Raw genomic sequence first — 99,167 nt, forward strand, 5'->3', positions numbered from 1 at the left:
ACCTTGACCTCGGGGCTGCGGTCCATGCCGATCGGGCAGACCACGACCGTGAACGGCGCCAGCGCGTCGGGCCAGATGATGCCGCGCTCGTCGTGGTTCTGTTCGATGGCGGCGGCCGGCAGGCGCGTGATGCCGATGCCGTAGCAACCCATCTCGAGGAACTGCGGCTTGCCGCCTTCGTCGAGGTAGGTGGCGTTCATGTCCTTGCTGTACTTGGTGCCCAGCACGAAGACGTGGCCCACCTCGATGCCGCGCTCGATGGCCAGCACGCCCTTGCCGTCGGGCGAGGCGTCGCCGGCGACCACGTTGCGCAGGTCGGCGACCAGGTCGGGCTCGGGCAGGTCGCGGCCCCAGTTGACGCCGGTCATGTGGAAGTCGATCTCGTTGGCGCCGGTGATCCAGTCGGCCAGCACGGCGGCCTCGCGGTCGGCCACGAGCTTGACGGGCTTCTTGAGGTTCAGCGGGCCGAGGTAGCCCGGCTTGCAGCCGAAGTGCTCGTCGATCTCGGCAGTGGTGGCAAAGCGGAAGCCCTTGTCCAGGCCAGGCAGCTTGCTGACCTTGATCTCGTTCATGTCGTGGTCGCCGCGCAGCAGCAGCAGCCAGATCTGCGCGCCCTTGATGTTGCCGGCGTCGTCGAGGATGTCGGTGGCCAGCACCAGCGACTTGACCGTGGTGGCCAGCGGTACGCCGAGCAGCTCGGCCACGTCGGCGCAGGTGCTCTTGCCGGGCGTGGGCGTCTTCTCGAGCGCGTTGGCGGCGGCAGGACGCGGACCGGCCGGAGCCAGCGCTTCGGCCTTTTCCATGTTGGCGGCGTAATTGCTGTCGGGGCAGTAGACGATGGCGTCTTCGCCGGTGGCGGCGATCACCTGGAACTCTTCGCTCAGGTCGCCGCCGATGGCGCCGCTGTCGGCCGCCACCGCGCGGTAGCGCAGGCCGAAGCGGTCGAAGATGTTGCGGTAGGCCTGGGCCATCACCTGGTAGCTGGCCTTGGCCGCGTCGAGGTCGCGGTCGAAGCTGTAGGCGTCCTTCATGATGAACTCGCGCCCGCGCATCAGGCCGAAGCGCGGACGGCGCTCGTCGCGGAACTTGGTCTGGATCTGGTAGAAATTCTTCGGCAGCTGCTTGTAGCTGCGGATTTCCTGGCGCGCGATGTCGGTCACCACCTCTTCGCTGGTCGGCTGGATCACAAAGTCGCGGTCGTGGCGGTCCTTGATGCGCAGCAGCTCGGGGCCCATCTTGTCGAAGCGACCGGTCTCCTGCCAGAACTCGGCCGGCTGCACCACGGGCATCGTGAGCTCGACGGCGCCGGCGCGGTTCATTTCCTCGCGCACGATCGCCTCGACCTTGCGGATCACGCGCAGGCCCATGGGCATGTACGTGTAGATGCCCGTGCCGAGCTTCTTGATCATGCCGGCACGCATCATGAGCCGATGGCTCGCGACCTCGGCGTCAGCGGGCGCTTCCTTCAGGGTGGAGACAAAAAATCGGGAAGCTTTCATCGGGATCGCGCAGGTGGGTTCGAAGTGAGGAGGGAGACAGGCACCCCGGAGAGACCCTGAGAGCCCGGAACCGGTCGCTTGCCGAGTGCAACCCGGCATGCATAATCGACTCAGTTCAAAAATTGGGGTTTGATTATGCTCGACCGGGACGGCTTCAGGCCCAACGTCGGCATCATCCTGCTCAACCAGAGAAACCAGGTTTTCTGGGGCAAGCGCATACGCACGCATTCCTGGCAGTTTCCGCAAGGCGGCATCGACCGTGGCGAAAGTCCCGAGCAAGCCATGTTCCGGGAACTGCACGAGGAAGTCGGGCTCCATCCGGAGCATGTGCGCATCGTGGCCCGTACCCGCGACTGGTTGCGCTACGAGGTGCCGGATCGGTTCATCCGCCGTGACGCACGGGGCCACTACAAAGGCCAGAAGCAGATCTGGTATCTGCTGCAACTTGTCGGCCACGACTGGGATCTCAACCTGCGTGCCACCGACCATCCCGAATTCGACGCCTGGCGCTGGCATGACTACTGGGTCCCGCTCGACGTGGTCGTCGAGTTCAAGCGCGGCGTCTACGAGATGGCGCTTACCGAGCTTGCTCGCTACCTGCCCCGGCAGGATTTCCGCAACCGCTTCCTGCGCAGCAACGTGCGCGCCCGAGAATTCGAGCGCCACACGCTGGACCATGGAGCGCCCGCGGGCCTGGATCTGCCGCCCGGCGGCAGCTTCGACCCGCATCCCGACATTCCTTCTGCGAGCGATGAACCTCATCCCAAGAACAGCGCGCCTTCTTCTTTCCCGACGCCACGCTGAGCGTGCGCTCGTCATCGCCTGCGTGGGCCTGCTGGCCGCCTGCGCCTCCCGCGGCTACGACACCGACAACCCCGACTGGGCCCAGGCCGGCATGCCACCCGCGCCCAAGAGCACGGAGCAGGACAAGGAGTGGGAAGAAACTGCGGTGCCGCCGCCGCCCGCCTTCAGCGAAAGCCGTCTGCTGCCGATCGCGATGCCGCCCTACATGACGCTGAAGTTCGGCGTCGACCCGAACACGATCGCCATCACGAAGGACGGCATCGTGCGCTACGTGGTGGTGGCACAGAACCGGGCCGGTGGCGCCGTCAATGCGTTCTACGAAGGCGTGCGCTGCTCGACGGCCGAGATGAAGAGCTATGCCCGCTACAACAACGGCGCCTGGCAGGAAACGAAGTCGCCCGAGTGGAAGCGCGTGAAGGACATGAACTCCAGCTACGTGCCGGCGCTGTCGTCGCAGGGCCTGTGCCGCGGCAACGCGCCGCGCAGCTCGGTCAACGAGATGGTGCAGAACATCCGAAATCCGCTGCGCGAACTGCCGTGAAGCGGCGGCGGGGCATGGCACCCCGCCTTGGCGATCAACCGGGCATCAGCACCATGTTGTCGCGGTGCACCATCTCCGGCTCGGCCGCGTAACCCAGCAGCCGCTCGAACTCGGCCGAAGGCTTGCGGCACAGCAGCCGAGCCTCCACGCTCGAATAGTTGGCCAGCCCGCGGGCCAGCTCGACGCCGTCGACGTCGCGCACCGCAATCACGTCGCCGCGCGAGAACTCGCCCGACACGCCCGTCATGCCGATCGGCAACAGGCTCTTGCCTTCACCACGCACCTTCGCAGCCGCACCGGCATCGACGATGACGGCGCCACGCAGTTGCAGGTGATCGGCCATCCAGCGCTTGCGTGCCTGGTGCTTGGCGGTCTGCGCCACCAGCAGCGTGCCGATGGATTCGCCACGCGTGAGCCGCAGCAGCGCGTCGGCTTCGCGGCCCCAGGCGATGACCGTGGAAGCACCGGAGCCCGCCGCGCGCTTGGCCGCGAGGATCTTGGTGATCATGCCGCCGCGCCCGATGCTCGAGCCGGCGCCGCCTGCCATGGCTTCGAGCGCCGGATCGCCTGCGGCAGCTTCGTGCACGAATTTCGCGTCGGGGTCCTTGCGCGGGTCGGCCGTGTACAGGCCCTTCTGGTCGGTCAGGATGATCAGCGCATCGGCCTCGACCAGGTTGGCGACCAGCGCGCCGAGCGTGTCGTTGTCGCCGAACTTGATTTCGTCGTTGACCACCGTGTCGTTCTCGTTGATCACCGGCACCACGCCCAGGCGCAGCAAAGTGACGAGGGTCGAACGTGCATTGAGGTAGCGCTCGCGGTCCGCAAGGTCGGCGTGCGTGAGCAGCACCTGCGCGCTGCCGATCTGGTTCTCGCGCAGCTTGGTCTCGTACATCTGGGCCAGGCCCATCTGCCCGACGGCCGCCGCCGCCTGAAGCTCGTGCACTTCGTGCGGACGGGTCTTCCAGCCCAGGCGCTTCATGCCCTCGGCGATCGCGCCACTCGACACCATGACCACTTCGCGCCCGTCGCGCACCAGCTCGGCCAGTTGCCGGCACCACTCGCCGATGGCACCTTCATCGAGGCCGCGCCCCTCGTTGGTCACGAGGCTGGAGCCCACCTTGACGACGATACGGCGGGCATCCCGCAAGGCAGTGGAACCGGAATTCGAGGTCATGAAGAAAGAAGGCGTGTTTCAGGAATGCAGCCTGCGCTGCTTGCTATCCATTTTGCAGCACCGAAGGTGCCGCGACGCCCTCAGTTTCCTTCGGGCGGCAGTGGGACGAAGCGCGGATCGACCACGACGGTTTCGTGCTCGGCCACCTGCTGCGCCTTGACCTGCTGGTACACGGCCTTGATCAGGTGCTCGCAGCCTTCGCGCGTGAGCGCCGAGATCTCGAAGACCGGGCCCTTGAAGCGCAGGCGCTTGACGAAGTCCTTGACCAGTGCCGCACGCTCGTCGCCGGGCACCATGTCGAGCTTGTTCAGCACCAGCCAGCGCGGCTTGTCGTAGAGCGCGGCATCGTACTTCTTCAGTTCGCCCACGATGGCTTTTGCCTGGGCGACCGGATCAACCGCATCGTCGAACGGTGCCATGTCGACCACGTGCAACAGCAGGCGCGTGCGCTGCAAGTGCCGCAGGAACAGGTGACCGAGGCCGGCGCCTTCGGACGCGCCTTCGATCAGGCCGGGCAGGTCGGCGACCACGAAGCTTTGCTCCGGACCGACGCGCACCACACCCAGATTGGGGTGCAGCGTGGTGAAGGGGTAGTCCGCGATACGGGGACGGGCATTCGAGATGGCGCTGATCAGGGTCGACTTGCCCGCGTTGGGCATGCCCAGCAGGCCCACGTCGGCCAGCACCTTGAGCTCGAGCTTGAGGCTCTTCTTCTCGCCGGGCCAGCCAGGCGTCTTCTGGCGCGGCGCACGGTTGATCGCGCTCTTGAAGCGCATGTTGCCGAAACCGCCATCACCGCCCTTGGCGATCGTGACGACCTCACCTTCCGTCAGCATCTCGTACAGAACCTCGCCGGTTTCGGCGTCGGTGATGATCGTGCCGACCGGCATCCGGAGCACGATGTCATCGCCCGCGGCGCCGAACATGTCGGAGCCCATGCCGTGCTCGCCGCGCTTGGCTTCGTGCCGGCGCGAGTAGCGGAAATCGACCAGGGTGTTGAGGTTCGAGTCGGCCACCGCGAACACGTGGCCGCCACGGCCGCCGTCGCCGCCGTTGGGGCCGCCGAACTCCTTGTACTTCTCATGACGGAACGACACGCAGCCGTTGCCGCCATCGCCCGCGGCGATGTCGATGAAGGCTTCGTCGACGAACTTCATGGGATGTCCAGTTTACAAATGAAGAAGCCCCGGCAATGCGGGGCCTCGGAAAGATCGAAGTGACTGCGGGGCTTAGGCCGCGGGCGTCACGTTGACCATGTGCTTGTTCAGCGCACCCTTGTGACCGAACGACACGTGGCCGTCGACCAGGGCGAAGAGCGTGTGGTCCTTGCCCACGCCGACGTTCACGCCGGGGTGGAACTGGGTGCCGCGCTGGCGCACGATGATCGAGCCTGCGCTGATCAGTTCGCCGCCGAAGGCCTTCACGCCGAGCATCTTGGGCTTGGAATCGCGCCCGTTTCGCGTGGAGCCGCCGCCTTTTTTCTGTGCCATGGAATGTGCTCCTTAGCCGGCGATCGCGCCGATTTGCAGTTCGGTGAACTGCTGGCGATGGCCTTGACGTTTTTGATAGTGCTTGCGACGGCGCATCTTGAAGATGCGAACCTTGTCGTGCAGGCCGTGCGACAGCACCGTGACTGTCACCGTTGCGCCGGACACCAGGGGCGTGCCAACCTTGATTTCAGCGCCGTTTCCGACAGCCAGAACCTGGTCGATCACGATTTCCTGGCCTACGTCCGCAGCAATCTGTTCTACTTTAATTTTCTCGCCGGAAGCAACGCGATACTGCTTGCCGCCGGTTTTTATGACCGCGTACATGTAAACCTCTTAGAAATGAGTCTCCGCAGCGAATTCCGCAGAGCCCAAGATTATAGCGCGGTTTGCGAACACTCACCACCCCGACGCTGAGACGCTCCAGGGAATCGTGCACGGCTCCCTATAATTCGCGCGTTCCGGCCTCCAGGGCCGCCCTCATCCTCGCAGCGCCCCGCGCCTTCGCTTTGCCAGTTCCCGCCGCCGACACCTCCCCCACCGCCACCGTGCTGGACCTGATTGCCGGCGACATGGTCGAAGTCGACCGTGTGATCGCCCAACGCCTCAATACTGGCGTTCCGCTGGTCAGCCAGGTTTCGCAATACATCATCTCGGCCGGTGGCAAGCGGCTGCGGCCGGCGCTGCTGCTGCTCATGGCAGGCGCGCTCGGCTACACGGGCGAACAGCGCTTCAACTTGGCGGCCGTGGTGGAGTTCATCCACACCGCGACCCTGCTGCACGACGACGTGGTCGACGAATCGACCCTGCGCCGCGGCCGTGCCACCGCCAACGAATCCTTCGGCAACCCAGCCAGCGTGCTGGTGGGCGACTTCCTGTACTCGCGCGCCTTCCAGATGATGTTGGATGCAAACAACATGCGCATCATGCAGATCCTGGCCGAAGCGACCAACGTGATCGCGGAAGGCGAAGTGCTGCAGCTGATGAACATGCACGACGCCTCGCTGGACGAAGCAGCGTACCTGCGCGTGATTCGCTCCAAGACCGCCAAGCTCTTCGAGGCAAGCACCCGGTTGGCGGCCGTGCTGGCCGGCAGCACATCCGAAGTCGAAGAGGCCTGCGCCACTTACGGGCAAGCACTGGGCACCGCCTTCCAGGTGATCGACGACGTACTCGACTACGCGGGCGACGCCCAGGAAACCGGAAAGAACGTCGGCGACGACCTGCGCGAAGGCAAGACCACTCTGCCGCTGATCTTCGCCATGCAGCGCGGCACACCCGAACAGAGCACGCTGGTGCGCGCCGCCATCGAGGCCGGAGATACCGCCCAGCTGGGGAAAATCGTCGAGATCGTTCGCGAAACCGGCGCGCTGGAAGCCTCACGCGCGGCTGCCGCGGCAGAGGCCGAACGCGCAATTCATGCATTGCGCGACCTTCCGTCGAATTTGCACGCTTCAGGTTTGCTACAATTAGCGGCTCAGTTGCTTGAGCGACGTGCCTGAAACACCTCCACAGAGTTGGCATCTAGGACGAGTTCTTTTTCTTGCAACCAATCGGGGTGTAGCTTAGCCTGGTAGAGCGCTACGTTCGGGACGTAGAGGCCGGAGGTTCGAATCCTCTCACCCCGACCAGTTTTTCTCGACTGGTCCAGTTAATGTCAGCCCCTGTTGCTGTGTAACGATTTACAGCACAGGCGTGTTCAGCGATGATCGTGAAGCACTTTTTCACATCTTTTGCATTCGCTGAATGGCCGCTGCCGAAATTCCCGTTAAAGAAACTACGCAGATCGCCCTTCCCGGCCTGGCGCGCGCCCTCGTGTCGGCCGGCAAGCTCGCGGCGAAGACAGCCGAAGACATCTATCAGAAGTCACTGAGCGGCCGCACCAGCTTCATCGCCGAACTGACCGGCACCGGCGCCGTCTCGGCCGCAGACCTCGCCCACACCCTGTCAAGCGCCTTCGGCGCCCCGCTGCTCGACCTCGATGCCATCGATCACCAGCGCCTGCCCAAGGACCTGCTCGATCCGAAGCTCTGCCATGCGTACCGCATCGTCGTTCTCAGCAAGCGCAACAACCGCCTGATCGTCGCGACGGCCGACCCGTCGGACCAGCAAGCCGCAGAAAAAATCAAGTTCGCGTCGCAGATGGGCGTGGACTGGGTCATCGCGGAGTACGACAAGCTCTCACGCATGATCGAAGCCGCCGCAGCCAGTGCTGCGGAAACGATCAACAGCATCGTCGGCACCGAGTTCGAGTTCGACGACGTCACGGCCGACACCTCGGGCGATGCCAACGAACAGGCCATCGCCGAGGTCGAAGACGCACCCGTGGTGCGCTTCCTGCACAAGATGCTGCTCGACGCCGTGAGCATGCGAGCCTCGGACATCCACTTCGAGCCCTACGAACACCACTACCGGGTGCGCTTTCGAGTCGACGGCGAGCTGCGAGAAATCGCCAGCCCACCCACGGTCATCAAGGACAAGCTGGCCTCGCGCATCAAGGTCATTTCGCGGCTCGACATCTCGGAGAAGCGCGTGCCGCAGGACGGCCGCATGAAGCTCAAGATCGGCCCCGATCGCGTGATCGACTTCCGCGTGAGCACGCTGCCCACGCTGTTCGGCGAGAAGATCGTCGTGCGTATCCTGGACCCGAGCAGCGCGCGCATGGGCATCGACGCCCTGGGCTACGACGCCGACGAAAAGGAACGGCTCCTCCACGCCATCGGCCGCCCCTATGGCATGGTGCTGGTGACCGGCCCCACGGGCTCGGGCAAGACCGTGTCGCTATACACCTGCCTGAACCTGCTCAACCAGCCGGGCGTCAACATCGCGACGGCAGAAGACCCGTCGGAAATCAACCTGCCCGGCGTCAACCAGGTCAACGTCAACGAGAAGGCCGGCCTCACCTTCGCGGCGGCGCTGCGCGCCTTCCTGCGACAGGATCCCGACATCATCATGGTCGGCGAAATCCGCGACCTCGAAACCGCCGACATCTCGATCAAGGCCGCGCAAACCGGTCACCTGGTGCTGTCGACGCTGCACACCAACGACGCCCCGACCACGCTCACGCGCATGCGCAACATGGGCATCGCACCGTTCAACATCGCGTCAAGCGTGATCCTGATCACCGCGCAACGCCTCGCGCGCCGGCTGTGCATGCTGTGCCGCGCGCCGATCGACATCCCGCGCGAAGCCCTGCTCGAGGCCGGCTTCAACGAGGAAGACATCAACGGCACCTGGAAGCCCTACCGCCCGGTCGGCTGCGCCGCCTGCAGTGGCGGCTACAAGGGCCGGGTCGGCATCTACCAGGTGATGCCGATTTCGGAAGCCATCCAGGAAATCATCCTGCGCGACGGCAGCGCGCTGGACATCGCGAACCAATCCGAAGCCGAAGGCGTGCGCTCGCTGCGCCAGTCCGGCCTTCGCAAAGTCATGCAGGGCCTCACTTCGCTCGAAGAAGTCGTCGCCTGCACCAACCTATAACGAACACACTGAACCGGAGATCGAATGGCAACAGTGGCATCCTCCCGCTCCCAGGTCACGCACAAGGAATTCGTCTTCGAATGGGAAGGCAAGGACCGCAACGGCAAGCTGGTGCGCGGCGAACTTCGCGCCGCCGGGGAGAACCAGGTGCAGGCGGCCTTGCGTCGCCAGGGCGTGCTGGCCTCCAAGATCAAGAAGCGCCGCATGCGCTCGGGCAAGGCGATCAAGCCCAAGGACATTGCGATCTTCACGCGACAGCTCGCGACCATGATGAAGGCGGGCGTACCGCTACTGCAGGCCTTCGACATCGTCGGGCGCGGCAACGCGAACCCGAGCGTCGCCAAGCTGCTGAACGACATCCGCAGCGACGTCGAGACCGGCACCTCGTTGTCGGCTGCTTTTCGCAAGTTCCCGAAGTACTTCGACAACCTGTATTGCAACCTGGTGGAGGCCGGTGAGGCGGCCGGTATCCTGGAAGAGTTGCTGGATCGTCTCGCGACCTACATGGAGAAGACCGAGGCGATCAAGTCGAAGATCAAGTCGGCATTGATGTACCCGACCTCGGTGGTCGTCGTGGCCTTCGTGGTGGTGGCGATCATCATGATCTTCGTGATCCCCGCGTTCAAGCAGGTGTTCTCCTCGTTCGGGGCCGACCTGCCCGCACCGACGCTGTTCGTGATGGCTATGAGCGAGTTTTTCGTTGCCTATTGGTGGCTGATCTTCGGCGTGCTCGGCGGTGGCATCTACTTCTTTCTGCAAGCGTGGAAACGCAATGAGCGCGTCCAGAAAGTCATGGACCGCCTGCTGCTGCGCATTCCCGTCTTCGGCACTCTGATCGAAAAATCCTGCATCGCCCGCTGGACCCGCACGCTCGCGACCATGTTCGCAGCCGGCGTACCGCTGGTGGAGGCGCTCGACTCCGTGGGCGGCGCGTCGGGCAACTCGGTCTACGGCGACGCCACCGCCAAGATCCAGCAGGAGGTCTCGACCGGTACCAGCCTCACGGCCGCCATGACCAACGTCAACCTGTTCCCTTCGATGGTGATCCAGATGACGGCCATCGGCGAGGAGTCGGGCTCGATCGATCACATGCTCAGCAAGGCCGCCGACTTCTACGAATCCGAAGTCGACGACATGGTCGCCGGCCTCTCCAGCCTGATGGAACCCATCATCATCGTGTTCCTGGGCGTCATCATCGGCGGCATCGTGGTGTCGATGTACCTGCCCATCTTCAAGCTCGGCCAGGTCGTCTGATGCTGGTGTCGCAAGGGTTCGACACCGCGCTGGCCGGTGTGCTGGGGCTATTGATCGGCAGTTTCCTCAACGTGGTGATCTACCGCACCCCGGTCATGATGTACCGGGGCTGGCTGAGCGATGCGGTCGCCAATCTCATGTCGTCGAAGGACACGCCTTCGCTCTGGTCGCTGGTCTTCGGCCCAAAGGCCGTGCCACCCGCAGGCCTCGAGGCGGCCGCCGACAAGGCCGCCGAAGCGCTCGAGAAGCTCCCGCCTTTCGATCTCACGCGCCCCGCCTCGCGCTGCGGCACGTGCGGCCACAAGATCCGCTGGTACCAGAACATCCCCGTGCTCAGCTACCTCGTGCTGCGTGGCCGGTGCGCCAGCTGCAAGACCTCGATCAGCCCCCGCTACCCGCTCGTCGAACTGATCACGGGCGCGCTGTTCGCCCTGTGCGCACACCGCTTCGGCATCACCCCCACGGGCGCGCTCTGGGCGGCCTTTGGCGCCGTGCTGATCTGCCAGTTCCTGATCGACTTCGACACCCAGTTCCTGCCCGACGCCCTGAACTACCCGCTGCTCTGGCTCGGCCTGGTCGGTGCCGCCATGGGCTGGACCGGCGTCAGCCTGAACACCGCGGTCTGGGGTGCCGTGTTCGGCTACCTGAGCCTGTGGCTTGTGTACCATGCCTACCGCCTGGCCACAGGCAAGGAAGGCATGGGACATGGGGACTTCAAACTGCTCGCCGCTCTGGGCGCCTGGCTCGGCGCCGACTACCTCATTGCGATCATCCTCGTCTCGTCGGTGGTGGGCGCCGTGATCGGCCTCACGCTGCGCTTCGCCGGCAAGCTGGCCCACAAGGACATTCCCATCGCCTTCGGCCCCTTCCTGGCCGGCGCCGGCCTGATCTGCCTCGTGGCCGGTCCCGCTGTCGTCAAGCAATGGATTCCCTTCGCCTTCCCTTTCGGGGCCCTGGCCCTTTGAGAACGACAGCGGCATGGCGGTGAAGCGCATCGGCCTGACCGGCGGCATCGGCAGCGGCAAGAGCACGGTCGCGTCGCTGCTGGTGGCCGAAGGGGCGGTGCTGGTCGACACCGACGCCATCGCGCGCCGCATCGCGCAGCCCGGCGGCATCGCGATGCCCGCCATCGAGGCCGCGTTCGGCGCCTCGGTCATCGCGCCCGACGGCGGCCTCGACCGGGCCGCCATGCGCCAGATCGTGTTCGCCGATGCGGGCGCCAAGGCCCGCCTCGAAGCGATCCTGCATCCGCTGATCGGCACCGAGACGCAACGCCAGGCCGCCGCCGCCGGCGATGCCATCGTCGTCTTCGATGTCCCGCTGCTGGTCGAATCCGGCCGCTGGCGCGCCCTCGTGGACCGCGTGCTGGTGGTCGATGCCCGCGAAGACACGCAGCTCCAGCGTGTGGTCGCACGCTCGGGATGGGAGCCCGAAGCCGTGCGCGCCGTGATCGCCCAGCAGGCGCCGCGCAAGGCACGCCGGGCCGCCGCCGACGCCGTGATTTACAACGAGTCACTGACGCTCGCGGAACTGGGCACCGAGGTGCGGGGTCTCTGGAAGCTGTGGGCTGCGGCCGCCACGCGATAATCCGAGACCAGCCGCCCCGGCGGCTCTATAACGATTACGACAAAAAGGCGCTCGCCCCTGCAGTGCCCTCCCCGAGATGCTTTTCAACTCGTATCCCTTCATTTTTGTCTATTTCCCGCTGGTCCTGATCGGGTTCTTCCTGATCGGCAAGCGCAACGCCCGCGCCGCCGCCGGCTTCCTCGGACTGGCCTCGCTGTTCTTCTACGGCTGGTGGAGCGTGCAGGCCCTGCCGCTGCTGCTGGGTTCCATCTGCGTGAACTACTGGTTCGGCCTGCAGCTGACGCCCGCGCCAGGACGCAACGACCGCAAGCGCAAGACGCTGCTGATCGCCTCGCTGGTGATCAACCTGGGCGTGCTGGCCGTCTTCAAGTACGCCAACTTCTTCCTGGAAAACGTCGACGCCGGACTGGTCGCGGCGGGCCTCACGCCGATCGAGCTGGTGCACATCGTGCTGCCGATCGGCATCTCGTTCTACACCTTCACGCAGATCGCCTTCCTGGTCGACTGCTGGCAGGGCAAGGTGCACGAGCGCAGCTTCATCCACTACGTGCTGTTCGTCACCTACTTCCCGCACCTGATCGCGGGCCCGGTGCTGCACCACGCGCAGATGATGCCGCAGTTCGCGAACCCCGCGACCTACCGGATGGACCCGAACAAGGTCGCCATCGGCCTCACGATCTTCGTCTTCGGCCTCGCCAAGAAACTGCTGATCGCCGACCCCATGGGGCAGTACGCCGACCTGATGTTCAACGGCGTTCACAAGGGCATCGAGCCCACGCTGTACACCGCATGGTTCGGCGCGCTGGCCTACACGCTGCAGATCTATTTCGACTTCTCGGGCTACTCGGACATGGCCGTGGGCCTCTCGATGTGCCTGGGCGTGCAGCTGCCGCTCAACTTCCGCTCGCCCTACAAGTCGACCAACATCATCGAGTTCTGGCGCCGCTGGCACATCTCGCTGTCGACCTTCCTGCGCGACTACCTCTACGTGCCGCTGGGCGGCAACCGCAAGGGCCCGGCGCGGCGCTACCTGAACCTGTTCCTCACGATGCTGCTGGGCGGCCTGTGGCATGGCGCGGCCTGGACCTTCGTGGTCTGGGGCGCAATGCACGGCGCGTTCCTGATGGTCAACCACCTCTGGAACGCCAAGGTCCGCCGCAACGCCACCCCGGGGCGCATCGCGCGCGTGCTGGGCTGGCTGCTGACCTTCCTGTGCGTGGTGGTGGCCTGGATCGTCTTCCGCGCCGACGGCATGAACACGGCCATGTCCATCTACAAGGGCATGCTGGGGATGCACGGCGCACCGGTCTCGGCGTTCAGCGAGTTCGGCAAGGTGCCATTCCGCAAGCCGGAGTTCTTCCAGCTCATGCTGGTGGCCATCGTCATCTGCCTGACGCTGCCGCCGACCATCACCCTGGAGCGCTGGATTCCCCATCCCAAGTCGATGGCCGGCCGTCCGGTGATGGCCCGCCTGTCGACCGTGGTGCTCGCCATCGGTACCTTCGCACTGTTCGCGTGGTGCGTTTCGAAGCTGGGCGGCTACAGCCCCTTCCTCTATTTCCAATTCTGATTCGACATGACGACGACCACGACGCCCGCGAAAGTCTGGCTGCGGTTCTTCCTCTTCGGCTACTTCGTCCTGATGGCCCTGTGGATCATTTCGCTCACCAGCCCGGTGCCCTACGGCGACCTCACGCGCATCGGACGCCTGTCCGAACGCGAGTTCGGCTGGCGCGACCCGCCGCCCAAGGTCGACCCGGTCTACCTCGCCAGTACACCCATCGAACAGGCGGACGTGATGGTCGTCGGCGACAGCTTCTCCATGACGCACCGCTGGCAGTCCGTGCTCGCCAAGGCCGGCTACCGGGTCTCGACCTCGTACTGGGGCCAGTACGGCGAATCGCTGTGCGGCGACTTCAGCCAATGGGTCCACGACTCCGGCTTCAAGGGCAAGCTGGTCATCATCGAAAGCGTGGAGCGCCTGCTGGACATGCGCATGCGCTACAGCGAGCGCTGCAAGGACGGCAAGACCATCTTCCCCTACAGCGCCAAGGCCGAGCCCCTCATCGAACCCGACGAGACCGTGCCGGCCTTCGCGCCCAACTGGGAAGTCCAGTACATGACCGGCGTCGTGACCTATTACCACACGTGGAAGGCCAAGAACTCGCCGGTAGACACCTATTTCGATCGTGACACCTGGGTAAGGAAAGTCCCCGACGGTTGCAAATTCTTCTCGCATCGCCAGTGCGACCGGATGCCCTTCTTCCAGGAAGACGAGGACAATGGCCCGTTGACCTCCGACACGCTGGCGCGAATGAAGACCTTCACCCAGGCGCACAGCACCCTCCCGATCCTGTGGATGGTGGTGCCCAACAAGACCACGGTCTACCTCAAGCCCGATTTCTCGAAGGACTTCGAAAGCGGCTTCCGCGACGCGAAGCTGGGCCCCGACCTGTACGCCTTCACCCGCGAAAAGCACACGCAGATCCGCGACTTCTACTTCTCGAACGACACGCACATGTCCATGCACGGACAGCTCGCACTCGGCGAGCGCATGCTGGCCGCGGTGCGTGAAGTGATGCCCACACCCCCTTCCAAATCGCCCTGAAGTTATGATTCCGCGACAGGAAACCGACAAATACGCGTGATCCTCTACGAGTACCCCTTCAACGAGCGCATCCGCACGTACCTGAGGCTGGAGCATCTGTTCCGTCGTCTCGGGGAACTGGTGCCCTCGGAATCGCCGCTTTCGCACCACTACGCCCTGGTCACGATCTTCGAGATCATGGACGTGGCGGCACGCGCCGACCTCAAGGCCGACGTGCTGCGCGACCTCGACAAGCACAAGAACGTCTTCAACAGCTACCGGGGCAATCCGGCCATCGCCGAGACGGTGCTGAACCAGGTCGTCGACCAGCTCGAACGCAACTTCAGCGCGCTCAACGGCGTGGCCGGCAAGGCGGGACAGGCACTCACCGAGAACGAGTGGCTCATGAGCATCCGCAGCCGCGCCGGCATTCCGGGCGGCACCTGCGAGTTCGACCTGCCCGCCTACTACGCCTGGCAGCACCGCACGCCGGCCAGCCGCCGCGCCGACCTGGAACGCTGGTCGAACACGCTGTCGCCATTGGCCTCGTCGATCTACCTGCTGCTCAAGCTGCTGCGCGACGCCGACGTGCCCTACAAGGTGATCGCCACCCACGGGCAGTTCCAGCAGAACCTGCCGCAGGGACGCAGCTTCCAGCTGCTGCGGCTGCGCATCGATCCCAAGCTGGGCCTGGTCCCGGAAATCAGCGGCAACCGCCTCATGGTCTCGGTGCGGCTCATGCGGCACGAGGCCGACGACCGCCTGCACCCGAGCACCGAAGACACCCCCTTCGAACTGACCCTCTGCGCGTGAGGTCCGGTGTGAGCAAGAAGAAAGAAGACGAACGCATCGTCCGCTGCCCGACCTGCGGCGGCGACAGCATTTATGCGGAGCGCAACCCGTTCCGGCCGTTCTGCAGCGCACGCTGCAAGGGCATCGACTTCGGCGCCTGGGCGACCGAGGAATTCAGGATGCCGGCGGAGACACCGCCCGACGAAGAGCCCTTCGGCGATCCCAAGCTGCAGCAATAGATTGCCTGCACGCCACCGCAGCCCAAGGCTGCGGGGTCGTCAATTGGCCGCCGCGGGCTGCACGCCCTCTTCCAGGAACACCTTGTCCAGGTAGGTCGCGAACTGCCGCGTGAACGCGGGCCGCAGGTGGCCGTGGTCCTTGTAGGCCGGCGCACCGTCAGGCATCGTCCGCGGGCACTGGCCGTCCTTGCACAGGGCGCCCAGCACGTCGATCGCCTCCGCGCCGCTGGCGGCCGCAATCTGCAGGAGCCGCTGGTTGAGCTTCACCTGGTCGGCGAGCACGGGCGCGGTCGGCGAATTGCCCACCACCGAGAGCGTGCGCAGCCGGCTGCCCTCGATCATGCGGCGGGGTTCGAAGTCGTCACCCAGCGCGTTGTCGAGCAGCAGATAGACCTTTTTCTTCTGCTTGACCAGCTCGGTCACCCACGCCTGCAGCGCCACCAGCGAGGGCTCGATGCCGGCGCGGTCGCCGCGGGTCAGGGAGAGCGACGCGCCGTTCGCGCGCAGCACGTAGTCCAGCGGGAAATCGCCCGTGAAGTAGCAGTTCCAGCAGCTGCCGATCAGCACGGTGTCGATCTGCGGGTCGCGTGCCATCGCCATCCACTGGTCGCGGGCCGGGCCGCAGCCCGGGTTCTGCTCGGCGAAGACGTTCGGAATGGCCGGGCATGCGCCGTAGGTGAAGAAGTACGTGGTCGCCATACGCTCGGGCGCGAGGCGTGCCAGCTCCGCGGCACGCGGGCCGTACTCGATGACGTGGCTGTCGCCGATCAACAGCACCTTGCGGGCGCCGTTGCCGATGCGATTCACCGCGTAGGGGCCGAAGTTCTCCGAGGAAAAGCCGGCGTAGTAGTCGCCGTCCACCGTCGCATCGGTCACCTTCTGCAGCAGCTCGCTGTTGTGGCGGGCGGGCAAACCGTTGAGCACCGCCACGCCGGCCACGGCCACGAACGCACCGGTGCCCACGAGCGTGCGCAGCATGCCCGCGCCCAGGCGGGCCCGCGTGAACCGCTCGATGAAGCGGTAGGTCAGCCAGGCCAGCAGCACGCTCGCGACCACCATCGTCACGCGCGTGCCCACCGACGGCTCCGCGCCCTTGACGATTCGCGCGTACACCAGCAGCGGCCAGTGCCACAGGTACAACGGATAGCTGATCAGGCCGATCCACACCATCGCGCGGTTCGACAGGAAGTACTTGTTCAGCACGCCCGTCGGGCCGGCCGCGATGCAACTCACCGCGCCCAGCGTCGGCAGCAGCGCCCACCAGCCGGGGAAGGCCTTGTCGCTGCGGATCATCACGAGGCCCAGCACGATCAGGCCCACGCCCAGCACCGACTGCACATGGCTGCGCCAGACGCTCAGCGCCGACGGCTTCATCCGCATGCAGGCCAGGATGCCGCCCACCATCAGTTCCCAGAAGCGCGAGGCCGGCGAATAGAAGGCCGCCGTGCGGAACGGGTGGATCGTCGTCACGTTGATGAGGAACGACACCACCGCCAGCACCCACAACACGCGCACGATCGGCCAACGCCTGCGCCAGGCCAGCCCGAGCAGCAGCGGCCAGAAAATGTAGAACTGTTCCTCGATGCCCAGCGACCACAGGTGCAGCAGCGGCTTGGTCTCGGCGGCCGTGTCGAAGTAGCCGGCCTCGCTCCAGAAGACGAAGTTGGCCACGAAGCCCACGCCGCCCAGCGCCTGTTTGCCCAGCTCGACGAATTCCTTGTTCAGCAGCACGTACCAGCCGAAGGCCAGCACGCCCGCCAGCACCAGCATCAGCGCCGGGAAGATCCGACGGATGCGCCGTGCATAGAAGTCGCGGTAGCTGAAATCGCCGGCCGCGTGGCTCTGCATGATGATCGTCGTGATCAGGAAGCCCGAGATCACGAAGAAGATGTCGACGCCGATGAAGCCGCCAGGCAGCAGCTTCGGAAACGCGTGAAAGATGACGACCGAGGCCACGGCCACGGCGCGCAGGCCGTCGATGTCGGCACGGTACTTGGGATGCATATCTCTTACTTCTGGACCACGGTCGTGCCGTGCGTCGTCAGGCGACGGTCGACACCGCCTCGGCGGCCGACGCGGGCAGGCCGCGTTCCTCGACCAGCCACGCCAGCACCGGCAGCGCGCCCGGCAGCACCGGCGCCACGTCGAGCGGCAATTGCTGCCAGGCCATGGCCTGGCTTTCGCGCATTTCGAACTCGCCGGTCCAGTCCGTCACCTTGCACCAGTGCAGGCGCACCAGCGCGTGCGGGTAGTCGTGCTCCGTGACCTTCCAGACCTCGGCGCCGCCGATGGTGATGCCCAGTTCTTCCTGCAGCTCGCGGCGCAAGGCTTCCTCGACCGTCTCGCCGGCTTCGATCTTGCCGCCCGGGAACTCCCAGTAGCCCGCATAGGCCTTGCCTTCGGGGCGCGTGGTGAGCAGCAGCGCCTCGTCGGCCAGCCGGATCAGCACGCCGACGGCCACTTCGGTGTGCTTGCGCGCCGATGTCACAGCCTCGCTCACGCGCCGGCCCGCCCTGCGTAGTCGCGCGCGAACTGGTAGGCCACGCGGCCGCTGCGCGAGCCGCGCTCCAGCGCCCACACGAGCGCCTCGGGCCGCGCTGCGGCGATGGCCGCGTCGTCGACGCCGAACGACGAGAGCCACTGGCCCACGATCGTCAGGTATTCGTTCTGGCTGAAGGGGTAGAAGCTCACCCAGAGGCCGAAGCGCTCAGACAGCGAGATCTTCTCTTCGATCACCTCGCCCGGATGCACTTCGCCATCGTCGGTGTGGGTGTACGTGAGGTTTTCCTTCATGTACTCGGGCAAGAGGTGGCGCCGGTTGCTGGTCGCGTAGATCAGCACGTTGGGCGTCGAGGCGGCAATCGATCCGTCGAGGATCGACTTGAGCGCCTTGTAGCCCGGCTCGCCCTCGTCGAAGCTCAGGTCGTCGCTGAAGACGATGAACTTCTCGGGACGCTGCGACACCACCTCGACGATGTCGGGCAGGTCGGTGAGCTCGGCCTTGTCGACCTCGATCAGGCGCAGGCCCTGCGGCGCATAGGCCTGCAGGCAGGCGCGGATCAGCGACGACTTGCCCGTCCCGCGCGCGCCGGTCAGCAGCACGTTGTTGGCCGGCTTTCCTTCGACGAACTGGCGCGTGTTGCGCTCGATCTTTTCCTTCTGGACGTCGATTTCCCTCAGCGAATCGAGCGCCATCGTGGCCACATGCTTCACGGGCTCCAGCACGCCATGGCCGGAACTGCGGCGGCGGTAGCGCCAGGCGATGGAGGCGCTCCAGTCGGTCGGCGCGGCCAGCGGCTGCGGCAGGATCGATTCGATGCGGCCGATGAGCTGCTCGGCGCGTTCGATGAGCTTCTGGAACTGCTCGTTCATGACCGGTAGTCGGCGTTGATGGTCACGTACTCGTGGCTGAAGTCGCAGGTCCACACGGTGTCGCTGGCGGTGCCGCGGCCCAGGCCGATGCGCACGGTGATTTCGCTCTGCTTCATCACGCGCTGGCCGTCTTCCTCACGGTACGACGGATTGCGTCCGCCCTTCACCGCCACGTGCACGTCATCGAGGAACAGGTCAATGCCGGTCTGGTCGAGGTCGGCAATGCCGGCATAGCCGACGGCCGCCAGGATGCGGCCCAGGTTCGGGTCGCTGGCGAAGAAGGCGGTCTTGACCAGCGGCGAATGCGCCACGGCATAAGCCACCTGGCGGCACTCGGCCCCGTCCTTGCCGCCATCGACCTGGATGGTGATGAACTTGGTGGCGCCTTCGCCGTCGCGCACGATGGCTTGCGCCAGCAGGCGGGCCACGTCGCGCATTGCGGCCACGAGCGCCTGGCCGTCGGCCGAGTCGAGCGAGGTGATGGTCGCGTGCGCAGCCTTCTGCGTGGCAATGACCACGAACGAGTCGTTGGTCGAGGTGTCGCCGTCGATGGTCACGCGGTTGAACGAGGCGTCGGCCAGCTGCGTGGCCAGCGGCTGGATCAGCGCCGGGTCGATCTTCGCGTCGGTCGCCATGAAGCCGAGCATGGTCGCCATGTTCGGGCGGATCATGCCGGCGCCCTTGCTGATGCCGGTGATCGTGACCGTGGCGCCGCCGATCTGCACCTGGCGGCTGAACGCCTTGGGGATCGTGTCGGTGGTCATGATGCCTTCGGCGGCACGGGCCCAGTTGTTTTCCGACGCGTCGGCCAGCGCGGCCGGCAGGCCGGCCTCGATGCGGTCCACGGGCAGTGGCTCCATGATCACGCCGGTCGAGAACGGCAGGATCTGCTCGGGCGCCAGCTCCAGGTGGCGCGCCAGCGCGATGCAGGTCGAGCGCGTGCGCATCAGGCCGTCTTCGCCGGTACCGGCGTTGGCGTTGCCGGTGTTGATCACCATCGCGCGGATGCCGTAGTTGGCCTTCAGGTGGTCACGGCAGACCTGCACCGGGGCGGCGCAGAAGCGGTTCTGCGTGAACACGCCGCCGACCGCCGAGCCTTCGTCGATCAGCACGACGGTCAGGTCCTTGCGGTTGGCCTTGCGCACGCCGGCTTCGGCCACGCCGATGCGGACGCCGGGCACCGCGAACAGCGCGGCGGGATCGGGGGCGGACAGGTTCACGGGCATGGGATTTCTCTCAATGAAAGGTGCGGGACTTCAGCTCAGTTCAGCTTGCCGTGGCACGCCTTGTACTTCTTGCCGCTGCCGCAGGGACAGGGGTCGTTGCGGCCGACGCGCGCAAACGCCGCGGCTTCGGCGCTCAGCGCGCCGGTGCCAACAGCCGCCAGGCGGCGCTGGTTCTCTTCGTCGACGCGCACCTCGACCTCGCCGGTCTCGGTGGGCGCGGTGTAGGTGATGTTCGAGACGTTTTCGCCGCGGCTTTCCATTTCCTCGGCCGCCTGCTCGAGCTGTTCGCCCGACTGCACGCGCACCGTCATGAGCTGGCGCGTGACCTCGTTCTTGACCGAGTCGAGCAGCTGGCCGAAGAGCTCGAAGGCTTCGCGCTTGTATTCCTGCTTGGGCTGCTTCTGTGCATAGCCGCGCAGGTGGATGCCCTGGCGCAGGTAGTCGAGCGAGGCCAGGTGTTCGCGCCAGTGGGTGTCGATGCTCTGCAGCAGCACCATGCGTTCGAACTGGGTGAAGTTCTCCTGGCCGATCAGCGTGACCTTGGCGTCGAAGCTCTCGTTGGCATAGGCCACGATCTTCTCGACCACTTCCTCGTCGGAGATGGCATCGGCGGCCTCGACCTGCTGCTTGAGCGGCATGTCGATGCCCCACTCGCTGAACAGGCTCTTCTCGAGGGCGTCGAGGTCCCATTGCTCTTCGACCGATTCGCGCGGCACGTACTGGCGCGCGAGGTCGGTGAAGCAGCCTTCGCGCAGCGCGGCGATCTGCGCCGTGAGGTCGGCCGCGTCGAGGATGTCGTTGCGCTGCTGGTAGATCACCTTGCGCTGGTCGTTCGACACGTCGTCGTATTCGAGCAGCTGCTTGCGGATGTCGAAGTTGCGCGCCTCGACCTTGCGCTGCGCGCTCTCGATGCTGCGCGTGACGATGCCGGCCTCGATGGCTTCGCCGTCGGGCATCTTCAGGCGGTCCATGATCGCCTTCACGCGGTCGCCCGCGAAGATGCGCATGAGCGGGTCGTCCAGGCTCAGGTAGAAGCGCGAGGAGCCCGGGTCGCCCTGGCGGCCCGAACGGCCGCGCAGCTGGTTGTCGATGCGGCGCGATTCGTGGCGTTCGGTGGCGATGATGCGCAGGCCGCCCAGCGACTTCACGAATTCGTGGTCCTTGGTCCACTCGGCGCGCACGTGGGCGATGTCGGCCTGCTTGGTGGCTTCGTCGCGGCCTTCGTCGGCCTCGATCGCCTCGATCATCTTCTCGATGTTGCCGCCCAGCACGATGTCGGTACCGCGGCCGGCCATGTTGGTCGCGATGGTGATCATCTTCGTGCGACCGGCCTGCGCGACGATGTCGGCTTCGCGGGCGTGCTGCTTGGCGTTGAGCACCTGGTGCGGCAGGCCTGCCTTCTCGAGCAGGGCATCGATGATTTCCGAGTTCTCGATGGACGAGGTGCCCACCAGCACCGGCTGGCCGCGCTCATAGCACTCGCGGATGTCCTGGATCGCCGCTTCGTATTTCTCGCGCGTGGTCTTGTAGACGCGGTCGAGCTGGTCGTCGCGCTTGCTGATGCGGTTCGGCGGAATGATCGTGGTCTCGAGACCGTAGATTTCCTGGAACTCGTAGGCCTCGGTGTCGGCCGTGCCGGTCATGCCGGCCAGCTTGCCGTACAGGCGGAAGTAGTTCTGGAAGGTGATCGAGGCCAGGGTCTGGTTCTCGGCCTGGATCTCGACGCCTTCCTTGGCTTCCACGGCCTGGTGCAGGCCGTCGCTCCAGCGGCGGCCGCTCATGAGGCGGCCGGTGAATTCGTCGACGATGACCACTTCGCCCTGCTGCACCACGTAGTGCTGGTCGCGGTGGTACAGGTGGCGGGCACGCAGCGCGGCATTCAGGTGATGCATCAGCGTGATGTTGGCCGGGTCGTACAGCGACGCGCCTTCGGGGATCAGCTTGAGCTCGCCCAGGATGCGCTCGGCGTTCTCGTGGCCGTCTTCGGTCAGGAACACCTGGTGGGTCTTCTCGTCGACCGTGAAGTCGCCGGGCACCGTGACGCCCTCGCCCGTGCGCGGATCGGCTTCGCCTTCCTGCTTCTTGAGCAGCGGCACCACCTTGTTGATCGCCAGGTACAGGTCGGTGTGGTCTTCGGCCTGGCCGCTGATGATCAGCGGCGTGCGGGCCTCGTCGATCAGGATGGAGTCCACCTCGTCGACGATCGCGAAGTTCAGGCCGCGCTGCACCCGGTCGCCAGGCTCGTAGACCATGTTGTCGCGCAGGTAGTCGAAGCCGTACTCGTTGTTCGTGCCGTACGTGATGTCGCTGCTGTAGGCGGCCTGCTTCTCTTCGCGTGGCATCTGCGGCAGGTTGATGCCGACCGACAGGCCCAGGAAGTTGTACAGGCGGCCCATCCAGGTCGCGTCGCGGTTGGCCAGGTAGTCGTTCACCGTGACCACGTGCACGCCCTTGCCGGACAGCGCGTTCAGGTACACGGGCAGCGTGGCGGTCAGCGTCTTGCCTTCGCCGGTGCGCATTTCGGAGATCTTGCCGTTGTGCAGTGCCATGCCGCCGAGCAGCTGGACGTCGAAGTGGCGCATCTTCATGACGCGCTTGGAGCCTTCGCGCACGGTGGCGAAGGCTTCGGGCAACAGGTCGTCGAGCGACTCGCCCTTGGCGATGCGGTCCTTGAATTCCTGCGTCTTGGCGCGCAGCGCGTCGTCGCTGAGCTTTTCGAATTCGGGTTCGAGCGCATTGATGCGCGTCACCGTCTTGCGATACTGCTTGAGGAGCCGGTCGTTGCGACTGCCGAAGATCTGGGTCAGGAAGTTGGTTGCCATGGGCGTGGAGAGGGGCGGGCACCTGACACGACAGGCACTGCGACCGGATTCCCTAAGATATGGTGAAAGCAGTTGGGCGCACCTTCTTCGAATGCAAGCTTCGCAAGTCTCGAAGTCGGATGGCCCCGTTCCGGAACAAACGCCGACGCACGCGTCGGCAAACCGGGCATTTTAGCTGTCTTGTTTCTAACCCCTGGATTACCCATGTATCGCCGACTGCCCCCCGCCATTTCACTGCACGATGCTGCGGCAGGCGCCCCCACCCTGGGGAGCCTGATGGCGCGCGCGCGGGACACGGCCGAGCGGCTGAAGGCCATCGAAGGGTTGATTCCACCGGCCATGCGCGCGGCCATCCAGCCGGGGCCGGCCGAGGGCGACGTGTGGTGCCTGCTGGTCAAGGGCAGCGCCGCGGCCGCCAAGCTGCGGCAGCTGTCGCCGATGCTGGTCACGCGGCTGAAGAACCGGGGCTGGGACGTCGCGACGATCCGCATCAAGGTGCACACGGGGCGCTGAGCCCCGGGGTCGCGCACCGCCTCAGGCGGCCACGGCGCGGTCGGGCCAGCTTGGGTCGCTCGATGCGTCGGAGGTCAGCACCATCACGACATGCGCATCGGCCGCGATGGTCTCGGCCTCGCGCAGTTGCCGCACGGCCCCCAGGCCCGCCGCTGCCGCGAGTTCGGCGCTCACGCCGGCCGCGGTGAGCAGCCGCCGCGCCGCGCGGGCTTCGTCGTCGCCCACCACCACGGCACCGCCGCCGCTGGCCGTGGCGGCCTGCCATTGCAGGTAAGTGACCGTCGCGCCCGCACTCGACAGCTGCGCCGTGCGACCGGGGTAGCTGCCGTTGAGCGCCCCGCCGCCGAGCACGCGCGACAGCCGCGGGAAGGGCTCGACCAGCCACATCCGCGGCAGGCGCGCGATGCGCCCCGCCGCCAGCAGCTCGCGAAAACCGGCGTAGATGCCCCACGCCATGTCGCCGCGGCCGGTCGGCACCACGACGTGGTCGGGCAGGCCGCCGTCCTTCAGGCACTCTTCGGCGATGGCCTTGTAGCCCTCCACGCCCAAGGGCGCGCTGCCCAGCGCGGGCAGGCGGTAGTTGGAGAGCGCGAAATACCCCGGGTACTGCGAGCGCTCGCGCACGAAGCCCCAGCGGCCGGTGTTGTCGGCGAACACATAGCGCCGCGCGCCCAGCGCGTCGAGCTGGCGGGCATAGGTGGCGGGCATCGCCTCGTAGGAGGCCACCTCGCAACCGAGCCCCGCGGCCCAGGCGTAGTGCGCCGCCGACACCGCCGTGTTGCCCGACGAGGCGAGCACCAGCGTGTGGGCCCCGGCGTCCAGCGCCTGCGCCACGCCCATCGCGGTCAGCCGGTCCTTGGGTGAGCCGGTGGGGTTGCGCGATTCGTCCTTGATGCTCAGGCGCGCGATGTCGAACTGCCGCGCGAGCTCGGGCATGTCGTGCAGCGGCGTGTTGCCCTCGCCGAGCGAAAAACCCTGCACGTACGGCATCGGCACCACGTCCGGGCCCCCGGGCCGGTAGCTCGCGCGCAGCCCGACGTGAAAGCCGGCCTGCCGGCAGGCCGGGCAGCCGTCGTTGGCGAGCGTGACCGGGTACAGCGCGTCGCAGCGCAGGCACTGCAGCCCCTGCAGGCGCGGATTGCGCTGCGGCGTGAACGAGCGGCCGAGCACCCCGGCCGGCCGGCCCGGCAGGAAGGTCTGCGCGGGGCTCTCCGGCGGCGCGGTGAACTTGAAGTCCAGAACGGGCGATGGGGTCACGGATCGTTGACTCGTTAATAAATGTGACGGAATCTTATTCAAAATCAACGAAATCCACGATACGGGAGTTCATCCCATTGCAGCGGATTTCAGTTTTCCTTCACTTATTTCCAGCTGAATTCGTGGTTCAGCCCGATCACCACGCCGCGCACGCCCTGCGGCCCGGTGCGCGAGGTGCTGATGTCGACGCTGATCAGCGGCGTCAGGCTGAAACGGCCGCCCACGCGCGAGGTCCACAGGCCCCCGGCCCGGTTGCGCTCGGCGATCAGCGACACGGCATCGTTCAGCGCCCACTCCACGGCCAGGCCGCCGCGCGGCGTGCGCACGCCGGTGCCCAGCGCCCAGTCGGCGCCCAGGTTGGCGTGAATCTGCAGGCTCCCGGTGGGTCGCCAGGTGAGCGGCACCACCAGCTGGCCGCCCCAGCGACCGCCGCGCCGCAGATCGGCCACCGCGCCCATCGACACGGCGGCGCTGAAAGGCGCGTCGGCGGCCGCGCCGGCAAAGGTCCACTTGAGTTGCGGGCCGCCCGTGACCGAATGCACGCCCTGCGCCGAGAGCCGGTCGAAGTTCAGCCCCAGCTCGACCGGCCCGACCCGGCAGGCCGGCCCGACATGGAAACCCGTCGTGACCGGCCCGGCGCCGCTGCGGCCCCACCAGGTCTCGTACTGGCACTGGCCGGGATCGAGCGTGCCGGCGTCGTCGACATCGAAGTGGCCGGCGGCCTGCGCGCCCAGGCCCGGCAACGCCGCGACTGCGGCAACGAGCAGGCGTGCGGTGCGCGTGTTGTTGTTCTTCATTTCGTGCTTCCCTCGGAGAGCCCTGCCTCATTCTAGGAAGCCGGAAAGTCCGCGCCATGACGCGGCAACGCCATCCCCCACCCTTCAGAGTTCGAACTGCGGCTGCAGCTCGCGGATGCGCTTGATCGCCACGCCGGCCGCTGCCGTGCGCGTCTCCACGCCCAGCTTCACGTACACGCGCTCCAGGTGTTTCTTGGCGGTAGCGGGACTGCTGCCGAGGATCTCGCCGATGTCCTTGTTGGTCTTGCCCTTGACCACCCAGTACAGCACCTCGGCCTCGCGCGCCGTGAGCTTCAGGCTCAGGCTCATGGCCTCGATCACGGCGGTGTCGGACACCTCGCGCATGACGATCATCCATTCGTCGCCGGCATCGTCCTCGCCGGTCTGGCGGTGCAGCCGCAGGCTCAGGCTGCGCGCGCCCTGCGTGATGACCAAGGCCGGCGGCTCGATGCCGCGCGCGCGGGCTTCGGGCGCGTGCTGGCGCAGCCAGCCGAGCACGGCCGGCGGCGTCTCGGGCGCCTGCGTCTCGCAGTAGCGCGCCAGCAGCTCGCGCGCCAGCGCCGTCTGCCAGATCAGCCGCCCCTCGGGCAGCCGCACCGTGATGCTCGCGTAGCCGAAGGCGTCGAGCGCGTTGCGTGCCTGCCCGGCCTGGTGCGCCTCCTGCCGCGCGCGGCGGGCGCCCTGCAGGTGCACATTCATGCGCGCCAGCACCTCCTTCGGCTTGATCGGCTTGGTGACGTAGTCGACCCCGCCCGCCTCGAGCGCGGCCACGAGGTGCTCGGTTTCAGTGAGGCCCGTCATGAACACGATGGGGATGTGCGCGGTGGCCGCATCGGCCTTGAGCCGGCGCGCCACCTCGAAGCCGTCGATGCCCGGCATCATCGCGTCGAGCAGCACGATGTCGGGGCGCGCCTGCGCGGCGCGCTGCAGCGCCTGCTCGCCGTTGGTGGCGATCAGCACGGTGTAGCCCGATTCGTCGAGCGCGTCGTGCAGCACGGCGAGGTTGTCGGGCACGTCGTCGACGATCAGCACCAGGTCGCCGTGGGCGCCCTGCTGCTCGCGCAGCGTGCGGGCGAGCGGTGAAGCGGGCATGGTCGGTGGAGACAACAAGGTCATGCGGCGCCCTCGGCGGCTTCGGCCAGCGCGCGGCCCATGGCTTCGAACTGGAACTGGCGGGCCAGCGCGCGCTGGGCCTCGGTCCACGCGGCGCACTCGGGCTGCGCGGCGTCGATGTCGTCGAGCTGGTTCATGATGCCCCGGAAGTAGCCCAGGCCCACGGCCTCGTCGAGCGCACGCAGGCGCGCCAGCGACGGCGGCTGCATCGCGCGCGGCGCGGCCGCGGCGGGCGCGGGCCGCGCGGCGGTGTCGGTCCACTGCAAGGCGAGCCGGCGCTCCAGCCAGTCGAGCAGTTCGGTGTGGCGCACGGGCTTGACGAAGAAATCTTCGGGCGCAATGCCCACGTCGTTGTCCAGGCCCTTGTCGAAGGCGTTGGCCGAGACGATGGCCACCGATGCCTCGGCCAGCCCCAGCTTGCGTGCGCGGCGGATGGTTTCCCAGCCGTCGATGCCGGGCATCGCGAGGTCGACAAACATGGCGTCGGGCCGGTAGCCGGCGGCGATGAGGTCCAGCGCGTCGTGCCCGCTGGCCGCGCTGCGCAGCTCGAAGCCCAGCGGCGCGAGCACATGGCCCAGCAGCTCGCGGTCGGCCTCCTCGTTGTCGACCACCAGCAGGCGCCGGCGCGCGCCCTCGTAGCCGCGCCGCGCGCGCGGCGCCGGTGCAATGCGCGCAGCACCCGCCACCGCCTCGTGCACGCGCGGCAGGAACAGCCGCACGCAGAACAGCGAGCCTTCGCCCGGCGTGCTGCGCACCTTCATCTCGCCGCCCATCAGGTCGGTCAGCATCTTCGCGATGGTCAGGCCCAGGCCCGCGCCCGGCGCCGACGACACCGCCGCGTGGCCGCGCGCGAAGGGCTCGAAGATGCGCTCGATGTCGGCCGCCGTCATGCCCGGCCCGGTGTCCTCGATCTCGATGGCGGCGAACTCGCGCGCGTACGAAATGCGCAAGGTCACCTGCCCCGCCGCCGTGAACTTGATCGCGTTGCCCAGCAGGTTGATGAGGATCTGGCTCACGCGCTTCTCGTCGGCGCGCACCACGTCGGGCAGCGTGCCTGCCGCCTCGAAGCGAAAGCGCAGGCCCTTCTCGGCCGCCTGCAGCTCGAACATGTCGGCCAGCTCGCGCATCGCATCGGCAAAGCGCATCGGCCGGGCGTCGAGCGTGAGCTTGCCGGCCTCGATGTGGGCGATGGCCAGCGTGCCCTCGATGAGCGACAGCAGGTGCTCGCCGCCGCGCTTGATGACGGCCACCGCCTGCTGGCGGTGCGGCGGCACCGAGTGGTCTTCGCCCATGAGCTGCGCGTAGCCCAGGATGCTGTTGAGCGGCGTGCGCAGCTCGTGGCTGATGGCGCTGATGTAGCGGCTCTTGGCCTGGTTCGCGAGGTCCGCCGCGCTCCGCGCCTGGTCGGCCGCGAGCTTGGCGTGCTCGGCGATTTCGCGGGCTTCTTCGGCGCTCTGCTTGGCGTCCTGCAGTGCGCGGTCGGTCTCGCGGTGCAGGGCAATCTCGCGCACCAGCAGGTGGGTCTGCCGGTTCGATTCTTCCTGCGCCACCTTGCGGCTCTGATGCGCCAGCACCAGCCACCACGCGACGATGCCCGCGATGACCAGCAGCGCCATGTAGGCCTTGAGAAAACCCGAGCGCAGCGACGCCTGCTGCACCGCGACCAGCGCCCCGCCCACGTCGGCCTGCGCCGCCAGCGCGAGCGCGCCTTCGCTCAGGGCCCGCAGCTCCTGCTGGTAGAGCACGCCGAACACCACCGCCAGCAGCGGCACGATGACCAGCATCAGCAGCAGGAAGTGCCCGAGCCCCGTGTCCAGGTAACGCCAGCTGCGGCGCGGCAACAGCCAGCGCAGCACGGCCGACCACTGCGCCGACAGGCTCGCGTGCGGCTTGCACAGGTCGCCGCAGCGCGCGTCGAGCGTGCAGCACAGCGAGCAGATCGCGCCCTGGTAGGCCGGGCAGTGCGCCATGTCGGGGCCTTCGTACTCGCGTTCGCAGATCACGCAGTGCTGCACCTTCAGGCGCTGGTAGCTGCCGCCTTCGTCCGGCGACGGCTCGACCCGCGCCCAGCGCACCTTGCGCCCGCCCGCCGCCGGCGCGAACAGCACGGAGCCGCCCGCGTCGGACGTGCGCGCGAGGTAGTACTTGCCGCCCGTGACCCACGCCAGCAGCGGCGACGCGACCAGCGCCGTGCCCAACGCGATCAGCGCCGAGAAGGCCTGCGCCAGCGGCCCGAACACGCCCAGGTGCGCCGTGATCGACAGCACCGACGCCAGCGCCATCGCGCCCACGCCCACCGGATTGATGTCCCACAGGTGCGCGCGCTTGAACTCGATGCCCGGCGGCGACAGCCCCAGCGGCTTGTTGACGACCAGGTCGGCCACCACGGCCATCATCCAGGCGATGGCGATGTTGGCGAACAGGCCGAGCACGTCGCCCAGCGCCTCGAACACGTTCATCTCCATCAGCATGAAGGCGATGAGCGCGTTGAACACCACCCACACCACGCGCCCCGGGTGGCTGTGCGCCACGCGTGAGAAGAAATTGCTCCAGGCCAGCGAGCCGGCGTAGGCGTTCGTCACGTTGATCTTCAGCTGCGAGACCACCACGAACAGCGCCGTCGCCGCCACTGCCCAGCCGTAGTTCGGAAACACGTACTCGTAGGCCGCCAGGTACATCTGGTTCGGATCGACCGCACGCTCGACCGGCACCATGTGCGTGATCGCCAGGTAGGCCAGCGCCGCCCCGCCCAGCATCTTGACCACGCCCAGCACCACCCAGCCCGGCCCGCCCGCCAGCACCCCGGCCCACCAGCGGCGCGCCGTGCCCGCGGTGCGCGCGGGCATGAAGCGCAGGTAGTCGGCCTGCTCGCCCATCTGCGTGATGAGCGCGATGCCGACCGTCAGCGCGGCACCGAACAGGTGCAGATTGAATCCTTTTGCGCCCGACTTCGCCCCGCCGTAGTGCGTGATGCCCGCGAACGCACCAGGATCGCGCACCAGCACGAAGACAAAGGGCACCACCAGCATCAGCAGCCACAGCGGCTGCGTCCACAGCTGCAGCCGGCTGATCACCGACACCCCGTGCGTGACCAGCGGAATCACCACCAGCGCGCACACCAGGTAGCCCCACACCGGCGGAATGCCCAGCGCCAGCTCGAGCGCATAGGCCATCACGGCCGCCTCCAGCGCGAAGAAGATGAAGGTGAAGCTCGCGTAGATCAGCGAGGTGAGCGTGGAGCCGATGTAGCCGAAGCCCGCGCCGCGCGTGAGCAAATCCATGTCGACGCCGTAGCGCGCCGCGTACACGCTGATCGGCAGCCCCGCCAGGAAGATGATGAGCCCGGTGACGAGGATCGCCCAGAAGGCGTTGGCGAAGCCGTACTGCACCAGCAGCGTGGCGCCGACCGCCTCCAGCACCAGGAACGAGGCTGCCCCGAAGGCCGTGTTGGCCACCCGCCATTCGGACCATTTGCGAAAGCGCTGCGGCGTGTAGCGCAGCGCGTAGTCCTCGAGCGTTTCGCTCGCGACCCAGCTGTTGTAGTCGCGCCGTACCTTGACGATGCGCTGGGGAGCGTCGTCGGTCAGGAGAGGTGGGTCGGCGGAATTCACACCGTTTCGGTGCAGCTTCCGTGCCACCGGGTACGGCATTTGGCGAACAGGGCACGACTGTTGCAAAGAGACCGGCTTGCCCATAATCACCGACCGCCACCCGACCCCACCCCCGCCATGGAACTGACCCCGCGCGAAAAAGACAAGCTGCTGATCTTCACGGCCGCGCTGCTGGCCGAACGCCGCAAGGCGCGCGGGCTCAAGCTCAACTACCCGGAAGCCGTCGCGCTGATCACCGCCGCCGTGATGGAAGGTGCCCGCGACGGCAAGAGCGTCGCCGAGTTGATGAGCGAAGGCCGCAGCGTGCTCACCCGCGCCGACGTGATGGACGGCATCGCCGAGATGATTCCCGACATCCAGGTCGAGGCCAGTTTTCCCGACGGCACCAAGCTCGTGACCGTTCACCAGCCAATCGTCTGAACCTCCGCCACAAGAAGAAAGATCCCTCCATGCGCTTCGCAAAGACTTCTGCCCTGCTCGTCACCCTCCTGCTGCCGCTGGCCGCCAGCGCCCACACCGGCGTCGACGGCGGCGTGCACCACGGCTTCACCGCCGGTTTCATGCACCCGCTGACCGGCGCCGACCACCTCGCGGCGATGGTCGCGGTGGGCCTGTGGAGCGCGCTGGTCGCGCGCCGCGCCTGGCCCGACCTGCTGTGGGCGCCGCTGGCCTTCGCGGGCATGCTGCTCGCGGGCGCGCTGGCCGGCCTGGCCGGCGTGCAGCTGCCGGCGGTGGAACCGATGATCGCCGCCTCGCTGCTGGTGCTGGGCCTCTTGGTCGCCACGCGCGTGCACCTGCCGGCCGGCGTCGCCATGGCCGTCGTGGGCCTGTTCGCCGTCTTCCACGGCGTGGCGCACGGCCACGAGCTGGCGGGCGAGCACGGCGCGGCCCTCACGCTGGCCGGCATGGTCAGCGCCACGCTGCTGCTGCACGCGGCCGGCATCGCGCTGGGCTGGGCGCTGCGCCATGCCAACGCCTGGCTGCCCCGCGTGGCCGGCGCCGCCGTTGTCGGCCTCGGCGCCACGCTGCTGGCCCAGGCGATCTGAGGCGGCCATGACGCCCGGCGAACTCCTCACCGACGACGGCGAGCACACGCTCAACCCCGGCCGCCGCGCCCTCACGCTGGTCGTGCGCAACACGGCCGACCGGCCGATCCAGGTCGGCTCGCACTACCACTTTGCCGAGACCAACGGCGCCCTCGATTTCGACCGCGCCGCCGCGCGCGGCATGCGGCTGAACATCGCCTCGGGCGCCGCGGTGCGCTTCGAGCCCGGCCAGCAGCGCACCGTCGAGCTGGTCGACTTCTCGGGCGATCGCATCGTCTACGGCTTTCGCGGCCTGGTTCAAGGAAAGCTCTAAAACATGGCCACCATCGGGCGACGCGCCTACGCAGAAATCTTCGGCCCCACCGTGGGCGACCGGGTCCGCCTTGCGGACACCGACCTGCTGATCGAAGTCGAAGCCGACTACACGCTGCGCGCCGGCGGCTACGGCGAAGAGGTGAAGTTCGGCGGCGGCAAGACGATCCGCGACGGCATGGCGCAGTCGCAGCGCACGCGCGCACAGGGCGCCGTCGACACGGTGATGACCAACGCGTTGATCCTCGACCACTGGGGCATCGTGAAAGCCGACATCGGCCTGAAGGACGGTCGCATCGCCGCCATCGGCAAGGCCGGCAATCCCGACGTGCAACCGGGCGTGGACATCGTCATCGGCCCGGGCACCGAGATCATCAGCTGCGAGGGCACCATCGTCACCGCGGGCGGCATCGACAGCCACATCCACTTCATCTGCCCGCAGCAGATCGAGGAGGCGCTGGCCTCGGGCGTGACGACCATGCTCGGCGGCGGCACCGGCCCGGCCACCGGCACCTTCGCGACCACCGCCACGCCCGGCCCGTGGCACATCGAACGCATGCTGCAGGCGGCCGACGCATTCCCGATGAACCTGGGCTTCCTCGGCAAGGGCAACGCCAGCCTGCCCGATGCGCTGCACGAGCAGATCGAGGCCGGCGTCATGGGCCTGAAGCTGCACGAAGACTGGGGCACCACGCCCGCGGCCATCAGCAACTGCCTGGACGTGGCCGACGCCACCGACACGCAGGTGGCGATCCACAGCGACACGCTGAACGAATCGGGCTTCGTCGAGAACACCATCGCCGCCGTGGGCGGGCGCGCCATCTGCGCCTTCCACACCGAGGGCGCGGGCGGCGGCCATGCGCCCGACATCCTGCGCGTGGTGGGCGAGGCGAACTTCCTGCCCTCCTCGACCAACCCGACGATGCCCTACACCGTGAACACGCTCGACGAGCACGTCGACATGCTCATGGTGTGCCACCACCTGGACGCCGGCATCGCCGAGGACCTGGCCTTTGCCGAATCGCGCATCCGCAAGGAAACCATCGCCGCCGAAGACGTGCTGCACGACCTGGGCGCGATCAGCATGTTCAGCTCCGACAGCCAGGCCATGGGCCGCGTCGGCGAGGTGGTCATCCGCACCTGGCAGACCGCGCACAAGATGAAGCAGCAGCGCGGCACGCTGCCCGAGGACAGCGAGCGCAACGACAACTTCCGCGCGCGGCGCTACGTGGCCAAGTACACGATCAACCCGGCCCTCGCGCACGGCATCGCGCACGAGGTGGGCTCCATCGAGGTCGGCAAGTGGGCCGACCTCGTGGTCTGGAAGCCGGCCTTCTTCGGCGTGAAGCCCTTCACCATCATCAAGGGCGGCACCATCGCGATGGCCGCCATGGGCGACCCCAGCGCGTCGATTCCCACGCCGCAGCCGGTGCACTTCCGGCCGATGTTCGGCGCCTACGGCGGCTCGCTGGCGAAGAGCTCGCTGACCTTCGTCTCGCAGGCCGGGCTGGCCGCGGGCATCAAGGAGCGCTACGGCCTGAGCAAGCACCTGAGCGCCGTGAAGAACATCCGCAACGTGCGCAAGCAGGACCTGATCCACAACGGCTACACGCCGAAGATGGAGATCGACGCGCAGACCTACGCCGTGCGCGCCGATGGCCACCTGCTGACCTGCGAGCCGGCCAAGGTGCTGCCGATGGCGCAGCGCTACTTCCTGTTCTGACGACTTACACCGCCGGATGCCGGCGGTGCCAGTCGGTCGCCCGCTGGAACGCCCAGCCCGCGCGCACCAGCAGGTCTTCGCCGAAGTGCGGCGCCACGAACTGGAAGGCCACCGGCACGCCCGCCTCGGTGGCGCCGCCCGGCAAGGTGAGCGTGGGACTGCCCGTGAGGTCGAACGGGCAGGTGTAGCGCAGCATGCCCGCCAGCAGCTCCGGGTCCACGCCGAGCTGGCCGGCGCGCTCAAGCGTCGGCGCCGCGAAGGGAATGGCCGGGATCAGCAGCAGGTCGACCTCTTCGAAGAACGTGCGCACGCGACCCGTGAAATCGGCGCGGCGCAGCAGCAGCTTCTGATAGTCGGTGGCGCTTTGCGACAGGCCCAGGTCGATCAGCCCCGAGAGGCCCGGACCGTACTCGTCGCGCCGCGCTGGGTACGTCGCCTCGTGCGCCACGGCGGTCTCGACCGCGCACAGCGGCGACCAGTCGAGCACGGCCTGCGCCGTGTCGGGAAACACCACCTCGCGCACCGAGGCGCCCAGCGATTCGACCGTGCGGATCGCAGCCGCGAGCGTGGCGCGCGTGGGTGCGTCCACGCGGTCCAGTGTCCACGCAGGGTCGATGCCCACGCGCAGGCCGGCCAGGCCGCGCGTCATCGTCGCCAGGTAGTCGGGCACCGGCAGCGTGCTGGCCGTCGGGTCGCGCGGGTCGGCGCCCGCGATGGCCGCCAGCATCGCACCCGCATCGGCCGCGCTGCGCGTCATCGGGCCGATGTGGTCGAGCGAGGCGGCGAGTTCGAAGGCGCCGTGGCGGCTCACTCGCCCCCACGTCGGCTTGAGGCCGGTGATGCCGTTGGCCGCCGACGGAAAGCGGATCGATCCGCCCGTGTCGGTGCCCAGCGCGCCGAAGCACAGCCCCGCCGCCGTGGCCACGCCCGAGCCGCTGGACGACACGCCGGGCCACAGCGTGGCGTCCCACGGATTGACCGGCGACGCGATCTGCGGATGGTGATCGGCAAAGGCGCCTTCGGTCTGCTGCAGCTTGCCCAGGATCACCGCGCCGGCTTCGCGCAGGCGGTGCACCACCGTCGCGTCCTCGGTCGGACGGAAGGCTTTGTGGATCGTCATGCCGTGCGCGCTCGGCACGCCCTCGGTCCACAGAAGATCTTTCACGGCCAGCGGCACGCCGTGCAGCGGCCCGCGCGCGCGGCCGGCGGCGATCTCGGTGTCCGCGCGGCGCGCCTCGTCGAGCGCCTGCGCGTCCATGCGCGTCGCGTAGCTGCGCAGTCGGCCGTCGACGGCCTCGATGCGCGCGAGCATGGCGCGCGTGACCTCTTCCGACGAGCGCTCGCGCGACTGGATCTGCCGGCCGACCTCCAGCAGTTCGAGATGATGCAATTCCTTGTCCGCCATGACTGACTCCCGCGTGTGTAGGGTTGAGAAAGAAGGTCCGAATCCAAGTGGCGACACTGCCACCCCGGGCGAACCTTATCGGCGCGGGGCGGCCCGCGCTGGTCTCTTCCGGACATGCACTTGTGCTGGGGCGGACACCCCGCGCGCGGCGCTCAGCGCGGCTTCAGCAGCGTGTGCGGCGCACAGCCGTAGGCCTTGCGGAAGACCCGGCTGAAATGCGACAGGTCGGAAAACCCGTGCTGGAACGCGACGTCGGTCACGCTGTGCGCGCGCCCGCCCACCAGCGCCTCGCGGCTGGCCGCCAGGCGCGCCTGCCAGACCGCGCCCATCGCCGTGGCGCCCTGGCGCGCGAACGCCCGCGCCACGGTGCGCGCCGAGACGTGGTGCGCCTGCGCCAGCGCCTCGAGCGAGAGCGCCGGGTCGTCCAAGTGGCGTTCGATGTAAGCCGTCATGCGTGCGTGCAGGCCATGCTCGGCGCTGGCGTCACCAGTCCCGTCCTGCTGGAGTTCGAGCGTCACGGCCAGCAGATCGATGAGCGCGCCGCCGAAGCGCTCGGCGGCGACGGAATGCGGCTGCGCAAAGGCCGGGTTCGCCGTCTCCCGAAGCATCGCGTGCAGCGGCGCCGCGCCGGGGCGGTCCGCGGCGATGGTGCGGGCGGTGAAGTCTTCGGCCTTCGCGAAGCGCCGCAGCAGCAGCCGGCGCGGCATGCGCGCCAGGTAGACCGAGCGCGCGTCCAGCGTGCATTCGAACGGCCGGCCGGCGTCGTAGAGAACCATGTCGCCACTGCGCAGCCGCCCCTGCCGCCCGCCTTGCACCAAGGTGCCCTCGCCCTCCTGCACGAACGCCAGCCACAGGTCGTCCAGTGGGTGCCGGCGCAGGTGGGGCGCGTCGCGCGACCAGTGATGCATCGGCGCCGACATGCGGTTGACGCTGACCGCGCCCACCTCGCGCACGTCGAGCCGCCCTTCGAACGGCTCGGCCGTCATCGCACGGCTGGCCGCGGGAATGCAGTGGCGGCACACGACGTCGTGCCAGTAGTCGAAACGCAGCGGGGTGGCAACGTCGGTCGTCAGGTAGGCCAGGCTGTTCATGACGCGGATGCTGGGGCGGATGGGGCGCGCAGGCAAGCCCTGCGCGGGGCCCGGTACTTGCTACAGGAGGAGGAACCCTTGTTGCACCGTGCCCATGCCTGCGTCTTCACTCACCCGCGCCGCGCGCGCCGCTTCAGTCGTTCCGTGGTGCCAGGTGCTCACGAATCCACTGGGCGAGCGCGTCTTCGTCCAGCCCGCCTTCGGCGAGCTTCAGCGTGATGAGCACGCAGTCATGGTCGGACGCCACCAATTCGAAGCCGTTGAGGTCGAGAAACACTTCCATCGCGACGAAAGCGGTTCGCTTGTTGCCGTCGGTGAAGGGGTGGTTGCGCGCAATGCCGAAGGCATAGGCGGCGGCCAGCGTGGCCGCATCGGGCGATTCGTACAGCGCGCGGTTCTGCGGCCGGCCCATGGCCGAGGCCAGAAGGCCCTCGTCGCGGACGCCTGCGGGCCCGCCGTGCTCGGCCAGCTGCTCTTCATGCACCGCATGGATCAACTGCAGGCTGAGCCAGACCCAGGCCTGGTTGGCCGCGCTCATTTCGCCAGTTCGCGCAGCACGTTGCGCCGCTTCTTCATGACGCGCCGCGCCGCCTCCATCTGGCGTTCGAAAGCGTCGTCGTACGGCGTGAGCGTGAAGCCGCCACCCGCGGCCTGCGTGAGGTAGACCGTGTCGCCCTTGCCGACCTTCATGCTGGCCAGCACCTCCTTGGGCAGGATGACACCGACCGAGTTGCCGATCTGGGTCAGTTTGAGTGCGGACATGGCGGACTCCCACGAGCAAAAGTTATAACAAGCGTTATATTATTCTGCCTCATCTGGAGTCGCAACCCGCCATGCTCACCGCCAACAAACTCATGCCCCAGGGCCGCGGTCTCGCGCCCGTGCTGCTCAAGCGTGCCGCCACCATCGAACTCGATTGGGACGTGCGCCAGAAAAGCCGTTTCGACGCCACCGACTCGCAGGGCCGGCAGATCGGCATCTTCCTGCCGCGCGGCACCGCGGTGCGCGGCGGCGATGTGCTGGTCGCGGAAGACGGCTCGCTGGTGCGCGTGATCGCGGCGCCGCAGCCGGTGCTGCGCATCACGCACTGCACCGCCCACGGCACGCCCTTCGACCTGACGCGCGCGGCCTACCACCTGGGCAACCGGCATGTGCCGATCGAGCTCAAGCCCGACCACCTGAAGATCGAACCCGACCACGTGCTGGCCGACATGCTGCGTTCGATGCACCTGATCGTCGTGGCCGTCGAAGAAGCCTTCGAGCCCGAAGGCGGCGCGTATGGGGCGCAAGGACATTCGCATGGCGGCCACAGTCATGACCACGACCATGGCCATGACCACGGACATTCCCACGGCAAGAGCGGCCCGAAGCCCCTCGTGCTCGCCCCCGAACTGCTCGACGACGATCACGGCCACTCACACTGAAATGACCCACCGCCCTTCCCGTGCGCAGGACACTGGGTGCTTCCCGCAGCGAAATCAAGGAGGAGGGCGAAGCCCGGGGGACATTCGCGGAGGGAAGTACCCGGTGGCCTGCGCACGCGCCCTGAACAGCGGCGCGCGCCAATAAACAGATGCCAACCCCGCACAGCCTCCTCCAGCTCATCTGGCTAGCCTCCCCCGCCCTGCCGGTCGGCGGCTTCTCGTACTCCGAAGGCGTCGAGGCCGCGGTCGAATGGGCCGGCATCCATTCCGAAGCCAGCGCCACCGAGTGGCTCTCCGACCAGCTGCACCTGAGCTTCGCGCGCGGCGACCTCGCCCTGGCCGCCCAGGCGATCACCGCCTGGCGCGCAAACGACGCGCAACGCATCCGCACCCTCAACGACTGGGTGCTGCACACCCGCGAATCCGCTGAGTTCTTCCTGCAAACCGAGCAGATGGGCCGCTCCTTCGTCGAGTGGCTCAAGCTGCACCATGCCGACACGGCCGAGGTCTTCGCCGGCCTGCCCGCGACCTACCCCGTGGCCTTCGCGTTCGCCGCCAGCCGCACCGAAGCCACCGTGCAGGACGGCTGCTTGGCCTTCGCCTTCGGCTGGGCCGAGAACATGGTGGCCGCCGCCGTCAAGGCCGTGCCGCTGGGCCAGAGCGCGGGCCAGCGCATCCTGGCGCGGCTCGCGAACGAAATTCCTGCGGCCGTCGACCGAGCGATGACCCTGGGCGACGACGAGCGCCAGGCCTTCGCGCCCCTGCTGGCGGTGTTGTCGGCCCGCCATGAAACACAATATTCCCGCCTCTTCCGAAGCTGACCGAACCGGACCTTTTCGCCCATGACTTCCGCCCTGCACCACATCCCGAATCGCACCAAGAAGCTCCCGCCGCTGCGCGTGGGCATCGGCGGCCCCGTCGGCTCGGGCAAGACCACGCTGCTCGAAATGCTCTGCAAGGCGATGCGCGACAAGTACGACCTGGTCGCCATCACCAACGACATCTACACCAAGGAAGACCAGCGCCTGCTCACCGTGGCCGGCGCGCTGCCGGCCGAGCGCATCATGGGCGTGGAAACCGGCGGCTGCCCGCACACCGCGATCCGCGAAGACGCCTCGATCAACCTCGAGGCCATCGACCGCATGCTCGAAGACTTTCCGAACGCCGACATCGTGTTCGTCGAATCGGGCGGCGACAACCTCGCCGCCACCTTCAGCCCCGAGCTGTCGGACCTCACCATCTACGTGATCGATGTGGCCGCCGGCGAAAAGATCCCACGCAAGGGCGGGCCCGGCATCACCAAGAGCGACCTGTTCGTCATCAACAAGACCGACCTCGCGCCCTACGTGGGCGCGAACCTCGACGTGATGGAACAGGACACCCAGCGCATGCGCCGCCAGCGCCCCTACGTGATGACCAACCTCAAGACGCTCACCGGCGTCGCCGAGGTCGTGGCCTTCATCGAAACGCGCGGCATGCTCACCGCCGCCTGATCCTTCAACCAGGGCGGCGGCGAACGCGGCGTCGCGCTCAGTGCGCCACGGCCTCCGGCATCTGACCGAACTTCCCGCTGCCGAAGTCCTTCATCGCCTGCACGATCTCGTCGCGTGTGTTCATCACGAACGGGCCGTGGCCGACGATGGGCTCGTCGATCGGCTCGCCGCTGAGCAGCAGCACCACCGCGTCGTTGTTGGCGTCCAGCGTGAGCGCGTCGCCCGCGCGGTCGAGCAGCACCATCTGCGCGTCGCGCACGACCGTCTCGCCGTTCACCTGCACCGTGCCGCGCAGCACCACCACCGCGGCCGTGTGGCCTTCGGGCACCGGCAGCGTCACCTGCGCGCCCTGGTTCAGGCGCAGGTCCCACACGTCGATGGGCGTGAAGGTGCGCGCCGGCCCCTTGTGGCCGAGGTAGTCGCCCGCGATCACGCGCACGCTGCCCGCGCCTTCCGGCAGCGGCACCGACGGGATCTGCGCATCCACGATGGCCTGGTAGCCCGGCGTGGCCATCTTGTCCCGGGCGGGCAGGTTGACCCACAGCTGCACCATCTCGAGCTCGCCGCCGTCGCGCGTGAACGCTTCGGAATGGAACTCCTCGTGCAGGATGCCCGCGCCGGCAGTCATCCACTGCACGTCGCCGGGGCCGATGGTGCCGCCCTGCCCGATCGAGTCGCGGTGCGACACCTCGCCCTTGTAGACGATGGTCACGGTCTCGAAGCCGCGGTGCGGGTGCTGGCCCACCCCGCGCGGCTGTGCGGTCGGGGTGAAGGGGGCCGGGCCGGCGTAGTCCAGCAGCAAAAAGGGGCTGGCGTGGCGGCCCAGCGTGTCGTAGCTGAACAGCGAGCGCACGGGAAAACCGTCGCCCACCCAGTGCGGGCGCGGTGCGCTGTAGGTGCCGAGGATCTTCTTCATGGTCTGTGTTCCTTTCCATCTGGCGGCTCGCCCGGAACGGGAAAGCCATGGATCAAGGATGGGGCCGCAACGATGCTTTGAGTAGATGCCAGAATTCGCCCTCATCGTTCCATCTGGCGAACGATCAACGGCACGGAGGGCCCCCAAAAGCCATGCGCGACCTGAACGATCTCTACTACTACGCCCAGGTGGTCGACCACGGCGGTTTTGCCCCCGCCGGCCGCGCGCTCAGCGTGCCCAAGTCGAGCCTGAGCCGGCGCATCGCGCTGCTCGAGGAGCGGCTGGGCGTGCGCCTGATCCAGCGCTCCACGCGCCGCTTCAGCGTCACCGACATCGGCCGCCAGTACTACGAGCACTGTGTGGCTATGCTGGTCGAGGCCGACGCCGCGCAGGAGGCCATCGACCGCCTGCAGGCCCAGCCGCAGGGGCTGGTGCGGCTGTCGTGCCCGCCGGCGCTGGTGTACTACCAGGTGGCCGAGATGCTCGCCCGCTTCATGACCGAGTGCCCGCGCGTGACCGTGCAGCTGGAGAGCACCAACCGCCGCGTCGACGTGATCCGCGAAGGCTTCGACCTCGCGCTGCGCGTGCGCTTTCCGCCGCTCGAGGACACCGACCTGGTGATGAAGGTGCTGGGCCACAGCACGCAGCGGCTGGTGGCCCACCCGCGCCTGCTCGAAGGCCTGACGGCACCGGCCAGCCCCGCCGACATCGGCCTGCTGCCCAGCCTGGACCTCGGCCCGGCCCAGCCGCACCACACCTGGTCGCTCGAGGGCCCCGACGGCGCGAGCGCCGAGGTGCGCCACCAGCCCCGCCTGGTGACCGACGACATGGCCGCGCTGCGGCATGCCGCCCTGCAAGGCGTGGGCGTGGCCAAGATGCCGACGATGATGGTGCGCGACGACCTGCAGGCCGGCCGCCTCGTCGACGCACTGCCGCAATGGGCGCCGCGCAGCGGCATCGTGCACGCGGTGTTCCCTTCGCGCCGCGGCCTGCTGCCGTCGGTGCGCAAGCTGGTGGACTTCCTGGCGGTGGAATACGAGGCGCTCGAAGCCCTCGAGCTTTCGGGCGTATCGGCCGCGTCGGGGCCGACGCGCACCTCAGTCGACTGATCCGGCGGTCACCGCCGGCGCATACAGCGGCAGGCGCAGCGTCAGCCCGAGCACGCCGCCGTCGTCCGGCGCCGAATAGATGCGCCCGCCGTGGCGCCCCGCGATGCGCTCGCAGATGCGCGCGCTGGCCAGCGAGGCGGCGTCGAGCGCGTCGAAGAAGCGCGCCAGCGGTGGGCGTTCGCTGTCGGCGTCGAGGTCGCGCCAGTGAACGACGGCCTGCGTGCCTTCGATGCGCGCGCGCACCTGCAGCGTCGCGCCCGCCGCCATCACGCGCGCGGCATGCGCGGCCACCTTGGCCAGCAGCTCGCGCAGCTCCGACGGAATGCCGAAGACCGGCACCGCTTCCGCGGGCAGGTCCACAGCGAGACGCAGCGCCGTTGCGTCGCCGGGCTCGGCGCCGAGCAGCGGCCGCAGGTCCTGCACGCGGCTGTCCGCCAGTTGCTGGCGCTGCAGCGTGCGGGCCTGCTGCGCGAGCCCACGGGCGTGCACGGCCGCGCGGGCGTTGGCGACGAACAGCGCGCCCATCAGCGCGAGCACGCCGGCCAGGCCGAGGCCGATGAGCGTGGCGATGACCAGACCGAGTGAACTGCCGTACATGGTCGACAGTCCCTCAGCGCGTTTCGGGAAAGGCCGGCCGCGCGCAGCCGCTCGGGGCCTCGCAGCGTGGCGGGGGCCCTTCGCGAAACCCCGGCGGTGGCCCGGGCGGATAAAGAGGCGGCGGCAGCACGATGCAGCCCGACAGGCCGAGTGCCGCCAGCACGCCTGCGAGGTGATGAAGTCGGATCATGGGGATCGATGCGTTGCGTGTTCGACGGCAGGGCCCGTTCGCGTGCGCCGGCAGCGCCGCCGCACGCGAACGGAAGCCGATCAGAACGCGTGGCGAATGCCGAAGTCGTAGCCCGTCGACGAACGCGGCAGGCCCGTGTAGCCCACGCCGGTGCTGCCGTAGCCCGTGGTGCTGGCGGCCGTGAGGCTGCCCGTGTAGTTCGCGTCGTTGCGGTTGCTCACGCGCGCCACGGTGGCGTACAGCGCCGTGCGCTTGGACAGGTTGTGCACGTAGCCGATCGCGAGCTTGTTCGCGCGCGGGTCGTCGCCCGTGATGCCCACCGCGCCTTCGTTGTAGCGCACGGTCGAGTACGACGCGCGGATCAGGCCCGCGCCCACCGGCATGCTCGCGCCGATCAGGTAGCCGTTGTAGCTGTCATGGCGGTTGCCCAGCGCCGCGAGGTCGAACTTGTTCTTCACGTTCGACAGCTCGCCGAACAGCTTGACCGGACCGAAGTCGTACGACGCGCCGAGGTTGATGGTCTGCACCTTGCGCGTGAGCGTGGTGGTGTCGACCGCCACGTTCTGGCCCACCGCCAGCGCGATGTCCAGCGGCCCGTTCGCATAGCCGAAACGCCCGCCGACGTAGCGGCCCGCACTGCTGCTGGTGGCAGCGGTGGTGTCGGTCGCGCTGGTCTTCGTGTTCTCGTTCAGGCTGTACTGCAGCTGGCCGTAGAAGCCGCCGAGGTTGGGCGGCAGGAAGTAGCCGACCATGTTGCTGGCGCGCACGTAGTTCGTGTTGCCCAGCGCGGTGCTGCCGCTCACCGTGTTGATCACGCTGGAGCCCGAGCCGTTGGTGCCGAACGGGTCGAACACCGTGTCGTTCCAGAACGTGGCCGTGTAGTCGCGGCCCAGCCGCACTTCGCCGAAGCCGCCCGACAGGCTGACGGTGGAGCGGCGGTTGAAGTTGGCGATGCCGGTGGCGCCGTCATCGTTGCTGATCGGCGCCTCGAGCCAGAAGCTGGCCGCGAGCCCGCCGCCCAGGTCTTCCGTGCCGCGAAAGCCGATGCGGCTGGAGTTGTAGCCCGAGTTGGCCAGGCTCCATTGGCTCTGCTTGCTGGTGGTGCCCGTGACGGGGTTGCGCGACGTGGCGCTCTGGTAGCTCACGCCGGCATCGACGACGCCGAACAGGGTGACCGACGATTGGGCAGAGGCCAGGCCGGTGACGGCCAGCGCGGCGAGTGCCGTGAGGGATTTCTTCATTCAGGTTTCTCCGGGGTTTTCAGCTGCTCTTCATCGAGCCGCTGACCGGATGGTCCTGTTCAAAATTGGAGGAATCTGGTGGACGCCAGCCCTCCCCTCGCGGGTGTTGTTTTGCGTTCACGCGCCGGCCGGGGAGTGAACACCCTGCGCCGGCAGCCTACTCGGCCGTGCGCAGCGCAGGCGCCGGGGCTGGCGCCGCGCGCCGTGCGTAGCGCTGCGCCAGCACCGCGCACACCATCAGCTGCATCTGGTGGAACAGCATCAGCGGCAGCACGATCGCACCGACAGCGTGCGAGGCGAACAGCACCTTCGCCATCGGAATCCCGCTCGCCAGGCTCTTCTTGGAGCCGCAGAAGACGATGGTGATCTCGTCCTCGACGCTGAAGCCGAAGCGCCGCGCCATGAAGGTCGTCAGGCCCAGCGCCAGCGCCAGCAGCACGCCGCACACCAGCAGCAGCCCCAGCAGCGCGCTCACGGGAATCTGCTTCCAGAGCCCTTCGATCACCGCCGCGCTGAAGGCCGTGTAGACCACCAGCAGGATCGAGCCCTGGTCCACGAACTTCAGCACCGCGGCGCGCTTCTGGATCCACTTGCCGATCAGCGGGCGCGACAGGTGGCCGATGACGAACGGCACCAGCAGCTGCAGCAGGATGCGCCCGATCGCGTCGAGCGACGAAGACGACGCCACCGCGCCACCCTCGGGCAGCACCACCAGGCTCACCAGCACCGGCGTGATGAACACGCCCAGCAGCGTCGAGGCCGAGGCGCTGCAGATGGCGGCCGGCATGTTGCCGCGCGCCATGGCCGTGAAGGCGATGGCCGACTGCACCGTCGCCGGCAGCACGCACAGGAACAGCACGCCCGTGTACAGCTGCGGCGTCACCAGCGGCCCCAGCACAGGCCGCAGCGCGAGCCCCAGCACCGGGAACAGGATGAAGGTACAGGCGAACACCAGCAGGTGCAGCCGCCAATGCGTGATGCCCGCGAGGATCGCCTCGCGCGACAGCTTGGCGCCGTGCAGGAAGAACAGCAGCCCGATCGCGACCGTGGTCAGGCCCTCGAAGAAATGCGCCACGCGGCCGCTGGCGGGCAGCAGGCTGGCCAGGGTGACGACCGCGACGAGCGTGAGCGTGAAGTTGTCGGGGAGAAAGCGTGAACGTGCCATGCCCTGCATTGGACCTTCCGACCATTCAAAAGAGAAATGGATTTATCGGATGGATATATGATTTGAGCGCATGAACGTCACGCTGCGCCAACTCCGCGTCTTTCGCTCGGTGGCCGAGGGCCGCAACTTCAGCCGTGCCGGCGACCAGGTGGGCCTGAGCCAGCCGGCGGTGAGCCGGTCGATCTCGGAGCTCGAGGCCCAGCTCGGCCTCAAGCTGCTGGACCGCACCACGCGCGAGGTGGTGCTGACCGAAGCCGGCCACTCGTTCGCGGCGCGGCTCGATCGCGTGCTCGACGAACTCGACCAGACCCTGCAGGACGTGGCCGGCCTGGCCAGCGCGCGCGGCGGCAAGGTGCGCGTGGCCAGCAGCCCCACGCTCTCGGCCAACCTCATGCCCGACTGCATCGCGGCCTGCGCGGTGCAGGCCCCGGGCATCCAGTTCCTGCTGCTCGACCGCATCCAGCAGGACGTGCTGGACAGCGTGCGCAGCGGCGAGGTCGACTTCGGCGTGGTGATCGAGCCTTCCGAGGCCGACGACCTGCACTGCGAGTCGATCCTCGCCGACCCCTTCATGGTGGTCACGCTGCCCGGCCACCGGCTGACGGAAAAGAAGGCCTCGGTGAACTGGTCGGCGCTCGACGGCCAGCCGCTGGTGCTGCTCGACCATGCCTCGGGCAGCCGGCGCCTCATCGACCAGGCGCTGGAGCGGCACGGCGCGCGCTGCGACGTGAAGCAGCAGCTGGGCCATGCGACCACCGTGTTCCGCATGGTCGAGGCCGGCATCGGCATCAGCGTGATGCCGGGCCTGTCGCTGCCACCCGAAGGGCTGGCGCGGCTGGTGGTGCGCCCGCTGGTGCCGAACGTGCAGCGCGCGATCATGCTGATCCGGCGCCGCAACCGCGAACTGTCGCCGCTGGCGCAGCGGGTCTGGCGCATGGTGCGCGAGACGGCGGCGCTCAGTGAGGCGCCCGCGGCCCGGCCGACGAAGGCGCGCTGAAGAAGCGCTCCTGCCGCTGGCGCACGCAGAAGTCGATCAGCTCCTCGACCTCGGTGGCCTTGTCGAACACCGCGTCGGCGCCGAGCTGCGCGCACTTGCGGCGCGTCTCGGGCGTGGCGTGGTTGCTGAGCACCACCATCTTCTGCCTCGGGTCGCGGTTGCGGCAGGCTTCGAGCACGCTGAAGCCGGTGCCGTCGCCCAGGAACAGGTCGACGATGGCCAGGTCCCACAGCGCCGGGTTGCGCGTGAGCCAGCGCGTGCCCTCCGCCTCCGATTCGGCCTGGCCGACCGGATCGATGCGCGCCATTTCGCGCAGCGTGCCCGCCAGGCTGGCGCGCTGGGCGGGGTTGTCTTCGACGATGAAAGCGCGGACGGTGGTCATGGCGGGCTCTGCAAAGGGACAAGTGCAGGCTACAAATTGCGCCCGCCACAAGTCGAAGGTGTGACACCCCACCACGCGTAGGACATCACCCGCTGGCCCGTGCGCTGGTTCAGAGCGTGAGGATCGTGCAGCCCGTGGTCTTGCGCGCCTCGAGGTCGCGGTGCGCCTGCTGCACGTCGGCCAGGGCGTAGCGCTGGTCGATCGGGATCTTCACCGCGCCGCTTTGCACCACCGCGAACAGGTCGTCGGCCATGGCCTGCGTGCGCTCGCGCGTGGCGATGTGCGTGAACAGCGTCGGGCGCGTCACGTAGAGCGAGCCCTTCGAGGCCAGCAGGCCGAGGTTGACCGGCGGCACCGGGCCCGAGCCGTTGCCGAAGATCGCCAGCAGGCCGAAGGGGCGCAGGCTGTCGACGGAGCCCTCGAAGGTGTCCTTGCCCACCGAGTCGTACACCACCTTCACGCCCTGGCCGCCGGTGATCTCCTTCACGCGCGCCGCGAAGTTCTCGGTGCTGTAGTTGATGGCGTGCGCCGCGCCGTGCGCCAGCGCGAGCTGGCACTTGGCATCGCTGCCGGCCGTGCCGATGAGCTGCAGGCCGAGCGCCCTGGCCCACTGGCAGGCGATGAGTCCGACACCGCCGGCCGCCGCATGGAACAGCACGAAGTCGCCGGGCTGCAGGCCCTCGGCGGGCAGCGTCTTCTTCAGCAGGTACTGCGCGGTGAGGCCCTTGAGCATCATGGCCGCGCCGGTCTCGAAGGAGATGTCGTCGGGCAGCTTGCACACGCACTTGGCCGGCATCACGCGCAGCTCGCAGTAGGCGCCGGGCGGCTGGCTCGCGTAGGCGGCGCGGTCGCCCACCTTCAGGTGCGTCACGCCCTCGCCCACTGCCTCGACGAGGCCCGAGGCTTCCATGCCCAGCTGCAGCGGCATCTGGAACGGGTACAGGCCGGTGCGCTGGTAGGTGTCGATGAAGTTCAGGCCCACGGCCTTGTGGCGGATGCGGATCTCGCCGGGGCCGGGCTCGCCCACCTCGACCTCGACGATCTTCAGTTCCTCGGGACCGCCGTGGCGGTCGATACGGACGGCTTTGCTCAACATCGTTGCTGTCTCCACGCAGGGGAAAAAAGAATGGGACGGGCATCGTGCCACGTTTGCCTTTTTCTCGACGCGGCACGGTCTCCGTGCGGGCCCGGTAGAGTCGGCGGCCATGTCGTCCGCATCGCACCACCGCCTCACGCCCCTCACCGCCCTGCTCCTCACCGTGCCGCCGCTGCTGTGGGCCGGCAATGCCGTGGTCGGCCGGCTGGTGCGTGCGCTGGTGTCGCCGCTGACGCTGAACTTCGTGCGCTGGGTGATCGCGTTCGTGCTGCTGCTGCCGCTGGCGGCCTGGGTGCTGCGCCGCGACAGCCCGCTGTGGGCGCACTGGCGGCGCTACGCACTGCTGGGCCTGCTGGGCATCGGCCTGTACAACGCCTTCCAGTACCTGGCGCTGCAGACCTCCACGCCGATCAACGTCACGCTGGTGGGCTCCAGCCTGCCGCTGTGGATGCTGGCCGTGGGCACGCTGTGCTTCGGCGCGCGCGTCAGCCGGCGCGCGCTGGGCGGCGCGCTGCTGTCGATGCTGGGCGTGCTGCTGGTGCTGAGCCGCGGCGAGTGGCAGCAGCTGCTGGCGCTGCGGCTGGTGCCGGGCGACCTGTACATGATCGCGGGCACCATCGCCTGGGCCTTCTACAGCTGGCTGCTCGCGCGCACGCACGAGCCCGCCAACGTGCGCGGCGACTGGGCCGCCTTCTTGATGGCGCAATTGGTGTTCGGTGTCGCGTGGTCAGGCGCACTGGCCGCCGGCGAGTGGACGTTCACGTCCGCCCACCTCGACCTGGGCTGGCCGCTCATTGCGGCGATGCTGTTCATCGGCATCGGCCCCGCCGTGCTGGCCTACCGCTGCTGGGGCACCGGCGTGCAACGCGCGGGCCCGCAGGCGGCGAGCATCTTCATGAACCTCACGCCGCTGTTCGCGGCCGTGCTGTCGGCGGCCTTCCTCGGCGAGGCGCCGTCCTGGTACCACGGCGCCGCCTTCGTGCTGATCGTCGGCGGGATCGTGGTGTCGTCGCGGCGCTGAACGCGCGCCGCTGCGTCGGTCAGTAAGTGCCGGGGTAGGCGCCGCCGTCGGCGAGCACGTTTTGCCCGGTCATGTAGCCGGCCTGCATGCTGCACAGGAACGCGCAGATCGCGCCGAACTCCGCCGGATTGCCGAAGCGCTTGGCCGGAATGTTCTTCTTGCGCGCTTCCCACACGGTGTCGAAGTCCTGGCCCGACTTCTGCGCCGCGCCGGCCATCGTGCCCTTGAGGCGGTCGGTCTCGAAGGAGCCCGGCAGCAGGTTGTTGATGGTCACGCCCTGCGCCGCCACCGACGTGCGCGCCACGCCGGCCACGAAGCCCGTGAGGCCGCTGCGCGCGCCGTTCGACAGGCCCAGGATGTCGATCGGCGACTTCACCGAACTCGACGTGATGTTGACGATGCGACCGAAGCCGCGTTTCGCCATGCCATCCACCGTGGCCTTGATGAGCTCGATGGGCGTGAGCATGTTGGCGTCGACCGCCTTGATCCACGCCTCGCGGTCCCAGTTGCGGAAGTCGCCGGGCGGCGGGCCGCCGGCGTTGGTGACGACGATGTCGAAGTCGTGGCCCAGCGCGAACACGGCCGCGCGGCCGGCTTCGGTGGTGATGTCGGCCGCCACCTGCTTGACGAAGGGGCCCGAGGGCCCGGCCACCGCCACCAGCTGCTTCGCAGCCGCATCGAGCGCCTCGGCGCCGCGCGCCACGATCACCACGTTGACGCCTTCGCGCACCAGCGCCTCGGCGCAGCCGTAGCCCAACCCCTTGCTCGCGCCGCACACGAGTGCGGTCCTGCCTGCAATGCCCAGATCCATGTGTTTGCTCCAGTCGATCGATCGATCGATGTTGCAAGGACGGCTAACGCCCCTTGCGTGTGAAAACGAAGATGCCCGCGATGACGAGCACCGTGCCGGCCGCGATCCACGCGGTGAACGGCTCACCCAGTATGACCACCCCCATGAGGATGGTCGACAGGGGCCCGATCATGCCGGTTTGTGCCGCAATGGCGGGGCCGATGCGCTCGATGGCCATCATCACCATGAGGACAGGCACCGCCGTGCAGAGCGTGGCGTTGAGCACCGACAGCCAGATCACCTCGGGCGCCACCGCCATCGCCGCGCTCATCGGCCGCGTCAGCACGAACTGCAGGATGCACAGCACGCAGGCCACGGTGGTCGCCAGCCCCACGAGCCGCAGCGAGCCCAGCCGCTTGACGAACTCCCCGCTGTACACGAGGTAGCCCGCATAGCTCACGGCGCTCAGGAACACGAGGAACGCGCCCCATGCGGCCGCGCCGCCGCCCTTGCCGTCGCCGCCGGTCCACAGTTCGTGGCCGAACACCAGCAGCACGCCGGCATAGCTCACGACCATGCCGAACACCTGCGGGCGCGTCGGGCGGCGCCGGTACAGCAGCCAGCCGAAGAACAGCACCAGCGTGGGGTTGAGGTAAAGAATCAGCCGCTCGAAGCTGGCCGAGATGTAGGCCAGCCCGGCAAAGTCGAGAAAGCTCGCGAGGTAGTAGCCCGAGAAGCCGAGCCCGAGGATGCCGAGCCAGTCGCGCGTCGTGAGTGCGGGCTTGCCGCGCCCGGCCCACCACGCCATCAGCGCGAACAGCGGCAGCGCGAAGAGCATGCGCAGCATGATGAGCGTGATGGCGTCGACGCCGTAGCGGTACGCCAGCTTGACGATGATGGCCTTGCCGCTGAAGGCGATGGCGCCCAGCGTGGCCAGGACGAGGCCGGTGGCGTAGCCCTTGCGGGCGGCCTCGTGTCCGTGCGGGGGAATGCCGACCGATGCGGCTGTCTTGTTCATCCCCCGATCATCCCTTGATCCTCAGTAGCCTGCAGCGAGGCCGTCGCGGCGCGGATCGCTCGCGGCCACGTAGCCTTCCACCGAAGGCTCGCCTGCACGCCAGATGAACTGGCCGGCGCCGAAGTCCTGGTAGGAGTCGTTGATCACCTCGAGGTGATGGCCCAGGTCGCGCAGCCCTTGCAAGGTGTTGGCATTCATCGCGGCCTCGACGTTGATCTCGAGCCCCGCGTTGAAGCGCCAGCGCGGTGCATCGCACGCGGCCTGCGGGTTCTGGCCGTAGTCGAGCATGCGCACCAGCGTCTGCATGTGGCCCTGCGGCTGCATGTTGCCGCCCATCACGCCGAAACTCATCACCGGCTGGCCGTCCTTGGTGAGGAAGGCCGGGATGATGGTGTGGAACGGGCGCTTGCCCGGCGCCACCACATTCGGGCTCTCGGCCTTGAGGCTGAAGCCGTGGCCGCGGTTCTGCAGGCTGATGCCGAATTCGGGCTCGACGCAGCCCGAGCCGAAGCCCATGTAGTTGCTCTGGATGAAGCTCACCATCATGCCGCTCTCGTCGGCGGCCGTGAGGTAGATGGTGCCGCCCTTGACGGGGTTGCCGGCCTTGAAGTCCTGCGCCTTGTTCACGTCGATGAGTCTCGCACGCGAAGCCAGGTAGGCGTCATCGAGCATTTGCGCGGGGGTCACCGTCATCGACGATGGCTCCGACACGTAGCGGTACACGTCGGCGAAGGCCAGCTTCATGGCTTCGATCTGCAGGTGCTGCGACTGCACCGAGTCGACCGGCAGCGAGGCGATGTCGAACTTCTCGAGGATGCCCAGCGCGATCAGCGCCGCGATGCCCTGGCCGTTCGGCGGGATCTCGTGCAGCGTGTGGCCGCGATAGTCGCGCGAGATGGGCTTGACCCACTCGGGCTGGTAGGCCGCCATGTCGGCCACGGTGAGCGCGCCGCCCTGTTCCTTCGAAAACTTCGCGATGGCTTCGGCGATCTCGCCGTTGTAGTAGGCCTCGCCCTTGGTGCGAGCGATGGCCTTGAGCGCGCGGGCCGCCGCGGTGAAGCGGAACAACTCGCCGACCTCGGGCGCGCGGCCCCAGGGCAGGAAGGCCTGCGCGAAGCCGGGCTGCGACTGCAGGATCGGCGTGGCCGCCGCCCACTTGCCCTGCACCACCGGCGGCACGAGGTAGCCGCGCTCGGCGATGTCGATGGCGGGTGCCATCAGGTCGGTGAAAGGCAGCTTGCCGAAACGGTCGCTCATCGCAACCCAGCCGCGCACCGCGCCCGGCACCGTGACCGAGTCGATGCCGCGCATCGGCGGCGTGGCGGCATCGGCGCCGTACTTGGCCTTGAAGTACTCGGGCGTCCAGGCCTTCGGCGCGGGGCCCGAGGCGTTCAGGCCGTGCAGTTCCTTGCCGTCCCACAGGATGCAGAAGGCGTCGCTGCCCAGGCCGTTGCTCACGGGCTCGACCAGCGTCATCACGGCGGCCGTGGCAATGGCCGCGTCGACCGCGTTGCCGCCCTGCTGCAGGATGCGCAGGCCGGCCTGCGCGGCCAGCGGGTGCGAGGTCGCGACCACGTTGCGCGCGAAGACCGGGAGGCGGGTCGAGAGGTAGGGGTTGGCGTAATCAAACTTCATACGGTGCTTTCAAGGGCGACATGAACCATTCAGGAACACCGCGGAACCGGCTTTGCCGGGCCGCTGGTGTTGCCCCCGGTAGGGGGTTGGCGAAGCGACACGAAGTGCGCGCAGCCTGGGGGCGAGCCGAGTCAATCGTTGGTGATCTTGCGATCGACGACGATCTTTTTCCACTTGGCGGCGTCAACGGCCACCATCTTTGCAAACTGCTCGGGCGTGCCCGCGTTCGCCGGCTCGATGCCCAGGCGGGCGAGCTTGTCTTTCAGTTCCGGATCGGCCAGCGCCTCGTTGGCGGCCTTGTTCACGCGCGCCACGATGTCGGCCGGCAGCCCCTTCGGGCCGTAGAAGCCGAACCAGGTGGTCGACTCGAAGCCGGGCAGCGTGTCGGCGATGGGCGGCAGCTCGGGCGCGAGCGGGCTGCGCTTGAGCGAGGTCACGCCCAACGCGCGCAGGCGGCCGTCGCGCACGTGCGGCATGCCGGTGGGCAGCGAGTCGAACAGCACGTCGACCTTGCCGCTGATGAGGTCGGGCACCGCCAGCGCCGTGCCGCGGTAGGGAATGTGCGTGACGAACACGCCGGCCTGCGCCTTGAACAGCTCCGCCGTGAGCTGCACGATGGTGCCGTTGCCGCTCGATGCGTAGTTGAGCTTGCCGGGGTTCTTCTTCGCGTTGTCGATCCATTCGCGCACCGTTTTCGCGGGCGTGTTGACCGGCACCAGCATGATGCTCGGCGCGTCGCCCACGTGGGCGATGGGCGTGAAGTCGCGCACCGTGTCGTAGGGCAGCTTGGGCGTGATGGCCGGGCCGATGGCGTGCGTGCTCGTGGTCGCGAGCAGCAGCGTGTAGCCGTCGGGCGGCGCCTTGGCCGCGAGGTCGGAACCAATCGCACCGCCGGCGCCGGGCTTGTTGTCGACCACCAGCGTGGCCCCGAGCTTCTCGCCCATCTTCTGGCCCAGCGTGCGGGCAAAGAGGTCGGTGGCGCCGGCCGCCGGGAACGGCACGATCAGGCGGATGGGCCGGTTCGGGTAGTTCTGGGCCAGTGCAGGCACCGCGGCCAGCACCAGCGCAGCCGCGGCAAGCGCGGCGCGGGTGGTTCGTTTCATGGAATTCATTGTGTCCGAGGTGGTGTGTCGGGAGCGCGCCTTGTCCGACGTGGCCGCAGGATTGGACACGCGGGGCATTGAAAAGGGAAATGGATTTATCGGATAGATATATGAATCTGGCGCATCAATGTTGCCACGGCCATCACGCGGCACACGGCCTTGCGCCCGACCATCAGAAATAGCGATGGGGTCGCATCAGCAAACGGTATTTCCTCCCGGGCGCCCTGCCGTCCGATAGTCGCGCCAGTCCACTCGACACAGAAGTGGCGCACAGGAGACCTCCCCCTTGAACTTTCCCTCCCTCGAGGGCGCCGATGCCGGCGCCCTCTGCTTCAGTTCGCGCGTTCTTCGCGTGAAGCGGCACCCGCTCGGCCTGGCCCTGCTGGCGCTGGCCGGCGCGGCCTCGGCGCAGTCCTCGGTGACGCTGTTCGGCGTCATGGATGCGGGCGTCAGCCATTTCGAGACCGTCAGCGAGTACCGCCCGGCGTTCGATCCGCGGCGCCCTGCCGCCGCCCTGCTCGCCGCGGCCGTGCCGCGGGTGACGCAAAGCCAGACCACGCTGTCGCGCGGCGGCTACCGCGGCAGCAGCCTGGGCTTTCGGGGCACGGAAGACCTGGGCGGCGGCCTGGCGGCGAGCTTCTGGCTGGAGTCGAACATCGCCAACGACGATGGCAAGACGGGCCTGGCCTCTTTCGCCAAGCGTTCGACGCTGAGCCTGTCGGGCGGCTTTGGCGAGCTGCGGCTGGGCCGCGACTACACGCCGATCTTTCGCAACGACTCGCTGGCCGACCCCTTCGCCGTGCAGGGCGCGGGCCTGTCGGTGATCGCACGCGTCAACAGCGCCTCGTCCACGCTCCTGGGCGGCGCACCGGCCGGCGTGGCGGCCGGCGACAACTACGCGCGCGCCAGCAACAGCATCGGCTACTTCCTGCCGCCGGACCTCGGCGGCTTCCACGGGCAGCTCCAGTACGCCTTGCCCGAGAACACCCGCTACAGCCCGGACGTGACGCCGACGAACGCGCGCGGGCGCTACCTGGGCGGGCGCTTCGGCTACACCAAGGGGCCGCTCAACGTGGCGCTGGCGTTCGGTGAAGACAACAAGGACCGCCTGCCCTCGGGTTCGGCGGCCCGGCCGCCCGTCGACGCCGGCGGCGAGGACCGGCTGAAAACCCTCAGCCTGAGCGCCACCTACGACTTCGGCCCCGTCAAGCTGCTGGGCGAACTGTCGCAGCTGCGGCACCGTCGCGCGCAGGCGCAGCCTTGGATGCAGGATCGCACCGACAAGTACAACGGCTACCTGGTGGGCGCCACGGTGCCCGTGGGCCCGGGACTCGTCCGCGCCTCGTTCGGTCGCGTCAGCTACAAGGCCGGCGCCACCGGCCTGCCGGGAGACACCGCACAAGGCGCCAGCGCCAGCCAATGGGCGCTGGGCTACGTGCACCACCTGTCCCGCCGCACGGCGCTGTACGCCACGTTCGCGCGCGTTCGCATCCGGGACGGCCAGAACGACAAGGCGATCGGCGCCGTGACGAGCGCCAGCGACGCGCCCTATCCGGGCTACGTGGCCGCCAGCGGCTGGCGCCCGCGCAGCGCCACGGGCTACGACTTCGGCATCCGCCACATCTTCTGATCTTCGTTTTCATGCGCCCCTGCATTCATTCCATGTTGACCCACACCTCCACCTTTGCCCTTCGTTCCCTGGCCGTGGCCGCCCTCCTCGCCTTCGGCGCAGGCGCACAGGCCCAGCCCGCCCCATCACCGCAGGCGTCGACGATCCCACTGCTCGTCAATGCGATGTACCCCCGGCTCGACACCCTCTACAAGGACCTGCACGCGCACCCCGAGCTTGCTTTCAAGGAAACACGCACCGCCGCCCTGCTCGCCGCCGAGATGCGCGCCATCGGCTTCGAGGTGACCGAGAAGGTCGGCGGCACCGGCGTCGTGGCGCTGTATCGCAACGGCCCCGGGCCGGTCGTGATGGTGCGCACCGACATGGACGGCCTGCCGATGGAAGAGAAGACCGGCCTGCCCTACGCCAGCCAGGCTCGCACCGAGTGGGGCGGGCGCGACAGCTTCGTGGCCCACAGCTGCGGCCACGACATCCACATGGCCAGCTGGCTCGGCACCGCGCGCACGCTGGTCGCGCTCAAGGACCAGTGGAAAGGCACGCTGATGTTCATCGGCCAGCCCGCCGAAGAAATCGTCTCGGGCGCCAAGGCGATGCTCGCGGACGGCCTGTTCACGCGCTTTCCCAAGCCCGACGCCGCGTTCGCGCTGCACACGGCGCCCACGCCGCATGGCGCCATCGGCTATGGGATCGGCATCAGCAGTTCCAACTCCGACGCGCTGGAAATCGTCTTCAAGGGACGCGGCGGCCACGGCTCGCGGCCGCACACCACCATCGACCCGATCGTGATCGCCGCGCGCTTCGTGACCGACGTGCAGGCCGTGGTGAGCCGCGAGAAAGACCCGGCCGAATTCGGTGTCGTGACCATCGGTGCCATCCAGGGCGGCACCGCCGGCAACATCATTCCCGACACGGTCACGCTGCGCGGCACCATCCGCTCGTACAAGCCGCAGGTGCGCGAGCAGCTGCTGGCCGGCGTGCGCCGCATGGCCATGGCCGCCGCCGCGACGGGCGGCGCGCCCGAACCCGTGGTCAAGCTGGTGCCGGGCGGAGAAGCGCTGGTCAACGACGAAGCGGTCGTGACCCGCGCGGCCGCCGCGCTCAAGCAGGCGCTGGGCGCGGCGCAGGTCGTTCCATCCACGGTGCCCTCGACGGGCAGCGAAGACTTCTCGGCCTTCATCAACGCCGGCGTGCCGTCGATGTACTTCACGATCGGCGTGCTCGATGCGCGGGACATCGCAGCCTCCGCCCAACCCGGCGGCAAGCCGCTGGCCCGCAACCATTCGCCCTTCTTCGCACCGGTGCCCGAGCCGTCGATCAAGACCGGCGTGCACGCGATGACCGTGGCGGTGCTCAGCGCGCTGGGCAGATAGGGACAACGGCATCCCCCAAAGAAAAACGGCGCCCGAGGGCGCCGTTTGTGCGTTCAGAGAAAGCCCGTCGATCAGTCTTCGACGAAGGCCTCTTCGCGCTTCGATTTCACGGCCGGCAGCAGCACGATGATGAGCAGCAGGGCCGCGGCCGCCAGCAGGCTGGCCGAGATCGGACGCGTCACGAACACGCTCCAGTCGCCACGCGACAGCAGCAGCGAACGGCGCAGGTTCTCTTCCATCATCGGGCCCAGGATGAAGCCCAGCAGCAGCGGCGCAGGCTCGCAACCCAGCTTGAAGAAGGTGTAGCCCACCAGACCGAAGATGCCCACCATCCAGATGTCGAAGGTGTTGTTGTTGGTCGAGTACACACCGATCGCGCAGAACAGCACGATGGCGGGGAACAGGAACTTGTACGGCACCGACAGCAGCTTGATCCACATGCCGATCAGCGGCAGGTTCAGCACGATCAGCATCGCATTGCCCAGCCACATCGAGGCGATCAGGCCCCAGAACAGCTCGGGGTTGCTGGTCATCACCTGCGGGCCGGGCTGGATGTTGTGGATGGTCATCGCGCCCACCATCAGCGCCATCACGGCGTTGGGCGGAATGCCCAGCGTCAAGAGCGGAATGAAGGAGGTCTGCGCACCGGCGTTGTTGGCCGACTCGGGAGCCGCCACGCCGCGGATGTTGCCCTTGCCGAAGGGCACTTCGCCCGGCTTCAGCTTGGTCTTCTTCTCGATCGTGTAGGCCGCGAAAGCCGCCAGCAGTGCACCGCCGCCGGGCAGGATGCCCAGGGCCGAACCCAGCGCCGTGCCGCGCAGCACGGCAGGCACCATGCGCTTGAAGTCTTCCTTGGTCGGGAACAGGCCCGAGACCTTGGCGGTGAACACTTCGCGCTCGTCGTCCGGACGCGAGAGGTTGGCAATGATTTCGCCGTAGCCGAACACGCCCATGGCGATGGCCACGAAGCCGATGCCGTCGGTGAGTTCAGGGATGTCGAAGCTGTAGCGTGCGACACCCGAGTTCACGTCGGTACCGACCAGGCCCATCAGCAGGCCCAGCACGATCATCGCGATCGCCTTGAGCAGCGAACCCGATGCCAGCACCACGGCGCCGATCAGGCCCAGGATCATCAGCGAGAAGTATTCGGCCGGGCCGAACTTGAAGGCCAGCTCGGTCAGCGGCGGTGCGAAGGCGGCAAGAATCAGCGTGCCGACGCAACCCGCGAAGAACGAGCCCAGACCGGCCGCAGCGAGCGCCGGACCTGCACGGCCCTTGCGCGCCATCTGGTAGCCGTCGATCACGGTCACCACCGACGACGATTCGCCCGGCAGGTTCACCAGAATCGCGGTGGTCGAGCCACCGTACTGTGCGCCGTAATAAATACCGGCCAGCATGATCAGCGCCGACACAGGCGGCAGCGCGTACGTGGCGGGCAGCAGCATCGCGATGGTCGCGACCGGGCCGATGCCCGGGAGCACGCCGATCAGCGTGCCCAGAATGCAGCCGACCAGGCAGTACAGCAGGTTGGTGAAGGTAAAGGCAACGCCAAAACCCATTGAGAGGTGTTCAAACAGTTCCATGTGAGCAGCTTTCTTCTCTCAACCGATGAAGGTCGGCCAGACCTGGATCTGCAGCTTCAGCGCCCAGATGAATGCAACGTAGCTGCCGATGGCCAGAACGGTGGCCAGGATCAGCACGGTGGGCAGCTTGAACTCGTGGCCCGCGAGGCTGGCGATGATCACGAGCGCGTAGATCGCGATGATCATGCCCATGGCCGGCACGCCGATGCTCGGCAGGCCGCCGAGCAGCACGCCGAAGGCGAGGTTGGCGCCCAGGATGAACACCACTTGCTTCCAGGCCCACTTGCCGATCTTTTCGCCATCGGTCGTTTCAACGGTGAGCCCGCTGAACATGATGCCCAGGCCGATCAGCGCCATCAGGATGCCCAGCATGAGCGGGAAGTAACCCGGACCCATGCGGGCGCCGCTGCCCACGCTGTAGGTGGTGGCGCCCCATGCGAACGCCACGCCCACGACGGTGAACATCAGTCCCGAGAAAAAGTCTTTCTGACTTTTGATTTTCACGAACAGTCTCCTCGAACAATTTCGATGCGGGATTGTCGAGTCAGCCTCCGGTCAGGCCGATGTGGATTCCACTAACCGAAGGACTAGGGATAACCCGAAATGACTCATGGGATCCCTTCAAGAAACACCGCGGAACCGGCTTTGCCGGGCCGCTGGTGTTGCCCCCGGCGAGGGGGTTGGCGTAGCGACACGAAGTGCGCGAAGCCTGGGGGAGGACCTATTCCAGCGGAGGCGTTGCGCTGAGCACTTCTTCGATGGTCGTCACGCCCTCGGCCACGCGCAGCGCACCGGCCAGGCGCAGCGGCCGCATGCCGTCGATCACGGCCTGGCGCCGCAGGCCCGTGAGGTTGGGTTCCTTGGTGACCTGGTCCTTGAACGGCTCGGTCACGCTCAGCAGTTCGTACAGGCCCATGCGGCCCATGTAGCCGGTCATGCGGCAATCGACGCAGCCCACGGGCTTGTAGGCGCGCACCGGACCGGTGATCTGCCACGGCTTGACGATGGCCTCGAGGCTCTCACGCGTGACCGCGTCGTCGGGCTGCTTGCAATGCGGGCACAGCGTGCGCACGAGGCGCTGCGCGAGCACGCCCAGCATCACGGCGGTGATGAGGTACGAGGGCACGCCCAGCTCCATCATCCGCGTGATGGCGCTGGGTGCATCGTTGGTGTGCAGCGTGCTGAACACGAGGTGACCGGTGAGCGCGGCCTGCACCGCCATCTCGGCGGTGGCGAGGTCGCGGATTTCGCCGACCATGATGATGTCCGGGTCCTGCCGCATCAGCGCGCGCAAGCCTTCGGTGAAGCCGAAGTCGAGTTGCGGCTGCACCTGCGTCTGGTTGAACGAGGGCTCGATCATTTCGATCGGGTCTTCGACCGTGCTCACGTTGACCTCTTCGGTCGCCACGCGCTTGAGCGTGGAATACAGCGTGGTGGTCTTGCCCGAGCCCGTGGGCCCGGTCACCAGGATGATGCCGTTGGGCCGCGTGACCAGCTGCTCCCAGCGCTGCGCGTCGTGCTGCGCGAAGCCCAGCGCGTCGAGGTCCTTCACCGCGGTGTCGGGGTCGAAGATGCGCATCACCATCTTCTCGCCGAAGGCGGTCGGCAAGGTCGACAGGCGCATCTCGATTTCGTCGCCACGCATGTTGCGGGTCTTGATGCGGCCGTCGAGCGGGCGGCGCTTTTCGACCACGTCCATGCGGCCCAGCAGCTTGATGCGCGCGACCATCGCGTTCATCACGCCCATGGGCATCTGGTAGGCCGGGTGCAGGATGCCGTCGATGCGAAAGCGGATCACGCCCTGCTCGCGGCGCGGCTCCAGGTGGATGTCGCTGGCGCGCTGGTCGAAGGCGTACTGCCACAGCCAGTCGACCACCTGCACCACGCTCTGGTCATTGGCGTCGAGCTGCTTGTTGCTCTTGCCCAGTTCGACCAGCTGCTCGAAGCTCGCGCCGCCGGTGTTGCCGCCGGCCTTCTGCGCGGCGCGCACCGACTTGGCGAGCGCGAAGAATTCGGCCGTGTAGCGCTGGATGTCGGCCGGGTTGGCCACCACGCGGCGCACGGTGCGCTTGGATTGGCGCTCGACCTCGGCGATCCAGTCGATGAGGAACGGTTCGGCCGTGGCCACCACCACCTCGTTCGGCAGCACCTGCACGGGCAGCACCTTGTGGCGCTCGGCGTAGCCGGCGCTCATGGTGTCGGCCACCTTGCCCACGTCGACCTTGAGCGGGTCGATGCGCAGGTAGGCCAGGCCGGCGCGGCCGGCGAGCCATTGCGTGAGCGCCTCGAGGTCGAGCGGCTTGCCGTCGGCCTCGCGCGTCATGGCCACGTTGGCCAGGCGCACCAGCGGCGCCTGTCGGCTCTCGGCCTGGGCGCAGCGCGCGATGGTGCGCTTGGCCTCCATCGGCGAGATCACGCCGTCGGTGGCGAGCCATTCGATCAGGCGACGCAGGTCGAGCGGACCTTCGTGGCGGGCAGCAGAGGCGGAAGCGGCGGCGGGTACAGCGCTCATGAACCGGAGGTCAGGTGATCAGGTGGTGAGGGAAAGCGTCATCGGCTTGAACACCCGCAGCCATTTCGGCGCGGGCAGGCCCCAGCGAGTCTGGATGGTTTGGGCGCGCTCGGCAAGCACCTCGCGCTTCGGGCGCGACGCCGTGCGCTGGGCCAGCACCACCGTGTTGCCTTCGCGCGTCGGCTTGAAGGCCCAGACCGCGTCGGCGCCGAAAGCGGCGGCGATTTTCTCGAGGCTGCGCTCGTAGCTCGACGAGCGGCCGAAGAGGTTGACCGTCATGCAGCCGTCTTCGGTGAGCAGCGCGCGGCAGTCGGCATAGAAGGCTTCGCTGTCGAGCACCGGCGCGGCGGCCTCGTGGTCGTACAGGTCGACCTGCAGCGCGTCGACCGTGCCCTGCCACTCGGGCTTGCGGATCTCCTCGGCGGCGTCGGCGATCACCACGCGCAGCTTCAGGTCGTCGGCCGGCAGCTTGAACCAGCCGCGGCAGGCCGACACCACCTGCGGGTTCAGCTCGACCGCGGTGGTGCGCATGCGCAGCGTCTTGCGGCTGAACTTGGTGAGCGTGGCCGCGCCCAGGCCCAGCTGCATCGCGTGGCGGTTGCCCACGCCCTTGCTGTCGACGAACAGCAGCCAGGCCATCATGCGTTGCACGTACTCGAGCTCGATTTCAAAAGGCGCGTCGAGCTTCATCGAGCCCTGGACCCATTCGGTGCCCAGGTGCAGGTAGCGGATGTCGCCCCAGTCGGAAAAATTGACTTCGGGCAGAACGAGGGTTTTCTTGGAAGAAGCGGAAGAAGCCATCAGAGAAGGTGGTGGGCAACGAAGACCTCGCGCCAGGCCGCGAGCTTGCGCTCGAAGGACCACGACGCATTGGCGGGGCTGGTGGAGGGCAGCGAATACACCGGCACCCCGAGGGTGCGCGTGTGGCGTGCATGCTTGAAGCTCTCGCCGCCGTTGTGGGCGATGGCGGCGAGCTTCGGCAGTTGCAGGCCGGCGATGTCGTTCGCCACCGGCGCGCGGATGGCCGAATCGAGGCTGCCCTCGCGCTCGCAGGATGCGTACACGTCCCACACGCCCAGGCCGCGGTCGAGCAGCCAGCGGCAGCGCTGCGCGTAGCTGTCGACGCCCGACGGCAAGGGGACTTCGGGCCAGACGGCTTGCAAGATCTTCCAGAACTGGTTTTGGGGGTGTGCATAGTACTGCTGCCGCTCGAGCGACCTGACCCCGGGGAAGCTGCCGAGGACGAGCACGGCGGTCTGTGGCGAGACGATGGGCGGCAGGCCGGTGAGCAGGGCGGCGGCGGTGGCGGCATCGGGTGCGGCGGAAGGCTTCATGGGCGGTATCGTGCCACCGCCGCCGCCTGCCCGGCGCCGCTCAGCGCACGAAGTACAGGCCGCTGAACTGCGGAACACAGCGCTCGGGAAAGCCCGGCAGGTACAGCGAGCGCTCGAGCACCGGCCATTGGTCGCGCAGGACGTAGCCGCGCGCCTCGATCTCTTCGACGTACTGCTTACGGTTGTAGACGTGCACCGGCGAGAAGCAACCGGCTCCGATGTTCTGCGCCGTGACGTAGTCCTGGCCGTCATGCAGCGGGAGCTTGTTCAGCAGGAGATAGCGCGGCCGCACCGCGCAATGCCGAAGCAATTCGCCGGGACGCGCGTTCTCGAAATACTGCAGGGAACCGGCGGCGATCCAGATGTCGTCGCCACCGCCCATGACATGTTCCAGGTCGCCCGTGAAGCTCAGGCCATCGGCCTCGGCCCCGGGGCGCCCGACCATGTCCCGACCGATCGATGCGATGGCCGGCACTTCGACGACACGCCACGACAAGTCGCGCGGCATCTCGACATAGCGGCGATAGGCGTAGAAGTGCACGCCCACCGAGCCGCCGATGTCGAGCACCCGGTTGGCGCCATCCCTGAACGCGCGGTCGAGCCACCACATCACGGGGTAGTCGTAGGGGAACACCCTCTTCGTGCGCACGTCCACGTACTCGGCCGCGAGCGCCGCGTGGTCGAACTCCGGGCTGGCCGGCAGCCAGTCGCGCGCCTGCGCGAAGGAATCGAACACGCCGAAGTAGCTGCCGAACCCGGCTTCGGAAAGAAACTGCTGGCGACGCCAGCGCAGCAGCGCCGGGCGGGTGACCGGCCCCTCGAGGATTTGCCGTACGACTTGCGAGGCGCTGGAGTGAGTCACGTCCTTCTCCATCATTCCGCCGGAAAGCGGAGCCTGTCCAGCGTAGAGCCACCACCTGACTGCCAGCACACCGCCGCCATGCCGGCGAGCGGCCATGAAAAAACCCGCCGAAGCGGGTTCTTTCGAGAAGGCCGGAACAGGTCCGGCATCGGGATGGGTGACTTACTTCTTGGCCGCTTCGTTCTCGGCCGTGCCCGGCACCTTCTCGCCGATCGCCTTGCCGGCGCTGCGCATGCCGTCGGCCGTCTTGTGGCCGGCCGTTTCCACGGCGTCGCCGGTCTTCACGGCCGCCTTCTTGGTGGCGGTGGTGGCCTTCTTGGTGGTGTTCTTGGTCGCGTTCCAGGCCTTCTTGGTGCCGCGCTCGGTAGCGTTGGCTGCCTTCTTGGTGCCGCTCTTGGTGGCATCCCAGGCCTTCTCTGCGCCGCTTTCGGTGGCGTTCACGGCCTTCTTGGTCGTGCTCTTGGTGGCGTCCCAGGCCTTTTCGGTGCCGCGTGCGGTCGCATCGACGGCGTCCTTGCCGGCTTCCTTCACCTTCTCGGTGGTCGTGGGCTCGGCCGCGGTGGTCTGCGCGATGGCCGACACACCGATGGAGGCCAGCGCCAGTGCGAGCGCGACGGGCAGGGTACGAACAAAAGATGTGGTCATGAAAGACTCCTTTTTTGAGTGAAGTGCGGAGTGACGACAGTGCCACTGGACAACCAACGTCACTTCGAACTTCAAGGATGACAGCAAAAAGGGCCCGATGACCTGCGCTGGCGCAACTCGGGAACTTGGCCTACGCGGCGGGCGGACGCCCCTCCGACACGTTCAGCAGACTTTGGAGCTTCGGCAGGGCTGCCACCGCATTGCGCGTGGTGTTTTCGGCCAGCGACGCGATGTCGATGCCCCGCAGCTGCGCGACCACTTCGGCGATGCGCGGCAGCTCGCCGGGCTCATTGCGGCCCTGCGCCTGGCCCGCGTCGCGCTGCGCCTGCGTGCGGTACAGCCAGTGCGGCTGGATGTCGGGCGCGTCGGTTTCCATCACCAGCGCGTCCATCGGCAAAGTGGCCGCGAGGCGGCGCAGCTGCAGCGCGCGCTCGAAGGTCACGGCGCCGCCGAAGCCCAGCTTCAGGCCGATCTCGATGCAGGCCTGCGCCTGCTGCTCGCTGCCGTTGAACGCGTGGGCGATGCCCTGCCACGGCCGCCCGCCCGCGGTCTGGCGCAGATGCTTGAGCACCTTGTCGACCGACCGCCGCACATGGATGAGCACCGGCAGCCCGTGCTTGCGCGCCAGTTGCAACTGAGTGTGAAAGAAGCGTTCCTGTCTATCGGCGTCCAGGCCTTCGACGAAGTAGTCGAGCCCGATCTCGCCGACCGCCACCAGGCGCGGGTCGTCGCGCCGCGCGTGCAGCTCGTCGTCGAGCGTCTGCAGGTCCGCATCGCTCGCCTGCCCCGTGCACAGCGGGTGGATGCCCAGCGCGTAGGCGTCGCCCTGGGCGTGCGCCAGCGCGCGCACGGTGGCGAAGTTGAAGGCCGCCACCGCCGGAATGACGCACAGCACCACGCCCTGCGCCGCCGCGCGGGCGCGGATGACGGGCATCTCGGCACCGAATTCGGGCGCATCAAGGTGACAGTGGGTATCGACAAACGCAGCCATCGCGCGATGATGCCCGAAGGGATGCACAGGCGCGGAAAGCGTGCTACTGTGAACTCCTTCACGCGTCCTTTTTTGCCGGAGGTGCTCCGATGCGCAGGCCCGCTTTCTACAGCCGCTCGCCCCGCACGCTGCCGCCGGCCGCAGCACCGGCGGCCGGGTCGCCGGCGGATGCCGCGGCTGTGGCCGAGGCCGACGCCGTGCAAGCCCCACCCCCTCGCGCACGCTGGCAGCCGGGCCGCCGCGCCTTCGCCCTGCTCACCGTCAGCTGCATCGCCATCGCCGCCGGCGGCGCCTTCTGGGCACCGCGCCCGGGCGCCAAGGCGCTCACGCAGAAAGACATCGACGCCGCCGTGCTGCGCACGCTGCAGACCGCCACCCTGCCCTCGCCCGCGGCCAAGGCGGCCGACATCGTGCGGCCCTCGGTGGTGCGCGTGGTGGGCTACGGCCCCGAGAAGGCCACGCCCGAAGCCAAGACCCAGAAGCGCGGCCGCAACATGGCCAAGGGCAAGCCGCCCGAGGCGCCCGCCGACGGCGGCACGCCGGGCGAGGTCGAGCGCGGCGTCGGTACCGGCGTGGTGATCGTCGACAAGGGCGTGATCCTCACCAACCTGCACGTGGTCGCCGGCGCCGAGAAGATCAAGGTCACCTTCGCCGACGGGCTCGAAGCGGTGGCCGTCATCACCGGCGTGCAGCCCGAGAACGACCTGGCCGTGCTGCAGGCGCAGAAGATCCCGGACGACCTGATTCCCGCCGTGATGCGCTCCACCGCCGACCTGCGCTCCGGCGACCAGGTGGCGGCCGTGGGCTTTCCCTTCGGCATCGGGCCCTCGGTGTCGGCCGGCGTGGTGTCGGGCCTGAAGCGCTCCTTCCGTTCGCCCGAGGGCAAGCAGGAGCTGGGTAACCTGATCCAGTTCGACGCCGCCGCCAACCCCGGCAATTCGGGCGGCCCGCTCATCAACATGGACGGCGAGGTGCTGGGCATCGTCACCGCCATCCTCAACCCGACGCAGCAGCGCACCTTCATCGGCATCGGCTTCGCGGTGCCGATCGAGAACGCCGCCTCCGCGGCTGGCTCGCCGCCTTTCTGATTTCTTCGAAAGCCCTTCGCATGAGCACAGAAAACCCGACCTCGTCGACCTTTGCAACCGCCCCCGCCACCGCCGAGCTGATGGAGCAGATCCTCTACGAGGTGAAGCGCGTGGTCGTGGGGCAGGACCGCTTTCTCGAGCGCGTGATGGTCGCGATGCTCGCAGGTGGCCACCTGCTGGTCGAAGGCGTGCCGGGGCTGGCCAAGACGCTCACCATCAAGACGCTAGCCGACACCGTGCGCGGCCAGTTCAAGCGCATCCAGTTCACGCCCGACCTGGTGCCGGCCGACCTCGTGGGCACGCGCATCTACAACCAGAAGACGGGCGAGTTCAGCACCTCGCTGGGCCCGGTGTTCGCCAACCTGCTTTTGGCCGACGAAATCAACCGCGCGCCGGCCAAGGTGCAGAGCGCGCTGCTCGAAGTGATGCAGGAGCGCCAGGTCACCATCGCCGGCGAAACGCACAAGGTGCCGCGCCCCTTTCTCGTGATGGCCACGCAGAACCCCATCGAGACCGAAGGCACCTACCCGCTGCCCGAGGCGCAGGTCGACCGCTTCATGATGAAAGTGATGGTCGACTACCCGAGCGACGAGGAAGAGTTCGTGATCGTGCAGCGCGTGATCGGCCCGGTGGTCTCGGCCACGCCGGTCGCCACCACCGAACAATTGGCCGAGCTGCAGGCCGAGGCGCGGCGCGTGTACGTCGACCCCTCGCTGATCCAGTACGCCGTCAAACTCGTGTCGGCCACGCGCACGCCCGAGAAGCACGGCCTGAAGGACCTGCGCCGCTTCATCACCTTCGGCGCCAGCCCGCGCGCCAGCATCAGCCTCACCGAAGGCGCTCGCGCCCTGGCGCTGCTGCGCGGTCGCAGCTACGCGCTGCCCGAAGACATGAGCGCGCTGGTGCCCGACGTGCTGCGCCACCGCGTGACGCTGTCCTACGAAGGCCTGTCCGAAGGGCTCACGCCCGACGGGCTGATCGAGAAGATCATGAAGGCCGTCCCCGCTCCTCCCAAGCCCCTCGAACATGAAAAGCTGGTGGCGTAAGGCCCCCGAGGCCGCGAACGACGACCGGCTCGCGATCGAAGCCGGCGGGGCCGAACGCGCGCTGCGCCGGCTCGAATGGACCGTGATCCGCCGCCTCGACGGCCTGCTGCAGGGCGACTACCGCACACTCATGCGCGGCACCGGCCTGGACCTGGCCGACCTGCGCGAGTACCAGCACCACGACGACGTGCGCCACATCGACTGGAACGTCACCGCGCGGCTGCAGACGCCGCACGTGCGCGTGTTCACCGAAGACCGCGAGATGGCCGCGTGGTTCGTGCTCGACCTGAGCCGCTCGGTCGATTTCGGCTCGGGCCTGAAGGCCAAGCGCGAGATCTCGGCCGGCTTCGTCGGCGTGCTCGCGCGGCTGCTCACGCGGCACGGCAACCGGGTCGGCGCGCTGGTCTACGGCCGCGACCTCGAGGCCGTGATCCCGCCGCGCACCGGCCGCCGCCATGTGCTGCACCTGCTGCACGCGATGGAAAAGCGCGCGAACCAGGCCGAGGCCGCGCCCGCGCAGAAGGGCATGACGCGCCTGGCCGACCTGCTGACCTCCGCCGCCGCGCTCATGCCGCGCCGCTCCACCGTGTTCGTGGTGTCCGACTTTCTCAGCGAGCCCGGCTGGGAGCGCCCGCTGGGCCAGCTGGTGCAGCGGCACGAAGTGATTGCCGTGCGCCTGTTCGATCCGCTCGAGCTCGAGCTGCCCGACCTCGGCCTGGTGCCGCTGCGCGACGCCGAGACCGGCGAGCAGCTGTGGGTCGACACCCATGACGCGGGGTTCCGCAAACGCTTCGCGCGGCTGGCCGCCGAGCGCGAGACCACCCTGCGCGAGTCGCTGGCCCGGGCCGGCGTCGACGCCCTCGAACTCTCGACCAATGACGATCTGGTCGAAGCCATCGTGCGATTCGCGGACCTGCGCAAGCGCCGGGTCCGCGGCGTCGCAGCGGGTGGCGGGAAGGCGGTGGTGGCGGCATGACATTCCTCTGGCCTCAATTCCTCTGGCTGCTGGCGGCCTTGCCGCTGCTGGTGCTCCTGTATGTCTGGCTGATCCGCCGCAAGAAGAAGATGGCGGTGCGCTACGCCAGCCTGTCGATCGTGCGCGAGGCCATGGGCCCGGGCCAGAGCCTGCGGCGCCACATCCCGCCGCTGCTGTTCCTGGTGGCCATCACCGCGATGCTGGTGGCGGCGGCGCGGCCGATGGCGGTGGTGGTGCTGCCGTCGAACCAGCAGACCATCATCCTGGCGATGGACGTGTCGGGCAGCATGCGCGCGGCCGACGTGCAGCCCAACCGGCTGGTGGCGGCGCAGGAGGCGGCCAAGAGCTTCATCAAGGACCTGCCGCGCCACGTGAAGGTGGGCATCGTCGCCTTCGCGGGCAGCGCGCAGGTGGCGCAGCTGCCCACCACCAACCACGACGACCTCGTGACGGCCATCGACAGCTTCCAGCTGCAGCGCGCGACGGCCACGGGCAACGCCATCGTGGTGTCGCTGGCCACGCTGTTTCCCGACGCGGGCATCGACATCTCGCAGTTCAGCGCACCCAGCCGCCAGCGTGGCATCCCGATCGACCAGAACGAGAAGCAGCTCAAGGAGTTCACGCCCGTGGCGCCCGGCTCGTTCACCTCGGCCGCGATCATCATGCTGACCGACGGCCAGCGCACCACCGGCGTCGACCCGCTCGACGCCGCCAAGGCCGCGGCCGACCGCGGCGTGCGCATCTACACGGTGGGCGTGGGCACGGTCGACGGCGAGACCATCGGCTTCGAAGGCTGGTCGATGCGCGTGCGGCTGGACGAAGAAACGCTCAAGGCCATCGCCAACAAGACCAGCGCGGAGTACTTCTACGCCGGCACGGCGAGCGACCTGAAGAAGGTCTACGAGACGCTGAGCTCCAAGCTCACCGTCGAGAAGAAGGAAACCGAGATCTCCGCGCTGTTCGCGCTGGGCGCCGCGGTGCTCACGCTGCTGTCGGCGGGGCTGTCGCTGCTCTGGTTCAACCGGATTCTTTAGCGGCGTTTTCTTCCTGTGCCACGGCGGGCGGCAGCTTCACCGCCCCCACCCCGCCCAGGAACAGGTCGGCCACGATCGGCGCGATGGCCGCGTGGTCGAGCCGGCCGCCGGGCTTCATCCAGGTGAACATCCAATTGATCATGCCGAACAGCAGCATGGTCAGCGGCTTGGCGAGCTCGTCGCTCGGTGCGCCGGGGCGCAGCGCCGACACGGCGCGCGCAAAGCCCGCGACCACGGCGCGCTCCTGGTCGAGCACGCGCTCGCGGTCCTCGTCCTCGAGAAAGCGCACGTCGTCGGTCAGCACGCGGTGCGCGTCCTGCGCGCCGGCGTACTCCTCGACGATGCGGTAGATGAAGCGGCGCAGCCGCTCCTCGTCGGTGGACGGCTGGGCCTCTTCCTCGGCCACCAGCGCCGCCAGCTTCGAGACGTGCGTCTCGGCGATGCTGATGAGCAGGCTGCTCTTGTCCTTGTAGTAGTGGTAGAGCGTGGCCTTCGACAGGTTGCAGGCCTCGGCGACCTGGTTCATCGAGGTCGCGGGGTAGCCGCGGCGGGCGAACAGCTGGGCGGCCTGCGCGAGGATCAGTTCGCGCTGGTCGTCGTAGGTGGCGGATCTTCCACGCGGCATCGGGTCTTCTTCCTGGGTTGTCTGTCGGTTGCTGGCGTGCAGCAGGCTCGATCTTGCATGAAGCCGCAGAGCTATCCGCGGCGGGTGGCGATCAGGGATTTCACGTCGGTGGCGGGCAGGCGCGGCCTGTCTTTTTCCACCTCGGCGAGCGGCGCCACCTCGTGCAGGCTGGCCAGACTGCGCACCGTCAGCGCCTGGTAGGTCTGCGTGCCTTCGAGCTTCCAGGCGATCTCTTCGTCGCTGAGTTCGCGCCGCACCTTGGCCGGGATGCCCGCCGCGAGCGAACGCGCGGGCACCTTCATGCCGGCGGGCACGAAGGCGCAGGCCGCGACGATGGCTTTCTCGCCCACCTCGGCCTCGTCCATCACCACCGCGTTCATGCCCACCAGCGCATCGCGCCGCACGATGCAGCTGTGCAGGATCGCGCCGTGGCCGATGTGGCCGTTGACCTCCACCACCGTGTCGTTGTCGGGAAAGCCGTGGATGCAGCAGTGGTCCTGCACGTTCGAGCCCTCCTGCAAGACGATGCGGCCGAAGTCGCCGCGCAGGCTGGCGCAGGGGCCGACGTAGCAGTGCGGGCCGACGATCACGTCGCCGATCAGCACGGCCGTGGGATGCACGTAGGCGCTCGGGTCGACGACAGGAATCACGCCGTCGATGGAATAGCTGGGCATTCGGTCTCCTTGTTTTTTCGCGGGCTGCTCGGCCACGCCGGATTCATTCACACCTTCCTAGGGTTTGCCCTGAAGGCATCCCGCTTGTGCCGGAATCGAGGTCGATCCTAAAATCAACCGAACGGTCGGTCAATAGTGTTTACGCACCGAACCGTCCCCACAAAGGATGAAAGAGACACGCATGACTGAGCCTTTGGTACTCATCAGCAACGCCGGCGCCGTCCGCACGCTGAGCCTGAACCGCCCCGCGGCGCTCAACAGCTTCACGACCGGGCTGCACGCCGAGTTGCTGGCCGCGCTCGAAGCCGCTGCCGCCAACAGCAGCGTGCGCTGCGTGGTGCTCACCGGCGCCGGCCGCGCCTTCTGCGCGGGGCAGGACCTGGCCGACCCGTCGGTCGCGCCCGACCCCACGCCGGGCGCCGCGCCCAAGGACCTGGGCCACGTCATCTCTACCTACTACGGCCCGCTGGTCGCGCGCCTGCGCTCGATGCCGGTGCCGGTGGTTGCCGCCGTCAACGGCGTGGCGGCCGGCGCGGGCGCCAACCTCGCGCTGTGCTGCGACCTCGTCGTGGCCGGCCGCTCGGCCAGCTTCATCCAGGCCTTCACCAAGATCGGCCTCGTGCCCGACACCGGCGGCACCTGGCTGCTGCCGCGCCTCGTGGGCCCGGCGCGCGCGCTGGGCATCGCGATGCTGGGCGACAAGCTCCCGGCCGAAGAAGCCGCGCGCATCGGCCTCATCTGGCAGTGCGTGGACGACGCGGCCCTGGCCGACACCGCCGCCGCGCTGGCGGCGCGCCTGGCCGGCATGCCCACGCGCGCACTCGTGGCCACCCGCGAAGCGATGGCCGCCGCGCAAAACCTCGACCTGGGCGCGGCACTTGCCGAAGAAGCGCGCATCCAACGCGAGATGGGCAATGCCGACGACTACCGCGAAGGTGTCGAGGCTTTCCGCGCCAAGCGCGCCCCGGTGTTCAAGGACCGCTGAGATGACCGACGCTTCCCGCACCCCGCAACAGACCGCCGAGTACGTGCGCGACGGCATGTTCGCGAACGACAACGCCAGCAAGGGCCTGGGCATGCGCATCGTGGAGGTCGGCCCCGGCCAGGCCACGCTCGAGATGCGCGTGCGCCCCGACATGCTCAACGGCCACGCCATCTGCCACGGCGGCTTCATGGCCACGCTGGCCGACTCCACCTTCGCCTTCGCCTGCAACTCGTACAACGAGCTGACCGTGGCCTCGGGCTTCGCCATCGACTTCCTCGCGCCGGCGCGCGAAGGCGACGTGCTCACCGCGCGCTGCTTCGAAGTCTCCAAGGCCGGCCGCACCGGCGTGTACGACACCGAAATCACCAACCAGCGCGGCGAGCGCATCGCGATGTTCCGCGGACGCTCCTACACCGCCAAGGGCCGCCCGGCCGTCCCGGCCGCTTGAGGAGACACAACACCATGACCGTGAAACGCCCCGCCCCCGGCGACCTCGAGCCGATCGAAACCGCCAGCCGCGACGAGATCGCCGCCCTGCAGCTCACGCGCCTGCGCGCCACGCTGCGCAACGCGTATGACAACGTACCGCACTACCGCCAGGCCTTCGATGCCAAGGGCGTGCACCCCGACGACCTGAAGTCGCTGGCCGACCTGTCGAAATTCCCGTTCACGGTGAAGACCGACCTGCGCGACAACTACCCCTTCGGCATGTTCGCCGTGCCGCGCACGCAGGTCGCGCGCATCCACGCGTCGTCGGGCACCACCGGCAAGCCGACCGTGGTGGGCTACACGAAGAACGACATCGACACCTGGGCCGACCTGGTCGCACGCTCGATCCGCGCGGCGGGCGGACGGCCCGGCGACATGATCCACGTCGCCTACGGCTACGGCCTCTTCACCGGCGGCCTGGGCGCGCACTACGGCGCCGAGCGCGCCGGCTGCACCGTCATCCCGATGTCGGGCGGCCAGACCGAGAAGCAGGTGCAGCTCATCCAGGACTTCAGGCCCGACATCATCATGGTCACGCCCAGCTACATGCAGGTGATCATCGAGCAGTTCGAGCGCCAGGGCCTCGACGCGAAGGACAGCTCGCTCAAGGTCGGCATCTTCGGCGCCGAGCCGTGGACCGAGGCCATGCGCCGCGACATCGAGACCCGTGCCGGCATCGACGCCGTCGACATCTACGGCCTCTCCGAAGTGATGGGCCCGGGCGTGGCGAGCGAATGCGTCGAGAGCAAGGACGGCCCGGTGATCTGGGAAGACCACTTCTACCCCGAGATCATCGACCCCGAGACCGGCGAGCTGAAGGCCGACGGCGAAGAAGGCGAACTGGTCTTCACCTCGCTGAGCAAGGAGGCCATGCCCATCGTGCGCTACCGCACGCGCGACCTCACGCGCCTGCTGCCGCCCACCTCGCGATCGTTCCGCCGCATGGGCAAGATCGTCGGGCGCAGCGACGACATGATGATCATCCGCGGCGTCAACGTCTTCCCCACGCAGGTGGAAGAGATCGTGCTCGCGCACAGCGCCCTCACCGGCCTGTACCAGGTGCGCGTGAGCCGCGAGGGCCTGCTCGACCAGGTCGAGGTGCACTGCGAGCTCACACCGCACGAAGCCGCCGCGGCCGACCGCAACGCCATTTCCGAGTGGGTGCAGCACCGCGTGAAGACGCTCATCGGCATCTCCACCCGCGTGGTCGTGCACGGCCCCGACGAAATGGAACGCACGCAGACCGGCAAGGCCCGGCGCGTCGTCGACACGCGCCCGCGCTGAGCGCCCGCGCCCCCACACACCGCACCGAAAGGACACGCACATGTACACCCAGGCCATGGACACGATGGGCAAGGACGCAGGCGACGGCAAGCAGAAGGCCGTGCGCTCCGCCGACGAGCTGCGTCTCGAGGAACGCTTCGACGCGCGCATCGACGCCGGCGACTTCATCGAGGCGAAAGACTGGATGCCCGAGCACTACCGCAAGACGCTGGTACGCCAGATCAGCCAGCACGCGCATTCGGAAATCGTCGGCATGCTGCCCGAGGGCAACTGGATCAGCCGCGCGCCCACGCTCAAGCGCAAGGCCATCCTGCTGGCCAAGGTGCAGGACGAAGGCGGCCACGGCCTGTACCTGTACGCCGCCGCCGAAACGCTGGGCACCTCGCGCGACCAGATGTTCGACGCGCTGCACACGGGCAAGGCCAAGTACAGCTCGATCTTCAACTACCCCACGCTCAGCTGGGCCGACATGGGCACCATCGGCTGGCTGGTCGACGGCGCGGCCATCATGAACCAGGTGCCGATCTGCCGCTGCTCGTACGCACCGTATGCGCGCGCCATGATCCGCATCTGCCGCGAAGAGAGCTTTCACCAGCGCCAGGGCTATGAAGCACTGCTGACGATGATGAAGCAGGGCACCGAGGCGCAGAAGGCCATGGTGCAGGACGCGGTCAACCGTTGGTGGTGGCCCTCGATCATGATGTTCGGCCCGCCGGACGACCAGTCGCCCAACTCGGCGCAGTCGATGCGCTGGGGCATCAAGCGCTTCAGCAACGACGAGCTGCGCCAGAAGTTCATCGACGCCACCGTCGAACAGGCCGCGATCCTCGGCGTGACGCTGCCCGACCCCGACCTCAAGTGGAACGAAGAACGCCAGGCGCATGACTTCGGCGTCATCGACTGGAGCGAATTCTGGCGCGTGATCGCCGGCGACGGCCCCTGCAACCGCGAACGCCTGCAGGCCCGCGTCGATGCCTGGGACGACGGCGCCTGGGTGCGCGAAGCCGCGATGGCCCACGCCAACAAACAACCTCTGAAGGAAGCAGCATGAGCACCGAAGTGAAGCAAGAGTGGCCCCTGTGGGAAGTGTTCGTGCGCAGCAAGGCCGGCCTGGACCACAAGCACTGCGGCAGCCTGCACGCGGCCGACCCCAAGATGGCGATCCAGATGGCGCGCGACGTCTACACGCGCCGCCAGGAAGGCAGCAGCATCTGGGTGGTGCGCTCCGACCAGATCGTGGCCAGCGACCCGGGCGACAAGGACATGTTCTTCGACCCGGCCGAAGACAAGGTGTACCGCCACCCCACCTTCTACGCACTGCCCAAGTCCGTGGACCACATGTGAGCCAGGAACGGCACGCCATGCAAGCCTCGATCGAACTGAACCGCACGCCCGCCGTGCACTACCTGCTGCGCATCGGCGACACCTGCCTGGTGCTCGCGCAGCGCCTGGGCGAATGGTGCGGCCACGCACCGGTGCTCGAAGAAGACATCGCGATGGCCAACATCGCGCTCGACCTCGTCGGCCAGGCCCGCGCGGTGCTCACGCACGCCGGCCAGCTCGAAGGCGCTGATCGCGCGCACGACGAAGACCAGCTCGCCTACCTGCGCGACGAGCGCGACTACTTCAACCTCACGCTGGTCGAGCTGCCGCGCGGCGACTTCGCCTTTGCCGTGCTGCGCAACACCATGGTCGCCACGCTGCTCAAGCTGCTGTGGCAACGCCTGGCCGCGTCGAGCGACGCCGAGGTGGCCGCCATCGCCGGCAAGGCGCTGAAGGAAGCGCGCTACCACCAGCAGCACTCGGCCGACTGGGTCGTGCGCCTGGGCGACGGCACCGACGAATCGCGCCGCCGCACCGAGAAGGCACTCAAGCAGCTGTGGCTCTACGTGCCCGAGCTGTTCGACAGCGACGACGTCGATGCGCAGGCCAGCGCCAGCGGCCTCGGCCCGGCCTGGAGCGAACTGCGCGAACCGTGGCTGGCCGAGATGCAGCAGGTGCTCGACGCCGCCGGCCTCGCCATGCCGAAGGAAGCCGCGTTCCGCAGCACCGGCAAGCACGGCGTGCACAGCGAGCACATGGGCTACATCCTGGCCGAGATGCAGCACCTGCAGCGCAGCTTCCCTGGAGGCGTGTGGTGATGAACGCCGTGGCGTCGCGCATTGATGCGGCGTGGGCCGTGCTCCATTCGGTGCCCGACCCCGAGGTGCCGGCCGTGTCGGTCTGCGACCTGGGCATCGTGCGCGAGGTGATCGAGCACGACGACGGCCTGGAGATCGTGCTCACGCCGACCTACTCCGGCTGCCCCGCGACCGAAGCCATCGAGCACGACGTGCTGGCCGCCATCGAGAACGCAGGCCTCGGCCGCGCGCGCGCCACGCTGCGCCGCGCGCCCGCCTGGACCAGCGACTGGATCAGCGACGAAGGCCGCGACAAGCTCAAGGCGTACGGCATCGCGCCGCCCGCGCACCTCACGCCCGAGCAGGCCTCCAACACCGCCATGCCGATCAAGCTCTTCGGCCGCATGGCCGGCGAGCGCATCGCCTGCCCGCGCTGCGCGAGCGAGCGCACCGAGCGCCTGTCGGCTTTCGGCTCCACCGCCTGCAAGGCCCTGTACCGCTGCATGGCCTGCCGCGAACCCTTCGAACATTTCAAGCCTATCTGAGGCACGCCCACGATGAGCACCCTCTTCCACCCCCTGCGCGTGAAGGCCATCGAGCCCGACACGCACGAGGCCGTCATCGTCTCGTTCGAGGTGCCGCCGGCGCTGCGCGAAGTCTTCGGCTTCACGCAGGGCCAGTACCTCACGCTGCGCCATGACATCGACGGCCAGGACCTGCGCCGTTCCTATTCGATCTGCGCCGGCCTCGACGACGGCGAGCTGCGCGTCGGCGTGCGCAAGGTGCGCGGCGGCGTGTTCTCCAACTGGATCAACGCCCACCTGCAACCCGGCGACAGCCTGCAGGTGATGGCGCCGCAAGGCCGCTTCTTCGTGCCCATCGAGCCCGAGGCCGCGCGCCACCACGTGGGCATCGCCGGCGGCAGCGGCATCACGCCGATCCTGTCGATCATGAAGACCGTGCTGGCGCGCGAGCCCAAGAGCCGCTTCACGCTGATCTACGGCAACCGCCAGCTGCAGTCCACGATGTTCAAGGAAGAGATCGAGGACCTGAAGAACCGCTACATGACGCGGCTCGTGCTGCAGCACGTGTTCTCCGACGAGCACACCGATTCGCCGCTGGGCTTCGGCGTGATGAACCGCGAGAAGATCGGCGAGTTCCTGGCCTCGGTGGTGCCCGCCGCGCAGATCGACCACGTGTACGTGTGCGGCCCTTTCCAGATGAACGACGAGGCCGAGGCCGCGCTGCTCGCCGCGGGCGTGCCCGAGGACCGCATCCACATCGAACGCTTCGGCGTCGCGCTGCCCTCGGCCAGCCAGGTCGGCGCGGTGGTGCACGAGGCGCAGCCGGGCGATGCCAAGCAGGCGCGCGTGACCATCGTGCGCGACGGCCTGCAGCGCGAGATCACCTACACCGAGGGCCAGCCCAGCATCCTCGATGCGGCGTCGGCGGCCGGGCTCGAGGTGCCGTTCTCGTGCACCTCGGGCGTGTGCGGCACCTGCCGCGCGAAGTGCGTGGACGGGGAAGTCCGCATGGAAAGAAACTTCGCGCTCGACAAGAATGAGGTGGCCGCGGGATTCGTGCTGACCTGCCAGGCCCACCCCCTGACCGAACGCGTCACGCTGTCCTTCGACGAGCGTTGAACGCACGGCTTTTTCCTCGGCCTTTCCCCTTTCAACCCGGAGACAAACCAACCATGAAATTCTTCAAGCCCCTGCTGATCGCCGCCCTGTGCGCCACGGCCCTGTCGGCCTGGGCCGACGTCAACGTCGGCGTGACCATCTCGGCCACCGGGCCGGCGGCGTCGCTCGGCATCCCCGAGAAGAACACCATCGCGCTGATGCCCAAGACCATCGGCGGGCAGAAGATCAACTACATCGTGCTGGACGATGCCTCCGACACCACGGCCGCCGTGAACAACACGCGCAAGCTGATCGCCGAGAACAAGGTCGACGTGATCCTGGGCTCGACCACCACGCCGGCCTCGCTCGCGATGATCGACGTGGCCAGCGAGGCGCAGACGCCGATGATCTCGGTGGCCGCCTCGGCCCGCATCATCGAGCCGATGGACGCCAAGAAGAAGTGGGTCTTCAAGACACCTCAGAACGACATCATGATGTCGCTGGCCATCGCCGAGCACATGGCCGCCAACGGCGTGAAGACCGTCGGCTTCATCGGGTTCTCCGACGCGTACGGCGAAGGCTGGTCGCAGGAATTCGCGAAAGCCGCCGACCTGAAGAAGATCAAGATCGTGGCCAACGAACGCTATGCGCGCTCCGACACCTCGGTCACCGGCCAGGCGCTGAAGCTCATGTCGGCCAAGCCCGACGCGGTGCTGGTCGCCGGCTCCGGCACACCGGCCGCGCTGCCGCAGAAGACGCTCAAGGAGCGCGGCTACACCGGCAAGATGTACCAGACGCACGGCGTGGCCAACGCCGACTTCCTGCGCGTGGGCGGCAAGGACGTGGACGGCACCTTCCTGCCGGCCGGCCCCGTGCTCGTGGCCGACCAGCTGCCCGCCAGCAACCCGGTGAAGAAGTCTGCGCTCGCCTACGTCGCCGCCTATGAAGCCGCCTACGGCAAGGGCACGGTCTCGACCTTCGGCGCGCACGCCTGGGACGCGGGCCTCCTGATGAGCTCGGCCGTGCCGGTCGCGCTGAAGAAGGCCCAGCCGGGCACGCCCGAGTTCCGCGCCGCCCTGCGCGATGCGCTCGAGCAGACCAAGGACGTGTCGGGCGCGCACGGCGTGTTCAACATGACCGCGGCCGACCACCTGGGCCTGGACCAGCGCGCCCGCGTGATGGTCAAGATCGAAAACGGCGCCTGGAAATTCCAACCCTGAGCCATCCCCCTTCCAGGGGCAACACCTGAGGGCCGGCGAAGCCGGTTCCTCGGTGTTTCTGGAACAGGCCACGATGGTGTTCGTGGCAACGACCGCAACGACGGTCGCTCTTGATCTGATCTGACGCACGGGCCCGGCCCGAAGGTTTTCATATGGACTTGCAGATTGCCCTGTTGCTGGGGCAGGACGGCATCGTGAACGGCGCGGTCTACGGACTGATGGCGCTCGCGCTGGTGCTGGTGTTTTCGGTCACGCGCGTGATCTTCATCCCGCAGGGCGAGTTCGTCGCCTTCGGTGCGCTCTCGATGGCGGCGCTGCAGGGCGGGCGCACGCCGGCCACGCTGTGGCTGCTGGTGGCGCTGGGCGTCATGGCGCTGGCCGTGGAGGTGTGGCGCTGGAAGCGCGGCGCGACCATCGACTGGCGCTCGGCCTTCACCTGGTGCGTCGCCTTCCCGGCGATCGCCGCGGTGCTGGTGCTGGGCCTCAAGCCCACGTCGATGACGATGCAGGCGGTGACCACGCTGGTGCTGATCGCGCCGCTGGGCCCGTTGCTCTATCGCCTGGCGTACCGTCCGCTGGCCGATGCCACGGTGCTGATGCTGCTGATCGTCTCGGTCGCGCTGCACGGCGTGCTGGTCGGCCTGGGCCTGTTCTTCTTCGGTGCCGAAGGTTCGCGCACCACGCCGTTCTCCGACGTGCGCTTCGATATCGGCGGCATCCCCGTGAGCGGGCAGTCGCTCGTGGTGGTGGGCGTCACGCTGCTCTTGGTGATCGCCATGTTCTGGTTCTTCGGCCGCTCCATGGTCGGCAAGGCGCTGCGCGCCACGGCCATCAACCGCGTGGGCGCGCGGCTCTCGGGCATTCCCACCGAGCTGTCGGGCGACCTGAGCTTTGCGCTCGCGGCGCTCATCGGCGCGGTGTCGGGCCTGCTGATCGCGCCGATCACCACGGTCTACTACGACACCGGTTTTCTCATCGGCCTGAAGGGCTTCGTGGCCGCCATCGTGGGCGGGCTCGCGAGCTACCCGCTGGCGCTCGCGGGCGCGTTGCTGGTCGGCCTGCTGGAGGCCTTCTCTTCGTTCTGGGCCAGCGCGTACAAGGAAGTGCTGGTGTTCACTTTGATCATTCCGGTGCTGTGGTGGCGTTCGCTGCGCAGCCACCACGTGGAGGACGAGGAATGAGCGCGCCGTCGACTTCATCTTCGCCCGCCACCGCCGCGCACGCGGGCCGTCCGCTGGTCACGCCGCGCACCCTCACGCTGGTGTGCATCGTGGCGCTCGCGCTGGCCTGGGGCTGGCTGCCCGACTTCACGGTCGCGGTGCTCAGCAACATCGGCCTGTATGCCTTGGTGGCCGCCGGGCTGGTCATGCTGACCGGCGTGGGCGGCATGACCTCCTTCGGCCAGGCCGCGTTCGTCGGCATGGGCGCGTATGCCACCGCGTGGATCTGCACCTCGCCCACGGCCGCGGGCTGGTTGGGCGGCATCGCCGGTTCGGCGCTGGTGCCGTGGCTCGGCCTGCTGCTCGGGCTGGTGCTGACCTTCGCGCTGGCCTGGGCGCTCGGCGCGGTCACGCTCAAGCTGTCGGGCCACTACCTGCCGCTGTGCACCATCGCCTGGGGCCTGAGCCTGTACTTCCTGCTCGGCAACATGGAGTTCCTGGGCGGCCAGACCGGCATCACGGGCGTGCCGCCGCTGGTGGTCGCAGGCATCTCACTGGCCTCGCCGCGCGCACTCGGCGTGGTGATCTGGGCCGTGCTGCTGCTGGCGCTGTGGGCGCTGCACAACCTGCTCGATTCGCGCGAAGGCCGCGCCATCCGCGCGCTCAAGGGCGGCCGGCTCATGGCCGAGTCGATGGGCGTCGACACCGCACGCCACCGCATCAAGCTGTTCGTGCTGGCCGCGCTGCTGGCGGCGGTGTCGGGCTGGCTCTACGCGCACATGCAGCGCTTCGTGAACCCCACGCCCTTCAACCTGAACATCGGCATCGAGATGCTGTTCATGGCGGTGGTCGGCGGCGCAGGCCACCTGTGGGGCGCGGTGCTCGGCGCCACGCTGATCACGCTGCTCAAAGAGAAGCTGCAGGACATCCTGCCCGCGCTGCTGGGCACCAGCGGCAACTTCGAGGTGGTGGTGTTCGGCCTCTTGATGCTGTTCGTGCTGCAGCGCTTTGCCGACGGCCTGTGGCCCACGCTGGCGCGGCTCGTGAGCCGCTGGGTGCGGCCGGTGGCCAAGGCGCCCGCCGCCAACGCGGCCGCACCGGCGGCGCAGCTCGCGCAGCGCGTGCTGCCGGCGGCAGGCACGATGCTGCTGCAGGCCGACGCGGTCAGCAAGCGCTTCGGCGGCCTCATCGCCAACAACGACATCTCGATGACGCTGAAGGCCGGCGAGATCCATGCGCTGATCGGCCCGAACGGCGCCGGCAAGAGCACCTTCTTCAACATGATCTCGGGCGTGGACGACCCCAGTTCGGGTGAAGTGCGGCTCGAAGGCGATGCCATGTCGGGCCGCCCCTCGCGCGCCTTCGCGGCACGCGGCCTGGGCCGCACCTTCCAGCACGTGCGCCTGCTGGGCCAGCGCAGCGTGGTCGAGAACGTGGCGCTCGGCGCGCACCTGCGCGCGAAACGCGGCTGGCTCGCCGCGATGCTGCGGCTGGACCGCGCCGAAGAAGCCGCGCTGATGGCCGAGGCCCGCAAGCAGATCGAGCGCTGCGGCCTCGGCGCGCATGCCGACACGCCGGCCGCTTCGTTGTCACTCGGACAGCAGCGCGTGGTCGAGATCGCACGCGCGCTCGCCGGCCAGCCCTCGGTGCTGCTGCTGGACGAACCCGCCGCCGGCCTGCGCCACCTGGAAAAGCGCGCGCTGTCGGAGCTGCTGGGCCAGCTGCGCGCCGAAGGCCTGGGCATCCTCGTGGTGGAGCACGACATGGAGTTCGTGATGAACCTCGCCGACCGCATCACCGTGCTCGAGTTCGGCACCGTGATCGCCACCGGCACGCCGGCCGAAGTGCAGGCCAACCCGCGCGTGCTCGAGGCCTACCTGGGCGGCGCCGACGACGAACTGCTGGAAGACGCCCGATGAGCCACCCGATCCTTCAACTGGAAGACTTCTGCGTCGCCTACCGCACCGTCGAGGCGGTGCACAGCGTGCGCCTGCACGTGAACGAAGGCGAGATCGTCACCGTGATCGGCCCCAACGGCGCCGGCAAGACCACACTGCTGTGCGCGGCCATGGGCCTGCTGCAGTCGACCGGCAAGCTGTCGCTGGACGGCGAGCGCATCGCACGCCCCGGCGTCGAGACCATGGTGGCGCGCGGCGTGGCGCTGGTGCCCGAGCGGCGCGAGTTGTTCGGCGAGATGTCGGTCGAAGACAACCTGCTGCTCGGCGGCTTCTACCAGTGGCGCAAGGGCCAGCGCGACCAGCGCGCGCGCATGGACGAGATCTTCGAGATCTTTCCGCGCCTGAAGGAACGCCGCCCGCAGATGGCCTCCACGCTCTCGGGCGGCGAGCGCCAGATGCTGGCCATCGGCCGCGCGCTGATGGCGCGCCCGCGCCTGCTGATGCTCGACGAACCCTCGCTGGGCCTGGCCCCGCTGGTGGTGCGCGAGGTGCTGCGCGTGGTGTCGCAGCTGCGCAAGCACGGCGTCTCGGTGCTGCTGGTGGAACAGAACGCCCGCGCCGCGCTGCAGGTGGCCGACCGCGCCTACGTGCTCGAGATGGGCGCCGTGGCGCTCGAAGGCAATGCCGGCGATCTGCTGCACGACCAGCGAATCATCGATACCTACCTGGGCATCGGCAACAAGAAATGACCCCCGCGCAGCGCGCGCCCCGCGCCGCTGCGCCATCCCTTTTCAAAGGACACGCGCCATGACCACCCTTCAAAGCTACATCGCCGGCCGCTGGATCGGCCAGGAAGCCGCGCAATCGCTGCGCAGCGCCGTCAACGGCCAGGCCGTGGCAAGCACGCACGCCGAGGCCATCGACTTCGCCGAGGCGCTGGCGCACGCGCGCCGCGTCGGCATTCCCGCGCTCATGAAGCTCGACTTCCAGCAGCGCGCCGAGCGCCTGAAGGCGCTGGCCAAGTACCTGGCCGCGAACAAGGAAGCGCTGTATGCCGTCTCGGCCCACACGGGCGCCACGCGCGCCGACGGCTGGATCGACATCGAAGGCGGCGCCGGCACGCTCAGCGCCTACGCCAGCATCGGCACCAACGAGCTGCCTTCGGGCAATCTCGTGCACGAGGGCCCGGCCTTCCCGCTAGGCAAGAAGGGCGGCTTCGCGGGCACGCACATCCTGGTGCCGCGCGGCGGCGTGGCGGTGCACATCAACGCCTTCAACTTCCCGGTGTGGGGCCTGCTTGAGAAATTCGCGCCCAGCTTCCTGGCGGGCATGCCCTGCATCGGCAAGCCGGCCACGGCCACCAGCTACCTCACCGAAGCGCTGATGAAGCTCATCGTGCAGTCGGGCATCCTGCCCGAAGGCAGCCTGCAACTCGTGATCGGCAGCACGGGCGACCTGCTCGACCGCCTCGAAGGGCCCGACGTGGTCACCTTCACCGGCTCGGCCGACACCGCCGCCAAGCTGCGCGTGAACGCGAACCTGGTGCGCCAGTCGATCCCGTTCAACGCCGAGGCCGACTCGCTGAACTGCGCGATCCTCGCGCCCGACGTGACGCCCGACGACGAGGAGTTCGATCTCTTCGTGAAGGAAGTGGCGCGCGAGATGACCATCAAGGCCGGCCAGAAGTGCACGGCCATCCGCCGCGCGATCGTGCCGCGCCAGCACCTCGATGCCGTGGCCGAGAAGCTGCGCGCGCGCCTGGCCAAGACCGTCATCGGCGACCCCTCGCGCGAAGACGTGCGCATGGGCGCCCTCGCCTCGCGCGACCAGCAGGCCGACGTGGCCGAGCGCGTCGCCACGCTGCTGCAGGGCGCGGAGCTGGTGTACGGCGAACGCGACGGCTTCGCGCCCGTGGGCGACGGCGTGGGCGAAGGCGCGTTCTTCGCGCCCACGCTGCTCCTGAGCCGCAAGCCGCTCGAACACGACGCCGCGCACGACGTCGAGGCCTTCGGCCCCGTCAGCACGCTCATGCCCTACGACGGCATCGACGAAGCGCTGGCCCTGGCCGCACGCGGCAAGGGCAGCCTCGTGGGCACGCTGGTCACGCGCGACCCGGCCATCGCGGCCAAGGCTATCCCGGTGGCTGCCGCCTGGCACGGCCGCCTGCTGGTGCTGGACCGCGAGGCCGCCGCCGAATCGACCGGCCACGGCTCGCCGCTGCCGGTGCTCAAGCACGGCGGCCCGGGCCGCGCGGGCGGTGGCGAAGAACTCGGCGGCCTGCGCGCCGTGAAGCATTACCTGCAGCGCGCCGCGCTGCAGGGCTCGCCCACCATGCTCGCGGCCGTGACCGGCGAGCACGTGCGCGGCGCCGCGCTGCGTGAGAGCGAAGTGCATCCCTTCCGCCGCTACTTCGAAGAATTGCGCATCGGCGACTCGCTGCTCACGCACCGCCGCACCGTGGGCGAGGCCGACATCGTCGCCTTCGGCGGCATCTCGGGCGACTACTTCTACATGCACTTCGACGAAGAGGCGGCCAAGGCCTCGCCCTTCGGCAAGCGCATCGCGCACGGCTACTTCGTGCTGTCGGCGGCCGCGGGCCTGTTCGTGTCGCCCTCGCCCGGCCCGGTGCTGGCCAACTACGGCCTGGACACGCTGCGCTTCGTCAAGCCCGTGGGCATCGGCGACACCATCCAGGCGCGCCTGACCTGCAAGCGCAAGATCGACCGCAACAAGAAGGACGCCAGCGGCCAGGGCCAGGGCGTGGTGGCCTGGGACGTGGAGGTGACCAACCAGCTCGGCGAGCTGGTCGCGAGCTACGATATCCTGACGCTCGTCTCCAAGAAACCCACTACCACCTAAGCTCCACCTGATGTTCGATCTCACAGGCAAAGTCGCGCTCGTCACCGGCGGCAACGGCGGCATCGGCCTCGGCATGGCACAGGGCCTCGCCAAGGCCGGCGCCCGCGTCATCGTTGCGGCGCGCAATGCGCAGAAGTCGGCCGCCGCAGTCGAATCGCTGAAGGCATTGGGCAGCGACAGCTTCGCGCTCGCACTCGACGTGACCGACGAAGCCTCGGTGCAGAAGGCCTTCGACGAGGTCGCCGCGCGCTGTGGCCGGCTCGACATCCTCGTGAACAACGCCGGCACCACGGTGCGCAAGCCGGTCGATCAGCTCGCGCTGGCCGAGTGGCACCAGGTGATGGACACCAACCTCACCAGCGCCTTCCTGTGCAGCCGCGCCGCGCACCCGCACCTGAAGGCCGCAGGCGGCGGCAAGATCATCAACATCGGCTCGATGATGTCGATCTTCGGCGCGCCCTACGCCCCGGCCTACGCCGCGAGCAAGGCCGGCATCGTGCAGCTCACCAAGTCGACCGCGCTCTCGTGGGCGGCCGACCAGATCCAGGTCAACGCGATCCTTCCGGGCTGGTTCGAGACCGAGCTGACCGACGGTGCACGCAACCAGATCCCGGGCCTGTACGAGCGCGTGAAGGCGCGCGCCGCGGCCGGCCGCTGGGGCCAGCCCTCGGACATCGCAGGCACCGCCGTGTTCCTGGCCAGCGCCGCCTCCGACTACGTGACCGGCACCGCCATCCCTGTCGACGGCGGGTTTTCGATCTCCGGCTGAGTCTTGCGGGCCGTGTAAATTCGGCCGCCATGCTCCTCTGGTTCCAGCTCTTTCTTTTCGTCGCCGGCACGGCCGCGCTGCTGTACGTGTCGCGCGGGCCGCTGAGCCAGCCCGGCTCGCACGGCTTCTACCGCTTCTTCGCGTGGGAATGCATGCTGGTGCTGATCGTGCTGAACCTGCCGGTGTGGCATGTCGATCCGCTCTCGTTCACGCAGCTGCTTTCGTGCGTGCTGCTGGCGCTGTCGATCTGGCTGCCGATCCACGCGGTGCGGCTGCTCAAGGCGCAGGGCAAGCCGAGCGAGGCGCGCAACGACGACCCGGCCCTGTACGGCTTTGAAAAGACCTCGGCGCTGGTGACCACCGGCGCCTTCCGCTACATCCGCCACCCGATGTACACGGCGCTGATGCTGCTGGCCTGGGGCGCCTTCCTCAAGCAGTTCACCTGGCTCACGCTGGCGCTGGTGCTGATGGCCACGCTGTTCCTTTTCCTGACGGCGCTGCGCGACGAAAAGGAATGCCTCGCGCATTTCGGCGACGACTACCGCGACTACATGCGTGGCACGCGGCGCTTCATTCCTTTCGTGCTGTAGCGCCGGGCGCTTCGGACGCGCCCTCTTCTTTCCTCGCGCCCCACCAGGCGGAGAGCACCAGCCCGCCCTTGCGCACCAGCAGCACCGCCATGACCACGAGCACGGCCCGCGACGCCACGTAGCCCGCGATGCCGAGCACCGTGGACGGCAGCGGCTTGGACGCCCAGAAGATGACCCAGGTCGCCAGCCCGGCCATCGCCAGCCCGCCGACGACCAGCATCACGCCACCCACCATCCACGTGAGGATCGCCAGCCGCGCGGCCAGGCCGGTCAGGCGGTCGGCGCCGGGCCAGTCGCGCCACGTCCACAGCGCGGCCAGGCCCAGCGACCCCATCATGGCCGCCAGCAGCCCCATGAGGCTGTAGCCGACGACGGTGATGATCTGGTTCAGGTCCGGCATGCAGGCTACGGTGTCAAACGCGGCAGCGCCTTCGCATCGACCGCATCGCCGTCGACGATGAAGTGCCCGCCCGCCACATGGTGCAGCGTGCGCAGGTCGTCGTGCCCCTCGAAATGCCAGCGGCCTTCGGAGAACACGCGCGCATCGGCCTGCGCCGCGATCACCTCGCCCAGGAACAGGTCGTAGCGCTGCTGGATCGGCGGCTCGGGCAGCAGCCGGCATTCGAGCCAGGCCGCGCAGCCTTCGAGCAGCGGCGTGCCGGTGACCTCGCCCGCGAAGGTCGAGAGGCCGTAGGCGGCGAACTTGTCGCTGCCGTCGCGCTCGGCGATCTCGCGGCCCGAGCTGTTGCCCAGCGCCTCGGTCAGGTCGAGCTGCGCGCGCGTGGGCACCTGCAGCGCGAAGCTGCCCGCGCCTTCGAGCAGCACGCGCGTCCAGGTGCTCTTGTCGAGCACCACGGCCACCTTGGGCGGATCGAAGTCCAGCGGCATGGCCCAGGCCGCGGCCATGATGTTGCGCCGGCCGTCGTGCGCGGCGCTCACGAGGACGGTCGGGCCGTGGTTCAGGAGACGGTAGGCCTTGTTCAGCGGAACCGGCCGGCGGTGGGAGGCGTTCATGCGCGTGGGGCCCGCGAAAGCGAGCCCGGAGGATGGCGGCCCGCCAGCCTACCAGCAGGCGCCGGGCGGCTCAAACGCGCGGTTGTTTGCCCGTCACGCCGCGTAGGCGTCGCACAGCGCGAGGTACTCGTCGCCCGAAATCTCCAGCGCCGTCGCGCGGCGCAGCACGCGAGCCTTCGGCTTGGGCAGGTCGGTCTTGATCTGGATCTGCTTGCCGATGGGAATGCCCATGTAGTCCTGGTTGACCCAGGTGTTCTCGACGATGTTGTGCCACGGCAGCAGCAGGCCGTTCTCAAAGGTCAGGCCCTGGCGGCCGATGACGAAGGCGGGCGTTGCGATGTTGGCCAGCGTACGGATGCACTTGACGGCCAGCCAAGCGGCCAGCAGGCCGAAGCCCGCCGCGATGAGGATGCCGATGTTCTTGTCCTGCGCGCGGATGCACAGCACGGCCAGCACGACCGCCACCACCACCCAGAGCGTGGCACCGGCGATCAGCCGCGTGCGGGAGTAGAAGACGGGGCGGTCCTGGCGGGTTTTTTCCTGTTGGCTGGCGGAGCTGTAGATTTCCATTTTGGAGTCGCTGTACTTTGGAGATTGAAGAAAGAAAAAGAAGAGGGAGTCACGCCGACGGCAGGCGTTGCATGAGGCAGCTCATCAGCACCGGCTCGTTGTCGATCTTGGAGCGATCGATCTTGCGGGTCTTGCCGTTGGCGACGATGAGCAGGTGCTCGTCGACGTCCATCGCTTCGGCGTCCGACTGCGTGCGGATCGTGTCGATGCTCGACCACGCGATGAGCTGGCCCTTGTGCACCAGCCCTTCCGCATTGAGCGCCAGCGCGCCGAAGGGCACGGTGTCGCCCGCATGCAGGCGCCGCTCCACGTCGTGCCGCAGCACTTCGCCCACGGCCTCTTCCACTTCGGCGACGAGCGCATACGGGTCGTCCCACAGGTCGAGCCGCAGGCGCAGCGTCTGGCCATCGCGGGTGGTGAGCAGCAGGTGGTTGCGGTTGTGGCGATGGCGCAGCCGCGTCACGTCGGCGAAGGCGATGGTCTGCGTGCCCAGCTGCAGGCCGTGCGCGGTCAGCGTCAGCACCTGCGGGGTGCGCAGCCACGCGAAGAAGTCGCTGCCCTTCCAGCAGATCAGGTAGATCGCGGCCGGGATCGCCAGCACCAGCACGAAGAAGGCGCCCTTGTAGCGCACGAAGTCCGGCGTGATGAGGTACGGAAGGATGTAGATCTTTGCCGGCACCAGCACCATGGCGCAGAAGACATAGATCGCGGCCAGGCCGGCCAGCACACAGTAGAACGCGTAGCGCGGAAAGATGCGGTCGTGACGAAGGGGCATGTGAAGCAAGTACCCAATGCGTCGACAACGGGCGTGGTGGCGTGGAGCTGAATTGCGCGCACGACCATACCAGCGGGAAGCGTCGCTCTCGAGGCTTCGCATGCGTTAACGCATCTTTTTTTTGATCTGAAAACGCCCGCTGCGAAATCAGTTAACCGAGAAGATTTAAGTTTGATGCCCGCTTCGACACAAGCGCTGCTTAAGCATTCATGGCAACTCTGCAAGCAGCGCGCGGTGTGCGGCCAGTGCGCGCCCGCGCATCGGGGCCTGCGCGTCGCGGCCCGTGAGCGGACCGAAGCGCGCATCTTTCGACACGGCCGCCACCGCCTCGCGAAGACAACGGTGCGCCGGGTCCACCTCATCGCGTGGATGCCAGGCCTGCAACACCTGCTCGGGCGGCACGGCCACCGGCAGCTTGAACATCGCCAGGCCGAGGCTCGCGGCCACGGTGCGTGCCAGCGGCTCGGGCACGCAGGCCACCAGCGACGAGCGCGCGGCGGCCATCAGCGCGCCATAGGCGCTGGGCACGGTCAATGCAATCTGCCGCGCGCAGCCTTGTGCCGCGAGCAGGCTGTCGAGGGGCTCGACCGACCTGGCACGCCGCGTGACCGCGACATGCTGCTGGGCCGCCAGGCGCTTGGGCGTGACGCGCGCCTTGAGCAGTTCGTGCCCCGCCCCGACCACGCCGACGATGCGTTGCTCGTACAGCAACGCGGTCTGCGTCTCCGGCCCTCGGTCGGGCAGCGTGCCCACGTCGAGATCGATGCGCCCTTCGCGCAAGGCCATCGCATCGCTGTCGCTTTCGGGCACGAAGCGCAGGCGCGCCAACGGCATGTCGCGCCGCAGCGCGGCCAGCAAGGTCGCGCCGTAGACGATGCCCATGCCTTCGGGCGCGCGCACCGTGAACTCGCGCGTCACACGCGACAGCGGCACGCCGCCGTCGGGCTGCATCAACAGGCGCGCGTCGGCGATCAGGCGGCGCACCGGATCGCGCAACGCCACCGCACGCGGCGTCGGCACCAGCTTGCGGCCGGCCCGCACGAGGATCGGATCGCCCAGCGCCTCGCGGATGCGCGCGAGCGTGTGACTCATGGCCGGCGCGCTCAGGTGCATGCGCTCGGCCGCCGCGCTCACGCTGCCGGTGCTCAGCAGCGCGTCGAGTGCGGCCAGCAAATTCAGGTCCATGGAATTCATTTCGTGCAGGTCATTGCTTTGAACAATGCACTGTACAGACGCCTCGTGCGGGTTGAAACTTCGCGCCCCCGCACCACTGGAGCCCCGCCCTTGAATCCTTCTTCGCAAGCCAGCCGCACCGCCCTCGCCACCGCGCTCATGCGCTCCATCCATTCGCGCAGCGCGCCTGCGCCGCTGCTGGACGACCCGTGGGGCGAGCGCCTGGTGCCCGACAGCGTGCGCGTCGCGTTCCTGGAACGCGCGCTGGCACGGCGCGACGCCACCTCGACGGACTCACCCGACACAGCGCTCGACGACGCGATGCGCGCCAACGCCGCCTACCCCGACGTGATCCTGCGTTCGCGCTACACGGAAGACGCGTTGAAGGACGCGGTCGCGCGCGGCGTCGCCCAGTACGTGCTGATCGGCGCCGGCTTCGACAGCTTCGTGTGCCGCATCCCCGAGTGGGCGCAGGGCCTGGGCATCTACGAGGTCGATCACCCGGCCACGCAGCCGCTGAAGCGCCAGCGCCTCGCGGCCTGCGGCGTGGCACCGTCCGCATCGGTGCATTTCGTCGAAGCGGACCTGTCGGCCGAACGCCTCGGCGCGGCGCTCGCGCGTTCGCCCTTCAACGCCGCGCAGCCGACCTTCTTCTCGTGGCTCGGCGTGACGGTGTACCTGACGCGCGAGGCCAACCTTGCCGCGCTGCGCGACATCGCCACCTGCGCGGCGCCCGGCAGCGAACTGGTCTTCACCTACATCGACGAGGCCACGTTGCACGCAGGCCCCTCCGGCACCGAGGCCTTCCAGAAGCTGCGCAGCGACGTGGCCTCGGTCGGCGAAGAGTTTTTGTCGGGCTTCGATCCGAAGACGCTGGCGGCGCTGCTGCGCGGCACCGGACTCGATCTGCTCGAAGACATCGACGGCCACGCAGCACTGGCGCGCTACGACCCGGCCGGGCGCAACGGCCTGCAGCCGGCCGGCGCGGCGCACATCGCGCACGCGCGCGTCGTCAGCGCGGCACCATCGCCTGCCGCCTGAACTCGCTCGGGCTGCCGCCCGTGTGCGCGCGGAATACGCGGCTGAAGTGCGAGAGGTTGCCGAAGCCCGCGCCCAGCGCGATGTCGGTGATGGAGCGCGCGGCGTTCGCGGGGTCGATCAAGTCGCGGATGCTGGCCGCGAGCCTCTGGTGCTGGATGTAGCCGGTGAGCGTGTCGTCGTCGCCCGCGAAGGCCTGGTGCAGCAGGCGCTTGCTGCAACGCAGGGCCAGTGCCATGCCGTCGATCGACAGCGCGGGGTCGCGCAGGTTCTGCGCCACGTGGCGGTGGATGCGGTCTTTCAGCGCCTCGCGCTGGGTCTGGGCGGTGCTCTGGCCCGCGAGCTCCATGAGCGACAGGCGCACCAGCTGGATCAGCAACTCGCCCGCGCCGCGCGCGGCGGCTTCGCTCATGTAGGGCAGCTCCAGGTAGGTGTTGCGCATGGTCTCCAGTGCCACGCGCGAGATGCCGCTGTCGCCGCCGATGCGCCGCGCGACGAGGTCGCCCAGCGGCAATGCGGGCGAAGCGATCTGGTCTTTCGGCAGCATCACGATGAGGTGGTCGCTGCGCTCGGGGTTGGCCACGGTGTAGTCGAGCGTGGTGTCGTACAGCGTCCAGCCGCCCGCACGCACGGCCGCCGCGCGCCCGCGCTGCGTGACCTCGGCCGAGCCCTGCCAGGGCGCGACGATCTTCAGGTACGGCGCGTCGCTCAGGCGCGCCATCTGCGGGGTGCGCAGCACGCGATGTCGGTTGGCCTCGAGCCGCGTGAGGATCACGTCGCCCGCGTGCGAGGACGCGAGGTGGCCATCGAAATCGCTGTCGCCGTACAGGTCGGAACCCAGCCCGCCGAAGTGGCGCCACACCCATTCGCACCACAGCGGCCCGCGTTCCTTCGGCGGGATCTCGTCGGTGGACAGGAGCAGGGACGCGGTCATGGGGTGAAAGCAGTGAAGACGAAAGATTGCAACACGGCGGCGGGATGCCGCGCATTGTGGAGTGCCCGCAAAGCCCTCGCCTTTGCGGGTTAACCACTAGGCGCCTGCACGCTGCGTCAAGTGCTTTGTGCGCGGCGGGCACAGCGCCAAAAGGCGTGCGTTTCTACGATCCCGGTCAGCGGGCGCATACCGACGCCCGGAAGGAGACCTCCATGCTTCACCCCACCCGCCGCCACTGGATCCAGGGCACGGCCACCGCGCTGGGCGCAGCCGCCGTCGCGCCGCAGCTGTTCGCGCAAAGCGCCCCCGTTCGCATCGGCTACGCCATCGCCCGCACCGGCCCCTGGGCCGCGGGTGCGCAGGTGAGCCAGGAACCCAACTACCTGCTGTGGGCCGAGCAGGTCAACGCCGCGGGCGGCCTGTCGGTGAAGGGTGCCAAGCGCCCCATCGAGCTCATCGGTTACGACGACCGCAGCGAGACCGAGACCTGCGTGCGCACGTTTGAAAAGCTCATGGGCAGCGACAAGGTCGACCTCGTGCTGCCGCCCTGGGGGTCGGGCGCCAACTTCGCGGTCGCGCCGCTGGCCAACCGCTTCGGCTATCCGCTGCTGGCGCCCACCGCGCTGTCGCGCAAGCTCATCGACATGCGCCTGCCCTTCTTCTTCTCGCTCTTGCAGCAGCCCGACAAGATGATGGGCGCGCTGGTCGACATGCTGGTGGCGCAGAACGTGAAGACCATCACCATCGTCTACATGGACGACCTGTTCGGCCTGGAGAACTTCGCGGCGCTGAACAACGCGCTGAAGAAGACGCAGATCCAGGTGCTCGACCGCAAGAGCTACCCGCTGGGCGTGAAAGACCTCGCGCCCGTGCTGCGCACCATGAAGGACCTGAACCCCGATGCCTTCATCGGCATCACCTACCCGCCGGACACCATCCTGGCGAGCCGGCAGGCGCGCGAGGTGGGCTTCAACCCGAAGTACTTCTACGCCTCGGTGGGCACCGCCTTCCAGCTCTACAAGAACGTGATGGCCGCCAACACCGAGGGCGTGATCGGCATGGGCTCGTGGAACAGCAAGACCAGCCCCGAGGCCAAGGCCTACTTCGATGCGCACACCAAGAAGTTCGGCAAGGAACCCGACCGCTGGGCCAGCGGCCATGCGTGGGCCGGCCTGCAGATCCTGCAGCAGGCGGTAGAAAAGGTGGGCCTCGATCGCAAGGCGCTGCGCGAGCAGATCGCGAAGAACGAGTTCAAGACCATCCTCGGGCCGATCCGCTTCGAGGGCAGCGAGAACGCGTCGATTCCCGGCACCGTGTCGCAGTGGCAGGGCAGCGACTTCGAAGTGGTGTGGCCCAAAGACCGTGCCACCGCGCAACTGATGCCGAAGCCGGCCTGGAAATAACAGCGTGTCGTTCTCTGGATGGGCCGAGCTCCTGGCCGGCGGATTGATCACGGGCGGCATCTATGCGCTGGTGGCCATCGGACTGAACCTGCAGTACGGGCTGATGCGCATCATGAACATCTCGCACGGCGAGTTCCTGATGCTCGGCGCCTTTCTCACCTGGTGGGCACACACGGCGCTGGGCATCTCGCCGCTCCTTTTCATGCCGGTGGCCTTCGTGCTGCTGATGGCGCTGGGCATCGCGGTGCACTGGCTGTGCTTCCGGCAGGTGGCAGCGCGCGCGCCGAACGTCGACGTGTTCGAGGCGCGCAGCCTGATGGTCGGCTTCGGCCTCATGTTCTTCGTGCAGAACACCGCCCTGCTCGTGTGGGGCGGCGACCTGCGCGGCTACGACTACCTGGCCGAACCGGTGCAGCTGGGCGAGATGCGCTTCACCGCCAACAAGCTCGTGCTGTTCGGCGTGGCGCTGGCGCTGAGCCTCGTGCTCATCGCGCTGCTCAAGCTCACGCTGCTGGGCAAGGCGGTGCGCGCGCTGATGCAGTCGCCCACCGGCGCGCAGCTCGTGGGCATCAACACCAGGCGGCTGCATCCGCTGATGTTCGGCATCGGCCTGGGCCTCTCGGGCGTGGCCGGTGCGCTGCTGTCGATGACCTATGAAATCTCGCCCTCGATGGGCGAGCCCTACACCGTGACGGCGCTGATCGTCATCACCCTCGGCGGCTTCGGCAGCATCGCGGGCAGCCTCGTCGGCGGCCTGCTGCTGGGCGTGGTGGAAGCGCTGGGCATGTACTACACGAGCCCCTCGCTCAAGATGCTGCTGTCGTACGCCGTGTTCATCGGCGTGCTGATCTGGCGGCCCAACGGACTGTTCTCCAGAAGATGAATTCCCTCTTTCAAAACAAACCGTGGTGGTTGCTTTGCATCGGCCTCGCGCTGGCGGCCGCCGTGCCGTGGGTCGCGAGCGAGTTCATCGCGTCTGTCGCGCTCGGCTGCCTGATGTACATCGCGCTGGCCACCAGCTGGTCGCTGTTCTGCGGTGCCACGCGCTACCTGTCGCTGGCCACCTCGGCCTTCTTCGGCCTGGGCGCGTACGCGAGCGCGACGCTGCTCGAGGTGCTGCCCTGGCCGCTGGTGATCCTGAGCGGCGCGGCCATCGCGAGCGCGGTGGCGGTGCTGATGGGCGCGGCCGTGCTGCACCTGCGCGGCACCTACTTCGCCGTGCTGACCTTCGGCATGACCGAGCTGATCCGCCATGCCGTCACCTTCGTCGAGAAGCAGGTCTCGGGCACCGTGGGCCGCGTGCTGACGGTGGTGCCGTCGAACGAGACGGTGTACCTCACGGTGCTGGCGATTGCGGGCGCGGCCATTGCCACGGCGCTGCTCGTGAAGCGCAGCCGCTTCGGCCTGGCGCTGGCCGGCATCGGTGCCGACGAGCAACGCGCGCAGACGCTGGGCGTGGACACGCGCCGCGTGAAGATCGCCGGCTTTGCGCTCACCGCCGCCTTCGCCGGCGCGGTGGGCGCCGCGATGGCCGTGCGCTGGACCTACATCGAACCGGCCGCCGTGTTCAGCCCCTTCATCGGCTTCCAGACCGTGCTGATCGCGATGATCGGCGGTGCGGCCAGCATCGGCGGACCGGTGGCCGCGGCCATCGTGTTCAGCCTGCTGTCGGAGACGCTGCGGCTGCAGCTGCCCTACGGCTACATGATGGTGCTGGGGCTGCTGCTCATCCTGTGCGTGATGTACCTACCCAACGGCCTGGCGTCACTGTGGCAGCGCAAGGCGGCGGCATTGCGGAGGCACGCACCATGAAGGCCACGCCGCTTCTCGAAGCCCGCGACCTCACGGTGCGCTTCGGCGGGCTCACCGCCGTCGATGCCGTGAGCGCCACGCTGCATGCGGGCGAGCTGGTCGGCATCATCGGCCCCAACGGCGCGGGCAAGACGACCTTCTTCAACGCGATCTCGGGCGTGGTCATGCCGACCTCGGGCCGGCTGCTGGTGGAAGGCGACGTCGACCTGACGCGGCGCGGCCCGCACCTGTATGCCGCACACGGCATCGCGCGCACCTTCCAGACGCCGCGCGTGATGGCCGACATGACGCTCGAAGACAACGTGCGCTTCGGCATGCAGTTCGCCGGCCGCCGCCGCGCGCCCATCGCGGGCCTGGGCAGCACCGGCGAGATCCTCGACATGCTGGGCCTGGGCGGCCTCGCGACGCAGATCGCGGCCGACGTCACGCCCTCGCAGCAGCGGTTGCTCGAGATCGGCATGGCGCTGGGCACGCGGCCGCGCGTGCTGCTGCTCGACGAGGTGGCGGCCGGCCTCACCGAGGCGGAGGTCGATGCCATGGCTCGGCGCATCCGCCGCCTGCGCGACGACCATGGCCTCGCCGTCGTGTGGATCGAGCATGCCGTGACCACGCTGCTGAAGTACGTCGAGCGCGTGCTGGTGCTGCACCAGGGCCGCAAGATCGCCGACGGCACGCCGGCCGAGGTCGTGCGCAATGCCGAGGTGGTCGAGGCCTACCTGGGCGACGAGATGGAGACCACGGCATGAGCGGCACCCAGATGACCGTGCGCGGTCTTGCGGCCGGCTACCACGGCTTCCAGGTCATCCAGGGCCTGGACCTCGACGTGACGCCCGGCGTCACCGTCGTGCTCGGACCCAACGGCGCGGGCAAGACCACGCTGCTCAAGGCGCTCGCGGGGCTGCTGCCGCGCACGGGCGACGCGGTGCTCGACGGTGCGGCCTTGCCGTCCGCCGATGCCACAGCCTGCGTGCGGCGTGGCCTCGCGCTGGTGGCAGAAGGTAGGCAGCTGTTCCCGCAGATGACCGTCACCGAGAACCTCGAACTCGGCGGCTGGCTCATTCCCGCGCGGCTGCGCGCCGAGCGCCTCGCGCGCGCCTTCGACGACTTTCCGCGCCTGAAGGAACGCGCCACGCAGCTCGCCGGCACCATGAGCGGCGGCGAGCAGCAGATGGTCGCCGTGGCGCGCGCCCTCATGAGCGGGCCGCGCCTGCTGATGCTCGACGAGCCCTCGCTCGGCCTGGCGCCGCGCATGGTCGACGAACTGCTCGCCATCGTGCGCCGCATCGCCGACCAGGGCGTGACCGTGCTCATGGTCGAGCAGAACGTGCGCAAGGCCTTGCAGGCCGCCGACCGCGGCTACGTGCTCGAACGCGGGCGCGTCGTCGCCTCGGGCGAAGCGCAGGCGCTGCTGCATTCCGACGCCGTGCGCCAGGCCTACCTGGGCGTGGCCTGAACCACCCCTCTTCCTCTTTCTTTCTTGCAAAGGACACCCATGACCGACATCTCCATGCTCATCGACGGCGAACGCCGCGCGGCCACCGGCGGCGCCACCTTCGAGCGCCGCAACCCGCTGGACGGCGGCATCGCCACGCGCGCCCCTGCCGCCACGCCGGCCGACGCAGTCGCCGCCGTCGACGCCGCGCAGCGCGCCTTCGCCACCTGGTCGCAGACCGGCCCCAACGAGCGCCGCGCCCTGCTGCTGAAGGCCGCGCACGCGCTCGAAGCGCGCGCCGACGCCTTCGTGCAGGCCATGGCCCGCGAGACCGGTGCCTCGGCGCTGTGGGCGGGCTTCAACGTGCACCTGGCGGCCGGCATCCTCACCGAGGCCGCGTCGCTCACCACGCAGATCGCGGGCGAGGTCATCCCGTCCGACGTGCCCGGCAGCCTTGCCATGGGCGTGCGGCAGGCCGCCGGCGTGGTGCTGGGCATCGCGCCATGGAACGCCCCCGTGATCCTGGCCACCCGCGCCATCGCCACGCCGCTGGCCTGCGGCAACACCGTCGTGCTCAAGGGCTCCGAGCTGTGCCCCGAGACGCATGCGCTCATCATCGAAGCGCTGGCCGAGGCCGGCCTGCCCAAGGGTACGGTCAACTTCGTCACCAACGCGCCCGCCGACGCGGGCGCCGTGGTCGAGGCCATGGTCGCGCACCCGGCGGTGCGGCGCGTCAACTTCACCGGCTCCACGCGCGTGGGCCGCCTCATCGCGCAGACCTGCGCCACGTACCTGAAACCCGCCGTGCTCGAACTCGGCGGCAAGGCGCCCTTCGTGGTGCTCGACGATGCCGACATCGACGCGGCCGTGGACGGCGCGATCTTCGGCGCCTTTGCCAACTCGGGTCAGATCTGCATGTCGACCGAACGCCTCGTGGTCGACAACGCCGTCGCCGACGAGTTCGTCTCGAAGTTCGCCGCCCGCGCACAGGCCTTGCCGCTCGGCGACCCGCGCGAAGGCCCCGTCGTGCTGGGCTCGGTCGTCGACATGAGCACCGTGACACGCTGCAACGCGTTGATCGACGACGCCCTCTCCAAGGGCGCCGTGCTCGTGTGCGGCGGCAAGGCGCAGAACACGCTGATGCCCGCCACCGTGCTCGACCACGTCACGCCCGCGATGGCCATCTACCGCGAGGAATCCTTCGGGCCGGTGAAGGCGGTCGTGCGCGTGAATGGCGTGGAAGAAGCGGTGGCGGTGGCCAACGACAACGAGTTCGGTTTGTCGTCCGCCGTGTTCGGCCGCGATGTGGCGCGTGCGTGGAACGTGGCGCAGCGCATCGAGGCGGGGATCTGCCATGTCAACGGGCCGACGGTGCACGACGAGGCGCAGATGCCGTTCGGGGGGGTGAAGGCGTCGGGGTACGGGCGGTTTGGGGGGCGGGCCGGGGTGGAGGCGTTCACGGAGCTGCGGTGGATCACGGTGCAGACGACGCCTCGGCACTATCCGTTCTGAACGAAGGAGCGGCAGGACACCGCCCTGCCGTTCCGATCAGGCCATCATCGGCTCCGGCGAAGCCCTTTCGGCGGGCCGACGGTTCTGGGTCAACCGTGTCTCGTCCGCGCCCGCATACACACGGCGATAGCGCAGGTAGCCGGCCCCCCATGCATACCATTCGCGCCCTTCCGTGAACTCGGGCGCGTACTCGCCCTTGGTCAGGTACAGGTTCACCCATTGCTCCTGCCGGCGCGTCAGCCCGGCGGGCGCCCCGCCTCTGGGTGGATCGATCTGCCCGCGCGCCTCGTCCGCTCTTTTCTTTCGGGCCACCAGTTTTTCGAGCTGCTCCTTGAACTCGGCCGCTTCGGGCCCGGTGAGCTTGAACCATGCATGCGAATCGTGCACGCGGTCTTCGAACAGCTTGCTGGTGAGCACAGGCTCGTTCCAGTACGGCTCGATGCGCCCCCACTCGCCGACCCGCTCCGAATCGATGCCGGGCACGTTGTCGACTTCGTGCGGTGTGCCGTCGGGGCTGTTGCGGCCGCTGATCCGCTTCTTTTTCTTGAGCCAGGCTTCGAAGTCCTTCACTTCCTTGACGAACTGCTCGTCGGCCGACAAGAGATCCGCCCGGTCTGGGGCCGGAGCACGCAGGACAAAATCCATCTCCAACGGGCGACCGGCCCATGATTTGCGCCACAGGATGAACAGCTTGCGCTGTTCCGCCATGATGTCGCGCAGCACCCCTTCCTTGACCCGGCATACGGCAAGGTAAGCGTTGAAGTCCCGGATCAGGTCCTTGGCGACCATGAACTGCTTCTGGATGACTGGGCGTGCCAGTTCCAGTTTCAGGGGCACGCCCAAGATTCGTGCTTCGCGGTACATCAGGGCCAAGGGAATGCGCGAAAGCATGTCCTCGCCCGCCTCATCGATCCCCTTGCCCTGCTCCTTCGGCATGTAGCCTCCGCCGACGTCCGAGTGCATGCCAGGGCACACCCACTCCCGAGAGTTCTCAGGCAACGTATTGCCGACATGAATGGAATCCGATGGAAAGCTGCGACGGAACTCATGCGCGGCCACGATGTGCAGGCAGGGCACGTCGGCCGGGATGCGCATCGAAGTGTCAGCGTCAGCCCAGCCGCCATGGCCGTCGGCGAAAAGGGACGAGGCCGCCACACCGACCGACGCGACGGTATCGAACAGTCCCAAAAAGTCGAAGGTCACCGGAAACGAGGCCAGTGTCGGCCCGGTCTGCCCGCGGAGTTCGGCATCGATCTCGCACATCGCGAGGAACCAGTTGACGAAGACCCGTGCCTCCGCTGCGCCTCGCGAAAAGCCGAATGCGCTGACGAAGATGCGCTGCACGCGCCCCGGATCAACCTTGCTGCACTGGCCCGTTGCGGGATCGATCATGTGCGGCTTGACTGACTCGTGCAGCTTGTTGAGCATCGCTTCGAGCGTGCGACGATTCTTGTTCTCGCGTTGGCGTTTGTCGGCGGGCCCTTTGCCCGCTTCCAGCAGCTCCTCCCGCCCGAGGTCGAAAGCCTTGCAAAACTTCAGTACTTCTTCGCTGGAGAACAGCCCTGGTCCGTTGCCGCTTCGGGTGAGGTAGCGGTAGACGCAGTTGAGCGCTTGCGCCAACGCCCACAGGATGCGGCGCTCGCCGTAGAGCGCCGTGGCGTTGCCCAGCAGCGCGTCCTTGCCGGTGCCGCTGTCGTCCACCTGCGTGAAGGGCGTCCCCACGCCCGGCACATACACCTTGAAGAACTGCTGGTAGTTGTCGGGGTTGGTGGTCCACTGCGCATCGGGGTCGGCTGGCACCCCGGGCACGTGCTGGCCCGGATAGGCACCGTACAGGCGTGCGACGTTGGAGTGCGTGTGATCCTTTTCTCTGGTGCTGCGATCGTAGTTGTTGCGCGTGCCGTCGAAGAAGAAGCCCATGAAGAGGTTCACGTCGCAGGACTTGCCGGGCTGACCCACAGGGCGCAGTTCGCGGCTCACCTCGTAGTCGACTCGGATCTTGTCGCTTGCTGGTCCAAAGAAAACTTCTCGATTTGAAGGATTGGAGAATATTTCCTCTTCGATGGGATTGACCAAATGTGCGGTCATGGCTTGACCTTCATCAACCTATCGACCTTTTCTTGGTCCCAAGCCACAAGTCGCTCCAGCATGGCCCTCTCCTTGGTGAAGAAGGCGGGATCGTCTGGCCCCGAGAACGCTGCGAGTTCCTTTCGATAGGCGAACTCTTTTGCGCGCCATTCCCATGTCTTGTGGAGGTATTTTTTTGGATCTGTACTCAGTTCCTCCAGCGATTTCTTGCTCGACTTCAACCCCTCCTGCGCCAGTCTCATATCTCGTTCCCACAACTCCTGCTGGAAAGCCAATGAAGGCTTGGGCCACCCCTTGATCTTCCCGGGCCATTCGTCGCCGTTGGGTCGGTACGCAGTTGAAACCACCCCCACCGTGCCATCGGGATAGTTGATGAACCACACATCCCCTGCCTTGCCGCTTTTGTCGTAAGGCGGCAGGTCGACGATGAAGGTCTGGCGCGGCCGGTAGTCGCCCGCCTTGTTGTCGTAGCTCTGCAGGATCACGCCGACCTGGATGCCGGGCGCCCACATCTTCGGTACGTTGTAGCAACAGATCACGCCTCCCGCGGCGAACGGGCCGATCTCTTCGGAGGCGACCACGGTCTGCTTCGGGTCCTTGGGGTCGAACAGCCGGTAGCGGATGTCCTGGTCGGTGTAGTTGACGCCGCTGACCGAGGCCGGAACCGTGTCAGCACGACCAGTGGCACATCCTGCCGTAGCCAGAGATGCAAGAAACGCGAGGGGAAGGAGCCAGTTTTTGAGAATCATCTGTTGTTCCTGCGGCAATGCGCTAGACCATCAAGGCGCGCAGCGCTTCATGGTCCGGGCCAGCGCCGTGGCTGAGTTCGGGGTGCTGCCAAAAAACTTCACACAGCCTCATCCGTTGCGCCACCGTGTCGAACTGCATGGCATCGGCTGCGGCGAGACCGCATACAGCCAGTGCGTGCAGCACCGAGGGCCGGTGCTGCGCTTCGTAGGCTGGCGAAAGTTGAAGCAGGTTCGCGATCACTTCATCCGCTTCGCTGCCGGCAATGAGCAGCGCGCATTGATCACCATCGAGTACCGGTGCGCATGGAGCCAGCGACGTGGATGCCATTTTCTCCGGTGCAAGGAAACTGCTCCAGCTGGCGTCGCGCCGACGGAAATTCCATGTGGCTCCGGGACCGCAGAACGCCATCTGCTGCAACGGAGACAGCGCAGCCAGCACATCCGGCAGGCGGCGCGTGTCGGGAAAGCGCAGCACGAAATACTGCCCGTCCGCATTCACGATGCACCAGGGGCTCAGGCGTTCGAACAGCGATTCGAGCGGTTCGTTCGAGCGGATGAAGCTGAGCATCGGCAAGCCATTCGTCAGCAGCAGCACACGATAGAGCAAGGGCCTCTCGACGGCATCGATGTTCAGCAGCATGGGTGAATGCTGGATCGCTTCATCCGAAGCGCCGGGCATGTTCTCGTAGAGCGACCGCCAAGAGCCGGAGCCCAAGTGACTCGTGAGCAGCTGATGGCATTGCGGAGCGAATGCGCAATCGATCAAGGCGTAGCGAAATCCCTCGATGCCGGAGGCAAGAGGGCCGTCGTCCGCAAACAGGGCGTCGATCCATCCGGGTGCGTGCTTGTCGATCAGGTTCATCGTGCGTTACTCCACCTGGGTGAAGGCCGGCGCCGACTTGAGCGACTTGAGGAGGCACGCCACGCAGATGCTCTTGGGGAATGCCGGCAGCGGGTAGCTCTTCTGCACCGGCCCAGCCAACTTCCGCTGCACCGAGTGATAAGTGATCTTCCCCGGACACTCGAAGGTGATGTCCCCATCCTGCAGCGTGATCGACGCACCTTGCGCCGTCGCGATGCGGATCTTCTTCTTGGCCGCGAACTCCACCGTCTGGTCGGTGCTGGCGATCTTCAGCGCTTCCTTGGCCTGCACGCGCAGTTCGTCGTGCTGCGCCTGGAAGTCCAGGTCGTCGTTGCCCGCGATGACCGACAGGCCTGTGTCCGCATCGGCCTTCTGCGCCCCGGCCAGCACGCCGATGGCTTGCCCGCTGTGCACGCGCAGCACGTCGGCCAGCGCCATGTTGATGTCGCCGCCGCTGGCCAGCGTGGCAGTCTCGCCGCTGACGACCTGCAGCTGCTGGCCCGCCACCATCGCCAGGCCGCCGCGTGCGG

The 99,167-nt window shown here is 68.1% G+C and carries 99 protein-coding genes and 1 tRNA gene (1 of these 100 running past the window's edge); 51 read left to right on the plus strand and 49 right to left on the minus strand.

What is annotated here, in order from left to right:
• Positions 1–1,499: the 5' portion of a proline--tRNA ligase gene (locus VHAB30_RS19405; protein WP_159278179.1), read on the minus strand. The gene continues 247 nt to the left of window position 1, outside the view; 1,499 of the gene's 1,746 nt are visible here — the first part of the coding sequence; the start codon lies at positions 1,497–1,499; its stop codon lies beyond the left edge, outside the window.
• A gap of 135 nt (positions 1,500–1,634) precedes the next feature.
• Between VHAB30_RS19405 and VHAB30_RS19410 the strand changes: the two genes are divergently transcribed.
• Positions 1,635–2,303 (plus strand): RNA pyrophosphohydrolase, encoded by a 669-nt coding sequence (locus VHAB30_RS19410; protein WP_159278180.1) that lies wholly within the window; start codon positions 1,635–1,637, stop codon positions 2,301–2,303.
• The gene (locus VHAB30_RS19415; protein ID WP_159278181.1) at positions 2,251–2,844 is read left to right on the plus strand and encodes a CNP1-like family protein; all 594 of its coding nucleotides are present in this window, start codon (positions 2,251–2,253) and stop codon (positions 2,842–2,844) included. Before VHAB30_RS19410 ends, VHAB30_RS19415 begins: the two co-directional genes overlap by 53 nt.
• A gap of 34 nt (positions 2,845–2,878) precedes the next feature.
• On the opposite strand, the gene proB is transcribed toward VHAB30_RS19415, so the two are convergent.
• The 4 genes from proB to rplU all read right to left on the minus strand — a co-directional run bounded on the left by proB (position 2,879) and on the right by rplU (position 5,832).
• A complete protein-coding gene (gene proB / locus VHAB30_RS19420) occupies positions 2,879–4,018 on the minus strand; it encodes a glutamate 5-kinase (RefSeq protein ID WP_062474510.1) in 1,140 nt (379 codons plus the stop codon).
• An 80-nt stretch (positions 4,019–4,098) separates the two neighbouring features.
• Positions 4,099–5,175, minus strand: a complete 1,077-nt coding sequence (gene cgtA / locus VHAB30_RS19425; protein WP_070063611.1) for an Obg family GTPase CgtA — start codon at positions 5,173–5,175, stop codon at positions 4,099–4,101.
• 72 nt (positions 5,176–5,247) lie between these two features.
• The gene (gene rpmA / locus VHAB30_RS19430; RefSeq protein WP_013543198.1) at positions 5,248–5,508 is read right to left on the minus strand and encodes a 50S ribosomal protein L27; all 261 of its coding nucleotides are present in this window, start codon (positions 5,506–5,508) and stop codon (positions 5,248–5,250) included.
• Positions 5,509–5,520: 12 nt separating this feature from the next.
• Complete coding sequence (gene rplU / locus VHAB30_RS19435; RefSeq protein WP_062474515.1) at positions 5,521–5,832, minus strand: 50S ribosomal protein L21; 312 nt, start codon at positions 5,830–5,832, stop codon at positions 5,521–5,523.
• Positions 5,833–6,014: 182 nt separating this feature from the next.
• On the opposite strand from rplU, the gene VHAB30_RS19440 reads away from it, so the two are divergent.
• The 10 genes from VHAB30_RS19440 to VHAB30_RS19485 all read left to right on the plus strand — a co-directional run bounded on the left by VHAB30_RS19440 (position 6,015) and on the right by VHAB30_RS19485 (position 15,444).
• A complete protein-coding gene (locus tag VHAB30_RS19440; RefSeq protein ID WP_159278182.1) occupies positions 6,015–7,007 on the plus strand; it encodes a polyprenyl synthetase family protein in 993 nt (330 codons plus the stop codon).
• Positions 7,008–7,059: 52 nt separating this feature from the next.
• Positions 7,060–7,136 (plus strand) — tRNA-Pro (locus VHAB30_RS19445).
• 115 nt (positions 7,137–7,251) lie between these two features.
• Complete coding sequence (gene pilB / locus VHAB30_RS19450) at positions 7,252–8,985, plus strand: type IV-A pilus assembly ATPase PilB (RefSeq protein ID WP_159278183.1); 1,734 nt, start codon at positions 7,252–7,254, stop codon at positions 8,983–8,985.
• A gap of 24 nt (positions 8,986–9,009) precedes the next feature.
• Positions 9,010–10,239, plus strand: coding sequence for a type II secretion system F family protein (locus VHAB30_RS19455; RefSeq protein WP_159278184.1), 1,230 nt, complete (start codon positions 9,010–9,012; stop codon positions 10,237–10,239).
• Positions 10,239–11,204, plus strand: coding sequence for a prepilin peptidase (locus tag VHAB30_RS19460; RefSeq protein WP_159278185.1), 966 nt, complete (start codon positions 10,239–10,241; stop codon positions 11,202–11,204). Before VHAB30_RS19455 ends, VHAB30_RS19460 begins: the two co-directional genes overlap by 1 nt.
• A gap of 13 nt (positions 11,205–11,217) precedes the next feature.
• Positions 11,218–11,826, plus strand: a complete 609-nt coding sequence (coaE, locus tag VHAB30_RS19465) for a dephospho-CoA kinase (RefSeq protein ID WP_174250234.1) — start codon at positions 11,218–11,220, stop codon at positions 11,824–11,826.
• A gap of 76 nt (positions 11,827–11,902) precedes the next feature.
• Positions 11,903–13,396 (plus strand): MBOAT family O-acyltransferase, encoded by a 1,494-nt coding sequence (locus VHAB30_RS19470; protein WP_159278186.1) that lies wholly within the window; start codon positions 11,903–11,905, stop codon positions 13,394–13,396.
• A gap of 6 nt (positions 13,397–13,402) precedes the next feature.
• Positions 13,403–14,434, plus strand: a complete 1,032-nt coding sequence (locus tag VHAB30_RS19475) for a hypothetical protein (protein WP_159278187.1) — start codon at positions 13,403–13,405, stop codon at positions 14,432–14,434.
• 36 nt (positions 14,435–14,470) lie between these two features.
• Positions 14,471–15,226, plus strand: coding sequence for a cell division protein ZapD (zapD, locus tag VHAB30_RS19480; RefSeq protein WP_070063618.1), 756 nt, complete (start codon positions 14,471–14,473; stop codon positions 15,224–15,226).
• Between the two features lie 8 nt (positions 15,227–15,234).
• On the plus strand, positions 15,235–15,444 hold the full coding sequence (locus VHAB30_RS19485; RefSeq protein WP_062474531.1) for a DNA gyrase inhibitor YacG: 210 nt from the start codon (positions 15,235–15,237) through the stop codon (positions 15,442–15,444).
• 39 nt (positions 15,445–15,483) lie between these two features.
• Here VHAB30_RS19485 and VHAB30_RS19490 read toward each other — a convergent pair whose 3' ends face one another.
• From VHAB30_RS19490 to secA, 5 genes are read right to left on the minus strand one after another with little or no spacing between them, the layout of a single operon-like run.
• Positions 15,484–17,448, minus strand: coding sequence for an acyltransferase family protein (locus VHAB30_RS19490; protein WP_159278188.1), 1,965 nt, complete (start codon positions 17,446–17,448; stop codon positions 15,484–15,486).
• A gap of 37 nt (positions 17,449–17,485) precedes the next feature.
• Positions 17,486–17,944, minus strand: a complete 459-nt coding sequence (locus VHAB30_RS19495; RefSeq protein ID WP_070063620.1) for an NUDIX domain-containing protein — start codon at positions 17,942–17,944, stop codon at positions 17,486–17,488.
• Positions 17,941–18,816: an ATP-binding protein gene (locus VHAB30_RS19500; RefSeq protein ID WP_159278189.1), complete on the minus strand. Its 876-nt coding sequence runs from the start codon at positions 18,814–18,816 to the stop codon at positions 17,941–17,943. Before VHAB30_RS19500 ends, VHAB30_RS19495 begins: the two co-directional genes overlap by 4 nt.
• Complete coding sequence (gene argJ, locus VHAB30_RS19505) at positions 18,813–20,042, minus strand: bifunctional glutamate N-acetyltransferase/amino-acid acetyltransferase ArgJ (protein WP_159278190.1); 1,230 nt, start codon at positions 20,040–20,042, stop codon at positions 18,813–18,815. Before argJ ends, VHAB30_RS19500 begins: the two co-directional genes overlap by 4 nt.
• A 35-nt stretch (positions 20,043–20,077) precedes the next feature.
• Positions 20,078–22,864 carry a preprotein translocase subunit SecA gene (gene secA, locus VHAB30_RS19510; RefSeq protein ID WP_159278191.1) on the minus strand — a complete coding sequence of 929 codons (2,787 nt, stop codon included), beginning with the start codon at positions 22,862–22,864 and terminating at the stop codon, positions 20,078–20,080.
• A gap of 204 nt (positions 22,865–23,068) precedes the next feature.
• Here secA and VHAB30_RS19515 point away from each other — a divergent pair, with 204 nt between their 5' ends.
• Complete coding sequence (locus VHAB30_RS19515; RefSeq protein WP_062474543.1) at positions 23,069–23,377, plus strand: DciA family protein; 309 nt, start codon at positions 23,069–23,071, stop codon at positions 23,375–23,377.
• 21 nt (positions 23,378–23,398) lie between these two features.
• Here VHAB30_RS19515 and VHAB30_RS19520 read toward each other — a convergent pair whose 3' ends face one another.
• The 4 genes from VHAB30_RS19520 to VHAB30_RS19535 form a co-directional block, all read right to left on the minus strand.
• Positions 23,399–24,634, minus strand: coding sequence for a pyridoxal-phosphate dependent enzyme (locus tag VHAB30_RS19520; protein ID WP_095949380.1), 1,236 nt, complete (start codon positions 24,632–24,634; stop codon positions 23,399–23,401).
• 104 nt (positions 24,635–24,738) lie between these two features.
• The gene (locus tag VHAB30_RS19525; protein ID WP_235926773.1) at positions 24,739–25,431 is read right to left on the minus strand and encodes a hypothetical protein; all 693 of its coding nucleotides are present in this window, start codon (positions 25,429–25,431) and stop codon (positions 24,739–24,741) included.
• Between the two features lie 84 nt (positions 25,432–25,515).
• The gene (locus VHAB30_RS19530; protein ID WP_159278387.1) at positions 25,516–26,523 is read right to left on the minus strand and encodes a response regulator transcription factor; all 1,008 of its coding nucleotides are present in this window, start codon (positions 26,521–26,523) and stop codon (positions 25,516–25,518) included.
• 20 nt (positions 26,524–26,543) lie between these two features.
• On the minus strand, positions 26,544–30,194 hold the full coding sequence (locus VHAB30_RS19535; protein WP_235926775.1) for a hybrid sensor histidine kinase/response regulator: 3,651 nt from the start codon (positions 30,192–30,194) through the stop codon (positions 26,544–26,546).
• A 78-nt stretch (positions 30,195–30,272) separates the two neighbouring features.
• On the opposite strand from VHAB30_RS19535, the gene VHAB30_RS19540 reads away from it, so the two are divergent.
• Genes VHAB30_RS19540 through ureC form a run of 4 tightly spaced genes read left to right on the plus strand, consistent with a single transcriptional unit; the run spans position 30,273 to position 33,236 of the window.
• Positions 30,273–30,575 carry an urease subunit gamma gene (locus tag VHAB30_RS19540; protein ID WP_062474548.1) on the plus strand — a complete coding sequence of 101 codons (303 nt, stop codon included), beginning with the start codon at positions 30,273–30,275 and terminating at the stop codon, positions 30,573–30,575.
• A gap of 29 nt (positions 30,576–30,604) precedes the next feature.
• Positions 30,605–31,201, plus strand: a complete 597-nt coding sequence (locus VHAB30_RS19545; protein WP_159278192.1) for a HupE/UreJ family protein — start codon at positions 30,605–30,607, stop codon at positions 31,199–31,201.
• A gap of 7 nt (positions 31,202–31,208) precedes the next feature.
• On the plus strand, positions 31,209–31,514 hold the full coding sequence (locus VHAB30_RS19550) for an urease subunit beta (RefSeq protein WP_070063624.1): 306 nt from the start codon (positions 31,209–31,211) through the stop codon (positions 31,512–31,514).
• Positions 31,515–31,517: 3 nt separating this feature from the next.
• Positions 31,518–33,236, plus strand: a complete 1,719-nt coding sequence (gene ureC, locus VHAB30_RS19555; protein WP_159278193.1) for an urease subunit alpha — start codon at positions 31,518–31,520, stop codon at positions 33,234–33,236.
• A 4-nt stretch (positions 33,237–33,240) separates the two neighbouring features.
• Here ureC and VHAB30_RS19560 read toward each other — a convergent pair whose 3' ends face one another.
• The 4 genes from VHAB30_RS19560 to VHAB30_RS19575 all read right to left on the minus strand — a co-directional run bounded on the left by VHAB30_RS19560 (position 33,241) and on the right by VHAB30_RS19575 (position 36,494).
• Positions 33,241–34,641 (minus strand): amidase, encoded by a 1,401-nt coding sequence (locus VHAB30_RS19560; RefSeq protein WP_159278194.1) that lies wholly within the window; start codon positions 34,639–34,641, stop codon positions 33,241–33,243.
• 152 nt (positions 34,642–34,793) lie between these two features.
• Positions 34,794–35,732, minus strand: coding sequence for an AraC-like ligand-binding domain-containing protein (locus VHAB30_RS19565; protein ID WP_159278195.1), 939 nt, complete (start codon positions 35,730–35,732; stop codon positions 34,794–34,796).
• A 133-nt stretch (positions 35,733–35,865) separates the two neighbouring features.
• Positions 35,866–36,270: a type II toxin-antitoxin system death-on-curing family toxin gene (locus tag VHAB30_RS19570; protein WP_095743902.1), complete on the minus strand. Its 405-nt coding sequence runs from the start codon at positions 36,268–36,270 to the stop codon at positions 35,866–35,868.
• Entirely contained in the window at positions 36,267–36,494 is a 228-nt protein-coding gene (locus VHAB30_RS19575) for an AbrB/MazE/SpoVT family DNA-binding domain-containing protein (RefSeq protein ID WP_095743901.1), read from the minus strand. The genes VHAB30_RS19570 and VHAB30_RS19575 overlap by 4 nt, the downstream gene beginning before the upstream one ends.
• Positions 36,495–36,565: 71 nt before the next feature.
• On the opposite strand from VHAB30_RS19575, the gene ureE reads away from it, so the two are divergent.
• The 3 genes from ureE (at position 36,566) to ureG (ending at position 38,649) form a co-directional block, all read left to right on the plus strand.
• Positions 36,566–37,156: an urease accessory protein UreE gene (ureE, locus tag VHAB30_RS19580; RefSeq protein WP_159278196.1), complete on the plus strand. Its 591-nt coding sequence runs from the start codon at positions 36,566–36,568 to the stop codon at positions 37,154–37,156.
• 149 nt (positions 37,157–37,305) lie between these two features.
• Positions 37,306–37,977 carry an urease accessory protein UreF gene (locus VHAB30_RS19585; RefSeq protein ID WP_159278197.1) on the plus strand — a complete coding sequence of 224 codons (672 nt, stop codon included), beginning with the start codon at positions 37,306–37,308 and terminating at the stop codon, positions 37,975–37,977.
• A 21-nt stretch (positions 37,978–37,998) separates the two neighbouring features.
• Positions 37,999–38,649, plus strand: coding sequence for an urease accessory protein UreG (gene ureG, locus VHAB30_RS19590; RefSeq protein ID WP_159278198.1), 651 nt, complete (start codon positions 37,999–38,001; stop codon positions 38,647–38,649).
• A gap of 37 nt (positions 38,650–38,686) precedes the next feature.
• Here the strand turns inward: ureG and VHAB30_RS19595 are convergent, their stop codons facing one another.
• A complete protein-coding gene (locus VHAB30_RS19595; protein ID WP_159278199.1) occupies positions 38,687–39,565 on the minus strand; it encodes a pirin family protein in 879 nt (292 codons plus the stop codon).
• Between the two features lie 152 nt (positions 39,566–39,717).
• On the opposite strand from VHAB30_RS19595, the gene VHAB30_RS19600 reads away from it, so the two are divergent.
• Complete coding sequence (locus VHAB30_RS19600; RefSeq protein ID WP_159278200.1) at positions 39,718–40,674, plus strand: LysR family transcriptional regulator; 957 nt, start codon at positions 39,718–39,720, stop codon at positions 40,672–40,674.
• Here the strand turns inward: VHAB30_RS19600 and VHAB30_RS19605 are convergent.
• From VHAB30_RS19605 to VHAB30_RS19615, 4 genes are all read right to left on the minus strand, one after another.
• Positions 40,663–41,271, minus strand: a complete 609-nt coding sequence (locus VHAB30_RS19605; RefSeq protein WP_159278201.1) for a sensor histidine kinase — start codon at positions 41,269–41,271, stop codon at positions 40,663–40,665. The genes VHAB30_RS19600 and VHAB30_RS19605 overlap by 12 nt on opposite strands.
• Before the next feature lie 13 nt (positions 41,272–41,284).
• Positions 41,285–41,461: a hypothetical protein gene (locus tag VHAB30_RS31060; protein ID WP_216850745.1), complete on the minus strand. Its 177-nt coding sequence runs from the start codon at positions 41,459–41,461 to the stop codon at positions 41,285–41,287.
• Positions 41,462–41,541: 80 nt separating this feature from the next.
• A complete protein-coding gene (locus VHAB30_RS19610; RefSeq protein ID WP_159278202.1) occupies positions 41,542–42,702 on the minus strand; it encodes a porin in 1,161 nt (386 codons plus the stop codon).
• Between the two features lie 157 nt (positions 42,703–42,859).
• Entirely contained in the window at positions 42,860–43,867 is a 1,008-nt protein-coding gene (locus tag VHAB30_RS19615) for a bile acid:sodium symporter family protein (protein ID WP_159278203.1), read from the minus strand.
• A gap of 70 nt (positions 43,868–43,937) precedes the next feature.
• On the opposite strand from VHAB30_RS19615, the gene VHAB30_RS19620 reads away from it, so the two are divergent.
• Positions 43,938–44,864, plus strand: a complete 927-nt coding sequence (locus VHAB30_RS19620; RefSeq protein ID WP_159278204.1) for a LysR family transcriptional regulator — start codon at positions 43,938–43,940, stop codon at positions 44,862–44,864.
• On the opposite strand, the gene VHAB30_RS19625 is transcribed toward VHAB30_RS19620, so the two are convergent.
• On the minus strand, positions 44,824–45,246 hold the full coding sequence (locus tag VHAB30_RS19625) for a response regulator (RefSeq protein WP_095743895.1): 423 nt from the start codon (positions 45,244–45,246) through the stop codon (positions 44,824–44,826). The genes VHAB30_RS19620 and VHAB30_RS19625 overlap by 41 nt on opposite strands.
• 109 nt (positions 45,247–45,355) lie before the next feature.
• On the minus strand, positions 45,356–46,342 hold the full coding sequence (locus VHAB30_RS19630) for a quinone oxidoreductase family protein (protein ID WP_159278205.1): 987 nt from the start codon (positions 46,340–46,342) through the stop codon (positions 45,356–45,358).
• A gap of 109 nt (positions 46,343–46,451) precedes the next feature.
• Here VHAB30_RS19630 and VHAB30_RS19635 point away from each other — a divergent pair, with 109 nt between their 5' ends.
• Complete coding sequence (locus tag VHAB30_RS19635) at positions 46,452–47,363, plus strand: DMT family transporter (protein WP_159278206.1); 912 nt, start codon at positions 46,452–46,454, stop codon at positions 47,361–47,363.
• Positions 47,364–47,382: 19 nt separating this feature from the next.
• Here the strand turns inward: VHAB30_RS19635 and VHAB30_RS19640 are convergent, their stop codons facing one another.
• The 4 genes from VHAB30_RS19640 to VHAB30_RS19655 all read right to left on the minus strand — a co-directional run bounded on the left by VHAB30_RS19640 (position 47,383) and on the right by VHAB30_RS19655 (position 51,909).
• On the minus strand, positions 47,383–48,174 hold the full coding sequence (locus VHAB30_RS19640; protein WP_159278207.1) for an SDR family oxidoreductase: 792 nt from the start codon (positions 48,172–48,174) through the stop codon (positions 47,383–47,385).
• A gap of 43 nt (positions 48,175–48,217) precedes the next feature.
• Positions 48,218–49,171, minus strand: coding sequence for a DMT family transporter (locus VHAB30_RS19645; protein ID WP_070063637.1), 954 nt, complete (start codon positions 49,169–49,171; stop codon positions 48,218–48,220).
• Between the two features lie 21 nt (positions 49,172–49,192).
• Positions 49,193–50,806: a gamma-glutamyltransferase family protein gene (locus tag VHAB30_RS19650; RefSeq protein WP_159278208.1), complete on the minus strand. Its 1,614-nt coding sequence runs from the start codon at positions 50,804–50,806 to the stop codon at positions 49,193–49,195.
• Between the two features lie 131 nt (positions 50,807–50,937).
• Positions 50,938–51,909 (minus strand): tripartite tricarboxylate transporter substrate binding protein, encoded by a 972-nt coding sequence (locus VHAB30_RS19655; protein WP_062479418.1) that lies wholly within the window; start codon positions 51,907–51,909, stop codon positions 50,938–50,940.
• A 352-nt stretch (positions 51,910–52,261) separates the two neighbouring features.
• On the opposite strand from VHAB30_RS19655, the gene VHAB30_RS19660 reads away from it, so the two are divergent.
• Complete coding sequence (locus tag VHAB30_RS19660) at positions 52,262–53,539, plus strand: porin (protein ID WP_159278389.1); 1,278 nt, start codon at positions 52,262–52,264, stop codon at positions 53,537–53,539.
• Positions 53,540–53,571: 32 nt separating this feature from the next.
• Entirely contained in the window at positions 53,572–54,909 is a 1,338-nt protein-coding gene (locus VHAB30_RS19665) for an amidohydrolase (protein WP_174250235.1), read from the plus strand.
• A 71-nt stretch (positions 54,910–54,980) separates the two neighbouring features.
• Here the strand turns inward: VHAB30_RS19665 and VHAB30_RS19670 are convergent, their stop codons facing one another.
• From VHAB30_RS19670 to VHAB30_RS19705, 8 genes are all read right to left on the minus strand, one after another.
• Positions 54,981–56,492 (minus strand): tripartite tricarboxylate transporter permease, encoded by a 1,512-nt coding sequence (locus tag VHAB30_RS19670; protein WP_062479412.1) that lies wholly within the window; start codon positions 56,490–56,492, stop codon positions 54,981–54,983.
• Positions 56,493–56,510: 18 nt separating this feature from the next.
• Positions 56,511–56,996: a tripartite tricarboxylate transporter TctB family protein gene (locus tag VHAB30_RS19675; RefSeq protein ID WP_062479410.1), complete on the minus strand. Its 486-nt coding sequence runs from the start codon at positions 56,994–56,996 to the stop codon at positions 56,511–56,513.
• A gap of 217 nt (positions 56,997–57,213) precedes the next feature.
• Complete coding sequence (locus VHAB30_RS19680) at positions 57,214–59,004, minus strand: GspE/PulE family protein (RefSeq protein ID WP_159278210.1); 1,791 nt, start codon at positions 59,002–59,004, stop codon at positions 57,214–57,216.
• Positions 59,005–59,022: 18 nt separating this feature from the next.
• The gene (locus VHAB30_RS19685; RefSeq protein WP_159278211.1) at positions 59,023–59,805 is read right to left on the minus strand and encodes a class I SAM-dependent methyltransferase; all 783 of its coding nucleotides are present in this window, start codon (positions 59,803–59,805) and stop codon (positions 59,023–59,025) included.
• Entirely contained in the window at positions 59,805–60,338 is a 534-nt protein-coding gene (locus VHAB30_RS19690) for a DNA-deoxyinosine glycosylase (RefSeq protein WP_159278212.1), read from the minus strand. Before VHAB30_RS19690 ends, VHAB30_RS19685 begins: the two co-directional genes overlap by 1 nt.
• 40 nt (positions 60,339–60,378) lie before the next feature.
• Positions 60,379–61,200: a methyltransferase, TIGR04325 family gene (locus tag VHAB30_RS19695; RefSeq protein WP_159278213.1), complete on the minus strand. Its 822-nt coding sequence runs from the start codon at positions 61,198–61,200 to the stop codon at positions 60,379–60,381.
• A gap of 162 nt (positions 61,201–61,362) precedes the next feature.
• Entirely contained in the window at positions 61,363–61,845 is a 483-nt protein-coding gene (locus VHAB30_RS19700; RefSeq protein ID WP_159278214.1) for a hypothetical protein, read from the minus strand.
• Positions 61,846–61,975: 130 nt separating this feature from the next.
• Positions 61,976–62,836 (minus strand): TatD family hydrolase, encoded by an 861-nt coding sequence (locus tag VHAB30_RS19705; RefSeq protein WP_159278215.1) that lies wholly within the window; start codon positions 62,834–62,836, stop codon positions 61,976–61,978.
• A gap of 89 nt (positions 62,837–62,925) precedes the next feature.
• Between VHAB30_RS19705 and VHAB30_RS19710 the strand changes: the two genes are divergently transcribed.
• Genes VHAB30_RS19710 through VHAB30_RS19725 form a run of 4 tightly spaced genes read left to right on the plus strand, consistent with a single transcriptional unit; the run spans position 62,926 to position 66,980 of the window.
• On the plus strand, positions 62,926–63,924 hold the full coding sequence (locus tag VHAB30_RS19710) for a S1C family serine protease (protein WP_159278216.1): 999 nt from the start codon (positions 62,926–62,928) through the stop codon (positions 63,922–63,924).
• Positions 63,925–63,944: 20 nt separating this feature from the next.
• On the plus strand, positions 63,945–64,970 hold the full coding sequence (locus tag VHAB30_RS19715; protein ID WP_062478613.1) for an AAA family ATPase: 1,026 nt from the start codon (positions 63,945–63,947) through the stop codon (positions 64,968–64,970).
• Entirely contained in the window at positions 64,951–65,946 is a 996-nt protein-coding gene (locus tag VHAB30_RS19720; RefSeq protein ID WP_159278217.1) for a DUF58 domain-containing protein, read from the plus strand. The genes VHAB30_RS19715 and VHAB30_RS19720 overlap by 20 nt, the downstream gene beginning before the upstream one ends.
• Positions 65,943–66,980, plus strand: coding sequence for a VWA domain-containing protein (locus VHAB30_RS19725; protein ID WP_062478619.1), 1,038 nt, complete (start codon positions 65,943–65,945; stop codon positions 66,978–66,980). The genes VHAB30_RS19720 and VHAB30_RS19725 overlap by 4 nt, the downstream gene beginning before the upstream one ends.
• Here the strand turns inward: VHAB30_RS19725 and VHAB30_RS19730 are convergent.
• Positions 66,964–67,605 (minus strand): TetR/AcrR family transcriptional regulator, encoded by a 642-nt coding sequence (locus VHAB30_RS19730; protein WP_139700079.1) that lies wholly within the window; start codon positions 67,603–67,605, stop codon positions 66,964–66,966. The two genes, VHAB30_RS19725 and VHAB30_RS19730, sit on opposite strands and share 17 nt — an antisense overlap.
• 71 nt (positions 67,606–67,676) lie before the next feature.
• Positions 67,677–68,279 carry a phenylacetic acid degradation protein PaaY gene (locus tag VHAB30_RS19735; RefSeq protein WP_159278218.1) on the minus strand — a complete coding sequence of 201 codons (603 nt, stop codon included), beginning with the start codon at positions 68,277–68,279 and terminating at the stop codon, positions 67,677–67,679.
• Positions 68,280–68,460: 181 nt separating this feature from the next.
• Between VHAB30_RS19735 and VHAB30_RS19740 the strand changes: the two genes are divergently transcribed.
• From VHAB30_RS19740 to VHAB30_RS19810, 15 genes are all read left to right on the plus strand, one after another.
• Positions 68,461–69,264 carry an enoyl-CoA hydratase-related protein gene (locus tag VHAB30_RS19740; protein ID WP_159278219.1) on the plus strand — a complete coding sequence of 268 codons (804 nt, stop codon included), beginning with the start codon at positions 68,461–68,463 and terminating at the stop codon, positions 69,262–69,264.
• Between the two features lies 1 nt (position 69,265).
• Positions 69,266–69,712 carry a hydroxyphenylacetyl-CoA thioesterase PaaI gene (paaI, locus tag VHAB30_RS19745; protein WP_062478628.1) on the plus strand — a complete coding sequence of 149 codons (447 nt, stop codon included), beginning with the start codon at positions 69,266–69,268 and terminating at the stop codon, positions 69,710–69,712.
• A gap of 14 nt (positions 69,713–69,726) precedes the next feature.
• Positions 69,727–71,037 carry a phenylacetate--CoA ligase PaaK gene (gene paaK, locus VHAB30_RS19750; protein ID WP_062478630.1) on the plus strand — a complete coding sequence of 437 codons (1,311 nt, stop codon included), beginning with the start codon at positions 69,727–69,729 and terminating at the stop codon, positions 71,035–71,037.
• A 40-nt stretch (positions 71,038–71,077) separates the two neighbouring features.
• Positions 71,078–72,088: a 1,2-phenylacetyl-CoA epoxidase subunit PaaA gene (paaA, locus tag VHAB30_RS19755; protein ID WP_159278220.1), complete on the plus strand. Its 1,011-nt coding sequence runs from the start codon at positions 71,078–71,080 to the stop codon at positions 72,086–72,088.
• The gene (paaB, locus tag VHAB30_RS19760; protein WP_062478634.1) at positions 72,085–72,381 is read left to right on the plus strand and encodes a 1,2-phenylacetyl-CoA epoxidase subunit PaaB; all 297 of its coding nucleotides are present in this window, start codon (positions 72,085–72,087) and stop codon (positions 72,379–72,381) included. The genes paaA and paaB overlap by 4 nt, the downstream gene beginning before the upstream one ends.
• Positions 72,382–72,398: 17 nt before the next feature.
• Complete coding sequence (gene paaC / locus VHAB30_RS19765) at positions 72,399–73,178, plus strand: 1,2-phenylacetyl-CoA epoxidase subunit PaaC (protein ID WP_159278221.1); 780 nt, start codon at positions 72,399–72,401, stop codon at positions 73,176–73,178.
• The gene (paaD, locus tag VHAB30_RS19770) at positions 73,178–73,702 is read left to right on the plus strand and encodes a 1,2-phenylacetyl-CoA epoxidase subunit PaaD (protein WP_159278222.1); all 525 of its coding nucleotides are present in this window, start codon (positions 73,178–73,180) and stop codon (positions 73,700–73,702) included. The genes paaC and paaD overlap by 1 nt, the downstream gene beginning before the upstream one ends.
• Before the next feature lie 12 nt (positions 73,703–73,714).
• The gene (paaE, locus tag VHAB30_RS19775) at positions 73,715–74,800 is read left to right on the plus strand and encodes a 1,2-phenylacetyl-CoA epoxidase subunit PaaE (RefSeq protein WP_062478643.1); all 1,086 of its coding nucleotides are present in this window, start codon (positions 73,715–73,717) and stop codon (positions 74,798–74,800) included.
• Between the two features lie 53 nt (positions 74,801–74,853).
• Positions 74,854–75,999 carry an ABC transporter substrate-binding protein gene (locus tag VHAB30_RS19780; RefSeq protein WP_070063655.1) on the plus strand — a complete coding sequence of 382 codons (1,146 nt, stop codon included), beginning with the start codon at positions 74,854–74,856 and terminating at the stop codon, positions 75,997–75,999.
• A gap of 152 nt (positions 76,000–76,151) precedes the next feature.
• Positions 76,152–77,180 carry a branched-chain amino acid ABC transporter permease gene (locus VHAB30_RS19785; RefSeq protein ID WP_062478648.1) on the plus strand — a complete coding sequence of 343 codons (1,029 nt, stop codon included), beginning with the start codon at positions 76,152–76,154 and terminating at the stop codon, positions 77,178–77,180.
• Positions 77,177–79,078, plus strand: a complete 1,902-nt coding sequence (locus VHAB30_RS19790) for a branched-chain amino acid ABC transporter ATP-binding protein/permease (RefSeq protein ID WP_159278223.1) — start codon at positions 77,177–77,179, stop codon at positions 79,076–79,078. The genes VHAB30_RS19785 and VHAB30_RS19790 overlap by 4 nt, the downstream gene beginning before the upstream one ends.
• Entirely contained in the window at positions 79,075–79,806 is a 732-nt protein-coding gene (locus VHAB30_RS19795; protein WP_062478652.1) for an ABC transporter ATP-binding protein, read from the plus strand. Before VHAB30_RS19790 ends, VHAB30_RS19795 begins: the two co-directional genes overlap by 4 nt.
• A 58-nt stretch (positions 79,807–79,864) precedes the next feature.
• On the plus strand, positions 79,865–81,916 hold the full coding sequence (gene paaZ / locus VHAB30_RS19800) for a phenylacetic acid degradation bifunctional protein PaaZ (protein WP_139700060.1): 2,052 nt from the start codon (positions 79,865–79,867) through the stop codon (positions 81,914–81,916).
• Between the two features lie 10 nt (positions 81,917–81,926).
• Positions 81,927–82,685: an SDR family NAD(P)-dependent oxidoreductase gene (locus VHAB30_RS19805; RefSeq protein ID WP_159278224.1), complete on the plus strand. Its 759-nt coding sequence runs from the start codon at positions 81,927–81,929 to the stop codon at positions 82,683–82,685.
• A 29-nt stretch (positions 82,686–82,714) separates the two neighbouring features.
• Positions 82,715–83,275 (plus strand): methyltransferase family protein, encoded by a 561-nt coding sequence (locus VHAB30_RS19810; RefSeq protein ID WP_070063659.1) that lies wholly within the window; start codon positions 82,715–82,717, stop codon positions 83,273–83,275.
• Here VHAB30_RS19810 and VHAB30_RS19815 read toward each other — a convergent pair.
• The 5 genes from VHAB30_RS19815 to VHAB30_RS19835 all read right to left on the minus strand — a co-directional run bounded on the left by VHAB30_RS19815 (position 83,256) and on the right by VHAB30_RS19835 (position 86,819).
• Complete coding sequence (locus VHAB30_RS19815; protein ID WP_159278225.1) at positions 83,256–83,675, minus strand: hypothetical protein; 420 nt, start codon at positions 83,673–83,675, stop codon at positions 83,256–83,258. The genes VHAB30_RS19810 and VHAB30_RS19815 overlap by 20 nt on opposite strands.
• A gap of 5 nt (positions 83,676–83,680) precedes the next feature.
• Entirely contained in the window at positions 83,681–84,289 is a 609-nt protein-coding gene (locus tag VHAB30_RS19820; RefSeq protein ID WP_159278226.1) for a flavin reductase family protein, read from the minus strand.
• Positions 84,290–84,382: 93 nt separating this feature from the next.
• Complete coding sequence (locus VHAB30_RS19825) at positions 84,383–84,859, minus strand: hypothetical protein (RefSeq protein WP_062478668.1); 477 nt, start codon at positions 84,857–84,859, stop codon at positions 84,383–84,385.
• Between the two features lie 49 nt (positions 84,860–84,908).
• Entirely contained in the window at positions 84,909–85,634 is a 726-nt protein-coding gene (locus tag VHAB30_RS19830; protein ID WP_159275013.1) for a hypothetical protein, read from the minus strand.
• A 207-nt stretch (positions 85,635–85,841) separates the two neighbouring features.
• A complete protein-coding gene (locus VHAB30_RS19835) occupies positions 85,842–86,819 on the minus strand; it encodes a LysR family transcriptional regulator (RefSeq protein WP_235926778.1) in 978 nt (325 codons plus the stop codon).
• A gap of 99 nt (positions 86,820–86,918) precedes the next feature.
• Here VHAB30_RS19835 and VHAB30_RS19840 point away from each other — a divergent pair, with 99 nt between their 5' ends.
• Positions 86,919–87,848, plus strand: a complete 930-nt coding sequence (locus VHAB30_RS19840; RefSeq protein ID WP_159278228.1) for a class I SAM-dependent methyltransferase — start codon at positions 86,919–86,921, stop codon at positions 87,846–87,848.
• Here the strand turns inward: VHAB30_RS19840 and VHAB30_RS19845 are convergent.
• The gene (locus VHAB30_RS19845) at positions 87,820–88,779 is read right to left on the minus strand and encodes an AraC-like ligand-binding domain-containing protein (RefSeq protein WP_159278229.1); all 960 of its coding nucleotides are present in this window, start codon (positions 88,777–88,779) and stop codon (positions 87,820–87,822) included. The two genes, VHAB30_RS19840 and VHAB30_RS19845, sit on opposite strands and share 29 nt — an antisense overlap.
• A gap of 212 nt (positions 88,780–88,991) precedes the next feature.
• Here VHAB30_RS19845 and VHAB30_RS19850 point away from each other — a divergent pair, with 212 nt between their 5' ends.
• The 6 genes from VHAB30_RS19850 to VHAB30_RS19875 are packed head-to-tail and all read left to right on the plus strand — an operon-like array spanning position 88,992 to position 94,938.
• Entirely contained in the window at positions 88,992–90,182 is a 1,191-nt protein-coding gene (locus VHAB30_RS19850; RefSeq protein WP_159278230.1) for an amino acid ABC transporter substrate-binding protein, read from the plus strand.
• Between the two features lie 4 nt (positions 90,183–90,186).
• Entirely contained in the window at positions 90,187–91,065 is an 879-nt protein-coding gene (locus tag VHAB30_RS19855) for a branched-chain amino acid ABC transporter permease (protein WP_159278231.1), read from the plus strand.
• Positions 91,062–91,994 carry a branched-chain amino acid ABC transporter permease gene (locus VHAB30_RS19860; RefSeq protein ID WP_159278232.1) on the plus strand — a complete coding sequence of 311 codons (933 nt, stop codon included), beginning with the start codon at positions 91,062–91,064 and terminating at the stop codon, positions 91,992–91,994. Before VHAB30_RS19855 ends, VHAB30_RS19860 begins: the two co-directional genes overlap by 4 nt.
• Positions 91,991–92,740 carry an ABC transporter ATP-binding protein gene (locus VHAB30_RS19865; protein WP_095949424.1) on the plus strand — a complete coding sequence of 250 codons (750 nt, stop codon included), beginning with the start codon at positions 91,991–91,993 and terminating at the stop codon, positions 92,738–92,740. The genes VHAB30_RS19860 and VHAB30_RS19865 overlap by 4 nt, the downstream gene beginning before the upstream one ends.
• Positions 92,737–93,447, plus strand: a complete 711-nt coding sequence (locus VHAB30_RS19870; RefSeq protein WP_159278233.1) for an ABC transporter ATP-binding protein — start codon at positions 92,737–92,739, stop codon at positions 93,445–93,447. The genes VHAB30_RS19865 and VHAB30_RS19870 overlap by 4 nt, the downstream gene beginning before the upstream one ends.
• Before the next feature lie 39 nt (positions 93,448–93,486).
• On the plus strand, positions 93,487–94,938 hold the full coding sequence (locus VHAB30_RS19875) for an aldehyde dehydrogenase (RefSeq protein WP_159278234.1): 1,452 nt from the start codon (positions 93,487–93,489) through the stop codon (positions 94,936–94,938).
• Positions 94,939–94,974: 36 nt separating this feature from the next.
• On the opposite strand, the gene VHAB30_RS19880 is transcribed toward VHAB30_RS19875, so the two are convergent.
• The 4 genes from VHAB30_RS19880 to VHAB30_RS19895 all read right to left on the minus strand — a co-directional run.
• Positions 94,975–97,026, minus strand: coding sequence for a T6SS phospholipase effector Tle1-like catalytic domain-containing protein (locus VHAB30_RS19880; RefSeq protein WP_159278235.1), 2,052 nt, complete (start codon positions 97,024–97,026; stop codon positions 94,975–94,977).
• On the minus strand, positions 97,023–97,775 hold the full coding sequence (locus VHAB30_RS19885; protein ID WP_159278236.1) for a DUF3304 domain-containing protein: 753 nt from the start codon (positions 97,773–97,775) through the stop codon (positions 97,023–97,025). Before VHAB30_RS19885 ends, VHAB30_RS19880 begins: the two co-directional genes overlap by 4 nt.
• A 22-nt stretch (positions 97,776–97,797) precedes the next feature.
• Positions 97,798–98,637: a DUF4123 domain-containing protein gene (locus VHAB30_RS19890; protein WP_159278237.1), complete on the minus strand. Its 840-nt coding sequence runs from the start codon at positions 98,635–98,637 to the stop codon at positions 97,798–97,800.
• A 6-nt stretch (positions 98,638–98,643) separates the two neighbouring features.
• On the minus strand, positions 98,644–99,167 hold a 524-nt coding region (locus VHAB30_RS19895; protein ID WP_159278238.1), incomplete at its 5' end, for a DUF2345 domain-containing protein.

It is taken from the genome of Variovorax boronicumulans (genome assembly GCF_009811375.1).
GTDB lineage: Bacteria > Pseudomonadota > Gammaproteobacteria > Burkholderiales > Burkholderiaceae_C > Variovorax > Variovorax boronicumulans.

Bases quoted from the DNA above. Each gene is read 5' to 3' on its own strand.
- VHAB30_RS19410 (WP_159278180.1), top strand. From the start codon at position 1,635: ATGCTCGACCGGGACGGCTTCAGGCCCAACGTCGGCATCATCCTGCTC.
- VHAB30_RS19415 (WP_159278181.1), top strand. From the start codon at position 2,251: ATGAACCTCATCCCAAGAACAGCGCGCCTTCTTCTTTCCCGACGCCAC.
- proB (WP_062474510.1), bottom strand. From the start codon at position 4,018: ATGACCTCGAATTCCGGTTCCACTGCCTTGCGGGATGCCCGCCGTATC.
- cgtA (WP_070063611.1), bottom strand. From the start codon at position 5,175: ATGAAGTTCGTCGACGAAGCCTTCATCGACATCGCCGCGGGCGATGGC.
- rpmA (WP_013543198.1), bottom strand. From the start codon at position 5,508: ATGGCACAGAAAAAAGGCGGCGGCTCCACGCGAAACGGGCGCGATTCC.
- rplU (WP_062474515.1), bottom strand. From the start codon at position 5,832: ATGTACGCGGTCATAAAAACCGGCGGCAAGCAGTATCGCGTTGCTTCC.
- pilB (WP_159278183.1), top strand. From the start codon at position 7,252: ATGGCCGCTGCCGAAATTCCCGTTAAAGAAACTACGCAGATCGCCCTT.
- VHAB30_RS19455 (WP_159278184.1), top strand. From the start codon at position 9,010: ATGGCAACAGTGGCATCCTCCCGCTCCCAGGTCACGCACAAGGAATTC.
- VHAB30_RS19460 (WP_159278185.1), top strand. From the start codon at position 10,239: ATGCTGGTGTCGCAAGGGTTCGACACCGCGCTGGCCGGTGTGCTGGGG.
- coaE (WP_174250234.1), top strand. From the start codon at position 11,218: ATGGCGGTGAAGCGCATCGGCCTGACCGGCGGCATCGGCAGCGGCAAG.
- VHAB30_RS19470 (WP_159278186.1), top strand. From the start codon at position 11,903: ATGCTTTTCAACTCGTATCCCTTCATTTTTGTCTATTTCCCGCTGGTC.
- VHAB30_RS19475 (WP_159278187.1), top strand. From the start codon at position 13,403: ATGACGACGACCACGACGCCCGCGAAAGTCTGGCTGCGGTTCTTCCTC.
- VHAB30_RS19490 (WP_159278188.1), bottom strand. From the start codon at position 17,448: ATGCATCCCAAGTACCGTGCCGACATCGACGGCCTGCGCGCCGTGGCC.
- VHAB30_RS19500 (WP_159278189.1), bottom strand. From the start codon at position 18,816: ATGAACGAGCAGTTCCAGAAGCTCATCGAACGCGCCGAGCAGCTCATC.
- argJ (WP_159278190.1), bottom strand. From the start codon at position 20,042: ATGCCCGTGAACCTGTCCGCCCCCGATCCCGCCGCGCTGTTCGCGGTG.
- secA (WP_159278191.1), bottom strand. From the start codon at position 22,864: ATGGCAACCAACTTCCTGACCCAGATCTTCGGCAGTCGCAACGACCGG.
- VHAB30_RS19515 (WP_062474543.1), top strand. From the start codon at position 23,069: ATGTATCGCCGACTGCCCCCCGCCATTTCACTGCACGATGCTGCGGCA.
- VHAB30_RS19525 (WP_235926773.1), bottom strand. From the start codon at position 25,431: ATGAAGAACAACAACACGCGCACCGCACGCCTGCTCGTTGCCGCAGTC.
- VHAB30_RS19530 (WP_159278387.1), bottom strand. From the start codon at position 26,523: ATGCCCGCTTCACCGCTCGCCCGCACGCTGCGCGAGCAGCAGGGCGCC.
- VHAB30_RS19535 (WP_235926775.1), bottom strand. From the start codon at position 30,194: ATGCCGTACCCGGTGGCACGGAAGCTGCACCGAAACGGTGTGAATTCC.
- VHAB30_RS19540 (WP_062474548.1), top strand. From the start codon at position 30,273: ATGGAACTGACCCCGCGCGAAAAAGACAAGCTGCTGATCTTCACGGCC.
- VHAB30_RS19545 (WP_159278192.1), top strand. From the start codon at position 30,605: ATGCGCTTCGCAAAGACTTCTGCCCTGCTCGTCACCCTCCTGCTGCCG.
- VHAB30_RS19550 (WP_070063624.1), top strand. From the start codon at position 31,209: ATGACGCCCGGCGAACTCCTCACCGACGACGGCGAGCACACGCTCAAC.
- ureC (WP_159278193.1), top strand. From the start codon at position 31,518: ATGGCCACCATCGGGCGACGCGCCTACGCAGAAATCTTCGGCCCCACC.
- VHAB30_RS19560 (WP_159278194.1), bottom strand. From the start codon at position 34,641: ATGGCGGACAAGGAATTGCATCATCTCGAACTGCTGGAGGTCGGCCGG.
- VHAB30_RS19565 (WP_159278195.1), bottom strand. From the start codon at position 35,732: ATGAACAGCCTGGCCTACCTGACGACCGACGTTGCCACCCCGCTGCGT.
- VHAB30_RS19570 (WP_095743902.1), bottom strand. From the start codon at position 36,270: ATGAGCGCGGCCAACCAGGCCTGGGTCTGGCTCAGCCTGCAGTTGATC.
- VHAB30_RS19575 (WP_095743901.1), bottom strand. From the start codon at position 36,494: ATGTCCGCACTCAAACTGACCCAGATCGGCAACTCGGTCGGTGTCATC.
- ureE (WP_159278196.1), top strand. From the start codon at position 36,566: ATGCTCACCGCCAACAAACTCATGCCCCAGGGCCGCGGTCTCGCGCCC.
- VHAB30_RS19585 (WP_159278197.1), top strand. From the start codon at position 37,306: ATGCCAACCCCGCACAGCCTCCTCCAGCTCATCTGGCTAGCCTCCCCC.
- ureG (WP_159278198.1), top strand. From the start codon at position 37,999: ATGACTTCCGCCCTGCACCACATCCCGAATCGCACCAAGAAGCTCCCG.
- VHAB30_RS19595 (WP_159278199.1), bottom strand. From the start codon at position 39,565: ATGAAGAAGATCCTCGGCACCTACAGCGCACCGCGCCCGCACTGGGTG.
- VHAB30_RS19600 (WP_159278200.1), top strand. From the start codon at position 39,718: ATGCGCGACCTGAACGATCTCTACTACTACGCCCAGGTGGTCGACCAC.
- VHAB30_RS19605 (WP_159278201.1), bottom strand. From the start codon at position 41,271: ATGTACGGCAGTTCACTCGGTCTGGTCATCGCCACGCTCATCGGCCTC.
- VHAB30_RS31060 (WP_216850745.1), bottom strand. From the start codon at position 41,461: ATGATCCGACTTCATCACCTCGCAGGCGTGCTGGCGGCACTCGGCCTG.
- VHAB30_RS19610 (WP_159278202.1), bottom strand. From the start codon at position 42,702: ATGAAGAAATCCCTCACGGCACTCGCCGCGCTGGCCGTCACCGGCCTG.
- VHAB30_RS19615 (WP_159278203.1), bottom strand. From the start codon at position 43,867: ATGGCACGTTCACGCTTTCTCCCCGACAACTTCACGCTCACGCTCGTC.
- VHAB30_RS19620 (WP_159278204.1), top strand. From the start codon at position 43,938: ATGAACGTCACGCTGCGCCAACTCCGCGTCTTTCGCTCGGTGGCCGAG.
- VHAB30_RS19625 (WP_095743895.1), bottom strand. From the start codon at position 45,246: ATGACCACCGTCCGCGCTTTCATCGTCGAAGACAACCCCGCCCAGCGC.
- VHAB30_RS19630 (WP_159278205.1), bottom strand. From the start codon at position 46,342: ATGTTGAGCAAAGCCGTCCGTATCGACCGCCACGGCGGTCCCGAGGAA.
- VHAB30_RS19635 (WP_159278206.1), top strand. From the start codon at position 46,452: ATGTCGTCCGCATCGCACCACCGCCTCACGCCCCTCACCGCCCTGCTC.
- VHAB30_RS19640 (WP_159278207.1), bottom strand. From the start codon at position 48,174: ATGGATCTGGGCATTGCAGGCAGGACCGCACTCGTGTGCGGCGCGAGC.
- VHAB30_RS19645 (WP_070063637.1), bottom strand. From the start codon at position 49,171: ATGAACAAGACAGCCGCATCGGTCGGCATTCCCCCGCACGGACACGAG.
- VHAB30_RS19650 (WP_159278208.1), bottom strand. From the start codon at position 50,806: ATGAAGTTTGATTACGCCAACCCCTACCTCTCGACCCGCCTCCCGGTC.
- VHAB30_RS19655 (WP_062479418.1), bottom strand. From the start codon at position 51,909: ATGAAACGAACCACCCGCGCCGCGCTTGCCGCGGCTGCGCTGGTGCTG.
- VHAB30_RS19665 (WP_174250235.1), top strand. From the start codon at position 53,572: ATGTTGACCCACACCTCCACCTTTGCCCTTCGTTCCCTGGCCGTGGCC.
- VHAB30_RS19670 (WP_062479412.1), bottom strand. From the start codon at position 56,492: ATGGAACTGTTTGAACACCTCTCAATGGGTTTTGGCGTTGCCTTTACC.
- VHAB30_RS19680 (WP_159278210.1), bottom strand. From the start codon at position 59,004: ATGAGCGCTGTACCCGCCGCCGCTTCCGCCTCTGCTGCCCGCCACGAA.
- VHAB30_RS19685 (WP_159278211.1), bottom strand. From the start codon at position 59,805: ATGGCTTCTTCCGCTTCTTCCAAGAAAACCCTCGTTCTGCCCGAAGTC.
- VHAB30_RS19690 (WP_159278212.1), bottom strand. From the start codon at position 60,338: ATGAAGCCTTCCGCCGCACCCGATGCCGCCACCGCCGCCGCCCTGCTC.
- VHAB30_RS19700 (WP_159278214.1), bottom strand. From the start codon at position 61,845: ATGACCACATCTTTTGTTCGTACCCTGCCCGTCGCGCTCGCACTGGCG.
- VHAB30_RS19705 (WP_159278215.1), bottom strand. From the start codon at position 62,836: ATGGCTGCGTTTGTCGATACCCACTGTCACCTTGATGCGCCCGAATTC.
- VHAB30_RS19710 (WP_159278216.1), top strand. From the start codon at position 62,926: ATGCGCAGGCCCGCTTTCTACAGCCGCTCGCCCCGCACGCTGCCGCCG.
- VHAB30_RS19715 (WP_062478613.1), top strand. From the start codon at position 63,945: ATGAGCACAGAAAACCCGACCTCGTCGACCTTTGCAACCGCCCCCGCC.
- VHAB30_RS19720 (WP_159278217.1), top strand. From the start codon at position 64,951: ATGAAAAGCTGGTGGCGTAAGGCCCCCGAGGCCGCGAACGACGACCGG.
- VHAB30_RS19725 (WP_062478619.1), top strand. From the start codon at position 65,943: ATGACATTCCTCTGGCCTCAATTCCTCTGGCTGCTGGCGGCCTTGCCG.
- VHAB30_RS19730 (WP_139700079.1), bottom strand. From the start codon at position 67,605: ATGCCGCGTGGAAGATCCGCCACCTACGACGACCAGCGCGAACTGATC.
- VHAB30_RS19735 (WP_159278218.1), bottom strand. From the start codon at position 68,279: ATGCCCAGCTATTCCATCGACGGCGTGATTCCTGTCGTCGACCCGAGC.
- VHAB30_RS19740 (WP_159278219.1), top strand. From the start codon at position 68,461: ATGACTGAGCCTTTGGTACTCATCAGCAACGCCGGCGCCGTCCGCACG.
- paaI (WP_062478628.1), top strand. From the start codon at position 69,266: ATGACCGACGCTTCCCGCACCCCGCAACAGACCGCCGAGTACGTGCGC.
- paaK (WP_062478630.1), top strand. From the start codon at position 69,727: ATGACCGTGAAACGCCCCGCCCCCGGCGACCTCGAGCCGATCGAAACC.
- paaA (WP_159278220.1), top strand. From the start codon at position 71,078: ATGTACACCCAGGCCATGGACACGATGGGCAAGGACGCAGGCGACGGC.
- paaB (WP_062478634.1), top strand. From the start codon at position 72,085: ATGAGCACCGAAGTGAAGCAAGAGTGGCCCCTGTGGGAAGTGTTCGTG.
- paaC (WP_159278221.1), top strand. From the start codon at position 72,399: ATGCAAGCCTCGATCGAACTGAACCGCACGCCCGCCGTGCACTACCTG.
- paaD (WP_159278222.1), top strand. From the start codon at position 73,178: ATGAACGCCGTGGCGTCGCGCATTGATGCGGCGTGGGCCGTGCTCCAT.
- paaE (WP_062478643.1), top strand. From the start codon at position 73,715: ATGAGCACCCTCTTCCACCCCCTGCGCGTGAAGGCCATCGAGCCCGAC.
- VHAB30_RS19780 (WP_070063655.1), top strand. From the start codon at position 74,854: ATGAAATTCTTCAAGCCCCTGCTGATCGCCGCCCTGTGCGCCACGGCC.
- VHAB30_RS19785 (WP_062478648.1), top strand. From the start codon at position 76,152: ATGGACTTGCAGATTGCCCTGTTGCTGGGGCAGGACGGCATCGTGAAC.
- VHAB30_RS19790 (WP_159278223.1), top strand. From the start codon at position 77,177: ATGAGCGCGCCGTCGACTTCATCTTCGCCCGCCACCGCCGCGCACGCG.
- VHAB30_RS19795 (WP_062478652.1), top strand. From the start codon at position 79,075: ATGAGCCACCCGATCCTTCAACTGGAAGACTTCTGCGTCGCCTACCGC.
- paaZ (WP_139700060.1), top strand. From the start codon at position 79,865: ATGACCACCCTTCAAAGCTACATCGCCGGCCGCTGGATCGGCCAGGAA.
- VHAB30_RS19805 (WP_159278224.1), top strand. From the start codon at position 81,927: ATGTTCGATCTCACAGGCAAAGTCGCGCTCGTCACCGGCGGCAACGGC.
- VHAB30_RS19810 (WP_070063659.1), top strand. From the start codon at position 82,715: ATGCTCCTCTGGTTCCAGCTCTTTCTTTTCGTCGCCGGCACGGCCGCG.
- VHAB30_RS19815 (WP_159278225.1), bottom strand. From the start codon at position 83,675: ATGCCGGACCTGAACCAGATCATCACCGTCGTCGGCTACAGCCTCATG.
- VHAB30_RS19820 (WP_159278226.1), bottom strand. From the start codon at position 84,289: ATGAACGCCTCCCACCGCCGGCCGGTTCCGCTGAACAAGGCCTACCGT.
- VHAB30_RS19825 (WP_062478668.1), bottom strand. From the start codon at position 84,859: ATGGAAATCTACAGCTCCGCCAGCCAACAGGAAAAAACCCGCCAGGAC.
- VHAB30_RS19830 (WP_159275013.1), bottom strand. From the start codon at position 85,634: ATGCCCCTTCGTCACGACCGCATCTTTCCGCGCTACGCGTTCTACTGT.
- VHAB30_RS19835 (WP_235926778.1), bottom strand. From the start codon at position 86,819: ATGGACCTGAATTTGCTGGCCGCACTCGACGCGCTGCTGAGCACCGGC.
- VHAB30_RS19845 (WP_159278229.1), bottom strand. From the start codon at position 88,779: ATGACCGCGTCCCTGCTCCTGTCCACCGACGAGATCCCGCCGAAGGAA.
- VHAB30_RS19850 (WP_159278230.1), top strand. From the start codon at position 88,992: ATGCTTCACCCCACCCGCCGCCACTGGATCCAGGGCACGGCCACCGCG.
- VHAB30_RS19860 (WP_159278232.1), top strand. From the start codon at position 91,062: ATGAATTCCCTCTTTCAAAACAAACCGTGGTGGTTGCTTTGCATCGGC.
- VHAB30_RS19865 (WP_095949424.1), top strand. From the start codon at position 91,991: ATGAAGGCCACGCCGCTTCTCGAAGCCCGCGACCTCACGGTGCGCTTC.
- VHAB30_RS19870 (WP_159278233.1), top strand. From the start codon at position 92,737: ATGAGCGGCACCCAGATGACCGTGCGCGGTCTTGCGGCCGGCTACCAC.
- VHAB30_RS19875 (WP_159278234.1), top strand. From the start codon at position 93,487: ATGACCGACATCTCCATGCTCATCGACGGCGAACGCCGCGCGGCCACC.
- VHAB30_RS19880 (WP_159278235.1), bottom strand. From the start codon at position 97,026: ATGACCGCACATTTGGTCAATCCCATCGAAGAGGAAATATTCTCCAAT.
- VHAB30_RS19885 (WP_159278236.1), bottom strand. From the start codon at position 97,775: ATGATTCTCAAAAACTGGCTCCTTCCCCTCGCGTTTCTTGCATCTCTG.
- VHAB30_RS19890 (WP_159278237.1), bottom strand. From the start codon at position 98,637: ATGAACCTGATCGACAAGCACGCACCCGGATGGATCGACGCCCTGTTT.